This is a genomic window from Acidimicrobiia bacterium, assembly GCA_036271555.1.
Taxonomy (GTDB): domain Bacteria; phylum Actinomycetota; class Acidimicrobiia; order IMCC26256; family PALSA-610; genus DATBAK01.
In genome coordinates this window covers 1-115343 of the sequence record DATBAK010000005.1, presented here as the reverse complement: position 1 = coordinate 115343, position 115343 = coordinate 1, and the positions used below count along the sequence as shown (strand labels likewise).

General features: G+C 70.8%; 104 protein-coding genes, 2 tRNA genes, 1 pseudogene and 1 riboswitch (1 of these 108 running past the window's edge). Of the genes and pseudogenes, 70 read left to right on the top strand and 37 right to left on the bottom strand.

All coding sequences use genetic code 11. The features are described from left to right. Positions 1 to 456: the 3' portion of a MaoC family dehydratase gene (locus tag VH914_02745; GenBank protein ID HEX4490099.1), read on the top strand. 3 nt of this gene lie to the left of the window's left edge; only the last 456 of its 459 coding nucleotides appear in the window; its start codon lies beyond the left edge, outside the window; the stop codon is at positions 454 to 456. 53 nt (positions 457 to 509) lie between these two features. Here the strand turns inward: VH914_02745 and VH914_02740 are convergent, their stop codons facing one another. Next, entirely contained in the window at positions 510 to 680 is a 171-nt protein-coding gene (locus VH914_02740) for a hypothetical protein (protein HEX4490098.1), read from the bottom strand. A gap of 24 nt (positions 681 to 704) precedes the next feature. Beyond that, a riboswitch (cyclic di-GMP riboswitch) is annotated at positions 705 to 790 on the bottom strand. A gap of 252 nt (positions 791 to 1042) precedes the next feature. On the opposite strand from VH914_02740, the gene VH914_02735 reads away from it, so the two are divergent. Next, positions 1043 to 3610, top strand: coding sequence for an EAL domain-containing protein (locus VH914_02735; GenBank protein HEX4490097.1), 2568 nt, complete (start codon positions 1043 to 1045; stop codon positions 3608 to 3610). Here VH914_02735 and VH914_02730 read toward each other — a convergent pair. Then, complete coding sequence (locus VH914_02730; GenBank protein ID HEX4490096.1) at positions 3599 to 7042, bottom strand: protein kinase; 3444 nt, start codon at positions 7040 to 7042, stop codon at positions 3599 to 3601. The genes VH914_02735 and VH914_02730 overlap by 12 nt on opposite strands. Positions 7043 to 7198: 156 nt before the next feature. On the opposite strand from VH914_02730, the gene VH914_02725 reads away from it, so the two are divergent. Continuing rightward, positions 7199 to 7795 (top strand): FHA domain-containing protein, encoded by a 597-nt coding sequence (locus VH914_02725; protein HEX4490095.1) that lies wholly within the window; start codon positions 7199 to 7201, stop codon positions 7793 to 7795. A gap of 634 nt (positions 7796 to 8429) precedes the next feature. Here the strand turns inward: VH914_02725 and VH914_02720 are convergent. Beyond that, a complete protein-coding gene (locus VH914_02720; protein HEX4490094.1) occupies positions 8430 to 9749 on the bottom strand; it encodes an MFS transporter in 1320 nt (439 codons plus the stop codon). Between the two features lie 77 nt (positions 9750 to 9826). Between VH914_02720 and VH914_02715 the strand changes: the two genes are divergently transcribed. Together VH914_02715 and gyrA are read left to right on the top strand one after the other, a co-directional pair. Then, positions 9827 to 11788 carry a DNA topoisomerase subunit B gene (locus VH914_02715; GenBank protein ID HEX4490093.1) on the top strand — a complete coding sequence of 654 codons (1962 nt, stop codon included), beginning with the start codon at positions 9827 to 9829 and terminating at the stop codon, positions 11786 to 11788. Between the two features lie 111 nt (positions 11789 to 11899). Further along, the gene (gyrA, locus tag VH914_02710) at positions 11900 to 14326 is read left to right on the top strand and encodes a DNA gyrase subunit A (protein HEX4490092.1); all 2427 of its coding nucleotides are present in this window, start codon (positions 11900 to 11902) and stop codon (positions 14324 to 14326) included. Here the strand turns inward: gyrA and VH914_02705 are convergent. Then, positions 14323 to 14889: a hypothetical protein gene (locus VH914_02705; protein HEX4490091.1), complete on the bottom strand. Its 567-nt coding sequence runs from the start codon at positions 14887 to 14889 to the stop codon at positions 14323 to 14325. The genes gyrA and VH914_02705 overlap by 4 nt on opposite strands. 46 nt (positions 14890 to 14935) lie before the next feature. Here VH914_02705 and VH914_02700 point away from each other — a divergent pair, with 46 nt between their 5' ends. The 3 genes from VH914_02700 to VH914_02690 all read left to right on the top strand — a co-directional run bounded on the left by VH914_02700 (position 14936) and on the right by VH914_02690 (position 17447). After that, the gene (locus VH914_02700) at positions 14936 to 15484 is read left to right on the top strand and encodes a TIGR03086 family metal-binding protein (GenBank protein ID HEX4490090.1); all 549 of its coding nucleotides are present in this window, start codon (positions 14936 to 14938) and stop codon (positions 15482 to 15484) included. 53 nt (positions 15485 to 15537) lie between these two features. Then, positions 15538 to 16095 carry a hypothetical protein gene (locus tag VH914_02695; GenBank protein ID HEX4490089.1) on the top strand — a complete coding sequence of 186 codons (558 nt, stop codon included), beginning with the start codon at positions 15538 to 15540 and terminating at the stop codon, positions 16093 to 16095. 62 nt (positions 16096 to 16157) lie between these two features. After that, on the top strand, positions 16158 to 17447 hold the full coding sequence (locus tag VH914_02690) for an MFS transporter (protein ID HEX4490088.1): 1290 nt from the start codon (positions 16158 to 16160) through the stop codon (positions 17445 to 17447). Positions 17448 to 17549: 102 nt separating this feature from the next. Here VH914_02690 and VH914_02685 read toward each other — a convergent pair whose 3' ends face one another. Further along, a complete protein-coding gene (locus VH914_02685) occupies positions 17550 to 18752 on the bottom strand; it encodes a phosphatidylinositol-specific phospholipase C1-like protein (GenBank protein HEX4490087.1) in 1203 nt (400 codons plus the stop codon). Positions 18753 to 18860: 108 nt separating this feature from the next. Between VH914_02685 and VH914_02680 the strand changes: the two genes are divergently transcribed. From VH914_02680 to VH914_02665, 4 genes are all read left to right on the top strand, one after another. Then, positions 18861 to 20093 (top strand): alcohol dehydrogenase catalytic domain-containing protein, encoded by a 1233-nt coding sequence (locus tag VH914_02680; GenBank protein HEX4490086.1) that lies wholly within the window; start codon positions 18861 to 18863, stop codon positions 20091 to 20093. Positions 20094 to 20114: 21 nt separating this feature from the next. Continuing rightward, positions 20115 to 20639: a hypothetical protein gene (locus VH914_02675; protein ID HEX4490085.1), complete on the top strand. Its 525-nt coding sequence runs from the start codon at positions 20115 to 20117 to the stop codon at positions 20637 to 20639. An 81-nt stretch (positions 20640 to 20720) separates the two neighbouring features. After that, on the top strand, positions 20721 to 21527 hold the full coding sequence (locus VH914_02670) for an enoyl-CoA hydratase (GenBank protein ID HEX4490084.1): 807 nt from the start codon (positions 20721 to 20723) through the stop codon (positions 21525 to 21527). A gap of 9 nt (positions 21528 to 21536) precedes the next feature. Further along, the gene (locus VH914_02665; GenBank protein ID HEX4490083.1) at positions 21537 to 22292 is read left to right on the top strand and encodes an SDR family NAD(P)-dependent oxidoreductase; all 756 of its coding nucleotides are present in this window, start codon (positions 21537 to 21539) and stop codon (positions 22290 to 22292) included. A gap of 4 nt (positions 22293 to 22296) precedes the next feature. On the opposite strand, the gene VH914_02660 is transcribed toward VH914_02665, so the two are convergent. Next, complete coding sequence (locus tag VH914_02660; protein HEX4490082.1) at positions 22297 to 23775, bottom strand: aldehyde dehydrogenase family protein; 1479 nt, start codon at positions 23773 to 23775, stop codon at positions 22297 to 22299. A gap of 50 nt (positions 23776 to 23825) precedes the next feature. Between VH914_02660 and VH914_02655 the strand changes: the two genes are divergently transcribed. Continuing rightward, entirely contained in the window at positions 23826 to 24539 is a 714-nt protein-coding gene (locus VH914_02655; GenBank protein ID HEX4490081.1) for a helix-turn-helix domain-containing protein, read from the top strand. Here the strand turns inward: VH914_02655 and VH914_02650 are convergent. Both VH914_02650 and VH914_02645 read right to left on the bottom strand, forming a co-directional pair. Beyond that, entirely contained in the window at positions 24457 to 25674 is a 1218-nt protein-coding gene (locus tag VH914_02650) for a M24 family metallopeptidase (GenBank protein HEX4490080.1), read from the bottom strand. The two genes, VH914_02655 and VH914_02650, sit on opposite strands and share 83 nt — an antisense overlap. Continuing rightward, on the bottom strand, positions 25674 to 26888 hold the full coding sequence (locus VH914_02645) for a Xaa-Pro peptidase family protein (protein ID HEX4490079.1): 1215 nt from the start codon (positions 26886 to 26888) through the stop codon (positions 25674 to 25676). Before VH914_02645 ends, VH914_02650 begins: the two co-directional genes overlap by 1 nt. A gap of 66 nt (positions 26889 to 26954) precedes the next feature. Here VH914_02645 and VH914_02640 point away from each other — a divergent pair, with 66 nt between their 5' ends. The 8 genes from VH914_02640 (at position 26955) to VH914_02605 (ending at position 37935) form a co-directional block, all read left to right on the top strand. Then, complete coding sequence (locus VH914_02640) at positions 26955 to 28403, top strand: amidohydrolase family protein (protein HEX4490078.1); 1449 nt, start codon at positions 26955 to 26957, stop codon at positions 28401 to 28403. Beyond that, on the top strand, positions 28400 to 30187 hold the full coding sequence (locus VH914_02635) for an amidohydrolase family protein (GenBank protein ID HEX4490077.1): 1788 nt from the start codon (positions 28400 to 28402) through the stop codon (positions 30185 to 30187). The genes VH914_02640 and VH914_02635 overlap by 4 nt, the downstream gene beginning before the upstream one ends. After that, positions 30184 to 31008 (top strand): SDR family oxidoreductase, encoded by an 825-nt coding sequence (locus VH914_02630; protein ID HEX4490076.1) that lies wholly within the window; start codon positions 30184 to 30186, stop codon positions 31006 to 31008. Before VH914_02635 ends, VH914_02630 begins: the two co-directional genes overlap by 4 nt. 165 nt (positions 31009 to 31173) lie before the next feature. After that, the gene (locus VH914_02625) at positions 31174 to 31572 is read left to right on the top strand and encodes a hypothetical protein (GenBank protein ID HEX4490075.1); all 399 of its coding nucleotides are present in this window, start codon (positions 31174 to 31176) and stop codon (positions 31570 to 31572) included. An 81-nt stretch (positions 31573 to 31653) separates the two neighbouring features. After that, positions 31654 to 33414: an ATP-binding protein gene (locus tag VH914_02620; protein HEX4490074.1), complete on the top strand. Its 1761-nt coding sequence runs from the start codon at positions 31654 to 31656 to the stop codon at positions 33412 to 33414. Beyond that, positions 33411 to 34574: an exonuclease SbcCD subunit D gene (locus tag VH914_02615; protein HEX4490073.1), complete on the top strand. Its 1164-nt coding sequence runs from the start codon at positions 33411 to 33413 to the stop codon at positions 34572 to 34574. Before VH914_02620 ends, VH914_02615 begins: the two co-directional genes overlap by 4 nt. Next, positions 34574 to 36982, top strand: coding sequence for an SMC family ATPase (locus VH914_02610; protein HEX4490072.1), 2409 nt, complete (start codon positions 34574 to 34576; stop codon positions 36980 to 36982). Before VH914_02615 ends, VH914_02610 begins: the two co-directional genes overlap by 1 nt. Next, the gene (locus VH914_02605; protein ID HEX4490071.1) at positions 36979 to 37935 is read left to right on the top strand and encodes a hypothetical protein; all 957 of its coding nucleotides are present in this window, start codon (positions 36979 to 36981) and stop codon (positions 37933 to 37935) included. The genes VH914_02610 and VH914_02605 overlap by 4 nt, the downstream gene beginning before the upstream one ends. On the opposite strand, the gene VH914_02600 is transcribed toward VH914_02605, so the two are convergent. Continuing rightward, on the bottom strand, positions 37932 to 38834 hold the full coding sequence (locus tag VH914_02600; protein HEX4490070.1) for a hypothetical protein: 903 nt from the start codon (positions 38832 to 38834) through the stop codon (positions 37932 to 37934). The two genes, VH914_02605 and VH914_02600, sit on opposite strands and share 4 nt — an antisense overlap. Further along, positions 38831 to 39247, bottom strand: a complete 417-nt coding sequence (locus VH914_02595) for a hypothetical protein (GenBank protein ID HEX4490069.1) — start codon at positions 39245 to 39247, stop codon at positions 38831 to 38833. Before VH914_02595 ends, VH914_02600 begins: the two co-directional genes overlap by 4 nt. Before the next feature lie 214 nt (positions 39248 to 39461). Here VH914_02595 and VH914_02590 point away from each other — a divergent pair, with 214 nt between their 5' ends. From VH914_02590 to VH914_02565, 6 genes are all read left to right on the top strand, one after another. Continuing rightward, positions 39462 to 40055 (top strand): HD domain-containing protein, encoded by a 594-nt coding sequence (locus tag VH914_02590; GenBank protein ID HEX4490068.1) that lies wholly within the window; start codon positions 39462 to 39464, stop codon positions 40053 to 40055. A 38-nt stretch (positions 40056 to 40093) separates the two neighbouring features. Beyond that, on the top strand, positions 40094 to 40288 hold the full coding sequence (locus tag VH914_02585; protein ID HEX4490067.1) for a ferredoxin: 195 nt from the start codon (positions 40094 to 40096) through the stop codon (positions 40286 to 40288). 2 nt (positions 40289 to 40290) lie between these two features. Next, positions 40291 to 41217: an alpha/beta hydrolase gene (locus VH914_02580; protein ID HEX4490066.1), complete on the top strand. Its 927-nt coding sequence runs from the start codon at positions 40291 to 40293 to the stop codon at positions 41215 to 41217. A gap of 108 nt (positions 41218 to 41325) precedes the next feature. Continuing rightward, positions 41326 to 42159, top strand: coding sequence for a glucose 1-dehydrogenase (locus VH914_02575; protein ID HEX4490065.1), 834 nt, complete (start codon positions 41326 to 41328; stop codon positions 42157 to 42159). Beyond that, on the top strand, positions 42156 to 43415 hold the full coding sequence (locus VH914_02570) for an acyl-CoA dehydrogenase family protein (GenBank protein ID HEX4490064.1): 1260 nt from the start codon (positions 42156 to 42158) through the stop codon (positions 43413 to 43415). Before VH914_02575 ends, VH914_02570 begins: the two co-directional genes overlap by 4 nt. Before the next feature lie 113 nt (positions 43416 to 43528). Further along, positions 43529 to 43651 carry a hypothetical protein gene (locus VH914_02565; GenBank protein HEX4490063.1) on the top strand — a complete coding sequence of 41 codons (123 nt, stop codon included), beginning with the start codon at positions 43529 to 43531 and terminating at the stop codon, positions 43649 to 43651. Here the strand turns inward: VH914_02565 and VH914_02560 are convergent. The 6 genes from VH914_02560 to VH914_02535 all read right to left on the bottom strand — a co-directional run bounded on the left by VH914_02560 (position 43648) and on the right by VH914_02535 (position 50037). Next, complete coding sequence (locus VH914_02560; GenBank protein HEX4490062.1) at positions 43648 to 44394, bottom strand: VOC family protein; 747 nt, start codon at positions 44392 to 44394, stop codon at positions 43648 to 43650. The two genes, VH914_02565 and VH914_02560, sit on opposite strands and share 4 nt — an antisense overlap. An 87-nt stretch (positions 44395 to 44481) precedes the next feature. Beyond that, a complete protein-coding gene (locus VH914_02555; protein HEX4490061.1) occupies positions 44482 to 44871 on the bottom strand; it encodes a hypothetical protein in 390 nt (129 codons plus the stop codon). Between the two features lie 17 nt (positions 44872 to 44888). After that, a complete protein-coding gene (locus VH914_02550) occupies positions 44889 to 45647 on the bottom strand; it encodes an ABC transporter ATP-binding protein (GenBank protein HEX4490060.1) in 759 nt (252 codons plus the stop codon). Between the two features lie 10 nt (positions 45648 to 45657). Continuing rightward, complete coding sequence (locus tag VH914_02545) at positions 45658 to 46395, bottom strand: ABC transporter ATP-binding protein (protein HEX4490059.1); 738 nt, start codon at positions 46393 to 46395, stop codon at positions 45658 to 45660. Then, positions 46382 to 48571, bottom strand: coding sequence for an ABC transporter permease (locus tag VH914_02540; GenBank protein HEX4490058.1), 2190 nt, complete (start codon positions 48569 to 48571; stop codon positions 46382 to 46384). Before VH914_02540 ends, VH914_02545 begins: the two co-directional genes overlap by 14 nt. 65 nt (positions 48572 to 48636) lie before the next feature. Then, positions 48637 to 50037, bottom strand: coding sequence for an ABC transporter substrate-binding protein (locus VH914_02535; GenBank protein ID HEX4490057.1), 1401 nt, complete (start codon positions 50035 to 50037; stop codon positions 48637 to 48639). A 231-nt stretch (positions 50038 to 50268) separates the two neighbouring features. Between VH914_02535 and VH914_02530 the strand changes: the two genes are divergently transcribed. After that, positions 50269 to 51735: an FAD-dependent oxidoreductase gene (locus tag VH914_02530; GenBank protein ID HEX4490056.1), complete on the top strand. Its 1467-nt coding sequence runs from the start codon at positions 50269 to 50271 to the stop codon at positions 51733 to 51735. A 50-nt stretch (positions 51736 to 51785) separates the two neighbouring features. Here the strand turns inward: VH914_02530 and VH914_02525 are convergent, their stop codons facing one another. Beyond that, positions 51786 to 53876, bottom strand: a complete 2091-nt coding sequence (locus VH914_02525; protein HEX4490055.1) for a dehydrogenase E1 component subunit alpha/beta — start codon at positions 53874 to 53876, stop codon at positions 51786 to 51788. Positions 53877 to 53927: 51 nt separating this feature from the next. Here VH914_02525 and VH914_02520 point away from each other — a divergent pair, with 51 nt between their 5' ends. Beyond that, positions 53928 to 54935, top strand: a complete 1008-nt coding sequence (locus tag VH914_02520) for a 2-oxo acid dehydrogenase subunit E2 (protein ID HEX4490054.1) — start codon at positions 53928 to 53930, stop codon at positions 54933 to 54935. Here VH914_02520 and VH914_02515 read toward each other — a convergent pair. Both VH914_02515 and VH914_02510 read right to left on the bottom strand, forming a co-directional pair. After that, on the bottom strand, positions 54922 to 55593 hold the full coding sequence (locus VH914_02515; GenBank protein HEX4490053.1) for an HAD family hydrolase: 672 nt from the start codon (positions 55591 to 55593) through the stop codon (positions 54922 to 54924). The two genes, VH914_02520 and VH914_02515, sit on opposite strands and share 14 nt — an antisense overlap. 57 nt (positions 55594 to 55650) lie before the next feature. Continuing rightward, positions 55651 to 56397 carry a carbon-nitrogen hydrolase family protein gene (locus VH914_02510; protein HEX4490052.1) on the bottom strand — a complete coding sequence of 249 codons (747 nt, stop codon included), beginning with the start codon at positions 56395 to 56397 and terminating at the stop codon, positions 55651 to 55653. A 163-nt stretch (positions 56398 to 56560) separates the two neighbouring features. Between VH914_02510 and VH914_02505 the strand changes: the two genes are divergently transcribed. The 7 genes from VH914_02505 to VH914_02475 all read left to right on the top strand — a co-directional run bounded on the left by VH914_02505 (position 56561) and on the right by VH914_02475 (position 62998). Then, the gene (locus tag VH914_02505) at positions 56561 to 57580 is read left to right on the top strand and encodes an aldo/keto reductase (GenBank protein ID HEX4490051.1); all 1020 of its coding nucleotides are present in this window, start codon (positions 56561 to 56563) and stop codon (positions 57578 to 57580) included. A gap of 39 nt (positions 57581 to 57619) precedes the next feature. Next, the gene (locus VH914_02500; protein ID HEX4490050.1) at positions 57620 to 58801 is read left to right on the top strand and encodes a cytochrome P450; all 1182 of its coding nucleotides are present in this window, start codon (positions 57620 to 57622) and stop codon (positions 58799 to 58801) included. Next, on the top strand, positions 58801 to 58995 hold the full coding sequence (locus VH914_02495) for a ferredoxin (protein ID HEX4490049.1): 195 nt from the start codon (positions 58801 to 58803) through the stop codon (positions 58993 to 58995). The genes VH914_02500 and VH914_02495 overlap by 1 nt, the downstream gene beginning before the upstream one ends. Beyond that, positions 58995 to 59480, top strand: coding sequence for a hypothetical protein (locus tag VH914_02490; protein HEX4490048.1), 486 nt, complete (start codon positions 58995 to 58997; stop codon positions 59478 to 59480). Before VH914_02495 ends, VH914_02490 begins: the two co-directional genes overlap by 1 nt. Positions 59481 to 59625: 145 nt before the next feature. Continuing rightward, a complete protein-coding gene (locus tag VH914_02485; protein HEX4490047.1) occupies positions 59626 to 60804 on the top strand; it encodes an acyl-CoA dehydrogenase family protein in 1179 nt (392 codons plus the stop codon). Between the two features lie 41 nt (positions 60805 to 60845). Continuing rightward, the gene (locus tag VH914_02480; GenBank protein HEX4490046.1) at positions 60846 to 61961 is read left to right on the top strand and encodes an acyl-CoA dehydrogenase family protein; all 1116 of its coding nucleotides are present in this window, start codon (positions 60846 to 60848) and stop codon (positions 61959 to 61961) included. Positions 61962 to 62032: 71 nt separating this feature from the next. Next, entirely contained in the window at positions 62033 to 62998 is a 966-nt protein-coding gene (locus tag VH914_02475; GenBank protein ID HEX4490045.1) for a hypothetical protein, read from the top strand. 12 nt (positions 62999 to 63010) lie between these two features. Here the strand turns inward: VH914_02475 and VH914_02470 are convergent, their stop codons facing one another. From VH914_02470 to VH914_02450, 5 genes are all read right to left on the bottom strand, one after another. Further along, entirely contained in the window at positions 63011 to 63775 is a 765-nt protein-coding gene (locus VH914_02470) for an LLM class F420-dependent oxidoreductase (protein ID HEX4490044.1), read from the bottom strand. A 57-nt stretch (positions 63776 to 63832) separates the two neighbouring features. Then, positions 63833 to 65014 (bottom strand): ribonuclease D, encoded by a 1182-nt coding sequence (locus VH914_02465; GenBank protein ID HEX4490043.1) that lies wholly within the window; start codon positions 65012 to 65014, stop codon positions 63833 to 63835. Positions 65015 to 65616: 602 nt separating this feature from the next. Then, positions 65617 to 66522 (bottom strand): LLM class flavin-dependent oxidoreductase, encoded by a 906-nt coding sequence (locus VH914_02460; GenBank protein ID HEX4490042.1) that lies wholly within the window; start codon positions 66520 to 66522, stop codon positions 65617 to 65619. 46 nt (positions 66523 to 66568) lie between these two features. After that, positions 66569 to 67354: a cytochrome c biogenesis protein CcdA gene (locus VH914_02455; GenBank protein HEX4490041.1), complete on the bottom strand. Its 786-nt coding sequence runs from the start codon at positions 67352 to 67354 to the stop codon at positions 66569 to 66571. A gap of 60 nt (positions 67355 to 67414) precedes the next feature. Next, on the bottom strand, positions 67415 to 68131 hold the full coding sequence (locus tag VH914_02450) for a TetR family transcriptional regulator (GenBank protein HEX4490040.1): 717 nt from the start codon (positions 68129 to 68131) through the stop codon (positions 67415 to 67417). A 156-nt stretch (positions 68132 to 68287) separates the two neighbouring features. On the opposite strand from VH914_02450, the gene VH914_02445 reads away from it, so the two are divergent. From VH914_02445 to VH914_02435, 3 genes are read left to right on the top strand one after another with little or no spacing between them, the layout of a single operon-like run. Next, the gene (locus VH914_02445; protein ID HEX4490039.1) at positions 68288 to 68890 is read left to right on the top strand and encodes a class I SAM-dependent methyltransferase; all 603 of its coding nucleotides are present in this window, start codon (positions 68288 to 68290) and stop codon (positions 68888 to 68890) included. Position 68891: 1 nt separating this feature from the next. Beyond that, the gene (locus tag VH914_02440; GenBank protein HEX4490038.1) at positions 68892 to 70058 is read left to right on the top strand and encodes a cellulase family glycosylhydrolase; all 1167 of its coding nucleotides are present in this window, start codon (positions 68892 to 68894) and stop codon (positions 70056 to 70058) included. 35 nt (positions 70059 to 70093) lie between these two features. After that, on the top strand, positions 70094 to 70897 hold the full coding sequence (locus tag VH914_02435; GenBank protein HEX4490037.1) for an SDR family oxidoreductase: 804 nt from the start codon (positions 70094 to 70096) through the stop codon (positions 70895 to 70897). Positions 70898 to 70925: 28 nt separating this feature from the next. Here VH914_02435 and VH914_02430 read toward each other — a convergent pair whose 3' ends face one another. Both VH914_02430 and VH914_02425 read right to left on the bottom strand, forming a co-directional pair. Beyond that, the gene (locus tag VH914_02430; GenBank protein HEX4490036.1) at positions 70926 to 72218 is read right to left on the bottom strand and encodes a HAMP domain-containing sensor histidine kinase; all 1293 of its coding nucleotides are present in this window, start codon (positions 72216 to 72218) and stop codon (positions 70926 to 70928) included. Between the two features lie 63 nt (positions 72219 to 72281). Next, positions 72282 to 72959: a response regulator transcription factor gene (locus VH914_02425; GenBank protein HEX4490035.1), complete on the bottom strand. Its 678-nt coding sequence runs from the start codon at positions 72957 to 72959 to the stop codon at positions 72282 to 72284. Positions 72960 to 73235: 276 nt separating this feature from the next. Between VH914_02425 and VH914_02420 the strand changes: the two genes are divergently transcribed. Further along, positions 73236 to 74417 carry a DEAD/DEAH box helicase gene (locus VH914_02420; protein ID HEX4490034.1) on the top strand — a complete coding sequence of 394 codons (1182 nt, stop codon included), beginning with the start codon at positions 73236 to 73238 and terminating at the stop codon, positions 74415 to 74417. Positions 74418 to 74423: 6 nt separating this feature from the next. Here VH914_02420 and VH914_02415 read toward each other — a convergent pair whose 3' ends face one another. Then, entirely contained in the window at positions 74424 to 75797 is a 1374-nt protein-coding gene (locus tag VH914_02415) for a D-alanyl-D-alanine carboxypeptidase (protein ID HEX4490033.1), read from the bottom strand. A 56-nt stretch (positions 75798 to 75853) separates the two neighbouring features. Here VH914_02415 and VH914_02410 point away from each other — a divergent pair, with 56 nt between their 5' ends. From VH914_02410 to VH914_02390, 5 genes are all read left to right on the top strand, one after another. Further along, positions 75854 to 77047, top strand: a complete 1194-nt coding sequence (locus VH914_02410) for a pyridoxal phosphate-dependent aminotransferase (GenBank protein HEX4490032.1) — start codon at positions 75854 to 75856, stop codon at positions 77045 to 77047. Positions 77048 to 77071: 24 nt separating this feature from the next. Then, on the top strand, positions 77072 to 78664 hold the full coding sequence (serA, locus tag VH914_02405) for a phosphoglycerate dehydrogenase (GenBank protein ID HEX4490031.1): 1593 nt from the start codon (positions 77072 to 77074) through the stop codon (positions 78662 to 78664). 219 nt (positions 78665 to 78883) lie between these two features. Further along, complete coding sequence (locus VH914_02400; GenBank protein ID HEX4490030.1) at positions 78884 to 80941, top strand: chitobiase/beta-hexosaminidase C-terminal domain-containing protein; 2058 nt, start codon at positions 78884 to 78886, stop codon at positions 80939 to 80941. Positions 80942 to 81192: 251 nt separating this feature from the next. After that, positions 81193 to 82743, top strand: a complete 1551-nt coding sequence (locus VH914_02395) for a 2-isopropylmalate synthase (GenBank protein ID HEX4490029.1) — start codon at positions 81193 to 81195, stop codon at positions 82741 to 82743. Between the two features lie 67 nt (positions 82744 to 82810). Beyond that, positions 82811 to 83455 (top strand): class I SAM-dependent methyltransferase, encoded by a 645-nt coding sequence (locus VH914_02390; protein HEX4490028.1) that lies wholly within the window; start codon positions 82811 to 82813, stop codon positions 83453 to 83455. Positions 83456 to 83563: 108 nt separating this feature from the next. On the opposite strand, the gene leuD is transcribed toward VH914_02390, so the two are convergent. Then, complete coding sequence (gene leuD / locus VH914_02385; GenBank protein HEX4490027.1) at positions 83564 to 84160, bottom strand: 3-isopropylmalate dehydratase small subunit; 597 nt, start codon at positions 84158 to 84160, stop codon at positions 83564 to 83566. Next, a complete protein-coding gene (leuC, locus tag VH914_02380; GenBank protein ID HEX4490026.1) occupies positions 84160 to 85563 on the bottom strand; it encodes a 3-isopropylmalate dehydratase large subunit in 1404 nt (467 codons plus the stop codon). The genes leuD and leuC overlap by 1 nt, the downstream gene beginning before the upstream one ends. Positions 85564 to 85608: 45 nt before the next feature. On the opposite strand from leuC, the gene VH914_02375 reads away from it, so the two are divergent. Both VH914_02375 and VH914_02370 read left to right on the top strand, forming a co-directional pair. Next, complete coding sequence (locus VH914_02375) at positions 85609 to 86334, top strand: IclR family transcriptional regulator (protein HEX4490025.1); 726 nt, start codon at positions 85609 to 85611, stop codon at positions 86332 to 86334. A 51-nt stretch (positions 86335 to 86385) separates the two neighbouring features. Then, positions 86386 to 86892 carry a helix-turn-helix domain-containing protein gene (locus tag VH914_02370; GenBank protein ID HEX4490024.1) on the top strand — a complete coding sequence of 169 codons (507 nt, stop codon included), beginning with the start codon at positions 86386 to 86388 and terminating at the stop codon, positions 86890 to 86892. Positions 86893 to 87070: 178 nt separating this feature from the next. Here VH914_02370 and greA read toward each other — a convergent pair whose 3' ends face one another. After that, positions 87071 to 87538: a transcription elongation factor GreA gene (greA, locus tag VH914_02365; GenBank protein ID HEX4490023.1), complete on the bottom strand. Its 468-nt coding sequence runs from the start codon at positions 87536 to 87538 to the stop codon at positions 87071 to 87073. Between the two features lie 233 nt (positions 87539 to 87771). On the opposite strand from greA, the gene VH914_02360 reads away from it, so the two are divergent. The 11 genes from VH914_02360 to VH914_02310 all read left to right on the top strand — a co-directional run bounded on the left by VH914_02360 (position 87772) and on the right by VH914_02310 (position 98852). Continuing rightward, positions 87772 to 88761 carry a 3-isopropylmalate dehydrogenase gene (locus VH914_02360; protein ID HEX4490022.1) on the top strand — a complete coding sequence of 330 codons (990 nt, stop codon included), beginning with the start codon at positions 87772 to 87774 and terminating at the stop codon, positions 88759 to 88761. A 5-nt stretch (positions 88762 to 88766) separates the two neighbouring features. Continuing rightward, on the top strand, positions 88767 to 89687 hold the full coding sequence (locus tag VH914_02355) for a branched-chain amino acid transaminase (GenBank protein ID HEX4490021.1): 921 nt from the start codon (positions 88767 to 88769) through the stop codon (positions 89685 to 89687). Between the two features lie 60 nt (positions 89688 to 89747). Continuing rightward, on the top strand, positions 89748 to 91436 hold the full coding sequence (gene cimA / locus VH914_02350) for a citramalate synthase (protein ID HEX4490020.1): 1689 nt from the start codon (positions 89748 to 89750) through the stop codon (positions 91434 to 91436). Between the two features lie 94 nt (positions 91437 to 91530). Next, positions 91531 to 92091 carry a hypothetical protein gene (locus tag VH914_02345; GenBank protein ID HEX4490019.1) on the top strand — a complete coding sequence of 187 codons (561 nt, stop codon included), beginning with the start codon at positions 91531 to 91533 and terminating at the stop codon, positions 92089 to 92091. Between the two features lie 113 nt (positions 92092 to 92204). Then, positions 92205 to 93353 (top strand): acyl-CoA dehydrogenase family protein, encoded by a 1149-nt coding sequence (locus VH914_02340; protein ID HEX4490018.1) that lies wholly within the window; start codon positions 92205 to 92207, stop codon positions 93351 to 93353. A gap of 81 nt (positions 93354 to 93434) precedes the next feature. Then, the gene (locus VH914_02335) at positions 93435 to 95615 is read left to right on the top strand and encodes an MMPL family transporter (GenBank protein ID HEX4490017.1); all 2181 of its coding nucleotides are present in this window, start codon (positions 93435 to 93437) and stop codon (positions 95613 to 95615) included. A gap of 106 nt (positions 95616 to 95721) precedes the next feature. Continuing rightward, positions 95722 to 97140 carry a glutamate--tRNA ligase gene (gltX, locus tag VH914_02330; GenBank protein ID HEX4490016.1) on the top strand — a complete coding sequence of 473 codons (1419 nt, stop codon included), beginning with the start codon at positions 95722 to 95724 and terminating at the stop codon, positions 97138 to 97140. 48 nt (positions 97141 to 97188) lie between these two features. After that, positions 97189 to 97260: transfer RNA gene (locus VH914_02325), tRNA-Gln, on the top strand. A 33-nt stretch (positions 97261 to 97293) separates the two neighbouring features. Beyond that, a tRNA-Glu gene (locus VH914_02320) sits at positions 97294 to 97369 on the top strand. 790 nt (positions 97370 to 98159) lie between these two features. Beyond that, a complete protein-coding gene (locus VH914_02315; protein HEX4490015.1) occupies positions 98160 to 98438 on the top strand; it encodes an HU family DNA-binding protein in 279 nt (92 codons plus the stop codon). Positions 98439 to 98519: 81 nt separating this feature from the next. After that, the gene (locus VH914_02310) at positions 98520 to 98852 is read left to right on the top strand and encodes a hypothetical protein (protein HEX4490014.1); all 333 of its coding nucleotides are present in this window, start codon (positions 98520 to 98522) and stop codon (positions 98850 to 98852) included. A gap of 63 nt (positions 98853 to 98915) precedes the next feature. Here the strand turns inward: VH914_02310 and VH914_02305 are convergent, their stop codons facing one another. Together VH914_02305 and cofC are read right to left on the bottom strand one after the other, a co-directional pair. After that, positions 98916 to 99629 carry a PIG-L deacetylase family protein gene (locus VH914_02305; GenBank protein ID HEX4490013.1) on the bottom strand — a complete coding sequence of 238 codons (714 nt, stop codon included), beginning with the start codon at positions 99627 to 99629 and terminating at the stop codon, positions 98916 to 98918. After that, a complete protein-coding gene (gene cofC / locus VH914_02300) occupies positions 99626 to 100231 on the bottom strand; it encodes a 2-phospho-L-lactate guanylyltransferase (GenBank protein HEX4490012.1) in 606 nt (201 codons plus the stop codon). Before cofC ends, VH914_02305 begins: the two co-directional genes overlap by 4 nt. 20 nt (positions 100232 to 100251) lie before the next feature. Here cofC and VH914_02295 point away from each other — a divergent pair, with 20 nt between their 5' ends. The 5 genes and pseudogenes from VH914_02295 (at position 100252) to VH914_02275 (ending at position 105055) form a co-directional block, all read left to right on the top strand. Next, positions 100252 to 100959, top strand: coding sequence for a lysophospholipid acyltransferase family protein (locus VH914_02295; protein ID HEX4490011.1), 708 nt, complete (start codon positions 100252 to 100254; stop codon positions 100957 to 100959). A 29-nt stretch (positions 100960 to 100988) separates the two neighbouring features. Then, positions 100989 to 102002 (top strand): NAD(P)H-dependent glycerol-3-phosphate dehydrogenase, encoded by a 1014-nt coding sequence (locus VH914_02290; GenBank protein HEX4490010.1) that lies wholly within the window; start codon positions 100989 to 100991, stop codon positions 102000 to 102002. A gap of 11 nt (positions 102003 to 102013) precedes the next feature. After that, a pseudogene (locus tag VH914_02285) lies at positions 102014 to 102244 on the top strand (DUF4190 domain-containing protein). Positions 102245 to 102662: 418 nt separating this feature from the next. Beyond that, positions 102663 to 103934: a hypothetical protein gene (locus VH914_02280; GenBank protein ID HEX4490009.1), complete on the top strand. Its 1272-nt coding sequence runs from the start codon at positions 102663 to 102665 to the stop codon at positions 103932 to 103934. Further along, positions 103931 to 105055 carry an adenylate/guanylate cyclase domain-containing protein gene (locus VH914_02275; protein HEX4490008.1) on the top strand — a complete coding sequence of 375 codons (1125 nt, stop codon included), beginning with the start codon at positions 103931 to 103933 and terminating at the stop codon, positions 105053 to 105055. The genes VH914_02280 and VH914_02275 overlap by 4 nt, the downstream gene beginning before the upstream one ends. A 98-nt stretch (positions 105056 to 105153) precedes the next feature. Here the strand turns inward: VH914_02275 and VH914_02270 are convergent, their stop codons facing one another. Beyond that, the gene (locus VH914_02270) at positions 105154 to 107889 is read right to left on the bottom strand and encodes a glycoside hydrolase family 38 C-terminal domain-containing protein (protein HEX4490007.1); all 2736 of its coding nucleotides are present in this window, start codon (positions 107887 to 107889) and stop codon (positions 105154 to 105156) included. Between the two features lie 10 nt (positions 107890 to 107899). Continuing rightward, a complete protein-coding gene (locus VH914_02265) occupies positions 107900 to 108271 on the bottom strand; it encodes a Rieske 2Fe-2S domain-containing protein (protein ID HEX4490006.1) in 372 nt (123 codons plus the stop codon). Positions 108272 to 108327: 56 nt separating this feature from the next. Here VH914_02265 and VH914_02260 point away from each other — a divergent pair, with 56 nt between their 5' ends. Beyond that, entirely contained in the window at positions 108328 to 108618 is a 291-nt protein-coding gene (locus VH914_02260) for a GYD domain-containing protein (GenBank protein ID HEX4490005.1), read from the top strand. A gap of 3 nt (positions 108619 to 108621) precedes the next feature. On the opposite strand, the gene VH914_02255 is transcribed toward VH914_02260, so the two are convergent. Beyond that, positions 108622 to 108822: a hypothetical protein gene (locus VH914_02255; GenBank protein HEX4490004.1), complete on the bottom strand. Its 201-nt coding sequence runs from the start codon at positions 108820 to 108822 to the stop codon at positions 108622 to 108624. Between the two features lie 170 nt (positions 108823 to 108992). On the opposite strand from VH914_02255, the gene VH914_02250 reads away from it, so the two are divergent. Then, positions 108993 to 109667, top strand: a complete 675-nt coding sequence (locus VH914_02250) for a ribonuclease HII (protein HEX4490003.1) — start codon at positions 108993 to 108995, stop codon at positions 109665 to 109667. On the opposite strand, the gene VH914_02245 is transcribed toward VH914_02250, so the two are convergent. After that, on the bottom strand, positions 109664 to 110269 hold the full coding sequence (locus VH914_02245; GenBank protein HEX4490002.1) for a hypothetical protein: 606 nt from the start codon (positions 110267 to 110269) through the stop codon (positions 109664 to 109666). The genes VH914_02250 and VH914_02245 overlap by 4 nt on opposite strands. A gap of 51 nt (positions 110270 to 110320) precedes the next feature. Here VH914_02245 and VH914_02240 point away from each other — a divergent pair, with 51 nt between their 5' ends. From VH914_02240 to VH914_02220, 5 genes are all read left to right on the top strand, one after another. Continuing rightward, positions 110321 to 110467, top strand: a complete 147-nt coding sequence (locus VH914_02240) for a hypothetical protein (protein ID HEX4490001.1) — start codon at positions 110321 to 110323, stop codon at positions 110465 to 110467. A gap of 85 nt (positions 110468 to 110552) precedes the next feature. Next, positions 110553 to 110930 (top strand): hypothetical protein, encoded by a 378-nt coding sequence (locus tag VH914_02235; protein ID HEX4490000.1) that lies wholly within the window; start codon positions 110553 to 110555, stop codon positions 110928 to 110930. Positions 110931 to 111130: 200 nt separating this feature from the next. Continuing rightward, the gene (locus tag VH914_02230) at positions 111131 to 111784 is read left to right on the top strand and encodes a hypothetical protein (GenBank protein HEX4489999.1); all 654 of its coding nucleotides are present in this window, start codon (positions 111131 to 111133) and stop codon (positions 111782 to 111784) included. A gap of 15 nt (positions 111785 to 111799) precedes the next feature. Next, on the top strand, positions 111800 to 113467 hold the full coding sequence (locus tag VH914_02225) for a DNA polymerase Y family protein (GenBank protein ID HEX4489998.1): 1668 nt from the start codon (positions 111800 to 111802) through the stop codon (positions 113465 to 113467). A gap of 74 nt (positions 113468 to 113541) precedes the next feature. After that, on the top strand, positions 113542 to 114411 hold the full coding sequence (locus VH914_02220; protein ID HEX4489997.1) for an alpha/beta fold hydrolase: 870 nt from the start codon (positions 113542 to 113544) through the stop codon (positions 114409 to 114411). Positions 114412 to 114423: 12 nt separating this feature from the next. On the opposite strand, the gene VH914_02215 is transcribed toward VH914_02220, so the two are convergent. Further along, on the bottom strand, positions 114424 to 115343 hold a 920-nt coding region (locus VH914_02215; GenBank protein HEX4489996.1), incomplete at its 5' end, for a choice-of-anchor Q domain-containing protein.

Here is a 115343-nt window from a genome sequence, read left to right as displayed (position 1 = left end):
GCGAAGAAGACGTTCGGGTCACCCGCGGAGCTGCTCACCTCGGTCGGCGAGACGTTCGGTCCGACCGACTGGATCGAGATCACGCAGGAGCGGATCAACCGGTTCGCCGACGCGACGGACGATCACCAGTGGATCCACGTCGACGTCGAGCGGGCGAAGGCGGGGCCGTTCGGCGGCACCATCGCGCACGGTTATCTCACCCTGTCGTTGTGCGCCCGCTTCCTCTTCGAGCTCTGCGAGGTGCAGAACATCTCGATGGGCATCAACTACGGAGTGAACAAGGGCCGCTTCCCCGCGCCCGTGCGATCGGGGGTTCGCATTCGGGCGCGGGGAGAGCTGGCCGAGGCGACCGAGGTCGCCGGTGGGGTACAGGCCGTCGTCCGAATCACCGTGGAGTCCGAGGGCTCCGAAAAGCCCGCCGCGGTGATCGAGACCGTCAGCCGTTACCTCACCTGAACTGAGCCGGGGGGAAGGGCCCAGTTACACCTGCAAGATCGAGCGCAGCTCGATCAGTGCATCTTGCCGCCGTTGGTCACCAACGTCGTGGGCGTGGTGGTCGCCGTGGTCTTGGCGCCGGCTGCGGTCTGCCCGGCCACGATGACCGAGGGGACGGCGGTCGCGGTCACCAGGGCGGCGACGGCGAAGAGACGACGGGACGAAAGGGTCAGGAAACGCGACATCGGGGCAGTCCTTTTCATTTGGGCTGGCCCGGACGCCGGTTTCGCCACTGACTCCCCGCGGGGCTAGGCGACCAATGTGCGCCCTGCGGATCACTGTCTCGTCCGAGGAGGCGGGCTCGCTCCGCCTCACGGATAGCTATCGGTGGCCACGCTGCGTGGGTTGAGCGGTTTCCGGAGAAATTTCGCGGCGCCCGCCTTCCAGGGGATCGGCGGCCCGGACGAAGACCTGAAGCGGACCCCCTGACCTGCCGATACGACCTGGTGAGCCGGGCGGCTGTCAGCGGGAGCGCGAGCATGGAACCCACTCGGAACGACATCGCCGAATGCGGCGACCTCGTTCCGGCGCGCGCCCGGGGCCGGTCATGAGCGAGCGCGCGGCGCGCTGGCTGACGCCCGATCAGCGCACCGGTTTGCTCGGCAGCGCGCTCATCGCGTTCGCGATCGCGATGTTCGTGACGGTCGTGCCCGGACTGCCATCGGTGCACGAGCACACGCACTTGCCGTGGTGGGCATTCCTGGTCGCGTTCGCGGTGACCGAGGCAACCGGCTTCGACCTCGAGGTGAAGGGCCAGTCGCACGGCTTCACGCTGAACTACGTGCCGCTCGTCGTCGGCCTGTTCTACGTCGGCCCGCTCGGCCTGATCTGCGCGTACCTCATCGGCTGCACGACGACGCTCGTGCTGCGCCACCGGCAGCGGATCGACAAGCTCCTCTGCAACGTCGGTGTCGCCGCGGCCGAGGCGACCGTCGCGATCATCCTGTTCCGATCCCTCGTCGGCGGTGCGACGATCGTGCAGCCGATGTCGTGGCTCTCGGCACTCGTCGCGGTCGGTTGCGCCGGAGCGGTGTCGTCGATCGCGATCCCGGTCGTGATCCGCTGGTACGGCGAGGAGCCGCAGATCGGCACGATCATGGTCGCCGGCGCCGTGACCGTGACGTGCAACACGAGCATCGCGCTCGCCGCCGCGCTGCTCGTGCGCGCGAGCATCGCCGCGACCGTCCTGATCGCGATCCCGGTCGCGATGATCGCGGTCGCCTACCGCTCCTACACCTCACTGTGGAAGCGGTACGCGAACCTCCAACTCTTCTACGACTTCACGCGCGCCATCGGCGGATCCCAGCGCGCCGAGTCCGTCCTCGAGTCGATCCTGGAACAAGCGCGCGAGCTGCTGCGCGCCGATGTCGCGGAGCTCACGCTCGAGTCGCCCGATCCGGACGGGCCCGTGTTCGCGCTGCGTGCGCAGGGCGACATGCCGTTCGAGACGTCGGTGCCCGCGCACCTGCTGCCGAGCGAGTGGATGCGGGGCCGGGTCATCGGCGAGGGAAAGACCGTGCTCGTGCCGCGATCGACGAAGCAGGCCGACGAGCAGGAGCATCTCGACTGGCTCTGCGTGCGCGACTGCATCGTGGCGCCGTTGCACGGCGCGAAGGGCGTCGTCGGCACGTTGACGGTCGGGGACCGTCTCGGTGAGACGAGCACGTTCGACGCGCAGGACGCGCGCCTGCTCGAGACGCTCGCCAACCACTCGAGCGTCGCGCTGGAGAACGGCCGGCTCGTCGACCGCCTGTCGCGCGAGGTGAGTGAGCGCGAGCACCAGGCGATGCACGACGCGCTCACCGGCCTGCCCAACCGCGCCAACCTCTTCGAGCGACTCGAGGAGGCATTGGAGGAGCGGTCGAGCAACGAGGCGGTTGCCGTGCTCCTGATGGACCTCGACCGCTTCAAGGACATCAACGACGCCCTCGGTCACGACACCGGCGACGAGGTGCTGCGCCTTGTCGCGCGCCGCGTGCGCGCGGCGCTCGACGAGCACGCGACCGTCGCCCGGCTCGGGGGTGACGAGTACTCGATCGTGCTGCCGCACATCGCCGACGCCGACGCCGCGGCCGCGGTCGCGCACGAGATCCGCACGCGGCTCTCCGCGCCGCTCCCCGTCGCAGGCATGGCTCTCGAAGTCGGTGGGAGCATCGGCATCGCGCTCGCACCCGCGCACGGCACCGACGCCGCGACGTTGATGAAGCACGCCGACATCGCGATGTACGAGGCGAAGCGCGCGCAGGGCGTCGGCGTCTACGAGCCCGAGAGCGACGACTTCTCCGTACGCCGGCTCGAGCTCGCGGGCGCGCTGCGCCGCGCGATCGACGACGGCGAGCTCCTCGTCTTCTACCAGCCCAAGGCGCGACTGTCGGACGGCGCGATCATCGGCGCCGAGGCGCTCGTGCGGTGGCAGCACCCGGAGTACGGGATGCTCCCGCCCGACGAGTTCATCTCGATCGCGGAGCGCACCGGCCTCATCGGCCCGCTCACCCACTTCGTCGCGCGGCGCGCGATCGCGCAGTGCCGCTCCTGGCACGCCAAGGGCTGGGACCTCAACGTCGCGGTGAACCTGTCGGTCGTCGGGCTCATCGACGTGGAGCTGCCCGAGATGATCGACGGCATGCTCAAGGTCGCCGGCCTCGATCCCTCGTACCTCACGATGGAGATCACCGAGACCAGCATCATGGACACCGGTCGTACCGTCGCCGCGATCGACCGCCTCGCGCGCCTCGGCATCCGCCTCTCGATCGACGACTTCGGCACCGGCTACTCGTCGCTGTCGTACCTGCAGAAGCTGCCGGTGCACGAGGTGAAGGTCGACAAGTCGTTCGTCATGTCGATGAGCGGCAACGAGAGCGATGCCGCGATCGTGAAGTCGATCATCGACCTCGCGCACAACCTCGACCTGAAGGTCGTCGCCGAGGGCGTCGAGAACCACGACTCGTGGGAGCGTCTCGATCGTTTCGGCTGCGACATCGCGCAGGGCTACTACCTGAGCCGGCCGATCCCGCCCGACGCGTTCGACGAGTGGCTCACCGCGTGGCCCGAGCGCCGCATCGAGCTCATCGGGCCGCAGCTCGCGTCGCACAGCGCGATCGCGTCACGCGCCTGAGCGCCGCGAGCGTTCGCTGATCCACGCGCGCACCGATTCGTCGGCGTCGGTCATGTCGACGATCCGCCGCGCCGTGGCGGCAAGGCCGGGTTCCGGAGTGTCGGCGCGCTCGGAGAGCAGCAGCGCGCAGATCGCGCGGTGCACGACCCAGAGTCCCGGGAACGGCGGTTCGTGTATCCAACCGAGCAGCCACTCGACGTCGGGCTCCGTGTCGGAAGGCCCGAGCGCGCTGACGAGCGCGCCGGGGAAGTACGGGCTGAAGCGCTGGCGCGTGGATCCACTCGTGCGCTTGCGGTCTTCGTAGCGCTCGCGCAGCAGCGCGTCGGCCGCGTCGCCTTCGTCGCGCAACAAGTGCAGCAGCGCGCGGTCGTAGTGGTGCAGCGTCGTGAGATCGAGGGCGTCGACGCCGTCGAGCGTCCACGGAGGGCCTTCGAGCGCGCGCACGACGAGCTCGTACGACGCCGCGATCTGCGGTGGGAGCCGGTCGCGCACCTTCTCCGACAGCAGCTCGCGCGCGGCATGCGCGCGACCGGTCCACGCGAGGCTGCAGACCGCGCCCATCTCGGGCTCGATGCGGCTGACGTCGCCGAGCGCGCGCGAACGGTCGGCGAGCAGCAACAGCCCCGCGGCGATCGGCGTCGCGCGCGGCGAACACGCCGCTTCGGCCACGGTCGTGAGCAGGTCGGCCTCGATCCTTCCCGTCGCGTCGAGCGGCGCCGTCTGCAGGATCGGCAGCCATTCCTCGAGCTGCGGCGCGGCTTCGGATTCGAGGGCGACGTCGCAGACCGACAGAGCGAGCGCGCCGAAGCTCGTGACGTCGCCCATCGTGCGCGCCCGCTCCGCGGCGTCGATCGCGAGGTGGAGCGCCTCTTGCGGGAAGTCGATGTACAGCGTCTCGATGAACGCCGGTGCGGACGCCACGTACGCGCGGACGTCGCCGGCCTGACGCTGCTCCTCGATCGCGCGTCGCGTGCGGTCGATCGCGTCCGTGAAGTAGCCGCCGCGTGCCCGCGCGAGGTCGCTTGCGACCTGCGCGGCCTTCGCCGACAGACGCGTGTGCAGGCCGGGGAGCCCGGCGGCGTCGGCGTGCAGCGCGGCGCCGTCGAGGAGCGCGAGGGCCGCCTCGTAGTGGCCGGTACGCGAGAGCACGGTCGCGTACATCACCGTGTGCGCGCCCGCGTCGACCGACGCGTCGTCGAGCAGGTCGAGGGCACGCGCGCCGAAGCGTTCCGCGTCGCCGAGCTCGCCGACGCCGTACGCGGCGCGGGTCGCGAGCGCGAGACGCGAGGCGGCGAGCGAGCCCTGTTCCGGGTCGGCGCCCACGAGCTCCCGCGCGCGCTCGTACTCGCCGCGGTCGAGCGCGAGCTCGGTGTCGAGCAGGTCGGCGAGCCCGGGCTGCGACTCCGCGTGCGTGTCGCGCAGCAGCGCGATCCACTCTTCGGCGGCTTGGAGCGAGAAGCGATCGAGCGCGTCGCGGCCGGCGTCGGCGGCCGAGCGCGCCGCGAGGGGCGCGGCGGCCGTGTCGCCGAGTCGGAACGCGGTGCCCGCCTGTTCGGCGACGACCTCGGGCGGTGCGTCGGCGGCGTCGAGCACGCGGCCGAGGCGCGCGTGGAGCTGGCGCCGGCGCGCCTCGTCGAGGCTCGCGTACGCGACCTCGCGCAGCAGCGGATGACGGAACTGCGCCTCGGTCGACGTCGAGAGCGTCGAGCACATGCGCGCCTGCGCGACACCGGCGCGGTAGAGATCGGGGACCGCGTCGAGGAACTCGCGACCGAGCGCCTCGGGCCAGAACTGGTCGCCGCACGCGGCGGCGAGACCGAGCGCGTCGCGCAACGTCGGTTCGTACGACGCGAAGCGCGCCGCGATCAGATCGGGGAGCGAGGTCGACGCGGTGAGCGACTCGCCGCGCTGCAACGCGAGCGCGGCTTCGCGCGCGTGCAACGGGTTGCCACCCGCGACCGCGACGATCTCCTCGATCGGACGACCACCGGTCGCGCCGACGTCGCCGACGAGCTCCGCGATCGCCTCGGGTGTGAGCGGACCGAGCGGCAGCAGCTCGAACTCGAGGTCGTCGGCGTCGATCCAATTCGGGCGCGTCGTGCACCACAGCGCGCCGGGCACACCGGCGCGCAGCGCGAGCCGGCTCAGCAGGTCGAGGAGCTCGAGCGACGCGTGGTGCAGGTCCTCGACGACGCAGACGAGCGGCGCGCGCCGGCCGTCGTCGTCGATTTCGGGTGCGGCGTGCGCGAGCACGGTCGCCATCGCGTCGGCGACGCACGCGGGATCGACATCGCCTTCCCCCGCGCGTCCGAGACCCACTGCGCGCAGCAGCATCGCCGCCGGTGCGGGACCGGCGACGGCGGCGAGCTCGGTCGCGCCTGCGGTGTCGCGTCCGAGATCGAGCAGCCAGTCGGCGACGACGCGCACGTCGCCGCGCGCCGGGGTGCACGCGGCCCGCACGACCTTGCCGCCGCGATGGTCGACGCGCGCCGCGGCCGCGTCGACGAGCCAGCTCTTCCCGGTACCTGGTGGCGCGCTCACGAGCACCGGGCGCAGCTCGTCGGCGAGCGCACCGTCGTACGCGGCTGCGAGCAGCGTGCCGAGCTCGGCCGCGCGTCCCGAGCGTTCCGCGTTCGCGGCCTCGGCGTCGCGCGCGTCGAGCGGTTCGTCGGGACGGGTGAGGTCGATGAGCGCGGGACGGAAGCGGCCGACCGCGGGCGACGCGTCGGCGGCGATCACCCGCAAGGTGGTTGCGACGAGCGTGGCGGCGGGGCGAACGGCGGGATCGTCGTCGACGCACGCGCGCACGAGCGCGCGCAAGGGCTCCGGCACCGCGACGACGGCGTCCGAGCGGGGCGTGCCGGTGACCGCCTCGATCACCGAGACCCCGAGCGCGTACACGTCGAGCGCGGGGGACGGCAGCTCGTCGGCCGCTTCGGGTGCGAGATATGCGGTGGTGCCCGCGAGCGCGGGTGCGTCGTCGACCCACCCGTCGTACGTCGTGCCGCGGATCGACGCATGGCCGGCGTCGATGAGCAAGGGCCCGATGTCGGACAAGAGGACGTTCGACGGCTTGATGTCGCGGTGCACAACGGATGCCGCGTGCAGCGCGGCGAGCGCGTCGGCGACCGGCGCGAAGGTCGCGGCCGCGACCTCGGCGGGCAGGCGGCCGTCATCGAGGTGCTCGGCGAGGGTCGGGCCGTCGTGGAAGACGAAGGCGAGATAGGGCTCGCCGTCGTCTTCGCCCGAGTCGAACAGGCCGACGAGCGCGGGGTGGCGGACACTGCGGAGGACGGTCGCCTCTCGGGCGAGTCGGGCGGTCGCGAGCGGGTCGTCGATGCCGCGCCGGCGCAGCTTCAGCGCGACGACGATGCCGTCGCCGTCGGCGCGCCACACCTCGGTGTCGGCCCCGCCCCCGAGATACCGCTCCAAGCGGAACGGTCCGATGCGTGCGCCGGCCGCGCGCCTCGCCGTCCGAGTGATCGTCGCCGCCACGCCGCTGCCTCCGGCGCCCATGATCGCACGCTGCCAAAGGGTGCGAAACCGGGCGAGTCACGCGGTCGGGGGTGCTAGGTAACCTGGCAAGGAATGGCGAGACTGCGCTGGCGGGGCGCGGCCGGTGACGCCGAACGGGAGCTCGACGCTCCAGTCATACGCATCGGTCGGGGTACCGAGAACGAGGTAGTGATCGACGAAGCGGCCGTGAGCCGCGTCCACGCGCGCATCGAGGGCGAGGCGGGGACGTGGCGCATCGTCGACGTCGGGTCGACGAACGGCACGAGCGTCGACCGGGTCGAGCTGCGACCGTGGCAGCCGCACGTGTTGACGCACGGCGCGACCATCGACCTCGCGGGCGCGACGGACATCACGTTCCTGCTCAGTGAGCACGAGCGCACCGGCGGCGAAGCGGCGACGACCCGGCGGGTCGCCGAGCGCGCGGTGCGGCTGACGCCGACCGAGTCGGAAGTGCTCGAGCTGCTGTTCCAGCACTACGACTCGGGGCGGCTCGCGCCGCGCGTCGCGTCGATCCGCGAGGTCGCCGACGCGCGCTTCACCAGCACCGCGGCGGTGAAGATGGCGCTGCAGTCGCTCTACGACAAGTTCGACCTCGTCGGCGACGAGCGCAACAAGGACGCGCTCGCCCGCCGCGCCCAGCAGTGGAAGGTCACCCGGATCAGGTTCTGAGCCGCGCGTGCGGGGCGGCCCGACTCACTCGTCCCGCGTCACGGAGCGGCGAGCGCAGCGAGCGCGACCAGACGTATCGCGAACGGACCCGCCGGCGGGGCCCGGCGGGTTCGTTCAAGAGCTGGTGTTGCTGACTATCTGTGGTGGTGAGAGAAACTCAGTGAATACGACCCATGTCTCTCTACCTCCCTTCCCAGTGGGCCCCAGTGGGCTGCTCACCAGCATGAAGGGGAGGCGTGACCGTCGACATCGCCGTCGCGGTCAGTGTTTCCTTACCTGGGTTTGACCGTTCCCCGAGCCGGGTAACCGGCGCGCCTTTGCGCCGAGGCCCGTCGTGCCCCGTTCAAAACAAAACCCGCCGGCGGGGCCCGGCGGGTTCGATCATCTCGATCGACTTGCTCTGCTGCGAGTTCTCAGTGGATGCGACCCATGGTTCCGCCCTCCCTTCCCAGTGTGCGCCCCAGCGGCAAACACCAGCATGAAGGGAGAGGGCCCTCGGCAACATCGCCGCCGCGGTCAGTGTTTGGTTACCTCATCCATTCGCTCGCGCCTTCGTCGGCTCCCCTCCGGGTCGCCGATTCGCGCTCGGCGCCTTCGGCCGCGCGGGCGACCTGACTCCGACCTCAGTCCGACCTCAGCCGGGGTCGAGTTCCGAGCCGGGGTCGGGGCCGAACTCGGCCGCGGCGTCGGCCTTCGCCTGCTCGATCGCCGCGTTGTTCACGAGCGGTCCCGCGGCGACGGCGAGCGCGCCGCAGCCGATGCCCATCAGCAGCAGCGGCGCGCGCAGGCTCACGAGTCCCGCGAGCTGACCGGCAACGAGCGCGCCCACCGGCGCCGCGGTCGCCAGCCCGACGCGGAACAGCGAGTTCACGCGTCCGAGCAGCGCGTCGGGCACGAGCGTCTGGCGCAGCGTGATGATCACGATGTTGGCGAACGTGCCGCAGCCGAGCGACACCGCGACCGCGAGCATGAACACGAACACCGAGTTCGTCGTGCCCGCCAAGATGCCCGCGATGCTCGCGAGGGGGAAGACGGTGAGCAGCGTGCCACCCGGACCCAACCGCTTGATGACGCGGTCGGCGATGAGCCCCGCGCCGATACCGCCGACCGCGGCTGCGGTGAGCACGAGCCCGTACACCGACTTCGACATGTGCAGCACGCGCAACGCGAAGAGCACGTTGATCGCCTCGGCGCCGACGATGAGGAAGTTGTACGCGCAGCCGAGCAGGAGCAAAGAGCGCAGGAGCTCGTGGCCGCGTAGGAACTGCAGCCCTTCGCGGAGGTCTTCGCGGATCGACGGCTCTTCGCGTCGACGCCGTGACCGCTCCTGGTAGCGCGCGCGTCGCGACGACTGGTGCTGACGCGAGCGCGGTCGCGCGCTGTACGTACCGCGGAGCGTGAAGACGATGAGCGAGGCCGCGAGGAACGAAGCGGAGTCGAGCGCGAATGGGAGCGACGCGGCCCAGGCGAACAGCGCGGCGCCGATCGCGGGACCGGCGAGGTCGCGTGCGACGTTCTCGGTCACGGAGAAGCGCGCGTTCGCGCGCTCGATCTGCTCGGTCTCGACGAGGCTCGGCAGGATCGACTGCGCGGCGTTGTCGAAGAAGACCTCGCCCGAGCCGAGCAGGAACGCGACGATCCAGATCAGCCCGACCGACACGTCGTGCTGCCACGCGGCGACCGCCAGCAGCCCGACGGCGATGCAACGGAGCGAGTCGACCAGCGCCATCACGCGCCGCCGGTCGAGGCGGTCGGCGACGACCCCGCCGAAGAGTCCGAAGAAGAGCCACGGGATTCCTCGCGCGACCTCGAGCCCCGAGACCGACGCCGCGCTCGACGTCGTCGTCGCGATGAGGAGGGGCATCGCGGCCAGGATGAAACCGTCGCCGGCGAGCGAGATCGCCGACGCGGACCACACCTTGGCGTACCGCGGACCCAGGGACTCCCTCGGCACCGGCGGAAGGTATCCGCGTCCGGATGTCGGCGGGCGGATCACCGCCGGTGTCCGAGCGGCCTTCTAAGGTCGACTCCATGGCAGCGCAACGGCGTGCGGCCGCCACCAGCGAGTACGGCGCCGCCCAGATCACGGTGCTCGAGGGCCTCGACCCGGTGCGCCGCCGTCCCGGCATGTACATCGGGTCGACGGGCGCGCAGGGCCTGCACCATCTGGTGTGGGAGGTGGTCGACAACGCGGTCGACGAGGCGATGGGCGGCTTCGCGACACGCGTCGACGTCACGTTGCTCGCCGACGGTGGTTGCCGCGTCACCGACGACGGCCGGGGCATTCCGGTCGATCCGCACCCGCAGTACAAGGGGAAGTCGGCGGCCGAGGTCGTCATGACCACACTGCATGCGGGCGGGAAGTTCGGCGACGGCGGCTACAAGGTGTCGGGCGGTCTGCACGGCGTCGGCGTCTCGGTCGTCAACGCGCTCTCGGCGCGACTCGTGCTCGAGGTCGACCGCGACGGCAACACGTACCGGCAGGTGTACGCGCCGGAGAAGACGGGACGGAAGGTCCTTCCCGGGGTGCCGCAGGGGAAGCTGCGCGCGGTCGCGAAGTCGAAGCGCGGGCACACCGGCACGACCATCACCTTCTGGCCCGACCCCGACGTCTTCGAGGAGATCGAGTTCCGCGCCGCGACGATCATGGAGCGGTTGCAGGTGATGGCGTACCTGCACGCGGGCCTCGCGATCGGCTTCCACGACGAGCGCAAGGGCCACGAGCACGAGGAGACGTTCCACAGCGAGGCCGGAATCGTCGACTTCGTCAGCCACCTCAACGCGAGCAAGGAGCCGTTGATCAAGGACATCGGCTCGTTCTCCGCGTCCGAGCCCGACGGCGACGTCGACGTCGCGTGGCAGTGGAACACCGGATACCACGAGGGCCTCTTCACGTTCGCGAACGGCATCTCGACGACCGAAGGCGGGATGCACGCGGAGGGCTTCAAGCGCGCGCTCACGAACGCGATCAACCGCTACGCGAAGGATCGCGGTCTGCTGAAGGCGAAGGACACCGCGCTCCAAGGCGACGACGTGCGTGAGGGCCTCACTGCGATCGTTTCGGTGCGTTTGCAAGAGCCGCAATTCGAAGGGCAGACGAAGACCAAGCTCGGCAACACCGAGATCCGGTCGCTCGTCGAGCGGCTCACGAACGAGCGGTTCGGGCGCTGGCTCGAGGAGCACCCGAATCCCGCGAAGGCGATCGTCGGCAAGGCGATGAGCGCGGCGCGGGCGCGCGGCGCCGCGAAGCAGGCGCGTGAGCTGACGCGCCGCAAGAGCGCGCTCGAAGGCGTCGGCATGCCCGACAAGCTGGCCGACTGCTCGTCGCGCGCGGTCGACGACACGGAGCTCTTCATCGTCGAGGGCAACAGCGCGGGCGGCTCGGCGCGCGACGCGCGCTCACCGAAGACGCAGGCGATCCTGCCGTTGCGCGGCAAGATCCTGAACGTCGAGCGCGCCTCGATGGACAAGATCGTCGCCAACGCGGAGATCCAGGCGCTCGTCTCCGCGATCGGCGGCGGCATCGGTCACGACTTCGATCTCACGAAGGCGCGCTACGGCAAGGTCGTCATCCTCGCCGACGCCGATGTCGACGGCGGCCACATCCGCACCCTGCTCATCACGTTCTTCTACCGCCAGATGACGCCGCTGGTGGACGCGGGCCGGCTGTACGTCGCGCAGCCGCCGCTGTACTCGGTCGACATCTCGAGCACCCGCCAGTACATCGCCGACGACGCCGCTCGGCAGCAGGTGATCGAGGCGAACCCGAATCGTCAGCTCGTGTTCGCGCGGTTCAAGGGCCTCGGCGAGATGGACTATCCCGAGCTGAGCGAGACGTGCATGGATCCCGCGACGCGCAACCTCGTGCGCATCGACGTCGACGAGGCCGTGATCTGCGACGAGCGGCTGTCGGTGCTCATGGGCGACGACGTCGAGCTGCGCAAGCAGTTCATCCAGCAGAACGCCAAAGACGTGCGATTCCTCGATATCTGATTTCATGGTCGCGCTCGCTTCGCTCGCCGCTCCTGACGCCTCAGCCACCACGCCGGGCGGGCCGCACGGCGACCCGCCCGTTCTGGCGGGAACTCCCTGACGGAGGTCTCCATGGCACGGAAGAAGACAGCAGCGGCGGCGACGTTGTTCGAAGCGGCGCCGGTCGCGAGCCGAACGTTGGTCGACGAGGTCGAGTCGTCGTTCCTCGACTACTCGATGAGCGTCATCGTGAGTCGCGCGCTGCCCGACGCGCGCGACGGGCTCAAGCCCGTGCACCGGCGGATCCTGTGGGCGATGCACGACTCGGGCCTGCGTCCCGACCGCCCGTTCGTGAAGTGTGCGCGCGTCGTCGGCGATGTGATGGGCCGTTTCCACCCGCACGGTGACACTGCGATCTACGACGCGCTCGTGCGCATGGGGCAGGACTTCTCGCTGTCGCATCCGCTGATCGACAAGCACGGCAACTTCGGCTCGCCCGCCGATCCGCCGGCCGCGCAGCGCTACACCGAGTGCAAGCTCAGCGTGCTCGCCACCGAGATGCTCGCGGGCATCGACGAGGGCACCGTCGACTTCGAGCCCAGCTACGACGCGAGCGACGAAGAGCCGATCGTGCTGCCGAGCCGGTTCCCGAACCTGCTGGTGAACGGGATCCAGGGGATCGCGGTCGGGATGGCGACGAACATCCCGCCCCACAACCTCGGCGAGATCTGCGACGCCGCGGTGTTGCTCATCGACCGGCCCGAGACGACGCTCGACGGGCTCGCGCGCGTCGTCAAGGGGCCCGACTTCCCGACCGGCGCGCTGATCATGGGTTCCGACGGCATCGCCGAGGCGTACCGCACGGGCCGCGGTTCGATCCGTCTGCGCGCGGTCACCACGGTCGAGGACTCGCGGCGCGGGCCGGTGATCCTCGTCACCGAGATCCCGTACCAGACGAGCGTCGACGCGATCGCGGGGAAGCTCGCGGAGGCGGTCGAGGCCGGGCGCGTCGACGGCGTGCGCGACATCCGCAACGAGTCGGGGCAGGGCGACACGAGGCTCGTCATCGAGCTGCGCCCGGATGCGAACCCGCAGATCGTGTTGAACAACCTGTTCAAGCACACGCCCGCGCAGGTGACGTTCGGGATCAACATGGTCGCGCTCGTCGACGGCGTGCCCCGCACGATCAACCTGATGCAGGCGCTGCAGGCGTGGGTCGACCACCAGGTCGCCGTCGTCACCCGGCGCACGCGCTTCCGCCTCGAGAAGGCCGAGGCGCGGCTGCACATCCTCGAAGGGCTCGTGAAGGCGCTCGGTCAGATCGACGCGATCGTGAAGCTCATCCGCGCGTCGAAGGATCGCGCCGCCGCGCGCACCGGGCTCATGGGTACGGGCTTCGACTACAGCGAGATCCAGGCGAACCACATCCTCGATCTCGCGCTCGGCCGGCTCACGCAGCTCGGTCGCGAGGAGCTCGTGAAGGAGCAGAAGGAGCTCGCGGCCGAGGTGCGGCAGCTGCGGCGCATTCTCTCCAAGCGCGACGTGCTCATGGGCGTGATCCGCGAGGAGCTCGTCGCGATCCGCGACGCGCACAAGATCGCGCGCCGCACGCAGATCGTCGCCGACGACACCGGCGAGATCTCCACGGTCGCGCTGGTGGAGGACGAGCCGCTGTTCGTGACCGTGACCGCGCGCGGCTACGTCGTGACGCGTCCGGGGCGCGGTCGCGGCGCGAAGGTCGCCGACCCGGGGGAGCGCGACGCGGTCGCGCAGCTCATCGAGACGTCGACGTTGGCGGGCGTGCTGTTCTTCTCCGACCGCGGGCGCGCGTACCGCATGGCCGGCCACGACCTGCCGAAGAACCGGCTCACGGCCGCGCCGAACCTGTTCCAGCTCGGCGACGGCGAGCAGATCGTCGCGGTGCTCGACGCGAAGGCCGCCGACGAGCACCAGCACATCGTGTTCGCGACCGCGTCGGGCGCGGTGAAGCGGACGGAGCTCGCGGAGTTCGTCGACGCCGGCGCGCGGCGCGACGGGATCGTGGCGATGAAGGTCGCCGCCGGCGACCGCGTCGTGTCGGTGTTCCCGGGGTGGGACGAGTTCGAGATCTTCGTCGTGACGCGCGAGGGGCAGGGCATCCGTTTCGCGGAGGAAGAGGTGCGCGCGGTCGGACGGTCGGCGGGCGGCATCCGCGCGATGCGGTTGCGGGGCGACGACGCGGTGATCGGCGCGTGCGCGGTCGCGCACGAGGAGCAGGTCGTGCTCGCGACCGACGCGGGGTACGCGAAGCGGTTGCGGGTCGACGAGATGCCGGTGCAGGCACGCGGTGGCGCGGGTGTGCGCGTGATGCGACTCGATCGCAAGCGGGGCGCGGTGGTCGCGGTCGCGCCGGTCGCGGACCGGACGCTGTTCGTGCTCGACGAGTCGACGGCGACGGTCGCGGCGACCGAGATCAAGCTCGTCGCGCGCGACGCGGTCGGTGCCGCGGTGCCGGGTGTGCGACCCGGCGCGCACGTCGCGCGCGTCGTCGCGTCGTCCGCCGCGCTCGACGCGGATTAGCGCGGCGAAGGCGGGATCGTTCGCCGCAACGCGCCGACGAGCGACAACTCGCAGCCCGACGTCGCGAGCGCGGCCTGGTGCTGTTGCAACCGTCGGGGTGTCGGCGGGTCGACCGTCCAGAAGCGAGAGAGCGCGAACGCGGCGCCGAGGTCGTAGATCCACGTCGGCGCGCCGATGAACGCGAACACGAAGCCGAACAGCGCAACCGACTCGCAGGACGCGATGGTGAGGAAGAAGCGGTTGCGGTAGGCGACCGCGAGCTTCGCCTCCGACGAGCAGTCGAGCGGTTTCGTCAGCACCGCGATGGCCGTGATGCTCAGTCCGGCGGCGACGGCGAGCAACCACAACCACGGCAGGACGTGGTTCGGGCCGCGATTGCCGATGAGCTGCAGCACGACGGCGAACGCAACGAGCGTCACCGAGAAGCTGACGAAGATCGAGCGCAACGCGATGAGTTGGTCGCCCTTGCGGCTGCCGATTTGGAGATAGCCGGGAGTGAGCGCGCGCAACACCTGCGCGACGCTCGGCCAGCCCGGGTCGTCGTCCGTCGGTTGCTGTCCCACCCTCTCAGTATCGTCGGGAAGACCCACGACCGAAGGGAGCACCACCGTGTCGGAGATCTCGCAGCGGTACGCGCGCCTGTCGCAGGCATTCGCCGACAAGATCGCGGCGGTACCGGACGACAAGTGGAGTGCGCGGTCGCCGTGCTCGGACTGGACCGCGCTCGACGTCGCCAAGCACGTGATCTCGACGCAGGGCATGTTCCTGAAGTTCGTCGGTCAGGAGATGGGCGCGCTGCCCGCGGCCGACGAGGATCCGCTCGGCGCCTGGAACGCGGCGCGCGGCCGCATCCAAGCGGGCCTCGACGACCCGAAGGTCGCGGCGACCGAGTTCGACGGCATGTTCGGTCGCTCGCGCTTCGACGACGCGGTGGGCAAGTTCCTCTGCATGGATCTCGTCGTGCACGGCTGGGACCTCGCGCGCGCCGCCGGTCTCGACGAGAGCATCTCGTCCGGCGACCTCGCCAACGTGCGCGCAGAGGCCGAAGCGTTCGGCGACAAGATGCGCGCGCCGCAGGCGTTCGGCCCCGCAATCGACCCGCCCGCGAGCGCCGACGAGCAGACGAAGGTCCTCGCCTTCCTCGGGCGCGAGGCGTAGTCAAGTCCGCCACGCGATCGGCCGATGCCTTCGGTCGTCGTGAAGGAGGAGTCGTGGGAAGTTCGTACACGAGCGTGACGCTCGTCGGCACGAAGCTCGATCAGGTCCGCGAGGTCGCCATCGGGCCTGCGTATCTCGCGGAGTCGGACGGAGTCGTCGTCGTGTTCTCCGAGGCGGACGACTCCGGCAACCTCTCGGGCCCGTCGCTCTCCGGTGCGCTCGGGTGTGTCGCGCTGACGACGACCGTGTTCGACGACGACGTCCTCATGATCTCCGTCCACACGAGCGGTGAGCCGGTCGGTGAGCTCGGGATCCCGGACCCCATGGCGATGTTCGGCGACGTGGACCTCGGGGCAGGCGAGGCGCCGTTCGAGGACGGGACCGCCCTCGACGCCGCGGCGCTCGTCGCCGCCGTGGGCCGCGGCGACGTCGCGCAGGTGCAGACCGCGTTCGCCAAGGAGTACGTGTTCGCGAGCGAGCGTCATCAGGACGTCGTCGCGGCGCTCGGTCTCCCGAGCGCCGCCGTCGCGTGGGGATACCGCTACCTCACCGAGGATCGAGAGCACTACACCGGCCCGGCGTTGATCGCCGTCGGCGGCGCGCCCGACTGACGGGCGTCACTCGCCACATCTCGGACGGACGCCGCCGGAGGGGCCGGTAGCGTTCGGAGCTCATGACCGCGGGCAGCCAGGAGCAGGACGCCACTCCCGGCGCGCTGCGAGCCGGGATCCGGCGGACGTTCGGCTCGCTCGACACGCACAACTACCGCCTCTACTTCACCGGCAACGTCATCTCGCACGTCGGCGGGTGGATGCAGACGATGGCGGAGGCGTGGCTCGTCCTCACGCTGACGCACAGCGGCACGGCCGTCGGCGCGACGTTCGCCTGCCGCTTCGCGCCGGTCCTCGTGTTCGGCCTCTGGGGCGGCACGATCGCCGACCGCTTCGACCGCCGCAAGGTGCTGTTGATCACGCAGACGCTCGCCGCGTTCCTCGCGATCGCGCTCTGGCTCATCGTCCTCACGGGCGTCGTGCAAACGTGGATGGTGTTCGGACTCGCGATCGCGCTCGGGCTCGTGACCGTGGTCGACGAGCCGACGCAGCACGCGTTCGTCGAGGAGATGGTCGGGCGCGACCGGCTCGCGAACGCGATCGCGCTCAACAGCGCGGTGATGAACTCGGCGCGCATCACCGGACCCGCGATCGCGGGTCTGCTGATCGCGACCGTCGGCACTGCGTGGGTCTTCTTCGTGAACGCGGCATCGTTCGTCGCGGTCGTCGTCGCGCTGCTCGCGATGCGGCCGCACGAGCTGCGTCCGGCGATGCGTCACCACGAACGCCCGCGCGTGCGCGACGGCCTGCGCTACGCGTGGGGTGTCACCGAGATCCGGGCGACGATCGTGCTCGTCGCGATCGTCGGCACGCTCGTCTACAACTTCCCGACGTTCATGACGCTGCTCGCGAGCGACTCCTTTCACGGCGGCGCGGGACTCGCGGGTCTGCTCATGGCGATGCTCGGCTGCGGCACCGTCGTCGGCGCGCTCACCGCCGCGCACCGCGCGCGACCGACGTCGAGCACGGTCGTCGGTGCGGCCGCGCTGCTCGGCATCGCGCTGCTCGTGTGCGCGTCGTGGCCGTCGCAGGCGGGCGTCGAGGTCGCGCTGGTTCCGGTCGGCGCGCTCGCGGTGTTCTTCGGGTCGACCGCAAACGGTCACATGCAGCTCTGGTCGGAGCCGCACGTTCGCGGCCGGGTGATGGCGATCTACAGCGCGCTCACGCTCGGCGTCACCGTGATCGGCGGACCGTTCGTCGGCTGGGTGTGCGGGCAGTGGAGCCCGCGCGTCGGGCTCGGGGTCGCGGGCGCCGCGACCGCGGCCGGCGCGCTCGGCGTGGTCCTCGTGCAGCGCGCCCGATTGCTGGAACCCGAGCATCCGCGCTTCCCGCTCCAGGCGCCCGCGGACTAGCAACCGTGAGCGGCTCAGGCCGCGAGCGGAGCGAGCAGGGGCGCCCCCTCGGCTGCTCCCAGCCGCGTCACGGAGCGGCGAGCGCAGCGAGCGCGACCGGAGTCAGCGGGTGTCGAGGACCGCCGAGTTGCACGCCGGCCCGGTGTTCACGGGGTCGCAGCGCCACGGTCGGTTGCCCGGCAACGTGACTTCGAAGCCGCCGGGGAACGGCGCCTTGTCCGGCGCGGGGTAGTCGGTGCTCACGTACTGCGCGCCGCTCGAGATCGCGAGGTCCCGCGTCTTCGTGTCGTCGGCGCGGGCCTCGACCGTGTCGGCATCGGAACGGGTGCGCACGATGTAGCCCTCGCGCACGAGCTCCTGGATCTTCGCCTGGTTCGCGCCCGTCGGATCGTTCATCTCGACGAAGGCGGCGTCGGGCTCACCCGGCGTCGCGTTGGTGAAGATGACGCGTCCCTTCAGGCTCGGGTGCCCCTTGATGTAGCGCTCGCGCTGCCCCGACTGGTCGAGCAGGAAGAGCACCTTGCCGCGCGCCGCGCCGAGCGTCGGCCATGCGCCGCCGGCCTTGACGGCTTCCTCCAACGTCGCGTGCGTGCCGCGCACGTCGTCGGGCGTGATGAGGTCGGAAGGCTTGAACACGGAACGAATCTCGGCGTCGAGCGCGTCGAAGTCGGAGGTCGTGAGCGGCGGAGGCTGCACGAATCCCATCTTCAGCGGATCGACCGTGGGGTCGTCCTTCGCCTCGACGAGGATCGCGATCGGGAGGTGCGTTCGGTGCGCGTCGGACCAGCCCTTCACCGCGTCGAGGCACGCGATGAACGTGAGGCAGTTGCTGTTGAAGTCCGAGTCGGACGCGTGCAGCACCTTGAACCCGGGCTTGCTCATTCCGGGAATCGGCGTCGTCACGTGATCGATGAGCTCGCGCAGCTTCGGCTTCGCGTAGCGGCCGCCGTTCGGATCCGCGAAAACGTCGAGCTCGATCTGGCGCACGCCCTCCCGTGAGAACTGCGTCGGCAGCACGGGGTGCGTGTAGTCGATCGAATCCGCGAGCGCCTTGTCGAACGACTTGATCGTGTCGAAGATGCTCGGCTCGTCGCGGAAGTGATAGCTGTTGTGCGTTCCGACCACCTGCACCTGGTTGAGGCGCAGGCACCGGTCGGCGGCCGTCGTCGCATCACCCGTCGCGACACCCGAGGATCCACCGTCCCAGCCCGCGCAGTTCGCGGGTGCGGTCGTCGACGGGGTCGACTCGTGTTTCGACGCGCTCGAGCACGCGGCGAGCACGACCGCCGCCGCGACACACACCACCCCAACCCTGCGCTCCCAACGCATCGGCTCGCAGCTTCGCACGTGCGCCGCATCTGACACCGGCGTCAGGGTTCTCTACGCTGCGGGCGACCGTCTCGAGGGGGACCGATGCGAGCACTGCTCTACGGGGTCAAGCCCGACCCGCAGCCCGAGCCGCAGGAGGACAACCAGCTCCTGCGCAACCTCGCGCACACGCCGATGAGGCTCGTCGACCTCGACGATCCGCCGTTCCTCCGGCCCGACTGGGTGGTCACGAAGCCCCGGCTCACCGGCATCTGCGGCTCGGACTCCAAGCAGGTGTTCATGGACTGGGGCAACGAGGTCGGCAACCCCGACAACCCGATGAAGGGGTTCTTCTCGCTGCCGCAGGTGCTCGGGCACGAGGTCGTCGCCGACGTCGTCGCGCTCGGTCCCGAAACGGAAGGCCTCGCGGTCGGGGACCGAGTGGTGTTGAACCCGTGGCTGTCGTGCGGACCGCGCGGCGTCGACCCGATCTGCCCCGCATGCCAGATCGGCGACTTCAGCCTGTGCTGGAACTTCTCCGTCGGACCGATCTCGCCCGGTATCCACACCGGCACCGCGAAGGACGCCACCGGCGGCTACGCGGACCTCATGCCCGCGCACGACTCGATGCTCTTCAAGGTGCCGGACTCCGTGCCCGACGAGCTCGCGGTGTTCGCCGACCCGTTCGCGGTGTCGTTGCACGCGATCACGCGCCACCCACCCACACCCGGCGGCAAGGTGATGGTGTACGGCGCCGGCGCACTCGGTACCTGCGCGACCGCGATCCTGCGCGCGCTGTACCCCGACGTCGAGGTGCTCGTCGTCGCGCGCTTCGAAGCGCAGGCCGAGCTCGCGCGCAAGCTCGGCGCGACCGTGATCGGTCACGAGCCCGCCATCACAGTGATCGAAGAGGCAGCCGCGTGGTCGGGCGGCGTGCTCGTGCCGAGTGACGGGAAGCCGATGGCGTACCCCGGCGCGATCGACGTCGTGTACGACACCGTCGGCAAGCGCGAGACGTTCGAGGTCGCGGTGCGCGTGCTCAAGGCGCGCGGCACGCTCGTGAAGGCGGGCGTCCACGGTCCGACCCTCTGGGAGGACACGCCGCTGTACTTCAAGGAGATCTCGTACGTCGGGAGCAACGCGTTCGGGTTCGAAGAGGTCGACGGCGTACGCAAGCACGGCATCGACCACTACCTCGAGCTCGTACGCGACGGCCGGGTCGACCTGACCGGCATGCTCACGCACCGCTTCCACCTCGAGGACTGGCGCGATGCGTTCGTTGCGCTCGCGACCCAGGACGACAGCGGGGCGATCAAGGTCGCGTTCGACTTCCGCTGACGGCGCGAGCAGCATGGCGGCATGGCGAGCCGACCCGACGACGAGCGATTCGATGCCCGAGAGAAGCCACCCGAGCTGCTCGCGCTCGGTGAGGTGACGGCCGAGCTGTTCGAGACGCTCAAGGAGTGGTTCGACGTGCCGAGCTCGGTGGCGCTCGACCTCGCCGCGGTCGACAGCGAGAAGGTCGTGCGCGAGATGTCGGAGCCGTCGATGGTCGCCGCGCTCGCGATGCGCAAGCTCCAGGCGCTGCACCTGCTCGCGACGCCGGGCGTGCGCACCAGCACCGACGTCGTGGTCACGATCGTGCAGGACCTCACGCGCGCGCTGTTGCAGGCGCCGGTGATGCGGCTGCGCGTCGCCGCCGAGCGCACCGACTGGGACGCCGCGCTCGCGGGCCTCACCGACGCGGGTGACGTGGCCGCGCCGGACGACGCGACCGACTCCGACCCGGAGACCGAGCGGTTCGAGGTGCTGCACTCCGCGCTGCACATCGCCGCACAAGCCGTCATCGATCTCTCCGAGGGCGAGATCGTCTACCTGGAGTGAATGCCTTGCGAGCCCGGCGCAGGCCGACGGCTGCCGGAGGCTGGGGATCATCGTGATAGTGAATCCGGAGGGCGTAGCCGCATGAGTTCCGAAGTGCTCGTCGACATCAGTGACCGCATCGCGACGATCACGATCAACCGTCCCGAGGCGCGCAACGCGCTGAACCGCGCGGTCCGCAAGCAGCTGCCGGCGGCGGTGAACGCGTGCGAGCACGACGACAACGTCGACGTGATGATCCTCACCGGAACCGACCCCGCCTTCTCTGCTGGTGTCGACCTCAAGGAGTTCGGCTCGGGTGCGACCCGCGCGGCAGGCGAGGGCTTCGCCGACATGGGCGCGCGCGACGCCGACGGCCGCCTTCCCACGAAGGGCGCGCTGCCGCCGCGCTCGAAGCTCCTGATCGGCGCGATCAACGGCGTCGCGGTGACCGGTGGCTTCGAGGTCGCGCTCGCGTGCGACTTCCTCATCGCGTCGGACCGCGCGCGCTTCGCCGACACGCACGCGCGCGTCGGCGTGATGCCCGGCTGGGGTCTGACCGTGCTGCTCGCGCAGCGCATCGGCGTCGCGCGCGCTCGGGAGATGAGCGTCACCGGCAACTTCATCGACGCACAGCAGGCGTACGAGTGGGGACTCGTGAACCACGTCGTGCCGCACGAGGAGTTGCTGCCGTTCTGCCGCACGGTCGCGACCGATTCGATCTCGATCGACCAGCACGCGGTGCGGCGCATGCTCGCGACGTACCACGAGAGCTCGGAGACCACCGTCGCGGAGGCGTGGAGGATCGAGGATCTCGTGTCGCGCGAGTGGGAGGGCGCGGGCTTCGACCCGGCCGCGATCGAGGCCAAGCGCGCCGGCATCCTCGAACGCGGTCGCAGCCAGATTTCCTAGGCTCGGCTCATGCTGCGATTCGAGGAACGGGTAGCGCTGGTGACCGGCGCCGGGGGCGGGATCGGGCGTGCCACCGCGCAGCGATTCGCGGCCGAGGGCGCCGCGGTCGTGTGCGCCGACGTCGACCTGAGCGCGGCGGTCCAGACCGTCGACTCGATCGCAACCGCCGGCGGCAACGCGTCTGCCGTGCCGTGCGACGTGGCCGATCCCGCGTCGGTGACGGCCGCGGTCGCGCACGCCGTCGACACGTTCGGCGGGTTGCACATACTCGCGAACATCGCGGGTGTCGGTGCCATGGCATCGACGCGCACCTTGCCGCTCGACGACTGGAACCGCACGATCGCGGTGAATCTCACGGGCACGTTCCTGATGTGCCAAGCCGCGTTGGAGCCACTGCTCGCGCAGGGCGACGGCGTGATCGTGAACATGGCGTCGGTCGCCGGCCTGCGCGCCACGCCGTACAACGCGGCGTACTGCGCGTCGAAGGGTGGCGTCGTGATGCTGACGAAATCGCTCGCGGTCGAGTTCGGCCGCCAAGGACTGCGCGTGAACTGCGTGTGCCCGAGCAGTGTCGACACGGCGTTTCTCGGCGCGATGAAGATCCCGGACGACGCCGACTTCTCCCTCTTCGGTCGCGCCGGGTCGATCATCAAGCGCAAGTCGGAGCCCGAGGAGATCGCGGGGGTGATCGCGTTCCTCGCGTCGGCCGACGCCGCGATGATCACCGGCGCGGCCTACGTCGTCGACGGTGGTGCGACCGCCTGAACGGTCAGAGGCCCGACAGCACGTTCTTGCGCTGTAGGAACTCCTCGATCCCGGCGCGCCCACCTTCGCTCCCGAAGCCGCTCTGCTTGTGGCCTCCGAAGGGCGCGGTGGGGGAGAGGAACGGGTACGCGTTGAGGGTCACCGCGCCCACCTCGAGCCGGCGGGCCATCCGGTGCGCGCGCGACGCGTCGCGCGTGTACACGTAGGCCGCGAGCCCGTAGTCGCTGCGGTTGGCGCGCTCGACGACGTCGTCTTCGTCGCGGAACCGCATGATCGAGAGCACGGGGCCGAACACCTCGTTGACGGCGAGGTCGCTCGTATCGTCGACGTCGCCGAACACGGTGGGGGCGATGTAGTAGCCGTCGGCGAGCGGGCCTCGGAGGCGGTGACCGCCGGTGAGCAGCGTGCCCGCGCCGTCGGACTTCGCGCGTTCGATCACGCCGAGCACCCGCGCGCACGCGGTCTCGGTGACGACCGGGCCCATGAGCGTCGACGGGTCGAGCGGATCGCCGATCGTGACACCTTCGACCGTCGCGACCACCCGCGCGACGACTTCGGCGTACACGTCGTCGTGCACGAAGAGACGCGTCGGCAGTGCACAGCCCTGCCCGCTCAACGCGACCGCGCCGAGGACGCTCGCGACCGCGCACGCGAGGTCGAGATCCGCGTCGGGAAAGACGATGTTCGCCGACTTGCCGCCGAGCTCGAACGTGAGCGGTGTCAGCGCGTCGGCCGCCGCCGCCATCACGCGCTTCGCCGTGGCGACTCCTCCGGTGAACGAGATCTTGTCGACGCCGCGGTGGCGCACGAGCGCGTCGCCGGTCACGGCGCCGCCCGGGATCACGTTGAGCACGCCGGCGGGGAGCCCGGCTTCGAGCGCGAGCTCCGCGTACCGCAGCGCGCCGAAGGGCGCGATCTCGGGTGGCTTGCACACGACGACGTTGCCGGCCGCGAGCGCGGGCGCGACCTTGTGGCCCATGCCCATCATCGGGCCGTTCCACGGGACGATCGTCGCGACCACGCCGTAGGGCTCGGGGAGCACGTAGTCGAAGTGATTCGGCGCGTAGATCGGCGCGACGTGCCCTTCGATCTTGTCGATCCAGCCCGCGTAGTAGCGCGTCCACGACGCCGCGTAGGCGCCGGAATCGAGCACGCTGACCGGAGTGCCGTTGTCGAGCGCGTTGATCGCGGCCGCGGCCTCGCGATCGCGTTCGAGGAGATCCGCGAGGCGGAGCAACACGGCGATCCGATCGGGGATCGGCATCGCGCGCCACGTCGGGAGCGCGGCGCGCGCGGCGTCGACCGCCGCGTTCACCTCGTCGGCCCCGGCGAGCGGCACCTCGGCCTGGAGCGAGCCGGTCGCCGGGTTGTGGTGCGCGTACGTGCCCCCGCTCGCGCTCGGAATGCGCTCCGCGCCGACGAGCAGGCCGCGCGCCGCGATGGATCGCACCCACTCGGTTGCGGTCTCGAGTGACACCGTCATCGTCGGCTCCTCGCAGGCGGGCGGGCGCCCGTTGCTACCGTGACGGCCGCATGATCGAGCCCGAGCCGTCGACTCGCGACAAGTTGATCGACTCCGCCGCACGGCTGTTCGCCGAGCGCGGCCTCGACTCCGTGTCGCTCGCCGAGATCGTGCGCGAGTCGGGTCAACGCAACACGTCGGCGGTGCAGTACCACTTCGGCGGCCGTGACGATCTGCTGCTCGCGATCCTGGAACGGTACGTGCCGATCTTGCGCGCGCGCCGCCTCGAGCTGCTCGCGGTCGCCGACACGTCGGGCTCGGATGTGCGCGCCGCGGCCGAGGCCGTCGTGCGCCCGGTCACCGAGCTCGCGCAACGTGGGTGGCGCGAGCGGGCGTACCTGCAGATCGGATCCGAGCTCACGGCGACACTCGACCGCGCGCCGCGCGCCGTGCGCGCGGTCCTGCGCAAGACCGCAGGTTTCGAAGCGATGGCGTTGCTCGCGGAGCGGTGTCCGCCGCTGCCGCCCGAGATCTGGGCCGAGCGCAGCCGGCTCATGTATCCGTTCATCGGTCGCGCCGCCGCCGATCGGGCGCGGCGGCTCGACCAGCTCAGCCCGCGCGCGATCGCGAAGGACGTGCTGCCCGACGACCGCTTCGTCGACAACCTCGTCGACATGCTGCTCGGCGCGATGACCGCGCCGGCTACGCCCCATCGGTCGGTTCGTGACCGAACGGCGCGTGAGAGCGCGGATCGTGAGAAAGCGGTTCGTGAGAGAGCTTCGTGAGCCGCTCCGGACCGTCGTCGGTCACGTGCACGGTGTCGGCCGCAAAGATGCCGCCGACGCCGGGTTCCCACACGTAACCCTGCACGACGAGCACGTTGCCGGCGGCCAGCGGCTCGTCGAGGTGCACGGGCCGGTCGTCCACGATCGGAGCCTCGACACCGAGCCCGATTCCGTAGGCCACGGGAACCGGCGGTCGCGGCTCGCCCGACTTCGTCCACGCGCCGACCAGCGCACTCGGGAGCGTGCCCGGTGTGCACTCGGCCACCACCGCGTCGTGTGCGTCGTGGAAGCGACGGGCCAATGATTGCTGGGCGCGCGTCACGTTGCCCGAGGGTCCGAGCGCCGGGTGGGTGCGCGCGGCGACGCCTTCGTACCCCGCGTACTGAACGCTTCCGGTCATCGCCACGAGCTCGCCGGCACCGACCGGGCGCGCGGTGGGGATGCGCCGGAACGGCGGTGCGTCGGCTGCGCCCGCGCGCGGGGTCGCGCAGAACGAACCCTCGTACGTGGGGTGGTTGATGCCGTAGGCGCAGACCGCTTCCTGGAACCGACCCTTCAACTCGAGCTCGGTGGTGCCCGGTTGCAGCGAGTCGGCGACGGTCGTCAACGCGCCCTCGGCCATCGCGATCGCGGTGCGCAGGCACTCGATCTCGGCGGGAAGCTTCACTGCGCGCACGCGCCGCATCGCGGCTTCGCCGTCGACGAGCTCGGCATCGGGCGCGAGCATGCCGAGCAGCCTCGCGAGCCCCGGTTGCATGCCGTCGACCGCGATCCGCCTCGCGTCGGCGAGCCCACCGATGTTGCGGATCGCGTTGACGGTGTTCGACGCGTTCCACGTGAGCGCGTTCAGATTCTCGTGCGGGATGTCGGCCGGAAGTCCGTCGTCCCACGTGGCCGCGAGCAGGTGGATGCCGAGCGTCGAGCGCACGAACGTGACCATCGGTGCCCACGGCGTGATCACCGCGCGCCACAGCGGTCGGTGACCAACGACGTAGCGCGCGTTGCCCTGCCGCGTGCACATGAGCACGTCGATCCCGCGTTCGTCCATCATCTCGACGACCCGAGCGCGGCGCGCCCGTCGGAGCGCGTCGAAGTCGATGCGCGGGCCTTCTTCGAGGGCGAGGAGTCCGCGCATCACTCGGCCCCTTCGTTCGGATAGTTGCTGACTCTCTCGTGGCCGTCGTCGGTGATGAAGACGAGCTCCTCGCAGCGCCAGCCCGCGTGCCCGTCGAGCCAGGTCACCGGTTCGACGACGATGGCCATGCCCGGTTCGAGCACGAACTTCTCGTCGGACTCGGGGCCGCGGTCGGCGCCGACCTGCTGCGGTTCGCCACCTTCGAGGCCGAGGCCGTGCGCGAGGAAGAAGTGGTCGAGCCACGGTTTCGTGCCGCCGTTGGCCTCGATCGCGAGGCGCGTGAGCACGTCGCCGGTCACTCCGGGCTTCAACTGCTCGATCACGGCGTCGGTGATCTCCTGCCAGCGCGTGCGCAGGTCGCGCCGCGTCGGTGACACGCGACCCGCGACCCATGTGCGCCCGACGTCCGACGCGTAGCCCTCGTAACCCATCACCGTGTCGGTCCAGACCACGTCGCCTTCGCTCACGATGTGGTCGACGGTGATGAGGTTGAACGGCACGTCGTCGTTGGTGCTCCACGGTCCGTCGGCGATGCGCTCGGGCATCGCCTGGAAGACGGGATCGAGGAAGTTGCAGGTCGCGCCGAGCTCGAACAGGCGGCGAAGGAACACGCCCGTCAGGTCGGTGAGACGAATTCCGGGCCGCAGGATCTGCTCGGCCGCGTACGTCGCCGACTCGTTGATCTCCCACGAGCGCCGCATGCACTCCTGCTCGTCGGGCGTCTTGATGACGCGCGCGTCGGTGAGGAGTGCACCGGCGTCGACGAGCTCGACCGGCGCGAGGAGCTTCGGGAGCGCGAACCACATCGGCGCGGTGTAGTCGTCGATCCCGATGCGCGTCGCCGCGCCGCCCGTGAGCTCCTTCACCGTTGCGGCCATCGCGGCAACGCCCGCGTCGGTCTCGGGATACAGCGGTGGATGCGCGTGGTCGGCCGCGAGCTCGGGTGGGATGCCGTCGCGATGGCTGCTGAACACATGCGGTTGTTCTTCGCCGGCGACGACCAGCACGATGATGCGATCGTGGTAGCGGCGACTGTTGTCGGCGAGCACGTTCCCTGCACCGCTCGCGTAGATCACGTTGCCGGTTCCGAGGAGCAGGAGCGCGTCGAGCGACTGCTCGCGCATCGCGCGCTGCAACTTGGCGAACCGTTCGCGACGCATGCGCGCGAGGTCGAGCTCGCGGAGTGTCTCGTCGAGGCTTGTCGGCAAGGGCATAATGCGCGTACATTACCGACCGTTCGCACGGCGGGAAAGCCCGTCGTCTCCGTATCGGAGTCGATCGTGAGCAGCTCGGAAAACTCCCGCTCCATCCGCGAGCGTCTCGATCATCCCGTCATCGACATCGACGGCCACTGCATCGAGTTCTTCCCGGGGCTCGCGCCCTATCTGCGCGACGAGGGCGTCGACCTCGAGAGCCCGAGTCTGCGCCGGTTGCTGCCGCCGTACTTCGGCCCCGACACCGACTGGCACGCGTTGAGCGCGAGCGAGCGTGCCGACGCGCGCGCGGCACGACCGCCGTGGTGGGGTTCACCCGCGCGCAACACCCGCGATCTCGCCACCGCGATGTTTCCGGGCCTGCTCTACGAACGACTCGACGAGCTCGGCATCGACGTGAGCGTGGTGTACCCGAGTGTGGGCTTGGCGTTCCTGCATCTCTGGGAGGAAGCCGAGCGGCGCGGCGCGTGCCGCGCGTTGAATCGCGCGAACGCGGCGACGTTCGCCGACTATGCCGATCGGCTCGTTCCGGTCGCAGCCATCCCGATGCACACACCCGACGAGGCGATCGCCGAGCTCGAGCACGCGGTCGGCACGCTGGGCTTCAAGGCGGTGTTGCTCGCCGGGTACGTGCAGCGCCCCGTGCGCACGGTCGTCGACGCGCACCCCGACCTCGCGCCGTGGCTCACGTGGCTCGACATGTACGGCATCGACAGCGCGTACGACTACGACCCCGTCTGGCAGAAGTGCGTCGATCTCGGTGTCGCGGTCGCCTTCCATTCCGGCTCGATCGGGTGGGGGAGCCGGCGCTCGATCTCGAGCTACATGTACAACCACATCGGTCACCTCGCCGAGGGTCAGCACGCGCTGTGCAAGTCGTTGTTCCTCGGCGGTGTGACTCGACGCTTCCCCGAGCTCAACTTCGCGTTCCTCGAAGGCGGCGTCGCGTGGGCCGCGACCTTGCTCTCGGATCTGATCGGGCACTGGGAGAAGCGGAACCGGGTCGCCCTCGCGCACCTCGATCCCGCGGCGATCGACAAGACGCTCTTCTTCGAGCTCATGGACCAGTACGGCGGCGCGCTCGTCGCGGGCTCGGAGCCGATGCGTGTGTCGCGCCCGCGAGAGGATCCGGCATTGCTCGACGAGTTCGCGGCGTGTGAGATCGAGACCGCGCACGACATCGTCGACGGCTTCGTGCCTCGCTTCTTCTTCGGCTGTGAGGCCGACGACCCGCTCACGAGCAGCGCCTTCAACACGAAGGTGAACCCGTTCGGCTCGCGGCTCGGGGCGATGTTCGGATCCGACGTCGCGCACTGGGACGTGCCCGACATGAGCGAAGTGCTCGAGGAGGCGTGGGAGATGGTCGACCACGGTTGGATCGACGAGACCGACTTCCGCGACTTCGTCTTCACCAACCCGGTTCGGTTCTTCACGCGCGCCAACCCCGCCTTCTTCGACGGCACCGTCGTCGAGCACGACGTCGCACGCGGCCTGAGTGCGGACGGTCGGGCGTGACGCTCGACCTCGTCGTCCGCGGTGGGATCGTGGTCGACGGCACGGGTCGCGAGGCGCGCCGGGCCGACGTCGGCGTGCGCGACGGAATGATCGTGGAGATCGGCGCGGTCGCCGCCGACGCGCCGCGCGCGATCGACGCCGACGGCCTCGTCGTCGCGCCCGGTTTCATCGACATCCACACGCACTACGACGCGCAGGTGCTCTGGGATCCCGGTGTGTCGCCGTCGCCGCTGCACGGAGTCACCACGGTGATCGGCGGCAACTGCGGGTTCTCGATCGCGCCCCTCGGCGCCGCGCACGTCGACTACATCCAGCAGATGATGGCGCGGGTCGAAGGCATGTCGCTCGCGTCGTTGCGGGGCGGTCCGGCATGGGACTGGGTCAGCTTCGGCGACTACCTCGATCGGGTCGAGGGCAAGCTCGCGGTCAACGCGGGATTCCTCGCCGGCCACTCCACGATCCGGCGCGTCGTGATGGGCGACGACGCGACGGCGCGGCGCGCGACCGCAGCCGAGATCGCGACGATGGTGCAGTTGCTCGACGAATCGCTGGCCGCGGGCGCGCTCGGATTCTCGTCGTCGTTGGGTGACGCGCACACCGACGGTGCCGGGAAGCCGGTGCCGTCGCGTGCCGCCGCGCGCGACGAGTTCCTCGCGCTCGCCGGCGCGCTCCGATCGCATCCGGGAACGATGCTCGAGTTCATCCCCGCGGTCGGTGAGATCAGTGCCGAGCGCATGGACCTCATGGCCGACATGTCGCTGGCCGCGAACCGTCCGCTCAACTGGAACCTGCTCGGCAGCCTGTCGCCGGTCGAGATCTACGAACAGCAGCTCGAGGCCTCCGACATCGCCGCGGCGCGCGGTGCGGAGGTGCTCGCGCTCACCCTGCCCGATCTCATGCGGCTCCGCGCGAGCACCCTGCTGGAATCGCTGCCGGGTTGGAAGCCGATCGTGCGCATGCCCGACGACGAACGGCGCGCCGCGTTGCGCGATCCGGCGACGCGCACGCGGTTGCGATCCGCGGTCGCGGACGCGGCCGCGAACGGGCTGGCCGCGATGGCGCACTTCGATCTCGTCGAGATCGCGGAGGGACCGTTCGCGGGTCGGAGCGTCGACTCGGTCGCGCAGGAGCTCGACGTCGAGCCGGCCGACGTTCTCGTCGACGTGGTGCTGCCGGACCGGCTCGCGCTCACGCTCATCCTGCCGTCGTTGGTGCCGAGCCTCGGCGCGTCGCAAGCCGGTTGGGAGGCGCGGGCCGAGCTGTGGCGCGATCCGCGCGTGCTGCTCGGTGGATCCGACGCCGGCGCGCACATCGACCTGATGTGCCACGGCAACTACCCGTCGGTGGTGCTCGGGCACGCGGTGCGCGAGCGCAAGGTGCTCGAGGTCGAGGAGGCGGTGCACCTCATGACCGATCGCCCCGCGCGCGTGCTCGGCCTGCGCGGGCGAGGACGGATCGAGGTGGGCTGGCACGCCGATCTCGCGATCTTCGATCCCGCGGAGATCGCGTCGCAGCCGGTCGAGGTGCGGCGTGATCTGCCGGCCGGCGGCGAGCGCCTGCACGCCGGCGCGCGCGGAATGGAGCACGTGATCGTCGGTGGCCGTACGGTCGTCGAGGCCGGCGCGGCGACGGGCGAGTTGGCGGGCACGCTCCTCCGATCCGGTCGCGACACCGAGACCGTGACGGTTGCGGGAGGGAGTGCGCGGTCAGCCCGAGAACCGCGGAGAAGCCCCGTGCCGAAGCGAGAGAGCACGCGACAGGACGACCCGGGTGGAGGCGCGTGAGCGCGCCGGTCGCATTCGTCACCGGCGCGAGTCGCGGCATCGGCAAGGCGTGTGCGATCCAGCTCGCGCGCGCCGGCTTCGACGTCGCGTGCACCGCGCGCACGCAAGTCGAGGGCGAGGAACGCGAGCACTCGTCGACGGTGCGCAAGCGCGACGTACGCCCGCTGCCCGGAAGTCTCGCGACCACCGCGGAGGCGATCGCGGCGGAGGGTCGCCGCGTGCTCACCCTGCCCGCCGATCTCCTCGACATCTCGCAGCTCGAAGTCGCAATCGCGACGGTGCTCGACACGTGGGGCCGCATCGATGTGCTCCTCAACAATGGCCGGTACGTCGGGCCGGGACACATGGACCGGCTCGTCGACACACCGCTCGATCTGCTCGGCAGGCACCTCGACGCGAACGTGCTGGCGCCACTCGCGCTCATCAAGCTCGTGCTGCCGCAGATGCTCGAACGCGGCAACGGTCTGGTGATCGACATGACGTCCGACGTCGCGTGGAGCGATCCCCCGGGCGCGGCGGGGAACGGCGGCTGGGGTCTCGGCTACGCGATCTCGAAGGGTGCGCTGCACCGCGTCGCGGGCGTGCTCGCGCACGAGGTCGCGGGCACCGGGGTCGCGGTGGTGAACGTGTCGCCCGGCTTCGTCGCGACGGAGCGCATCGCGATCGACATGGCCGAGTTCGGCTTCGACGCGTCGAAGGGCGCGTCACCGGAGCTCGTCGGCCGGGTGGTCGCGTGGCTCGCGACGAGCGGGGTCGCGTCCGAGTGGAACGGCCGCACGCTCGAAGCGCAACCGATGGCCCGCGAGCTCGGCTTCGCCTGAATCGCTCGTCACTTCGACGCGCGAGAGCGGCGAGCAGGGCGAGCCAGCGACCGGTTTTGCTCCCATCCCGCGTCATGGAGCGGCGGGCGCCCGCGGGCCGGCTGTCCCGGCCCGCAGCGAGTGCGACCCGGATAACTGTCACACCCCGTTCGTATCGTCGTCCGCATGAAGTGGTGGACGCCCGATTCCGACGCCGTACAGGACATGGCCTGGTACGAACCGCTCGTCGCCGTGTCGCGACGGGCCCGTGCCGCGCAGCTCGTCTGGCCCGTCTTCATCGACGACTTCGAGTTCTTCGGCCGGGTCGACCGGGCGCCCCGCCCGAGCATCTCGATCTTCGGCCACCTGCAGACCGGGCAGCCGTTGCTGTGCGACGACTCGGGCCATACGTACACCTTCGTGGAGCACAAGGCGGGCCGCACGAACGGGCGATTCAAGGAAGTGTCGTTGCGCGGTGCGCTGTGGCAGTGCGGCCTGCCCGAGGTCGCGGAGGCGACGCTCACACCGCGACCGTTGCGTCCCGAGCTCGAGGAGCGCGATCGACCCGCGCTGCGAGTGGTGTGACGCAGGAAACCGCGTCACTGTCCGAGGCCGGTCGTAGGCTCGCCGCGACCGTCGATCGGCGAGGATGAAGGTGGATTCGGCGTGGGTGGAAGAGAGCCGCAACCGGCGGTCGGGCGCGTGCTCGGCACCGAGGACGCAACACCGCTGACCTTCTGGGTCGCGCTCGCGCCCGAGCAGTACCTGCAGCTCGACGACGTCGTCGTCACCGAACGCGCGGTGCCGGGGCGCGGCCAGGTGATGTTGTCGGGTGTCGTGTCGCAGGTACGCGCGCGGCACGAGGGCGCGCGCTTCGACTCCGACGTCTTCCTCATCGAGGACGGTGTCCTGCCGGCCGCGGTCGTCGAGTCGGCCGAGGTGATGACGACACGCGTCGAGCCCGAGACGTTTGTGCCGCCGCGGCCGGGCGCCGAGGTCCGGCGCGCGAGCGACGCCGAGCGCGACCACGCCCTCTACTTCGACCAGATGGCGAAGAAGCTGCCGATCGGGCTCGGCCGCGACGGTGAGCCCCTCTATCTGAACCTCGAGTTCATCGACGGCACGCGCGGCGCGCACGTCAACATCTCGGGCATCTCCGGTGTCGCGACGAAGACGACGTACGCGACCTTCCTGCTCTACAGCTTGTTCAACTCGACCGTCCTCGGCGCGGACGCGGTGAACACGAAGGCGCTGATCTTCAACGTGAAGGGCGAGGACTTGCTGTTCCTCGACCATCCGAACACACACCTCGACCCCGTCGCGGCCGAGCGTTACCGCGCGCTCGGGCTGCCCGCCGCGCCCTTCGACTCCGTCGCCGTGTACGCGCCGCCCCGACGCGGCGATCCCAACGCCGGCCCCGACGTCGCGACCCGCACCACCGGTGTCGCGTCCTTCTACTGGACGGTCGAGGAGTTCGTCGCCGACGAGCTTCTCCCGTTCGTGTTCGCGGACGCGGAGGACGACCGCAACCAGTACACGATGGTGATCCACAACGTCGCGCGCCGCTTGCAGCTCGACGGCAACCCGATCGGCGACGACGGCGCGTGGGAGGTCGACGGGCGCAAGCTCACCACGTATCACGATGTGGTCGAGCTGATCCTCGAGAAGCTCAACGACGAGACGAGCCGCTACGACTGGGCCGGCCCCGCGACCGGCATGGGCACGATCAACGCGTTCATCCGCCGGTTGCTGTCGTCGCAACGCGCGGTCGCGCCGCTCGTGCGCGCCGACATCCCGCTGCGCGCGCAGCGGCAGATCCGGCTGTCGGACGCGAAGGTCACGGTCGTCGACATCCACAACCTGCACGAGCGCGCGCAGCGGTTCGTCGTCGGGGTCACGATCCGCACCGCGTTCCGCGAGAAGGAGGAGCGCGGCGCCCGCCGGCCGCTGCTGTTCCTCGTGCTCGACGAGCTGAACAAGTACGCGCCGCGCGAGGGCACGTCGCCGATCAAGGAGATCCTGCTCGACGTGGCCGAGCGGGGTCGCAGCCTCGGCATCGTGCTGCTCGGCGCGGAGCAGACCGCGAGCGAGGTCGAGCGGCGCGTGATCGCGAACTCCGCGATCCGGGTCGTCGGGCGCCTCGACTCGGCGGAGGCGGCGCGGCCGGAGTACGGGTTCCTGCCCGCCGCGCACCGGCAGCGGGCGACGATCGCGAAGCCGGGCACGATGTTCGTGAGCCAGCCCGAGATCCCCGTGCCCCTCGTCGTGGAGTTCCCGTTCCCCGCGTGGGCGACGCGGCCGGACGAGCGCGATCCGACCGGCGCGGGCCCAGCGGGCCCAGCGGGCCGCGCGGGTGCGGCGGGCTCGGGCGGCGCGCCGGGCGGCGATCCGTTCGCGGGCTTCCCGGAGCCGGGTGGTTCGGGATGAAGATTCTCCACACCGCCGACTGGCACGTCGGCAAGCTGCTCAAGGGCGCGTCGCGCCTCGACGAGCACCGTCGCGTCCTCGCCGAGATCGCGGAGGTCGCGCGGCGCGAGGCGGTCGACCTGATCGTGGTCGCGGGCGATGTGTACGAGTCGGCCGCGCCGCCGCCCGAGGCGCAGGGCGTCGCGTTGCACGCGTTGCTCGCGCTGCGCGACACGGGCGCCAAGGTCGTCGTGATCGCCGGCAATCACGACAACGCGCACCAGTTCGACGCGCTGCGCCCACTGATGGCCGAGCTCGAGATCACGATGCTGGGCTTGCCGACCCGTCCCGACGCGGGCGGTGTGATCGAGGTCGCGGCGCGCGCGGGCCAGGAGCGGGCCTGCGTCTCGCTGCTGCCGTTCTGCTCCCAGCGCTACGTCGTGCGCGCGACCGAGCTGATGGCGGGCGACGCCGCGAGCAACGCGGGCGACTACGCGCAGCGGATGCAGGCGCTCCTCCACGCGCTGAGCGCCGACTTCTCGACCGCGAGCGTCAATCTCGTCGTCGCGCACTGCATGGCACGGGGCGGAAGGCTCGGTGGCGGCGAGCGGGACGCGCAGACGATCGAGCCGTACTGGGTCTCGGGCACCGCGTTCCCGGCCGCGCACTACGTCGCCCTCGGGCACCTCCATCTCACGCAGGAGATCCCGGGCGGCGCGCCCATCTGGTACTCGGGGTCGCCGATCCAGGTCGATTTCGGCGAGGTCGACGACGACAAGCACGTGCTCGTGATCGAAGCAACCCCGTCGACCCCGGCGAAGGTGCGGAAGGTGAAGCTCGACACCGGCGCGCGCCTCATGATCGTCGAGGGCACGCTCGACGAGCTGGCCGCGCGCGTCGCGAACATCGCCGCCGACGCGTTCCTGCGCGTGGTCGTGCGCGAGCCCGCGCGGGCCGGCCTCGCCGACGAGGTGCGCGCGCGGCTGGGGGAGCGCGTGGTCGAGGTCCGGCTCGACCCGCCGAAGACCGACGCCTCGGAGCACGCGGCCGGCGACGAACGGGACCGGCGTCGTGATCGCACACCGCACGATCTGTTCCGAAGCTTCCTCGCGGAGTCCGGCTACGACGACGACCGCCTCGTCGCGCTGTTCGACCGCCTGCTCGACACGGCGACGACCTGATGCGTCCGGTCACGCTCGAGCTCTCCGGATTCGGCGCGTTCCGCGAGGCGACGACCGTCGACTTCGACGGGGCCGACTTCTTCGCGCTCGTCGGCCCGACGGGCTCGGGCAAGTCGACGATCATCGACGCGATCTGCTTCGCGCTCTACGGCACGATCCCGCGCTACGACGACCGCCGTCTCATCGCACCGATCGTGTCGACCGGCGCGCTCGAGGCCAAGGTGTCGCTCACGTTCGCGGTCGGTGGCGAGCAGTACGTCGCGGCGCGGGTGGTGCGGCTCGCGAAGTCGGGCGCACCGAAGTCGGACGGGCGGCTCGAGCGCGTGCGCGACGGCGAGGTGCTCGCCGGGCGCGTGAGCGAGATGGAGGACGCGGTCCTGCGCGTGCTCGGCCTGCCCTTCGCGCACTTCACGAAGTGCGTGGTGTTGCCGCAGGGCGACTTCGCCCGCTTCCTGCACGACAAGCCGGCCGACCGTCAGCAGCTCCTCGTCGAGCTGCTGAACCTCGGCGTCTACACCGAGATGGGTCAGGAGGCGCGCGCGCTCGCGGCGCGGCGGGAGGCGGAGATCGGCCTCGACGGCCCTCGCCTCGACGCGCTCGTCGAACAGGGTTCGGACGCGCGCAAGGGCACGATCACGGCGCAATTGGGCGCGTGCACGAAGCTGGGCCGCGACCTCCAGGACGCGCGCGCCGAGGTGGAGCGGCTCACGAAGATCGTCGACGACGCCGAACGCGATGCGGAGCGCGCGCAGCGGCTGCTCGGGTTGCTGCGCGCGGTCGAGGTGCCATCCGACGTCGCGCGGCTCGCGGAGCAGCAGCGCACGGCCGCGGAGGCCGTCACGGCGGCGACCCAGACCGCGGCGGAAGCGCAGAAGGTCGTGCAGCGCGACTCGGAGGCGTTCGCGAAGCTGCCCGATCTCGCGGTCCTGCTGGCCGCGCGGGGCGCGCACCACGACCTCGCCGCGCTCGCCCGAGAAGTCGAGCAACAGCAGGCCGCGCAGACGAAAGCCGATGCGCGCGTCGGCGAGCTCGGCACGGCGCTCGCGGCCGCGGAGGAAGCGCGCGACGCGGCGCTCGCGACGCAGGAGGACCTCCGCACCGAGCACCGCGCGCACATGGTCGCGGCGACGCTGCACGCGGGCGATCCGTGTCCGGTGTGCGGGCAGACGGTGTCGACGGTTCCGAAGCGACGCGCGCCGGCGGCGATCACGAAGGCCGACGCCGCGGTGAAGCGCGCGCAGGAGCAGCACGCGAAGGCCGCGCCGGCGCTGGAGCAGGCCCGGGTCGTGGCCGAGGCGAGCCGTCGAGCGCGCGATTCGCTGGCGGCCCGCGAGCGCGAGCTCACGATCCGCGTGGCGGAACACCCGGACGCGTCGAAGCTCGCGGAGCTGATCGAGCGGATCGAGACCGCCCGCACCACGCTCGACGCGGCGCGTGCGGCCGACGACGCGGCGCGCCGCGAGGTCGACGGCGCGCGCGGTCGCGTCGATGCGCTCGCGGGACGCGGCAAGGAGGCGGCCGCGCAGCTGCGCGCGCGGCGCGAGCCGATCCTCCAGGTCGGTGCCGCGCCACCCGAGCCCCACGACGACCTGCTCGCCGATTGGGAGGCGCTCGCGGCCTGGGCTGAAGCCGAGTCCGAGGCGACCGAGGCGCGTGCCCACGACGCGCAGGCGGCGACCGATGCCGCGCAGGCGGAGCGGCGCGCGCGGCTCACGGCGCTGGTCGAGGCGTGCGGGGGGCTCGGCGTCGCGGTCGGCGCGCCGGTCACGCTCGACGCGCTCGCCGACGTCGTGGTGCGGGCGCAACGCGACGCCGAGCACGAGCTCGCGGCCGTCAAGGCGGCCGCGACCGAGGCGAAGAAGCTCCGCAAGGTGCTCGCGAGCGCGCAGGAAGAGGCCGCGGTCGCGAAGCAGCTCGGCCAGCTCCTGCGCGCGAGCGAGTTCGAGCGGTGGCTCGTGTCGGAGGCGTTCGGTCTGCTCGTCGAGGACGCGTCGAGCACGTTGCGGGAGCTGACCAACGGGCAGTACTCGCTCGCATTCGACGAGACGAGCCGGGATTTCCTCGTCGTCGACCACCGCAACGCCGACGAGCGCCGATCGGTGCGCACGCTGTCGGGCGGCGAGACGTTCCAGGCATCGCTCGCGCTCGCACTCGCGCTGTCCGATCAGCTCCGCCAACTCGCGACCGACGGCGCGGCGCAGCTGGAGTCGATCTTCCTCGACGAGGGCTTCGGCAGCCTCGACCCCGAGACGCTGGAGACGGTCGCGTCGACGATCGAGACGCTCGCCGTCGGCGACCGCATGGTCGGCCTCGTCACCCACGTCGCCGAGTTGTCGGAGCGCGTGCCGACGCGCTTCGTCGTGCGCAAGGACGCGCGTACGGCGACGGTCGAGAAGGTGCTGACGTGACGCTCGCGAACGCGATGCGCTTCCGCGTCGACCCGTGGGACCCGACGTACGGGAGCGCGCTCGAAGCCGAGCTCGAACCGAGCCGCGGCGACGACGTCGTGCTCGATCTCGAAGTTCCGGCCGCCGAGTGGCGACCGATCGCTCCGAGCCGGGCGAGCGTTCCGCCGTCGGTCGTGCTGTTCGTCGACGGGGTTCGTCGCGTCGAAGCGCGCGTGTGGATCGACGAGCCCGACGGTCAGGTGGTGCCCGGCATCTGCGCGTCGTACGCCGCGGGTGTCGTCGCGTGCGATGGCGCGGCGCGGGTGGTCGACACCGAGGTGCAGCGGGGTTTGTTCACCAGCGCGCCCGCCGGCGTCGACATCGAGACGCGCCACGGTACGTTCGCCATGAAGCGCGTGCTCGAGCGCGATCCGAAAGGGCTCACGCTCGCGCTCCAGAGTCGCATGAGCCAGATCGAGATCCAGGTCGCACAGCGCGTGCGCGACGCAAGCGATCTCACCGACGACCTGCTCGTCGTCGACGGGCCGCTGCGGGGTCGGCCGTCGCTGGCGCGCACGGTCGGGATGATCAAGACGCACAACGTCGAGTACCTGCCCGCGGAGCCGAACCGGGTGGTCGGGCGGCTGGGCCCGGGGGAGCGCACACCGGTGTTCTTGATCGCCGGGAACTGGAGCCGTCACTCCTGGTACCTCTGCCTCCCCGGGGCGGAGGACGCGCCGTGGGCGGGCGTCGTGCGCTGCGAGGCGACCGCCGATCTCTCGGTGCCCGCGGTCGTCGCGCTCGCGGAGTGCAGCGCGGCGGTGCTCCCGCGCTACGCGTCGGAGCGGTACAAAGAGCCGCGCGCGCCGCAGAACCTCTATCCGATCGGCGGCCTCGAGCGAGAGCTGCGCCGGCGGCTCGGCGACGCCGAGCTCCTCTACCGCGCGTTGCGCGAGACCGCGCACCGCACCTAGGGCAACAGGACGCTGCGGATCGAGACGACGGGGTAGTCGCGCGCGTTCGTCACGAGCGCGGCACCGAGGTCGATCGTGATCGGTGCACCGAGTCCGGGCCCGGTCATGGTCGCGGACGCGGTCCAGATCGTCGCGACGCCGAGTCGGTAGGTGCCGCGGTGCTCGTACGTGTGCGTGAGCGCGGGCGCGTCGGGTGTGCCCGCGCTCGCCACGCGCGCCCAGCGGCCCTCGCCGGTGTAGACCGCGTACCCGGCGACGCGCGCGGTCCCCGCGACGCGGTAACCGTCGAGCCCGACCGCGACGCCGGCGGGCGCGGCCGCGCCGGTCCAGATCCAGGTCGGCAACCCGGTGACGCCGCGCGCCGCGGGGCTCGTGCCGAGTGGCGGTGCGCCGAGTCCGATCGCGCGCCAGACCGCGCCGATGGTCGGCGGCTGCGGCACATCGGGCGGGGCGGGCGGGCCGTCGACCGCGGGTGCGGTGAGCGGCTGACAGATCGAGCCGATCGTGCCGAGGTCGCGTCCGTCGGCCGTCGAGAACAGGTGGATGTCGAAGAGCCAGCCGTTGCCGAGCCCGTATTCGGGGCCGGTCGGACCGGCGGGCGTGAAGCACAGGTTCGAGAGGTCGGGGTGCTCCGACGTGGCCGGGATCGCGCGCGTGTACATCGGTCGCGGCGCGCCCGGATCGTCGGCGCGGTACGTCGCGCCGAGTCCGCCGTGCGCGCCCGGCGTCGCGACGAGCAGCCCGACACCCAGCACCGGCGGGGTCCCGCCGAAGTCACCGCCGCCGTGTCCCGCGTCGGCGCGAACGGGCGCGTTGCCGATGCGCGCGCCCGCGGCGGCGGGCGCACTCACGATCGCGAGCGAGAACGCGACCACGACCAGCCATCGAGCGCGTCTCATGTCGCCACCTGCGTGATGTCGGCGAGTCGCCAGCGCGCGCCCTCGCCACGCGTGAGCACCACCACGTAGTCGTTCGGCCGGTCGTAGCGCGTGACCGCGACGACATGACCGCGCGCGTCGACGACGCGGTCCTCGTGGATTTGCTCGTGCACGCGCAGGCTCACGAGCGTCGGGTGCACGGTCGCGACCGCGTACGTGCAGTGCTGTCCGATCGACACGAGCGTTTGTCGCCGGGATTGCAGCGTCGCGAGGTTGCGGGTGAAGTCGAGGTAGGACCGCGTGCCGGGTTGGTAGATCGTGCTCGCGAGGCCCGGGTCGGGATCGTGGGCGAGGAGCCAGCCGTGGCGGTCGTCGATCGAGCGCGCGATCGCGACGAGGTCCGTGCCCCGCTCGACGAGTGCGGGTGGCCGCACCGGGGCGGGCGAGGCGGGCGCCGCCGCGCTCGTCGGCGATCGCGGAACCCGGCTCGACGCCGGAGCCCCCGGCCGGGCGCAGCCCGCGCACACCGCCAACAGGCTGCACACCAAGATGTCTCTGACGACGGATGATCCTGGGAAGAGTCCGATTTCGCCAGGTTAGAGGCGCACCCCGGCGACGGCAAACCCCGACCGTGCGAGGATCCTCGTCGTGCCCGACCCCGACGAGCCGACCGTCATCCTCGGCGACCGCTTCGTCGCCGCGCTGGCGCTCGCGGTCGAGCTCCACGCGCACCAGGCCCGCAAGGCGAACGGCGTGCCCTACGTCTCGCACCTGCTGGCCGCGGCCGGCCTCGTGCTCGAGCACGGCGGCGACGAGGACACTGCGATCGCGGCGCTGCTGCACGACGGTCCCGAGGACCAGGGTGGGGAAGCGACGCTCGCCCGCATCCGCGCCGAGCTCGGCGACCGCGTGGCCGACATCGTCGCGGCCTGCTCCGACACGTTCGAGTCGCCGAAGCCGCCGTGGCGCGCCCGCAAGGAGGCATTCGTCGCGCGGCTTCCGCGCGCGGGGTCCGACGTGTGGCTCGTGGCGCTCGCCGACAAGGTCCACAACGCGCGCACGCTCGTGGCCGACCTGCGCGCCGACGGACCCGCGACCTTGGACCGCTTCACCGGCGGTCGCGACGGCACGCTCTGGTACTACCGCACCCTCGCCGACCGCCTCACCGAGCTCGCGCCGGGTCCGCTCGCGACCGAGCTCGCCGAGCTGGCCACGGAGATGGAGCGGCGCGCCGGGCGGTAGCGTCCATCCCGAGCCCATCACGACAGGAGGACGTGCCGATGCGGGTCGTCGTCGACTTCGATCGTTGCGAGAGCAACGCCATCTGCATGGGGATCGCCCCCGAGGTCTTCGAGGTGCGGTCGGACGACTTCCTCTACGTGCTCCAGGAGCAGCCGCCCGAGGAACTGCGCCCGAAGATCGAGGAAGCGGTGCGGCTCTGCCCCAAGCAGGCGATCAGCATCGCCGAGGACTGATCGTGGCGAGCGAGCTCTTCGACACCGTCGTCGAGATGATCCGCCAGGCCAACGTCGCCGGCGAGGAGTCGACGCTCACGGCGGTCGAGCTGCGCCAAAGCATGGAGACGATGGTCGGCGCGGTGCCCGTGATCGACGGCACGGTCTTCGAGACCGTGATGGCGGGCGGCGTGCCGTCGGAATGGGTGCGCCCCGCGACCACCGTCGCATCCGACGCGTGCGTCGTCTACCTCCATGGCGGCGGCTACGTCTTGGGCTCCGTCAACACACACCGCGGGCTCGCGAGCCATCTTGCGGCGCGCACCGGCCTGCCGGTCCTCGTCGTCGACTACCGACTCGGACCCGAGCACCCGTTCCCGGCCGCGCTCGACGATGCGCTCGCCGCGTACGAGTGGGTGCTCACGCAGGGCTTCGCGCCCGACCGCCTCGTGATCGCGGGCGACTCCGCGGGCGGCGGGCTCACGCTCGCGACACTGCACGCGCTGCGCGACCGCGGCCGTCCGCTCCCCGCCGCGGCCGTGCCGATCTCGCCGTGGACCGACCTCACGCTCTCGGGCGAGTCGATGGACGCGCTCGACGCGCACGATCCGATGGTCCGGCGTCCGGGCCTGCAGCGCATGGCCGACTGGTACCTCGGCGATCACGACCCGAACGATCCGCTCGCGTCGCCGGTGTTCGGTGACGCGAAGGGGCTGCCGCCGCTGCTGATCCACGTCGGCGAGGTGGAGACGCTGCTCGACGACTCGAAGCGCTACGCGGCGGCGGCCGAAGCCGCGGGAGTCGATGTCACGCTCGAGGTGTGGCCCGAGATGACCCATGTGTGGCACGCGTTCGGTCCGATGATCCCGGAGTCCGACGCCGCGGTCACGCGCGTCGCCGAGTTCGTCGCGCAGCACCTGAACCTGCCCGCGCCCACAGTCACCGCGTGAGCGCGGCGTGAGCGGCGGTCAGGCGCAGACCGCAGGCCCGGTCATCACGCGAAGGGGACCGGGCCGTCAGGATCGAGTGCCGGGCCGTCGGGCACAGGTCGGAGCCGCATGAGCATCGAAGGGCGTGCCGCGCTCGTGACCGGCGGCGGGAGCGGCATCGGGCTCGGCACCGCGAAGCGTCTCGCGGCCGACGGCGCGTCCGTCATGATCTGCGGGCGCACCGAGGAACGCCTGCTCGCCGCGACCTCGGAGTTGCGGGAGGTGGCCGCGCCGGGTGTCGTCGTCGGCTACGTGGTCGCCGACGTGACGAAGGAAGACGACGTCGCGCGCGCGGTCCAGGCAGCGTCCGAGACGACCGGCTCGCTCGACATCCTCTTCGCGTGCGCGGGCGGGTCGCTCCACCTCGGTCCGATCGTGCTCTCCGACGTCGAAGCGTTTCGCGCCACGCTCGACCTCAACATCACGGGCACGTTCCTCGCGATCAAGCACGCGGCGCCCGTGATGGCGCGCGGCAACGGCGGATCGATCATCGGTATGTCGTCGATCGCGGGTGTGGCGACGCACAAGTACATGAGCGCGTACTGCGTCGGCAAGGCCGGCATCGAGATGCTCGTGAAGGTCGCGGCCGACGAGCTGGGCCCGTCGAACATCCGCGTGAACGCGGTGCAGCCCGGTCTCGTCGACACCGAGCTCGTCGGGTTCATCACCGCGGGCGGCGCGCTGTACGACGACTACCTCCAGCAGATGCCCATCTCGCGCGTCGGCACCGTCGACGACATCGCGAACGCGGTGCGATACCTCGCGGGACCGGAGTCGTCGTGGGTCACCGGGCAGATGATCGGTGTCGACGGCGGCCATCAACTTCGGCGCGGTCCCAACTACGGGCTGCTCGTCGAGGAGATGTACGGTGCCGACGCATGCCGGGGCCTGATCGAGCAATGAACGGGAGCGCCGCGCTCTCGCAGGAAGAAGCCGCGCAGGCGGCGGCCGACGAGGCGTTCCGCGCCGAGGCGCGCGCGTTCCTCGAGGCCCACGCGACGCCGCGTCAGGGATTCGGCGACGCGACGATCACGCTCGGCGCCACCGACACGAGCAAGGAAGCCGAGGACGCGCACGTCGCGCGCTGTCGCGCGTGGCAGCGCACGCTCTACGACAACGGCTGGGCCGGCATCGCGTGGCCGAAGGAGTACGGCGGCCGGGGCGGCACGATCCGCGAGGCGCGGCTGTTCGCCGCCGAAGAGAGCAAGTTCGACGCGTCGGCCTCGGTGTTCGCGGTCGGCATCCAGATGGTCGGCCCGACGATCATGGCGCACGGCACCGACGAGCAGAAGGCGTTCTACCTGCCCCGCATGCTGCGCGGCGAGGACATCTGGTGCCAGCTCTTCTCCGAGCCCGGCGCCGGCTCCGACCTCGCGGGGCTCACGACGCGCGGCGAGCGCGACGGCGACGAGTGGATCGTCAACGGCCAGAAGGTGTGGACGTCCGGCGCGCAGTTCAGCGACTACGGGATGCTGCTCGCGCGCACCGATCCCGACGTGCCCAAGCACCAGGGCATCTCGTACTTCCTCCTCGACATGCAGACGTCCGGTGTCGAGGTGCGGCCGCTGAAGCAGATCACGGGTTTCGCGCACTTCAACGAGGTGTTCCTCACCGACGTGCGCGTGCCGAACGCGAACATCCTCGGTCCGCTGCACGGTGGTTGGGGTGTCGCGCACACGACGCTCGCGAACGAGCGCAACATGATCGGCAGTGGCGGCACCGGCATCACGTTCGGTGCGATCCTGCGCCTCGCGCGCGAATGCGAAGCCACGGCGGATCCGGTGATGCGGCAGCGACTCGCCGAGTGCTACACGCGCTTCGAGATCCTGAAGTGGCTGGGCCTGCGCGCGCGGGCGCGTGCGCAGCGCGGCGAGCGCCTCGGCCCCGAGAGCTCGGTGTCGAAGCTGTTCGTGTCGCAGCGCGTCGCGCGCGACGGCGACCTCGTGCTCGCGCTCGAAGGCGCGCGCGGGATGCTCGGCACCGGCGCGGCGCCGCAGAACGGCATGTGGCAACAGGTGTTCCTCAACCAGTGGGGCATCCGCACCGGTGGTGGCACCGAGCAGATCCAACGCAACGTGATCGGCGAGCGCGTGCTCGGGCTCCCCGGCGACCTCCGCACCGACAAGACGGTGCCGTTCCGCGACCTGCCCAAGAACTGACGGCCGGTGTCGGGCCGAGCTCCGGTACCGCAAGGATCTCTACGAAGGCACCGCCGAGGACCACGACCGGCTCCGGCCGCCGTACCCGGATGCGCTGATCGACGACCTGCGCGGTGCTCGGGCGCCGCATCGACGACTTCGAGCGTGACCTCGCGCGTGGCTTGCTCGACGCCCGGCCCGACGGCAGCTTCGAGCAGGACCTGACGTTCGCGTACGAGGTCGGTCGCCGGCGCTAACGCGCCGTTCGGCGCTCACGCGTGCGCAGGACGCAGAACTCGTTGTCGTCGGGATCGAGCAGGACGACCCGGTCGGCGCGACCCTCGCCGATGCCGCCCCGCGTCGCGCCGAGCGCGAGCAGCCGCTCGACCTCCGCGGCCTGATCGCTATCGCCCGTCGGCGCGAGGTGCAGGTGCTGGCGGTTCTTCGCGGGCTTGGGCCGCAGCTCACCGCCGCCCCAGGTGATCATCGGGCCGGTGCCGTCGGGCGCACGGATCGCGGTCTCGTCGTCCTGGTCCCACACGAGCGGCCAGTCGAGCGCGGCGCTCCAGAAGCGCCCGGTCGCGGGTGAGCCGTCGCTGGTGATCGACCCGAAGCGACCGGTCGTCGAGAGGAAGCTGTTCCACGGCTCGATGAGGCAGAGCTCGTTGCCTTCGGGATCCGCCATCACGATGTGCGATTCGTCGGGGCTCTGCCCGATGTCGATGTGACGGCCGCCGAGCGCGACGAACTGCTCGGCCGACTGCTGCTGGTCCTCGACCGACTTCGTCGTGAGGTCGAGGTGGACCCGGTTCAGCACTTCGGCCTTCGGCTCTCCAACCGGCACGAACAGGACGCCGAAGCGCGTCCCGTCGGTCGGCACGAGCGCGACCTCGCCGGCGTGCTCCTCACCGACCTCCCACCGCAGCGCCGCAGCCCAGAACTCCGCGAGCCGGCGCGGATCGTTCGCGTCCCACGCGAGCGCGGCCAGCTCCAAGCTCATGGTCGGGCTCGCAAGCTCGTCCGACTCGACGCGGGATGCGCGCGAAGTCGGCCGCTTGCTCGTTCCGCTCGTCGCATGTCGCGCACGTTATTTGTCGGCGAGCTTCTCGATCGCCTGGATCAAGCGCTCGGTCTGCTCGCGGTCCTCGTAGATCAGGCGGATCAGCCAGTAGCGCAGGTAGCTCGTGATCGAGTTGCGCAGCCAGACGACGAGCCCGACGATCCCGACCAGCAGGCCGATGATCGCCGCGACCTGCGCGTCGAGCCGCGCGTTCACGCTGCCGCCCGCGCCCTTCGAGCTCAACCACGCGATCACGACGATGATCACGCCGACGATCGCGAGGCCGATGCCGGTGTTCGCGCCGTTGCGCTCCGGGTTCGCGCCGCCGCCCTTGAGCTTGAGCCGCGCGACCTCTTCTTGGAACTGCGCGAGCCGCGCCGATGACGTCACCGAGTCGTCGGTGGGGTTCTCGCTCATCGGTGTCTCCTCTGTGGTCATCGGTGGCCGTCCGTGCTGTCGGCGCCGAGGTAGGCGCTGACGAGCTCCTCCGCGATCTCGGCCGGCGAACCTACCTGCTGGATCCGGCCGTGCAGCATGATGCCCGCGACGTCGGCGACGCCGAGGATCTCGTGGGCGAACTGCTCCACGATCACGATCGAGAGGCCCTCGCGGGCGATGTTCGCCACGTGGGTGTAGAGCTCCTCGACGACGATCGGGGCGAGCCCCATCGACAGCTCGTCGATCAGCAACACGGCGGGATTGGTGGCGAGCGCGCGGGCCATCGCGAGCATCTGTTGCTCGCCGCCCGACAGCGTGCCCGAGGTCTGCTTGCGGCGCTCGGCGAGCCGCGGGAAGCGCTCGAACGCGCGCTCGGTCACCATGCTCATCGACGTGCCCGTGAAGGTGGCCATACGCAGGTTCTCGAGCACCGACAGGTTCGGGAAGATGCCGCGCCCTTCGGGCACGAGACACATGCCCGCGCGCGCGAGCGCGTCGGCCGACACGCCGTTCACCGTGCGGCCGAACAACGAGAGCGTGCCCGCCGACGGCACGATCTGACCGCTCGCGACCGCGAGCGTCGTCGACTTGCCCGCACCGTTCGGTCCGAGCAGCGCGTAGACCTCGCCGGGCATGAGCCGCAGGTCGACGCCGTGCAGCACGTCGATGCGGCCGTAGCCGGCGCGGATGCCCTTGAGCTGGAGTACCGGCTCCCGCGCCACGTCGCCGACGGGCGTATTGCCGGCGATCGTCATGCGCGCCCCGTCACTTCGTCACCCCGGTGCCGCTGCCGAGGTACGCGGCCTGCACGGCGGCGTCGCCCTGGATGTCGGTGGGGTTGCCGGTGGCGATGATCCGACCGAAGTCGAGGACATCGATGTGAATGCACGTGTGCATGACGAACGGCATGTCGTGCTCGACGAGCAGGATGCCGAGGCCGCGCTCGGCGAGCTGCAGGAGGAGGCGTCCGAGCGCGTCGGTCTCGTCGTCGTCGAGTCCTGACGACGGCTCGTCGAGCAGCAGCACGCGCGGCTTCGTCGCGAGTGCGCGTGCGACCTCGACGAGTCGCGCGGTGCCCGTCGGGAGCTCGTCGACGATGACGTCGGCGATCGCGGTGATACCGACCAGCTCGAGCGTCTCCTGGGTGAGCTCGGCGGGGGACTGCGAGTCCTTGGCCCAGCGCCGGCGCATCTCCGCGGCAACGAGCACGTTCTCCCGCGCGGAGAGGCTGCCGAACGCCTCGAGGCGCTGGAACGTGCGGGCGACGCCGAGTCGTGCGCGCCGGTGCGGCTTCGCGCCCGTGATGTCGCGGTCCTCGAGCATCACCCGGCCGCTCGTCGGCCGTTGGAGCCCGGTGATCACGTTGAACAACGTCGTCTTGCCCGCGCCGTTCGGGCCGATGAGCCCCGTGACGCAGCCGGGCTCGACGGTCAGCGACGCGGCGTCGAGCGCCTGGAGGCCGCCGAACCGGACGACGATGTCGGTGGCGTCAAGGAGTCCCACGCGCGGCCTCCGGTGCGGTCGCGGCCGACGGGCCGGTCGTGGTGGTGCCGTCGGCCGCGTGGCCGTTCGGTTGGTGCAACAGGTGCGCGTTCAAATCGTCGGTCACGCCGAGCTGACGCTCGATCGCGACGATGTCGCTGGCCGTGAACGCGCGCGTCAGACCGAGCTCGCCGATCTCCGGCAGTGCGAGGCGGGCCTTCTCGGCTTCCGAGCGCGCCTTCGCGTCCTTGCGCCACGGCAGCAGCGGCGCGAACCCGTCGCCGATCGCGACGACGGCGCCCGACGGGTTCTGGATGATGCCGAGCGCGGTGAGGCCGGGCCCGAGGATCTCGAGCGAGCGCCACAGCGACAGGTGCCACGACTCCTTGATGTAGACGAGCCCGAACCCGAACAGCCCGGCGAAGAGCGCGCCCGAGACCGACGCGACGCCCCCGATCACGAGTGCGAGCACGATCGGCAGACCCTGGAGCATCGGGAAGCTCGACGCGCTGAGCGAGCCGGCCTGCTGCGCGAGGAAGGCACCCGCGAAGCCCGCGATCGCCGCGGACAGCATGAACACGATCACCTTCGTCTCGAGGATGTTGACGCCGATCGTCGCCGACGCGGCTTCGGAGTCGCGCATCGCGACCAGGCGGCGCCCGAAGGCGCTGCGTCTGAGCGCGACGACGGCGATGCTCGCTAAGCCGAAGACCGCGGTGATGAGCATCAGGTACACGTGGTTGCCGCTGAAGTTCAGGCCGAAGATCTTCAACCGGTTCACGTATCTCGACTGCGAGCCCAACAGCTCGGGCTGGGTGAAGACGACGTACTCGCACATCGACGCGAACGCGAGTGTCGCCAACGCGAGGTAGAGACCCTGGAGCCGGAGCGCGGGGAGCGCCATCACCGCGCCGATCGGGATCGCGATGAGCGTCGCGAGCACGATCGCGAGCAGGCTGCCGTGCGCGCCCCCCCATTTCGCGTAGGCGACCGCGCCGAAGCCCGCGAACGCGAGCGGCGCCAGCGACACCTGGCCCGCCCAACCGGTGAGGGGAACGAGCGAGAGCGCGATCAGCGCGGTCGCCATTCCCGCGGTCACACGGTTGACGTTGGTCGCGCTCAGGAACTGCACGACGACGGCCATCACCACGAGCAGCGCGATCGCGCCGATCACGGTGTCGCGGATGGTCGAGACGCGCTCGATGCGACGGACCCCACCGATCCTGCGGAACTGCAGCCGCGCCTGCGGCAGGAGCAGCAGGACGACGAACAGCATGATCGTCGGCAGCGCGAGCGGCGCCTGCGCCCAGCGTTCGCCGAGCGCGAGGTATTGCTGCGAGAACTGGATCGCGACCGCGAGGAGCAGCGCGCCGACGTACGTGAGCGGCAGGCTCCGCAACCGTCCGACGATCGCGGCGACGAACGCGTTGATCACGATCAGCGAGAGCGCGCCCGTGACCGCCATGCCCGTGTCGGGCGCGATGAGGATGCCGGCGATCGCGGCGAGCGAGCAGCCGAGCGCCCACGAGAACCCCGACACGAGATCGGGTCGTGCGCCCGTGAGCGCCGCGAGGTCACGGTTGTCGACGACGGCGCGCATCGCGACGCCGAGGCGGGTGTTGAACAGCAGGAGCCGCAGGCCGACCGCGAGCGCCAGCGCGACGACGATGACGATGAGCCGCTGCCACGACAGGATCACGCCGCTGATGTGGACGCCGCCGGAGCCGAAGAAGTTCGGGAGGGAGTGGATCGAGTTCTGGTCCCACAGCGTCGCCGCGAGGCCCATGAAGGTGAGCATGAGCCCGACCGTGACCATGAGCTGCACGACGAGCGACTGCTGCTCGAGCCGCCGCATGAGGAAGCGGTCGAGCAGCAATCCGAGCAGCGGCGCCGCAACCAGCACGACGAGCACCAGCGCGACGGCCGTCGGCAGGTGGTGATGGACGTGCAGCTCCCAATACAGGTACGCCATGAACATGCCGATGGCGCCCTGGGCGAAGTTGAAGATGCCCGTCGTCGTATAGACGACCACGAGGCCCGCGGCCGAGATCGCGTACACACTCGCGAGCGGCAACGCGAAGACGAGCAGGTTGATGACGCTCGAGCGCGTGACCGCGTTGCCGGCCCACGACTCGTGCACGACGTAGACGACGGCGACGATCGCGGCGACCGCCACGGCGAGGTTCGACCTCTTCATCGCCCACCTCCCCGCTCGTGCCGATGTCTCACCTGGTTCGCGTCTCGGTCAGGGAGCGCCCGCGGCTAGTGGCTGTTGGGCTTGTACAGCTTCAACGGGTCGGCGCTGATCGTCGTGATGGCGCTCGGCTCGTCGCAGTCGAACTTGCCCTTCGCGACCGGGTCGACGCGGGTCCACGCACCGTTCTTCACCTGGACGATCACGATGCACTTGCTCGGCGTCTTGCCCGCGACGTCGGTCGGCACGAGCATGCCGCCGGCGTCGAAGTCGTGCACCTGCCGGATCCCGTCGAGCACGGCCTTGCGCGTGATCGCATTCGGGCCGTCGTCCTGGGCGATCTTCGTGACGACCTGCTGGAAGAGCACGCCCGCCGCGAACGCCTGGAGGCCGAAGCCGTCGGGCTTGGCGTCGTACTGGAGGAACGCGTCGAGCGTGTCGTTCGAGCCCTTGTCCTCGAAGGGCAGGAACTGCAGCCACGAGTACTGGCCTTCGACGTTCGCGCCGCCCTGCTTCACGAAGTTCGGTGCGTAGCACTGCAGCGAGCAGGCCCAGACCTTCACGCCGGTGACGCCCTGCTGTGCCGCCTCGTTGCGCATCTTCAGGGTGCCGGAGTAGTCGAGGCCGTTCATCACCCAGGTCGCGTGGTGCGCCTTGATCGACGACGCGATCGGCGTGTACTGCGACTGGGTCGCGAGTCCGCTCATGCCGAACTCGGCGTCCATCTTCACGCCGTTCTGCGTGATGCCCGCGTACAGCACGGTGCTCGAGGTGATCGTCGACGGGAGGTCGGCCGGCACGACGAAGATGCCGTGCAGGTCGCTCGTCACGTTCTTCTTGAACCAGTCGATCGCGGGCGTGACCGCAGAGAACGTGCGCACCCCACTGCCCGAGTACGGGCAGCTGCCGCCGTTCGGGATCACGGCGAACGAGATCGCCGAGCACTGCTCGACGGGCTCGGTCTGCAGCACCGCGAGGTCGGGGATGCCGGTGGCCGCGCCGGCCTTGTCCTTGCAACCCTCGGCCGGGCGCATGTCGTTGAGGAACAGCGCGGTGGTGCCGAGGAGCACGAGCGAGTTGCCGCACGCGGAGACGACACCGTTCTTCGTCTCGGTCGGGCTGAGGTCGGAGTCGGCTTCCTTCACGACGACCTGGCGGCACGCGAGGCCGCCGTTCGCGTTGACGTACTTCGCCCACGCGTTCACGCCGTCCATCGAGCCCTGGAAGAGACCGGGCGACAGCTGCGAGCCGACGTCGGCCATCACCGTGACGGTGATCGTGGAGGGCGAGACACCGACCTCGCTCGACGTGAGCGTCTTGCCGGTGCAGACGTCCTTCCCGGTGCTGCTCGGGGACGACGTGCTTCCACCGAGGCCGTTGTCACCGCTCCCGCCGCTGCCGCTGCTGCTGCAGGCGGCGAACGCGAGGCTCAGCGCGACGACGACGACCAGCCATCCGGTTCGCTTCACAGTCCCCCCTCGGCACGACACGAATGCCTCGTGTTGCGCGTGGTCTCCCAGTGAATGTGACACTCCGTCAGATTCGGGCAGGAGCCTGCCCGTTCACAAGGTGTCGTGCAAGCCCTGACGTGCGCTTACCCGGGGAAGTGTCGCGCCACGCCCGCCCCGATGGACGGCACGCCGGGTTCCCGAGGGATCGGGTCGCCACCGATACGTTGCGCGTCGGATCGGAGGGCGCGCGTGCGCGTGGTCATCGCAGGAGCGGGGGTCGCAGGGCTGGCGAGCGCCCTCGCGCTCGCGCGCGACGGGCACACCGTGACGATCGTCGAGCGCGACGCCACGCCGATGCCCGCGAGCGCGACCGACGCCTTCACCGCGTGGGCCCGACGCGGCGCGCCGCAGGTCCGGCATTCGCACGCCTTTCTCGCGCGTCTGCGGAACCTCCTGCGGGAGCGCGCGCCGGACGTCCTCGACCGGTTGCTGGCGGCCGGCGCGACCGAGATCCGCTTCACCGACCATCTGCCGGAGACGCTCAGCGACCGTGACCCGCGTCCCGGCGACGACGAGCTGGTCGCGCTCGCGTGCCGGCGCACGACGTTCGAATGGGTGTTGCGCCGGTGCGCGTTGGAGTCCGAGCGCGTGACGTTGCTCGACGGCACCGACGTGGTCGGCCTCGACGCGACCGCAACGGTGCGGCCGCGCGTGCGCGGGCTGCGCGTGCGTGCCCACGGCGGCGCGGGCGCCGGCGAGGCCGGTTCGGAAGCCACGATCGCGGCCGACCTCGTCGTCGACGCGTCCGGTCCGCGCGGCGGTTCCGAGCGCTGGCTCGCGGTGGCGGGCGTCGAGGAACCGCCTGCCGACGTGCACGAGACCGGCATCGTCTACTTCTCGCGGTTCTACGAGCTGCGTGCCGGCGCGGAGGCGCCGGTCGGGGAGGGTCCGGTCGCGGGCGACCTCGGGCACCTCAAGTTCGCGGTGTTCGTCGGCGACAACCGCACGTTCTCGGTGACGCTCGCGGTCGCGGTCGACGACACGGAGCTTCGCCGCGCGCTCGCAGCGCCCGACGCGTTCGACGCGGCCGCGCGCACGATCCCCGCCGCGTGGGAGTGGCTCGACGGGCGCGCGCAACCGATCACCGACGTGCATCTCATGGCCGGTCTGCGCAACCGCAAGCGCCACTTCGTCGTGCACGATCAGCCGATCGCGGACGGATTCGTCGCCGTCGGTGACGCGTCGGTCTGCACGAACCCGCTGTACGGGCGCGGCTGCTCGCTCGCGCTCGTGCACGCGTTCGGGCTCGCGGATGTGCTGCGCGAGCACCCCGAGGATCTGCCCGCCGCGCTGCTCGAGTTCGACGAGCTCACGACGCGGGAGCTCGATCCTTGGTACCGGGCCGCAGTGCTCCAGGACCGCGAGTCGGCGGTGCCGGCCGACGACGCCGACGAAGATGACGACGCCGACGACGGGCGTTCGATGGTGCGCGCGCTGCTGCGGGAAGGCCTGCTGCCCGCGCTGCAGACGTCGCCCGTCGTCTTCCGCGCGTTCCTGCGCTGGTTCAACCTGCTCGCGAAGCCCGACGCGCTGATCGCCGACGGCGAAGTGGTGACCGCGGTGATGGAGGCCTACGCCGCCCGCGACACCCGCCCGCCCCCCGAACCCTTCGGCCCGTCGCGCGAAGAGCTGCTCGAGACGCTTCGCTCGCGTTAGTGGTACTGCGTTATCGGGCCATGACGCGCCAACGCAGTACCACGAAGCGGCTAATAGTCGAGCAGGTGCTTGAGGTCACGGGCGATGTCGTCGACCTGGGGGAGCGTCGCGGCTTCGAGGGTGGGCTCGTAGCCGACGAGCGTGTCGATGGCCGCGAGTCGCAACACCGGCGCGTCGAGATACTCGAAGCACTCGTCGGCGGCGAAGGCCGCGACCTCGGCACCGAAACCGCCGGTGAGCCGGTCCTCGTGCAGCACGAGCAGACGACCCGTGCGCTTCACGGACTCCGCGACGATGTCGCGGTCCCACGGCGTGATCGTGCGCAGGTCGACGATCTCGACGCCGTGGCCCTCGCCCAGCTGCTGCGTCGCGACGACCGCGCGGTGCACGGTCGCGCCCCACGTGACGACCGTCGCCCGATCGCCGCGCGTGACGTACGCGCCCTTGCCGAACGGGATCGTCCAGCCTTCGGGTGGCATCGGATCGCGGTTGTAACCCTGCCGGTACAGGTGCTTGTGCTCGAGGAAGAGCACGGGGTCCTCGCTCCGGAACGCCTGCCGCAGGAGCCCGACCGCATCGCGCGCTCGGGACGGGAACGCGATGAGCAGGCCCGGAACGTGGGCGAAGATCGCCTCGTCGCAGTGCGAGTGCCAGATCGCGCCGCCGGTCAGGTAGCCGCCGGTCGCGATGCGCACGACGAGCGGGCACGTGAACGCGCCGTTCGAGCGCCAGCGTGTCGTCGCGGCCTCCGACTTCAGCTGCTGCATCGCGGGCCACACGTAGTCGAAGAACTGGATCTCCGCGCACGGCCGCAGCCCGCGCATCGCCATGCCGACGCCGCGGCCGACGATGTTCGCCTCCGCGAGCGGTGTGTTGAAGCAGCGCGCGTCGCCGAAGCTGCGCTGCAGTCCGAACGTGATGCCGAAGACGCCGCCCTTGCCCGCGACGACGTCGAGCAACTCGGGGTCGCAGTCGGCGACGTCCTCGCCGAAGACGCGGATGCGCTCGTCGACGGCCATCTGCTCGTGCAGCGTGAGCCGGATCGCCTCGCCGAACGCGACGGGCTCACCGACGGACTCGGGTTCCGCGGGCGAGGGCTCCGGCTCCGGGCGCGCGGGCGCGAACACCTGCTCGAACACGCTGCCGGGATCGGGGCGGGGCGCGGCGAGGGCCTCCTCGGCCGCGGCGCGCACGCGCTCGCGCGCGGTCGCCTTGAACGCCTCGAGCCGTTCGGAGTCGGCGACGCCCGCGGCGAGGAACGCCTGCTCCATGAACGTGATCGGGTCGTGCTCGGACTCGTCGCGCAGCTCGTCGGGACCGCGGTACTTCTTCTGGTCGTCGGAGAGGGAGTGCGCGTACGGCCGCGTGACCGTCGCGTGGATGAGCACGGGACCGATACCGGCGCGCGCGTGCGCGATCGCGTCGGCGCCCTTGTGCCGCACCTCGAAGTAGTTGCGGCCGTCCATCTTCACGATGTGGAGCCCACGGATGCCCGCGACCATCTCGGAGATCGGCGCCGGCATCTGGTCGGAGGAGCGGACCGAGATCGCGTAGCCGTTGTCGGCGACGACGAACAGCACCGGGAGGTGCAGCCGGCACGCGGTGTTCAGGCTCTCCCAGAACTCGCCCTCGGAGGTCGCACCCTCGCCGAGCGACACGTACGTGATCTCGTCGCCGTACGCGGTGCAGCCGGGCAGGTCGCGACGCCCGATGTAGCGCGCGGCTTCCGCGCAGCCGACGGCGGGCAGGCACTGGCTGCCGGTGCAACTCGTCTGGCTGACGATGTTGAGGTGTGCCGCGCCCCAGTGGCATGGCATCTGGCGGCCGCCCGACGCGGGGTCGTTCGCGGCGCCGACCGCCTGGAGCAGCATCTCGGTCGGCGTGACACCGAGCGCGAGCGCGAGCGCGCGATCCCGGTAGTACGGGAAGAACCAGTCGTACGCGGGCCGCAACGACCGGGCGAGGCCGAGCAGGAGCGCCTCGTGGCCCGCGCCCGAGATCTGGAAGAACGCCTTGCTCTGTTGGCGCAGCGCGATCTCGCGGTCGTCGAGGTAACGCGAGACGAGCGCGCGGCAATAGTCGTCGAGCGCCTCCTCCACCGGAACCTCGAAGGGCAACGACGGCTGCTGGAGCACCTTCATGCCGTTCACCTCCGGACAGCGGCTCACACTACGGCCCCGTACGCTGGTCGCGTGACCGACGGCAGCTCAGCCGAGCCCGAGGTTCGTCCCTGGCGGGTGCGCCGACCGCGCGCCACGGCGGGGTTCCTGTCGCCGGCCGTGCGCCGCGCGGCGCGGGAGCGGGGGATGGACCCGAGCGCGCTCGCCGCCGGGGCCGGCTCGGGCGCGCAGGGCCGCGTGACGCTCGCGGATCTCGACACCGCGGTGGCGACCGTGCCGATCGGAGCGACGGCGGTCGTTGCGCCCGCCGCACCCGTGGCGCCGATCGCGCCGATCGCGCCGATCGCGCTGATCGCGCCGACCGCGCCGACCGCGCCGAGCGGTGACGAGCGGGTTCCGTTCACGCGCGTCCAGGCCCGCGCGGGCACCGCGCTGCTCGCGTCGAAGCACACGGCCGCGCACGCGCTCACGATCGTGCACACCGACTACTCGGCGGTCGACGTCGCGCGTCAGGAATGGCGGGTCGCGTTCCGGGAACAGGAAGGCTTCTCGCTCACGTATCTGCCGTTCGTCGCGCGTGCCGTCTGCGACGCGTTGCGCGACTACCCGTTGTTCAACGCGACGCTCGACGTCGACGACCGCCTCACCGTGCACCGCGCGATCGGGCTCGGCATCGCCGTCGACCTCGCGCACCAGGGGCTCGTCGTGCCCGTGGTCCACGATGCCGACGGGTTGCGCCTGCGCACGCTCGCCCGTGCGATCGACGACGTCGCGCGCCGCGCCCGCGCGAAGCGCATGACCCCCGACGACACGGTCGGTGGCAGCTTCACCATCACGAACCCGGGAGCCGCGGGCACCGCGATCTCCGTCCCGATCATCAACCGTCCCCAGGTCGGCATCCTCTCCACCGACGGCGTGCGCAAGGAAGTCGTCGCGATCGGGAGCTCGATCGAGATCCGTCCGATGGGCTACCTCTGTCTCAGCTTCGACCACCGCGCGGTCGACGGCGCCTACGCGGCAGCGTTCGCGGCGCGCGTGCGCGCGATCGTCGAGACGCGCGACTGGCTCAGGGAGCTGTGACCCCGGCGAGCCGCAGGACCGCGTCGAGCCCGCGCGGCCCGGGCGTGTGCTGCGCCGGCAACAGGTAGACGCGCACACCCGACTCGATCGCGCCGCCGTCGGTCAACGCGTTGTCGCCGACCATCAGCGCGTCCTCCGCGCCGACGCCGAGTTGCTCGCACGCGGTGGCGAACAGCTGCGGTGCGGGCTTCGCGGCGCCGTGCTCGTACGAGAGCACGAGACCCGCGAAGAAGTCGAGCAGTCCGTGCTTCGCCAGCACGGGACGGATGTCCCACCCCGTGTCGCTCACGACGACCATCGGGATGGCCGCGTCGCCCAGTGCTTCGAGCGTCGGCTTCGTGTCGGGGAACGGCATCCACGCGTCGGCCGAGATCTCGCGCTCGTAGAGGATCTCGCCGAGCCCGTCGGCGATCACGTCCGCCGCCGAGTACAGCGCGGTCCAGCACTCGCGGTGCGCGCGTTCCGACAGGTCGCGTCCCTTCGCGATCTCCTCGGGCGTACGCGCCCGTTCCTGGATCGCGCGCCACATCCGGCGCGCGGCTTCGTCGTCGACAACGCGTCCGAGCTTGCGCGCTTCGTCACGCAGGATCGCCGGGCCGTCGCCGCGCCCGAGCAGCGTGTCGCCCATGTCGAACATCACGCCGCGGATCGGTCGCATCCGATCGAGTCTGGCATGGCCCCGCCGCTCGACGAGCGGGTCCACGGCGCGGCCACGTCAATCGGGCAGCTCGACGACGAGGGACGTTTCGTGCCAGTCCGGCGTGCGCGCGACGACCGCGCCGGTGGGAGCGACGAGGGCGGCGAGACCGGGGAAGTCCTCGTCGGCGGTCGCGCCGGCCTGGCTCGAGATCGCGATCCAGAGACCGTGCCGGCGCGCGTGCCGCGCGCAGTCGGTCAGCACCGAGCCCGACCACCACTCGTAGCCCGCGCGCCATTCGGCCTCGTCGGTGCGCCTTCCGTACAGACCGGGTGCCGCGCAGACGAAGACGACGCGCGCGCCGGCCCGCGCCGCGTCGTCGCACGCGACGTCGGTGCCCGTCTCCGCGCAGATCGCGATACCGATCGGCGCGCCGTCGAGCGCGAGGCGCGCGGGGTACGCGCCCGCACGGTACGCGTCTTCGTCGAGTAGCCGGCGCTTGCGGTACTGCGCGACGACGCGGCCGCGGTCGGCGAGCACCTGCGTGATGAACACCGCGTCGCCGCCCGCCTCCGCGATTCCGAACCGCGCGGCGACACCCGTGCGCGCGGTCGCGTCCGTGAGCTTCCGCACGGCGTCGTGGTCGAGGCCTATCGCGCGCCCGGGCCAGTGCTCGGGATCCACCGAGCCGGTGAGCGACATCTCGGGGAACCCGACGATGCGCGCGCCGGCGGCCGCACCGGCGTCGAGCAGATCGACGTGGCGCGCCAGGTTCGCGTCGGTCGCGCCCTTCTCGCAGCGCAACGCGGTGAGGAGCGCCCGCATCCCGTGAGTCTCGCCCGACCGCAGACGGCGGCGGCGCTCCGCGGTCGAGTGCGGCGCCGATCGCGTCCTTGATCCGCCGCGCGAACTCGTCCTCCCGCGGTTGGTCTCGCCGGGTCGTGCTTGCCTGGGGCACGATGCGGCGAGACCGCCGCGAGGAGGACCCATGGAGTACCGCACGCTCGGCCAGACCGGCATCCAGGTGAGCACCCAGTGTCTCGGCGCCATGATGTTCGGGCTCTGGGGCAATCGCGACCACGACGAGTGCGCGCGCATCGTCCACGCCGCGCTCGACGCGGGCGTGAACTTCGTCGACACCGCCGACGTCTACTCGGCCGGCGAGTCGGAGGAGATCGTCGGCAAGGCGCTGAAGGGCCGGCGCGACGACGTCGTCCTCGCGACGAAGGTGCACGGCGACATGGGCAGCGACCCGAACCGCAAGGGCAACTCGCGCCGCTGGATCCGCATGGAGGTGGAGAACAGCCTCCGCCGCCTGCAGACCGACTGGATCGACCTGTACCAGATCCACCGGCCCGACCCGACGCTCGATGTCGACGAGACCCTCGGCGTGCTCACGGATCTCGTGCGCGAAGGCAAGGTGCGCGCGATCGGCTCGTCGACGTTCCCCGCGGAGCAGATCGTCGAGGCGCAGTGGGTCGCGGAGCGCCGCAACCGCGAGCGATTCCGTTGCGAGCAGCCGCCGTACTCGATCCTCGCTCGCAGCATCGAGCGCGCGGTGCTGCCCACGTGCGCGCGCTACGGCATGGGCGTGATCGTATGGAGCCCGCTGAACGGGGGCTGGCTCACCGGTAAGTACAAGCGCGGCCAGGAGTGGCCCGAAGGTTCGCGCGCGGCGATGGGCATGTTCTCGGGGCCCGAGAAGCGTCACAACCAGCGCAAGTTCGACGCGGTCGAGCAGATCGAGAAGGTGGCAGCCGACGCGGGCGTGTCGATGACGCACCTCGCGATCGCGTGGAGCCTCGAGCACCCCGCGGTGACGTCGACGATCATCGGGCCGAAGACGATGGAGCAGCTCACCGACCTGCTCGCGGCCGACGGTGTGCGCCTCGACGCGGACGCGCTCGACCGCATCGACGAGATCGTGCCGCCGGGAGTCACGCTCGTCGGTCGCGACGAGGGCTACGACGCGCCCGAGCTGGCGGCGGCGGCCCGCCGTCGTGGCTAGCCTGACGACGACGTCAGGTTTCCGAGCGGGGAGAACACCATGGCGGACGTGATGTCGGGCTTCGGCGGGGCGGACTTCGACCAGGAGATCGCCGCGTCGCCCCAACCGGGCTACCGCGCGCTGCACGAGAGCGCGCCGGTGATGCGCATGGACGGCATGGTGATCGTCGCCAAGCACGAGCACGTGATGAGCACGCTGCGCAATCCCGAGCAGTTCTCCTCGAACATGGACGCGATCAGCATCGGCAACATCCGGCCGCTGATCCCGCTCCAGGTCGACCCGCCCGGCCACGTGAAGTTCCGCCGCCTCCTCGACCCGCTGTTCGCGCCGAAGGAGGTCGCGAAGCTCGAGCCCGAGGTGCGCCGGCTCGTGAACGAGCTCATCGACGGGTTCGTGGCGCGCGGCGAGTGCGAGCTCAGCGACGAGTTCGCGATCCCGCTGCCGTGCACCGTGTTCCTCGCGCTGATGGGTCTCCCGCTCGAGGACCTCGATCTCTTCCTGCGGTTCAAGGACGACATCATCCGGCCCGTCGGCGACACACCCGACGATGCGAAGGCCGTGCAGTCCGCGACCGGGCAGGAGATCTACGCGTACTTCCAGAAGATCGTGGACGCGCGCCGCGCCGAGCCGCGCGACGACCTCATCTCCGGCTTCGTCGCCGCCGAGGTCGAAGGGCAGCGCCTCACCGACGAGGACATCCTCGACATCTCGTACCTCTTCCTGCTCGCCGGTCTCGACACCGTCACCGCGTCGCTCACGTGCGCCGTCGCGTACCTCGCGAACCATCCCGACCGGCGCGATGCGATCGCGAACGACCTGTCGTTGGTTCCCGCGGCGGTCGAGGAGTTGCTGCGGTGGGAGACGCCGGTGCCGGGCGTGCCCCGCGTCGCCATGAGCGATTGCGTGATCGGCGAAGAGGAGATCAAGGCCGGCGACTCGGTGATGTGCCTCCTCGGCGCGGCGAACGTCGACTCCTCGGAGTTCCCCGACGCCGACGTCGTCGACCTCGAGCGCCAGGGCAACCGCCACCTCGCGTTCGGCGGCGGTGTGCACCGCTGCCTCGGCTCGCACCTCGCGCGGCTCGAGATGCGCGTCGCGCTCGAGGAACTCCACCGGCGCATCCCCGACTACGCGATCAAGTCCGGCGAGACCCCGAAGTACACGATGGGCATCCGTGCGGTCGAGTACCTCCCGCTCGTGTTCACGCCGGCGGCGTCCTGATGCCGTTGAAGGTCCGCGTCGACGCGGAGGTCTGCACGGGGCACGGGCGTTGCTACGTGCTCGCGCCCGATGTGTTCGGCACCGACGACTTCGGGCACTGCGTCGTCCTCCAGGACGACGTCGGCGACGACCTCGCAGTGCAGGCGCGCGCCGGCGAGGAGAACTGTCCCGAGCGCGCGATCACCGTCGAGTAGTGGACGACGTCCTCGGCTACTCGGTGCGCCGCTGCATCGTCACGGGCGCGGCGTCGGGCCTGGGCGAGGCGACGACGCGCATCCTCGTCGACCTCGGTGCCGAAGTTCACACGGTCGACGTGCGCAAGCCCGACATCGTCGGCATCGCGAGCTTCAGCGAGACCGACCTGCACGATCCCGACGCGATCGCGCGCACCGTCGACGCGATCGGCGCGATCGTGAACAACCTCTTCAACTGCGCGGGACTCGCGGTCGAGATGACGGAGCGTGTGATCCCGAACATGATCGAGGGCGCCGTGATCGCGAGCGTCGCGTACGCCGACGACGACTCGATCGTGCGCTACACCGTGGCGCGCGCCGGCGAGCTCGTCGCGCTCGGGATCCGCATCAACTGCGTCACTTCGGCCGACGCCGAGGATCGAGCGTGGCCGCTCGTGCTCGTCGGAAGCCCCCGGTCGAGCCCGGTCACCGGCGCGACGGTCTAGTCGAACGGTTTCTGGTCGCGCTCTTTGCGGGCCGGGATACGCGGCCCGCGGGCGCTCACCGCTCCCGGCGCCTCGGGTCGCAGTGGATCGTGGTGCTCACCGCGGGCCAAGATGTGAAACGGGTTCTACTTCGGAGGGCACGCGCATGTACGTCGGGTATTCGAAGGAACACGAGGCGATGCGCGACGAGCTGCGCGCGTATTACACGCAGCTCCTCACGCCCGAGGTCGAGGATCAGCTGCGCGGCAGCGAGGGCGCGGGTGAGGCGCCGCGCGCGATCTTCAAGCAGATGTCCGCCGACGGTTGGGTCGGGCTGCAGTGGCCGAAGGAGTGGGGCGGCAAAGAGCTCGGCCCTATGGAGCAGTACGTCTTCTTCGACGAGTCGATGCGCGCGGGCGCGCCGGTGCCGATGCTCACGATCAACTCGGTCGCGCCGACGATCATGCGTTTCGGTTCCGACGAGCAGAAGAACTTCTTCATCCCGAAGATCCTCGCCGGTGAGATCCACTTCGCGATCGGCTACACCGAGGCCGACGCCGGCACCGACCTCGCGTCGCTGCGGACGCGTGCGGTGCGCGACGGCGACGAGTACGTGATCAACGGCCAGAAGGTCTTCACCAGCCTCGCGACCGACGCCGACTACATCTGGCTCGCGGTGCGTACCAACACCGAGGTGAAGAAGCACAAGGGCATCTCGATCATCATCGTGCCGACCGACACGCCCGGCTTCAGCGTGCAGCCGATCGACAACTTCGGCTCCGTCAACACGAACATCACGACGTACGACAACGTGCGCGTGCCTGCGGCGAACCTCGTCGGTGAGGAGAACCAGGGCTGGAACCTCATCACGAACCAGCTCAACCACGAGCGCGTCACGTTGTGCTCGTCGGGTGTGATCGACCGCCAGCTGCACGACGTACGCGAGTGGGCGCAGAACACGCGACTCGCCGACGGCAGCCGCGTGATCGACCAGGACTGGGTGCAGCTCAACCTCGCGCGTGTGCACGCCAAGCTCGAGTTCCTGAAGCTCGCGAACTGGCGGATCGCGTCGAACGCGTCGAACGGTGCGCCGTTGAACCCGGCCGACGCGTCGACGATCAAGGTCTACGGCACCGAGTTCTACATGGAGGCCGCGCGCCTGCTGCTCGAGGTCATGGGTCCCGCGGCGACGCTGCGGCGCGGCTCACCCGACGCGGTGTTGCGCGGACGGCTCGAGGCGCTCGTGCGCTCGATGCACATCCTCACGTTCGGCGGCGGCACGAACGAGATGCAACGCGACCTGATCGCCATCTTCGGGCTGAACATGCCCGGCAGCCCGCGCTGATCGCGCACTGATCGCGCACTGATCGCGCCCGGAGGACGGACATGGACTTCTCGCTCACGGAGACCCAGCAGGATCTGACCACGCTCATCGGTCAGATCCTCGGCGACCGCATGACGCTGCAGCACCTGAAGGCGGTCGAGCGCTCGGGCGACGCCTTCGATCGCGACACGTGGGGGGAGCTCGCGAAGGCGAACCTGCTCGGCGTCGCGATCCCCGAGGCGCACGGTGGGCTCGGCTTCGGCTTCCTCGACTTGTGCCTCGTGCTCCAAGAAGTCGGTCGCCACGTCGCGCCGCTGCCGCTCGTGCCGTGCCTCGTGTCGGCCGCGCTGCCGATCGCGCAGTTCGGCTCCGACGCGCAGCAGGCGTTGCTCGACGGCGTCACCGCGGGCACGACCGTGCTCACCGCCGCGCTCACCGAGCTGCTCAGCCCGACCGACGCGCCGACCACGACGGCGAAGGCCGACGGCGACGGCTGGCGCATCGACGGCGTGAAGTCGTGCGTGCCGTACTTCCACGTCGCGTCACACGTGCTCGTGCCCGCGACCGTCGACGACGACCTCGCGCTGTTCCTCGTGCCGACCGATGCTGCGGGGCTGCGCGCGACGCGTCAGGAGACCGAGAACTTCGAGCCCCAGTCACACGTCGAGCTCGACGGCGTGCGCGTGGGCGGCGACGCGCTCCTCGGCGAGGTTGCGCGCGGCCGCGAGATGCTCGATTGGACGCTGGCGCGCACAACGGTCGCGTTGTGCGCGATCGTGTCCGGCGTTGCCGACCGCGCGATGCGTATCACCGCGCAGTACAGCATCGACCGCAAGCAGTTCGACCGCCAGATCGCGACGTTCCAGGCGGTCGGTCAGCGCATGGCCGAGTGCTTCATCGACAACCAGGGCATCGAGCTCACGATGCTCCAGGCCGCAACGCACCTCGACGAGGGCCGCGTCGTGCCGCTCGAGGTCGCCACCGCGAAGTTCTGGGCCGCGGAGGGCGGCAGCCGCATCGGCCACGCCGCGCTGCACATCCACGGCGGCATCAGCATCGACGTCGACTACCCGATCCACCGCTACTTCCTCTGGATCAAGCAGATCGAGTTCACCCTCGGCTCGGCGTCGCCCTCCCTGCTGAAGATCGGCCGCGAGCTCGCCGACACCCCCGCGTAGCCCGACTTCTCCGCGTCTTCCCCCACGACCCGGGCACTTCTGTGCCCTTCCATTCCCCGTGGGGGAACTCAATGGACCAGAAGTCGGCGATCGCGGTCCTGGCGCGACTCGGCGTGCCATCCGTCGGCGCGTTCCGAGGACGCGACGCAGTGGCCGAAGGTGTCACGCGCAAACAGCTGGGCGCGTTCGCGCACGCGGTGCTCGTCGAGCGCGTGCTGCCGGACACGTATGTGCTGACGTCCGTCCCGCGCTCGCAGGAGCAGTCGTTGCGCGCGGCATTGCTCTGGGCCGGCGACGACGCGGCTGCGTTCGGGCGCTCGGCCGGCGCGATGTACGGACTGGAAGGAGTACGAGCGGCGTCTGCCGAGATCGTCGTCCCTCGCACGTTCCGTCCCCGCGACTCCAAGGTCGTCGTGCATCGCACCGTTGACGTCGCCGCCGCGATGGTTCGGACCTGGAACGGTGTTCGCGTCACCGGCGTCGAGGCGACCTTGGTCGCGCTGGCTGCGATCCTCGACGACGAGGCGCTCGAGATCGCGTGTGAGGACGCGCGTCGTCGCCGCCTGACCACGATCGCGGCGCTCCGCGCCTACTTGACCCGGCACGCGAAGCCCGGAGTCGCGGGGATCAGGCGGCTCCGCGCGCTGCTCGACGAGCTGGACCCGACGTTCGCTGCTCGCTCGACCCTCGAAGTGAAGACGCGCCGGTTGCTCGTCGCGCGCGGTCTGCGCGACTTCGTGCGCGAGTTTCCGCTCGAGTGGAACGGGCAGACGTATCGATTCGACTTCGCGTTTCCCGGGCCCCGCGTGATTCTCGAGACCAACGGTCGCCGCTGGCACGACGACGTGCGCGACTACGAACGCGACCAGCAGAAGTGGAGTGTCCCCGCGTTCCACGGCTTCCGCGTCGTGCTCGCCACGTGGGACAAGGTCACAGGTCGCCCCGACGACCTGCTCGCGGAGCTCGGCGCCGCCGGGATTCCGATGCGGATGCACCGAAGAGTGGCCCGTCGAGCAATTGACGGGTCGATCCGCTGAAGGCGGCGGCGGCTACGACGAGCGCGCGATCTCGAGCAGGCGGCGGGCGGGGTCGAGGTCGAAGGGGTCGCCCATCATCACGATCAGGTGGGTCGCGCCCGCGGCGAGGTACGCCTGCCAGTCGTCGACCTCGTTCGCGTTGATGCCGACCGTGCGCTCGATCTGCGAGGGGTTGCGATCGAGGCGCGCGCACCACTCGTCGAGCACGCGGCTCTTGGCCGCGTACCGGTCGGGCGGACCGAACGAGTTCCAGCCGTCGGCGTGCTGCGCGACGAGCCGCAGCGTGACCTTCTCGCCGCTGCCGCCGATGTGGATCGGCAGGTTGCCGACCGGCGCGGGATGCAAGCGTCCGAGTCGCTCCATGATCACCGGCAGCGACTCGCCGAGGTCACGCAACCGTGAAGGCGCGGTGCCGAACTCGTAGCCGTACTCGTCGTAGTCGCGCTCGAACCATCCGGAGCCGATGCCGAGGATGAAGCGACCACCGCTGATGTGATCGATCGTGCGCGCCATGTCGGCGAGCAGGTTCGGGTTGCGGTACGAGTTGCACGTCACGAGCGCGCCGATGCGCGCGTTCGTGGTGTCGGCCGCCATCGCCGCGAGCAACGTGTAGGCCTCGAAGTGCTCCGCGTCGGGCTCGCCGTACAGCGGATAGAAGTGGTCCCAGACCCAGATGCTGTCGAGGCCCATCTCGTCGGCGCGCTTCCACGCCGTGCGCAGCGCGTCGAGCGACGTCGCCTGCGGATGGAGTTGCACACCGACTTCGAAACGGGCCATGCGCCGCACCCTATCGACCGGGCGCGGTTCCTCCGACCGCGACCGCGACCGCGACCGCTACGGGTCGGTGAGCGGGTCGGTGAGCGTGTCGGTCAACGTGTCAGTGAGCGTGATGCGCCGGCCGCCCTTCTCGAGGACGATCGCAGCCTCGCCGGTCAGGAGTCGGCGGATCGGCTCGCCGACGGTCTCGAGTCGCCATCCGGTCGCGAGCCGACCGGTCCCGGCCGAGAGCAACGCGTTCAGGTCGGCACGCGTGGCGAGCAACGACGGCTCGAGGTCGAGCTCCGATGCGCGCTGCGACAGCCACGCCATGATCACCGTGACCGCGGGCGCGAGCGAGCGGTCGGTCGCGTCGCTCTCGGGCATCCGCAGCTCCGCGGGCGTGAGGTCGAGGCCCCGCGCGACCGCGGCGAGGATCGCCTGCGCGCTTCCGTCGCGCACGTGCCGGCCGTCGAGCCCGCGCACCGCCGAGAGGTCCTCGCGCGTGCGCGGCCCGCGGGCGATGATGCCCGCGAGCGCGAGATCGGGGAGCACGAACCGCGGCGGCAGGTCGGCGCGCTCCGCCTCGCGCTCGCGCCACGCCGACACCTCCTGCGCGACGCCGCGCGACTTGCCGCGCAGCTGCCGGCTCCCCTTGATGCGCCACCACGCGGTCTGCGGATCGGGACGACCCCGCACGCGCAGCCGCCGTTCCTCGCACTCGTCGATCGCCCACTCGAGCCGGCCTTCCTCGACGAGCCGGCCGACGAGCGAGTCGTAGATCGCGCCGAGGTACTCGACATCGGACGCCGCGTACGTGAGTTGGTCGGCGGTGAGCGGCCGGCGCGTCCAGTCGGTGAGGCGGTCGGCCTTGCCGAGGCGCACGTTGAGGATCCGCTCGCACAGAGAGGCGAGCGACGGGGTCCCGAAGCCGAGGAAACCGGCGGCGATCTGGGTGTCGAAGAGGTGCGCGGGCCGGACGCCGCAGGCCCGTTCGAGGATCGTGAGGTCCTGGTCGCCGGCGTGGGCGACCATCGTGCCGGGCCCACCGAGCACCTCGCCGAGGGGCGCGACGTCGACGAGGAGCGGGTCGATGACCGCGAGCCCGCCCGGCCACGCGACCTGCACGAGCGCGAGTCGCGGGTGGTACGTGCGCTCGCCTTGGAACTCGGTGTCGAGCCCGTAGCGGGGCTCGTCGCGAAGCACGCGGACGATCTCGGCGAGCTGGGAGGGCTCGTTCACGAGGAGGGCATCGGGCACGGTGCCAGCTTGCCCGATTCCCGACCGGCCGTGTGGCGGCCGCCGTCCGCGCGTCCGTGCCCACCCAAACGGGATACCTGCGCCGGTCGCCGGGCGTCGGCACAATGAGTGGTTCGCGGCGAGAGGACGCGCGTCATGGCGGCAGTGGTGGTCGACGGGGGGCTGCCGGTCACGCCGGGCCGCCGCGGCCTCCACCTCGTCGACCTCGAGAACCTGCTCGCCGACCCGTGGGCACGGGGACCCGCGGTCGGGCGCGCGCTCGACGAGTACCTCGAACGCGCCGACTTCCAACGCGGTGACCTCGTGTTCGTCGCCGGCAACCCGTGGCTCATGGTCGAGCTCGGTTGGTCGCACGCGGTCGACTGTCACCGCTTCGCGGCGCGCGGCCCGCAGGGTGCCGACCGCAAGCTCCTCGAAGCGTCGCCGATGGCGTGGGTGGCGCGCCGCTTCGACCGGCTGTCGGTCGGAAGCGGCGACGGCGTGTTCGCGGAGCGGCTCGGCGAAGCGTGCGCGCGCGGACTCGCCGTGCAGATCGTGTCGCGCCCCGACTCGTTCTCGTGCCGGCTCGCGCGCCTCGACGTGCCGACGGTCTGGTTCGACGATCAGCCGAGCCCGGCGCGCACGTCGGCGAGACGTTCGATCGACGCGAGCACCTCGCGCTGGTCGTCGACGAGATGCCGCACGATCACGTCGGTCGCGCCGAGCGTCGCGAGCGCGGCGAACGCGTCGGTCACCTGCGCGACGTCGCCCCAGACCGGCGCGTCGGTGTTGAAGCCGCGGTAACCGCCGCGCACGACCGATCCCGCCACGCGCTCCGCGTCGTCGGCGTTCGCGCCGACGTGTACGTCGCGTCGTACCGCGATCGTCCCCGGCTCGCGATCGTGCGCGGCGCAGCGCTCGCGGTAGAGGTCGACGAGCTGGCGGACCTGTTGGGGCGTCGCCTCGGGTCCGACGAGGAAACCGTCGCCGAGACGCGCGGCGCGGTCGACGGCCTTCGGTGCCGATGCGCCGATCCACACGGCGACGGGCTCCGGCGGCCGCGGCCCGATCCGCGCACCGCGCACGCGGTACGGACCGTCGGCGTCGACGGTCTCGCCCGCGAAGAGGCGGCGCATGATGTCGAGCGCGGCTTCGAAGCGCGACGGTCGCTGCTTGAGCTCGACGCCCATCGCGCCGAACTGATCGTCGCCGCCGCCGATCGAGCACTGGAGAACGAACGGTCCGTCGTGGATCGCGGCGAGCGTCCCGATCTGCTCGGCCGCGAGCACCGGATTCCACAGCGGGAGCAGCATGAGCACGCCGGCGGTGCGGCCGTGCCACTCGGCGAGCAAGCGACCGAGCATCGGCGTGTTCTGGTAGTAGGGCGCGCCCGTCGAGTGGTGATCGCCGACGAACAGCGAGTCGAGCCCGGCCGCGTGCGACGCGCGCGCCCGCTCGATCATGTGGCGCGCGCCGACGCGCACGTCGTCGACCAGGTACACGCTCTTCAGTGATGTTCCGATCCTCATGCTCGCATCCTTGTCCGGTCGCGCTCGCTGCGCTCGTGCCTGCGGGTCAACCGAGGTTCACGAGCCACGACAGGTGCACGTCGTCGAGCACGTTCGAGAGCTCGGCGTTCGCTCGGCTCAGCTTGTTGAACAGCAGCAGCACGCCGAAGACGCCGACGACGACGGCCGAGCCGACGACGATCGCGGGCAGGTGCCGCTTCACCCACGCGAGCGCGCCGGTGAGCCTGCCGAGCGCGAGCCCGCAGGCGAGGAAGGGCAGCCCGAGCCCGAGCGTGTACGCGACGAGCAGGGTGCCGCCGGCCCAGGCGCGGTGCGTGTCGGCCGCGATCGTGAGGATCGAGCCGAGCACCGGCCCGAGGCACGGCGTCCATCCGAACGCGAAGGCGGCGCCCGCGACGAGCGGTGCGGCGCGGCCGTAGCGCGTCACCTGCGGATGGAAGCGCAGCTCGCCGTACAGCCACGGCGCGCGCAGGAACACCGATCCCACGAGGAACAGCGCGAAGCCGAGCATCATCGCGCCGGAGACGCGCGTGAGGGTGTCCTGGTGGTGCACGAGCGTGCTGCCGATCGCCGACGCCGACAGGCCGAGCAGCACGAAGACGATGCCGAAGCCGAGCACGAACATGCCGGTCGTCACCGCGATCTCGCCCTGATAGCGGCGGGAGCCCTCGCGCAGCGTGACGAGGTCGAGGCCGGTGACGAGCGAGAGGTAGCCGGGCACGAGCGGCAGGACGCACGGCGAGAGGAACGAGATCACGCCGCCGCCGAACGCGAGCACGTACGCGAGCGGGCTGACGCTCGAGATGCGCTCCAGCGCGAGCAGCGGAATCACGGCCGCCATTGTCCCCGAACGGGGGTGGGCGACCGGAACCGCCCCTGGCGCCGTCGGTGCCTAGGCCGTCTTCGTCGTCGCCTTCTTGGCGCGCCTCGCCTTCGCGGCCGGGCGCGGCTTCGCGCCATTGCGCGGCGCGGTCACGGTCGCGGTCGCGAACAGCGCGGCGGTGAGCATGTCGACGAGGTTCACCACGAAGGCCTCGGCGTTGAGATGGCGCCGGCTCGTGATCGGATCCTCGAGCAGCCGCGCGTGGTCGGCCGTGAGATGCACCGACGTCTGCGCAAGCATGATGAGCCGTTCACGCGCGAGCGTCTCGGGCATCTCGCGCGTGAGCTCGCGGTACAGCAGTGCACCGGTGCGGACACCGGCGTCGGGCGCGGCCGACACCATCTCCTTCAGGTGCAGGTCGGGGAGCGATGCCATGCTCCCCATGATCTGCACCCACGCCCGTTCGCTCGGGCCGATCGCGAGGTAGTCGTTCGTCGGACGCACGAGCACCTCGACGAGCGCGCGCGCGTCGCGCGTGCCCTTCTGCTCGAGCACGTCGTCGAACAGCCGTTGCTGAATGCTCGCGATGCGCGGCAGGTGCCGCTCCATCAGCGCTTGGTACAGGCCCTCGCGGTCGCCGAAGTGGAACTGGATCGCGGCGGTGTTGCGCGCACCCGACGCGATCCGGACCTCGCGCAGCGAAACGCCCGCGATGCCGCGCTGGGCGAACAGGCGCTCGGCCGTATCGAGCAGATGATCCCGGGTCTTGTCACCACGTGCGCTCATCCGCCCCTCCCACTCCCTCTCGCATCATCACACGGTCGGACTCTCATGTTCAATACGGTTGCTTTAAAGAATGAAGTCAGTTGACTTCATCAGGGAACCCCGACGCGGCTCGGAGGCGATGCTGACACCCCTCCGGCGCGCGGCTAAAACGAGACGGTGACCCGCTGGGAACAGGCCGGCGTGCCCCGCGGCAACCGCTACGACGAGCGGTTCCGGGAGCTCGAGGCCCGCGGCGTCGACGTGCACGGCGAGGCGAGCTGCGTCGAGGCGCTGCTGCGCGAGCAGGGCGGCGCCGGCGCCGACGCCCCGCCGACGTCCGTGCTCGATGCCGGTTGCGGCACCGGCCGGGTCGCGATCGAGCTCGCGGCCCGCGGCTTCGACGTCGTCGGCGTCGATCTCGACCCGATCATGCTCGACGAGGCCCGGCGCAAGGCTCCCGATCTGGAGTGGGTGCTCGGTGACCTCGGCGCGCTCCGTCTCCGGCGCACCTTCGACGCCGCGGTGCTCGCCGGCAACGTGGTGATCTTCGTCGCCGCGGGTTCGGAGCGCGAGGTGCTCGGGTGCATCGCCGACCACGTCCGGCCGGGCGGCATCGTCGTCGCGGGGTTCCAGCTGACCGGCCGCCTCGCGCTCGCCGACTACGAAGCCGCAGTCGACGCGGCCGGCCTCGATCACGTCGCGAACTACGCGACGTGGGATCGACAGCCGTACGCGGGCGGTGACTACGTCGTCGCCGTCGGCCGTCGTCGCGCGCGCTGACATGCGGTGTCGTCGCGCGCGCGTCGGGCTCGTCGTGGCCATTGCCGCGCTCGTCTGCTTCGCGGCGGCGTGTTCGGGCCGCGATCGCTCGGATCCGACGACGTTCACGACGCCGCCGATCTCCTCGACGACGACCACCGCGGTGCCTTCGACCACGACGACGACATCGCCGCCACCGCCGCGTGCTGACCTCGCGGGACTCTCGCCGGGCTTCGGCATCACCGCGCTCCCACAGGCGGACTTCGACGCGACGTTCGACGCTATCGCGGCGACGCACGCGCGCTGGTTGCGTGTCGACTTCGACTGGTCGGTCATCCAACGCCACGGCGCAAGTAGTTACGACTGGTCGCGCACCGATCGCATCGTCGCCGCGGCGCGGGCGCGCCACCTCTCGGTCGACGCGCTCGCGTCGTACACACCCGCGTGGGCGCGGCCTTCGGGCACGCCCGACAAGAACCCGCCCATCGATCCCGACGACTTCGCGCGCTTTGTCAGCGCGGCCGCGCAGCGCTACGCGCCGACGGGCGTGACGACATGGGAGATCTGGAACGAGCCGAACGTGTCGACGTTCTGGTACCCGCGGCCGAACCCGCAGGAATACACCGCGTTGCTCGTGCGCGCGTCGGCCGCGATCAAGTCGGTCGAACCCAACGCGACGGTGATCACGGGCGGTCTGTCACCGGCCGCCGACTCGTCGAACGGCAGCGAGATCTCGGCGCTCACGTTCCTCGACGCGATCTACGCGGCCGGCGGCGGGCGCGCGTTCGACGCGGTCGCGTTGCACCCTTACTCGTTCCCGAACCTGCCCGACTTCGCGGCCGACTACAACACGTTCCTCGCGACGCCCGCGCTGCACCAGGTCATGGTCGACCATGGCGACGCGCTCAAGAAGATCTGGGGCACGGAGGTGGGCGCGCCGACCGAGGGCGGTGGGGGGGCGGTCTCCGAATCCGTGCAGGCCGAGATCGTCACGCAGGCATATCAGCGCTGGACCGAGTGGTCGTACACGGGTCCGCTGATCTGGTTCGCGTACGAGGACGCGGGCTCGAGCCCGTTCGACCGCGACGACCACTTCGGTCTCGTCGACACCGACGGCCGACCCAAGCCCGCGCTCGCCGCCTTCGACCAGGCCGTGCGGACTCTGCTCGCGCGGCAACCCGCGCCGTAACATCCCGCGCCCGTCCCGCTCACACGGAGGTTCCCGTGGTCGACATCAGCCGGATTCACGACCTGTCGGGGCGCGTCGCCGCGCTCACCGGCGCCGCCAGCGGCATCGGCAAGGCGACCGCGTTGACGCTCGGCGCCGCGGGTGCGTCGATCGTGTGCGCCGACATCGACGAGGCCGGCGCGCAGGCGACCGCCGACGAGATCGCGAGCGCGGGCAGCAAGGCGGTCGCGATGCGCGCCGATGTCACCAAGCGCGCCGATGTCGACGCGGTGGTCGACCGCGCGGTCTCGGAGTTCGGACAGCTCGACGTGATGGGCAACGTCGCGGGCGTGCCGTTCAACAAGATGGTCGTCGACGTGAGCGACGACGAGTTCGAGCGCATCCTCGCGATCAACCTGAAGAGCGTGTGGTACGGCTGCCAGGCCGCGCTGCGGGTGATGATCCCGCAGGGCTCGGGGAACATCATCAACATCGCGTCGGGCGCGATCGACACGCCCGCGCCGACGCTCGCGGTCTACGGGCTCACGAAGGCCGCGGTCGCGATGCTCACGAAGACCGTCGCGGTCGAGGGCGGCGCGCACGGCATCCGCTGCAACGCGCTCGCGCCGGGCGTGATCGAGACGAAGTTCTCGGCACAGCACTTCGTCGACGCCAAGGGCAACGTCGATCCCGAGCGGCTCGACAAGTACCGCACGCGCTTCGGTGCGCAGGCACCGGTCGGCCGGGTCGGCGAGGCCCAGGACGTCGCGTGGACGATCCTCTACCTCGTCTCCGACGCCGCCTCCTTCGTCACCGGCCAGATCCTCCGCCCCAACGGCGGCGTCTCGATGCCCTGGTAACGCGTCGACAAGTCGCCTCCCGCACCGATCAGATCGCGGGGAGGCGCACTTCGAAGCGCGCGCCGCCCAGCGGCGAGGCGCCGATCACGACGGCCCCGCCGTGTTGCTCGACGACACGCCACACGACCGCAAGACCCAACCCCGCACCCCCGTCGGCGCGCCCGCGCGCCTCGTCGAGACGGGTGAATCGGTCGAACACGCGCTCGCGATCCGCCTCCGGTACGCCCGGACCGTCGTCGTCGACGACGAGTACGAGCGCGCCGTCCTCGTTGCGCAACGAGACCGCGACCTGCGTCGCCGCGTGGCGCTGCGCGTTGTCGACGAGGTTGCGCACGACCTGCGCGAGCTGCCGCACGTCCCCCTCGACGCGACCCGCGCTCATGCCCGTCAGACTCAACGGCACGCGATGCGTGCGCGCGGCCTCGTCGAGCACGAGATCGTCGAGGTCGACGGGCGCGCGCCGCACCGGCCCCTGCGCCTCGTCGAGCCGCGCCAGCGCGAGCAGGTCGTCGACGAGGCGGCTCAACCGATCCGTCTCCGCGAGCGTGCGCCGCGCGACCGCGGGCCACTCCGCGTGCGCGGGCGCGGCCGACGCGACCTCGAGCTCGGTGCGGATCGTGCTCACCGGACTCCGCAGCTCGTGCGACGCGTCGGACACGAACGCGCGCTGGCGCGCCGACCCCTGTTCGAGACGATCGAGCATGCCGTTCATCGTGCGCGCCAGGCGCGCGATCTCGTCGTCGGTGCGGGGCACGGGCACTCGGCGATCCATCGTCGTCGCCGTGATCTCGTCGACCTGCAGCCGCAGCGCCTCGACGGGTCGCAGCGCCCGCCCGACGAGCACCCACACCACGGTTCCGACGAGCAGGATGAGGAACGGCGTGCCGATCCAGAGCGATCGTGCCAACGTGTCGACGCTGCGCCGCACCTCCGACGGGGTCGCGATCGCGATCGTGAACTTCTGATTCGGGAGCCGCACGCCACCCCACGCGACGTTGTAGTAGTTGCCGTCGGAGTCGCGCGCGGTCGACACGTGCGAGCGGCCGCTCAGCACGACCGAGAGTCGCGTGTTCACGCTGCCGGAGATCACGCTTCCATCGCGCGTGAAGATCTCGTAGTACACGGGCTCGGACCGCATCGTGACGTCGTACGGGCTCGTGCCGTTCTTCAACTCCGCCGCCACGCGCTGCATCGCGCGGCTCGTGTCGGCGTCGGCGCGCGCCTCGAGCGAGTTGCGCACCGTGTGCACGAGCGCGACCGACGCGCCCGCGAACGCGAGGCCGAACGCGAGCGTCGCCGCGATCGTGATGCGTACCCGCACCGGCTCGAACGGAGCCAGCAGCCGACGACGCCACGAGCTCGCCACGTCGACGGCTCCGCGCGCTCAGCTCGTGGCGTCGGAGACGATGCGGTAGCCCGCGCCCCGAACGGTGTGCAGCATGCGCGACTCGTGGCCGTCGTCGATCTTGCGCCGCAGATAGCCGACGTAGACCTCGACGATGTTGCGGTCGCCTTCGAACTCGGGACCCCACACCTCTTCGAGCAGCTCGTCCTTCGATGCGACCACGCCGTCGCGCCGCATCAACGCCTCGAGCAACGTGAACTCGCGGCGCGTGAGCTCGATCTCCTTATCGCCCCGCCGGCAGCTGCGGCGCGCGGGGTCGAGCACGAGCGAGCCGATGCGCATCGTGACGACCTTCGGCGCGCCCCGGCGCAGCAGCGCGCGCAGCCGCGCCACGAGCACGACGAACGAGAACGGCTTCGAGAGGAAGTCGTCGGCGCCGGTGTCGAGCGCCTCGGCTTCGTCGTACTCGCCGTCCTTCGCGGTGAGCATGAGGATCGGCGTCCACACGCCCTCGCCCCGCAAGGTCTCGCAGACCTTGTAGCCGTTCATCTTCGGCAGGAGGATGTCGAGGATGATGGCGTCGTAGCCGCCGTCACGCGCGCGGCTGAGACCGGTCAGCCCGTCGTGCGCGTATTCGACCTGGTAGCCCTCGCGGCGCAGGCCGCGACCCACCGCTTCGGCCAGCGGCACCTCGTCTTCGATCATCAGCACTCGCATGAGGGTTCTATTGTCGCGGCCCGCTGACCAGGACCGACGTCGCCCCTGAGCGCAACCTGAGGTGCCGGTCGCTCCGCGGGGACGACGACCGCAGGCGCGGTCCCGGCCGCGCCCCGTGGTACCGTGAACGTCGCGAGCACGGATTCGCGCTCGTGGGGTCATCCTCATTCGTTTCGCTCTCACGACGCGCGTTCGTCAGGGACCGGGCCGCCTGTAGGCGTGACCCATCACCACCGGAGCCGGTGGTGTCCCCGTCCCACGAACGAAAGCGACACCGTGACCCCGACTGGATTCGAGGCGCTCGGCGTCTCCGCCGACCTCACCGCGGCCCTGCACGCCGACGGCATCACCGAACCCTTTCCGATTCAGGCCCTCACGATCCGTGATGCGCTCGCCGGCCGCGACATCTGCGGCAAGGCGAAGACCGGGTCGGGCAAGACCCTCGCCTTCGGCATCCCGCTGATCGAGCGCGTGGGCACGGCTCGACCGAAGTACCCGAAGGCCCTCGTCCTCCTGCCGACCCGTGAGCTCGCGAACCAGGTGAGCTCGGTGCTCGAGCCTCTCGCCAAGGTGCGCGACCGCAGCGTCGTCGCCGTCTACGGCGGCGTGTCGATGGACCGCCAGATCCGTGCGCTGCAGCGCGGTGTCGACATCGTGATCGGCACGCCGGGTCGTCTCATCGACCTCATGGAGCGGGGCGAGATGTTCCTCGGCGACGTCGAGGCGCTCGTGCTCGACGAGGCCGACCGCATGGTCGACATGGGCTTCCTGCCCCAGGTGCAGAAGCTCCTCTACAAGATCGAGTCCGACCACCAGACGATGCTCTTCTCGGCGACGCTCGACGGTGCGATCGACCGCATCGTCCGTCGCTACCTCAAGGACCCGGTCGCGCACGAGGTCGTGTCGGAGGAGCTCACCGTCGAGCAGATGGCCCACGCGTTCCTGCTCGTGCACGAGATGGACAAGACGAAGGTCGTCGCGACGATCGTGCGCAACAACGACCGCACGCTGATCTTCACGCGCACCAAGCGCGGCGCGGACCGGCTGGTGCGGAACCTGGAGCGCGAGAAGATCGGTTGTGCCGCGATCCACGGCGACCTGCGCCAGGGCACCCGGGAGAAGGCGCTCGCCGACTTCACGAAGGGCAAGGTGCAGGCACTCGTCGCGACCGACGTCGCGGCGCGCGGCCTCGACATCGACGCCGTCGACGTGGTCGTGCACTACGACCTGCCCGAGGATCACAAGGCGTACCTCCACCGCTCCGGTCGCACGGCCCGCGCCGGCGCCACCGGCGTCGCGGTGTCGCTGTCGATGTGGAACGAGGAGAACTCGGTCCGCGTGCTGCAGAAGCGGCTCGGCCTCGCGCAGCCGATCATCGAGGTCTTCTCGAACGACGCCCGCCTCGCCGATCTGCCGACGCTTGCGTCCGAGGGTTCCGCCGAGCTCGTCTCGCCGTAGTCCGAGCTACCGCGTCCCGTAGGCGCGGCGGTCGGGATCCTCGCGTGTGATCTGCACGTGCGACTCGACCGGCTTCCCGACGCGCGTCCCGGTTCGATAGCGACCGTCGACGATCGGCAACGAGCCTCGTCGCATCATCTCGCGCGCTTCCCGGCGGCGCGCGAGGCGACGCGCACGGGCGCGACGAACCGCGCGCACCCGCAGGACATAGAGGAGCGCGAGCACGAGCAGGAGGACGACGATCACGATCGTCTTCCGCGACAAGCCGTGACCGGCCTTCTTCGCCGCGGTCGACGCCGCGCTCCCGAGTGGCGCGCCCACCGCGCCGTTCGCCGTCGTCGGATGGCCGCTGGTCGCGGTGGGCGCCGCGGTCGTCGTCGGCGTCGTCGGCGACGCCGACCCGAGGGCCGCACCCGCAGATCCTGTGGAACCCGTCGCGAGCTGCCGGAACCCGGTGAGCTGCGCGGACCGCTGTGCGTACGTGACGACGCGCACCGGCGGGAGACTGCCGTCGGTGCCGGGCGCCGCCGAGTGCGAGAAGCCCTGATCGAGCAGGTTCTCGGCCCAGCCGTACGCGTCGACGGTGTCGAGCACGACCGCGATCAGCGTGCGGCCGTTCCGGGTCGCGGTCGCGATGAGGGTGTGGCCGGCCTTGTTCGTGAAGCCGGTCTTGAACCCGTCGGCCCCCGCGTAGAGGTGCTCGCTCACCAGCTTGTTGTGGTTCGTGAGGTGGTGCTGGATCCCGCCGGGGCCGACGAACGAGAACTCCGGCGCCCCCGCGAGGTTCGCGAGCAGCGGAACCGAGAGCGCGTTCCGGGTCGAGATCGCGATGTCGTACGCGCTCATGACGGGCCCGCCGCCGTACGCGTTGCCGTCGTCGAGACCCGCGGGGTCGGCGAACGTGCTGTCGCGCAACCCGAGCTGCGTCGCGGTCGCGGTCTCGGCCTTCACGAAGTTCTGGACCGTGCCCGACGTCTGGAGCGCGATCGCCCACGCGGAGTCGTTCGCGGAGACGATGAGCAGGGACGCGAGCGCGTCGGTGAAGCTCCACGCCTGCCCGACCTGCATGTTGATCTTGCTCGCGGGTTGGTTCGCGGCCTGGGCCGTCACGTGGATCATCGCGTTCGGAGGCAGACGCTCGACGGCGGTGAGCGCGGTCATCACCTTCGTGGTGCTCGCGGGCGGCAACGCGACGTGCTCGTCGTGCTCCGAGAGGATCGCGCCCGAGATCGCGTCGGCGACGATCCACGCGTGGGGCGGCGGCGCGGTGACGGTCGCGGCATTCGCGTGGGTGACGCCGACGACCGGGCTCACCCCGAGGACGAGCGCGGCAAGGCAGCACGAGAACGCGGCCAGCCCCCGGCCGGCTCGAAGGGCCATCGGAACGAGGTTATCGGTGCCGGTCCGCCGAGCGGGTCGTGGCAGGATGGGCGCCGATGAGCCGGATCTCCCAGCGGATCGCCGCGATCAAGGAATCGGCGACGCTGGCGGTGGACGCCAAGGCCAAGGCATTGCAGGCCGCGGGTGAGGACGTCATCGGCTTCGGCGCCGGCGAACCCGACTTCCCGACGCCCGCGCACATCGTCGACGCGGCCGTCGCGGCGTGTCGTGATCCGCGCAACCACCGTTACACGCCGACGCCCGGCATCTCCGAGCTGCGCGAGGCGATCGCGCACAAGACGAAACGCGACTCCGGCTACGACGTCGCCGCGGGCCAGGTGCTCGTCACGAACGGCGGCAAGCACGCGGTGTACACGACGTTCCAGGTGCTCCTCGACCCGGGCGACGAGGTGCTGTGCCCCGCGCCGTACTGGACCACCTATCCCGAGGCGATCACGCTCGGCGGCGGCGTGCCCGTCGTCGTGCCGACCGGCGAGGCGCAGGGCTTCCGCGCCACGGTCGACCAGCTCGACGCCGCGTGCACCGATCGCACGAAGGCGCTGCTCTTCGTGTCGCCGAGCAACCCGACCGGCGCCGTCTACGCCCCCGAAGCGGTCGAGGCGATCGGCCGCTGGGCGCTCGACCGCGGCATCTGGGTGATCACCGACGAGATCTACGAGCACCTCACGTTCGGCGAACACCGGTTCTCGTCGCTGCCGACGATGGTGCCCGACCTCGCGGAGCGCTGCATCGTGCTCAACGGTGTCGCCAAGACGTACGCGATGACCGGTTGGCGGGTCGGCTGGATGATCTCGCCACCCGACGTCACCGCCGCCGCGATCAACTTCCAGTCGCACTCCACGTCGAATGTCTCGAACGTCGCGCAGCGCGCCGCGCTCGCCGCGGTTGCCGGCGACCTCGTCGCAGTGGGGGAGATGCGCGACGCGTTCGAGCGCCGGGGTCGCCTCATGCACTCCCTGCTACAGGGCATCGACGGCGTCCGCTGTCTCGAGCCCGAAGGCGCGTTCTACTGCTTCCCGTCCTTCGAGGCGCTGCTCGGACGCGAGATCGGCGGCCGCACGATCGCGTCGACCCTCGACCTCTGCGCGCTCCTGCTCGACACCGCGAAGGTCGCCATCGTTCCGGGCGAGGCGTTCGGTGCTCCCGGTTACGCCCGGCTTTCCTTCGCGCTCGGCGACGACGACCTCGGTGAAGGTCTGCGCCGGATCGCGACCGCGCTCGGGTCGTGAGAACCGAACGTTTGAGGAGACGGCGTGGCTGAATCCCGACGCGTGCTGATCGCCGAGCCCATCGCGGCGCGCGGCCTCGACCTGCTCCGCGAGGAAGGGCTCGTCGTCGACGAGCAGATCGGGCTGTCGAAGGACGAGCTCATCGCGGTGATGCCCGGTGTCGCCGCGCTCGTGATCCGGAGCGCGACGAAGGTCGACGCCGACCTGCTCGCGGCCGCGCCCGACCTCGTCGTCGTCGGTCGCGCGGGCATCGGTCTCGACAACGTCGACGTGGCCGAGGCGACGCGCCGCGGCGTGATGGTGGTGAACGCGCCGCAGTCGAACGTGCTCTCGGCCGCGGAGCACACGCTCGCGTTGCTGCTCGCGCAGGCGCGCAACGTGCCGCAAGCCCACGCCGATCTCGTCGCGGGCCGGTGGAACCGCAGTCGCTGGGAAGGCGTCGAGCTCAACGGCAAGACGCTCGGCATCGTGGGCCTCGGACGCGTCGGCGTGCTCGTCGCGCAGCGCGCGAGCGCCTTCGGCATGCGCCTCATCTCGTACGACCCGTTCGTGAGCGCCGATCGTGCGCGCCAGCTCGGGGTGCAGCTCGTCGCGTCGGTCGACGAGCTCGTCGCCGAAGCCGACTTCGTGACCGTGCACCTGCCGAAGACGGCCGAGACGATCGGCCTCATCAACGCCAAGGTGCTCGCCAAGGCGAAGCCGGGGCTGCGCATCGTCAACACCGCGCGCGGCGGCATCGTCGACGAGGCCGCGCTCGCCGACGCGGTGCGCGACGGTGTGATCGCGGGTGCCGGGCTCGACGTGTTCGCAACGGAGCCGACCACCGAGTCCCCGTTGTTCGAGCTGCCCTCCGTCGTCGTCACACCCCACCTCGGTGCGTCGACGGTCGAGGCGCAGGACAAGGCCGGCAACACGATCGCGGAGCAGGTCGTGCTCGCGCTCAACGGCGAGTTCGTGCCGTTCGCCGTGAACGTGAACGCGTCGGAAGCTGCGGAGACACTGCGGCCGTACCTGCCGCTGGCCGAACGTCTCGGCCGGCTCTTCACCGCGCTCGCGGGCGCCGCGCCCGAGACCGTCGACGTCAACTTCGAAGGTGCCATCGCCGACTACGACTGCCGCGTCCTCACGCTCTCGGTGTTGAAGGGTCTGCTCTCGCAGGTCGTCGACGAGCCGGTCACGTTCGTGAACGCGCCGCAGCTCGCGGAGGAGCGCGGCGTCACCGTGCGTACGACGAGCTCTGCGTCGGCGCGCGACTACGTGAACCTCGTCACCGTGCGCGGCATCGCCGACGGCCGTCCGACCCATGTTGCGGGCACGCTGTACGGAAAGTCCGACGCGCCGCGCATCGTCGGCTTCGACGAGCACATCGTCGACCTGCCGCCGTCGAGCCACATGCTGGTGGTGCGCAACGACGACGTGCCCGGTGTCATCGGCATGGTCGGCTCGGTCCTCGGTGCCGCGGGTGTGAACATCGAGGACATGGACGTCGGCCGCAGCGCGTCGGGCGCCGCGGCGATGATGGCGATCTCCACGAGCTCCGCCGTGCCGGCCGCCGTGATCGACGACCTTCGCTCGCGGCCCGGCATCTTCGACGCAAAGGCCATTGAATTGGGCTGATCTCTCTGGTCGCGCCCGCTCCGCTCGCGCTCCTCGACGCGGGACGGGAGGGAGCGAGGCCGCGTGCTCGCTCCGCTCACCGCTCCGAGCTTTCGTATCGCTTGCGCAGCCTTTCGCCTCGGTTTCATTGGGTTTTTCCGCACGCTGTGCGGCGCGCGCGCACTCATACACTCCGGCCGGTTCGGCGCCCTCCGCGGCGAACACGATCCGGGGGTGGGCATGCGCGCGTCGGCACGCAGCTTCGGTCTTGTGGGTGTGTTCGCGTTGATCGCGACGCTCGGTGTACCGCGCGTCGCGTACGGCGCGACCGCGCCGGGAAGCCCGCGCAACCTTGCGGTCGTCGTGAACGCGGTCGATCGCGGGAGCGGCAACGCGTCGATGACCGTGTCGTTCGACGCTGCGAACACGGGCGGGCCGACCGATCACTACGAAATCGCGGAGTGCGCGATCCCCGGTGGCAGCCTGACCTGTCCCGGATCCTTCGCGAACCTGCCGGACGTGCCCGCGGGTCCGTCGCACGTCGTGATCCCGAACGTTCCCTGCCCGGACGCGACGGCGACGTGCGTGATCCGCATTCGCGGCGTCGACAGCACCGACACGATGTTCAGCGGCTTCAAGACCGCGCAGCCGTCGCCGTGGGCGCCCTACGCCGTGACCGCGAGCCAGGGCCCCGCCGCGGGCCAGGTGACGTTGCAGTTCCAGGGTCCGAGCGAGTCGGGCGTCGCCGGCCCCGGCAGTCGCCACTACGTCGCGTTCGTGTGCACCGCGAGCTGCGGCAGCGACGCGGGCTGGTCCGACTCGGGCCTCGTGATCCCGTATCCACCTGCGGGCACCGGTCCGTTCTCGTCGCCGGCGTACAACTGCGGTGCGAACGTGACGTGCCAGTTCCGCATGCAGTTCGTCGACGCCGCCGGCGCCATCAGCACGCTGTCGGGGCCGGTCGTCACGGCGTCGGGTCCCGTGCTCACGATCGACCAGCCCGCACCCGGTGCCGTGACGAACGACCCGACCGTCGCGGGCACGTGCTCCGTCGGCGACGGGACCGTGACCGCGACCGTGAACCCCGGCGCGAACGTGTTCACCTCGCCGTGCAGCGGCGGCGGAACCTGGTCGGTGTCGATCGCGTCGCTGGCCGACGCCGTGTACACCGTGAGCGCGACGCAGGCGGCCTCGCCCCTGACGGCCGGACCCGTCTCGTTCACGTACGACACCACGCCGCCGGCGACGACCGACAACACCGCGGCGGTCGCGGGCTGGCATCAAGGCGCGGTGACGGTGACGTTGTCGCCGAGCGACAACCTGTCGGGCGTCGCCGCGACCCACTACACGACCGACGGCTCGACGCCGACGACCGGCTCGGCGAGCGGCACGAACGTCAACCTGAGTGCCGACGGCGTCTACACGATCAAGTACTTCTCGGTCGACAACGCGGGCAACGCCGAGGCCGTCAAGACCGCGAGCACGCCGGTCATGATCGACCAGACCGCGCCCGTCGTGTCGTTCACGCCCGCGAGCGGAACGTTCGTCGGACCGGACCGATGGGCCGTGCAGTGCGCGACGGTCGGCGTGTGCGGCACGGTGAGCGACGCGACATCCGGTGTCGCGACGATCGGACCCGCGACCGTGCGGCGTTCGAGCGACGGGTTCTATTGGAACGGCACCGCGTTCAAGGTAACGGTCGCGAATGCGCCGCTCACGCGCTCGGGCAACTCGTGGAGCGTCGCGCTCGCGTCCTCGAAGTTGAACGACGGCGTCTCGTACACCGTGGCCGTGTCGTCGACCGACGTCGCCGGAAACTCGGTGACGTCGTCGGCGACATTCACGTACGACAAGACGAAGCCGGCGCCGACGAGCATCGCGACCGCGAACAACGACGGGACGATCGCGGTCGGCGACACGTTCGCGGTGACGTTCTCGGAACCGATCGATCCCGCGTCGGTCCCCAGCACGACGACGCTCACGATGACGCGCACGGGAAGTCAGAAGACGAAGTACGAGATCACCGGAGTGACGAGCGGCGCGCTCGCGACGAACGCGACCGGCTACGTCACCTCGGCGTCGGGGACACGCACGATCACGTACAACGCATCGGTTGCGGTGAGCGGCAGCACCGTGACGGTCACGGTCACGAGTGGGTGCACGAGTGGATGCGCGTTCGTCGCGACCGGTCCGTCGGCGGGCAGCATCAACTACAAGGCCCCCGCGACGATCGCGGACCTCGCGGGGAACGCGTCCGCGGCCACCGGCATCAACAGCGCCACGGTCGTCATGTTCTGAGGAGCGCTCTGCGGCTCGTCGTCCCGGCGGTGTTTGACCGACCCGCCGGGAACGGGCACACTGTCCGGGCTATGCGTGACGTCTTCGGCACCTACTTTCTGACCGACGGACTCCTCCTTACGTAGCCGCGAGCGCCTCCCGGTGCTCGCAGACGCCTCCCGCGCCTCCCGGCCGGGGGGCTTTTTCGTGCCCCGGGATCGTGCAATCGGCCCGAATGCCGAATGAGAACCCGACCCCCCTTGGAGGGCGAGATGGACCAGGTACGGATCTTCGACACGACGCTGCGGGACGGCGAGCAGTCGCCCGGCATCTCCCTCGACGTCGTCGAGAAGCTCGAGATCGCGGAGCAGCTCGCGCGCCTGGGCGTCGACGTCATCGAGGCGGGGTTCCCGATCGCGAGCGACGGCGACTTCGAGTCGGTCGAGGCGATCGCGAAGGCCGTGCGCGGTCCGATCATCACGGGTCTCTCGCGCACCGGCTTCAACGACGTCGATCGCGCGTGGGAAGCCGTGCGCCACGCGGCGAAGCCACGCATCCACATCTTCATCGCGACGTCCGCGATCCACATGGAGAAGAAGCTGCGGATGACGCCCGATCAGGTGAAGGCCGAGACGGCCGCCTCGATCGCGCGTGCGAAGGGTTACCTCGACGACGTCGAGTTCTCGCCCGAGGACGGTTCCCGATCCGACGTCGAGTTCATGTGCGAGGTGCTCCAGATCGCGGTCGACAACGGCGCGACGACCTTGAACATCCCCGACACCGTCGGCTTCGGTGTGCCCGAGGAGTACGGCAAGCTGATCCGCCACGTCATCGAGACCGTCAAGGGCGACTTCGTCGTGTCGACGCACTGTCACGACGACCTGGGTCTCGCGGTCGCGAACTCGCTCGCCGGTGTCGCGAGCGGCGCGCGTCAGGTGGAGTGCGCGATGAACGGACTGGGGGAGCGCGCCGGCAACGCCGCGCTCGAAGAGGTCGTCATGGCGATCAAGACGCGCGGCGACTACTTCGGTGGGCTGCACACCGGCGTCCAGACCGAAGAGCTCGCGCGTACGTCGCGCATGGTCTCCCGCCTCACCGGCTACCACGTGCAGTTCAACAAGGCGGTCGTCGGTCGCAACGCGTTCGCGCACGAATCGGGGATCCACCAGCACGGTGTGCTCACCGACCGTGAGACCTACGAGATCATCGACGCGTCGACCGTCGGTCAGGAAGCCGCTCAGATCGTCATGGGCAAGCACTCCGGCCGGCACGCGTTCTCCGACACGCTCAAGAAGATGGGTCTGCACCTGCAAGGCGACGCGCTGAACTCCGCGTTCGTGCGCTTCAAGGAGCTCGCCGACCGCAAGGTCGACATCACCGAGGCCGACCTCGAGGCGATCGTGGCCGAAGAGCTCGGCACCGGTGCCGTGCACCGCTTCTCGATCGCGGAGCTCGAGGTACACGGCGGCACTTCGGTGCCCGCGACCGCGCGCATCGTCCTCGCCGACACTTCGAACGGCAAGGTCGAGGCGACCGGCACGGGCAACGGCATGGTCGACGCCGCGATGAACGCAGTGTCGGAGGCCAGCGGCGTCCGGAGCGATCTGCGCGACTTCCAGGTGTCGTCGGTGACGAGCGGCGGTGACGCGCTCGGTGCGGTCGTCGTGCAGCTCGTGCACGACGGTCACAAGGCGACCGGCCGCGGCGTCGCGACCGACGTCGTCGAGGCCTCGGCGCGCGCCTACCTCAACGCGGTGAACAAGATCGTGCGGTTGCGGGAACGGGGTGCGCCGGCGGAGGACCGCGCGCACGACGGACCGTGATCATGGTCGCATCCGCATGCGCTTCGGCGTCGTGTCGCGCACTGATCACGCTCGTTGCGGCTGCTCCGTGACCGTCGTCAACCGCTGGACCGAGCCGGACTGGGCGAACGACTACCTCGAGCATCGCGACTCCCTTCCTCATCGGGAGGAGGGACACGCGGTCCTCGCGGAGATCGTCGCCGCGACCGCGCCGGTCACGCGGGTCCTCGACCTCGGAACCGGTGACGGCTTCACACTGGGTCGCGTGCTGCTCGCGCGGCCCGAGGCCACCGGTGTCGGCATGGACTTCTCGCCCGAGATGCTCGAGCGGGCGCGGGCCCGCTTCGGCGACGACGCGCGCGTCGAGATCGTCTCGCACGATCTCGAGCAGCCGCTGCCGCACGGGCTCGGCGAGTTCGATCTCGTCGTGTCGAGCTTTGCGATCCACCACTGCGCGCCGGCGCGTCAGCGCGAGCTGTACAGCGAGGTGCTCGCGTTGCTCGCGCCGGGCGGCCGCTTCGCGAACCTCGAGCACGTCGCGTCGCCGACGCCCGCGCTCCACGCCGCGTTCCTCGCCGAGCTCGGCATCACGCCCGAGGACGAGGATCCTGCGAACCAGCTCGTCGGGCTCGAGACTCAGCTCGGCTGCCTGCGCGACCTCGGCTTCGCGGAGGTCGAGTGCTTCTGGAAGTGGCGCGAGCTCGCGCTGCTCTCGGGCGTGCGGCCCGTCTGACGGGGCCTGCGCGGTTCCCCGCATGAGCGCGCGAGCGGAGCGAGCAGCGCGGCCTGGATCGAGGGTCGAGGCGTCAGGAGCCGCGAGCGAAGCGAGTGCGACGAGAAGTCACGGCGCGACCGACGGCGCCCACGATGGGCGGGTCGACTCGTAGGCCGTGATCTCGTCGGCGTGCGTGAGCGTGATGCCGATGTCGTCGAGACCTTCGAGTAGGCGGTGCTGCGTGAAGTCGTCGAGCGTGAACGGCTCGTCGATGCCGAGCGCGGGCGCGGCGAAGCGGCGCGCCTCGACGTCGACGACGAGCTCGATGCCGGGATCCTCGTCGAGCGCGGCCTGCAGGCGCTCGACGACCTCGGCCGGCAGCACGACCGGCACGAGCCCCATCTTCAGGCTGTTGTTGCGGAAGATGTCGCCGAAGCGCGGCGACACCACCGCGTCGAACCCGTAGTCCTGCAGCGCCCACACCGCGTGCTCGCGCGACGAGCCGACGCCGAAGTTCGGACCCGCGACGAGGACCGTCGCCCCGTCGTAGCGCGACTGGTTCAACACGAAGTCCGAGCCCTCGCGCCATTCGGAGAAGAGCCCCTCGCCGAAGCCGGTGCGCGACACGCGCTTCAGCCAGTCGCTCGGGATGATCTGGTCGGTGTCGACGTCGGAGCGCGTGAGCGGGATGCCCCGACCCGTGATGACTCGAACGGCTTTCATCAGATGGCTCCGAGGTCGTCGGGAGTCGCGAAGTGGCCGGCGATGGCAGTCGCCGCGGCGACGGCGGGGGACACGAGGTGGGTACGGCCGCCGCGACCCTGGCGCCCTTCGAAGTTGCGGTTCGAGGTCGACGCGCAGCGCTCGCCGGGCGCGAGCTTGTCGGGGTTCATCGCGAGACACATCGAGCAGCCGGGCTCGCGCCAATCGAACCCGGCGGCGCGGAACACCTCGTGCAGACCCTCGCGCTCGGCCTGCACCTTCACGGCCATCGAACCGGGGACGACGAGCGTGCGCACGCCTTGCTTCACGTGTCGGCCGTGCGCGACCGCGGCCGCGGCGCGCAGATCCTCGATACGCGAGTTGGTGCACGAGCCGATGAAGACGGTGTCGACCGCGATGTCGCGCATCGGCGTGCCCGCCTTCAACCCCATGTAGCCCAGCGCGCGCTGCGCAGCGTCGCGGGCGTCGGGATCGGCGAACGAGTCGGGCGAGGGGACGGCGTCGTCGATGGTGATCGTCTGTCCGGGGTTCGTACCCCACGACACGCCCGGTCGCAATGTCGCGGCGTCGAGCGAGACCGACGTGTCGAACGTCGCGTTGTTGTCGGTCTCGAGCCTGCGCCAGTCGTCGAGCGCGTGCTCCCACGCCGTGCCCTTCGGCGCGAACGGGCGACCCTCGAGGTACGCGAACGTCGTGTCGTCGGGAGCGATCAGGCCGGCGCGCGCGCCCGCCTCGATCGTCATGTTGCACACGGTCATGCGGCCTTCCATCGAGAGCGCGCGGATCGCGCCGCCGCGGTACTCGATGACGGAACCGATCCCGCCGCCGGTTCCGATGCGGGCGATGATCGCGAGGACGATGTCCTTCGCCGTCACGCCGGCCGGCACCACACCGTCGACGGTGACCTGCATCGTGCCCGGCTTGCTCTGCGGCAGCGTCTGCGTCGCGAGCACGTGCTCGACCTCGCTCGTGCCGATGCCGAACGCGAGGGCACCGAACGCGCCGTGCGTCGACGTGTGGCTGTCGCCGCACACGATCGTCATGCCCGGTTGCGTGAGTCCCTGCTCGGGCCCGATCACGTGCACGATGCCTTGGCCCGCGTCACCCATCGCGTAGAGACGGATGCCGAACTCGGCGGCGTTGCGCGCGAGCACGTCCATCTGCTCCGCGGAGATCGGATCCTCGAGCGGACGGTCGAGGCCGGTCGTGGGCACGTTGTGGTCCATGGTCGCGACCGTGAGGTCGGGGCGACGGACCGTGCGTCCGTTCATCCGCAGGCCGTCGAACGCCTGCGGCGACGTGACCTCGTGCACGAGGTGGAGATCGATGTAGAGGAGGTCGGGCTCGCCCGCGGCGCGGTGCACCACGTGGCGTTCCCAGAGCTTCTCGGAGAGGGTCGGCATGGGCGGGACCTCGGAGCTTGTCCACATTGTGGAATACTGATCTGTATGTTGGACAGCATAGACCGGCGAGCCGAGCCCGGTCCGACGACCGCGGTGCAGACGCTCGACCGCGCGGTGCAGCTGCTCGCGATCGTGGCCGACGAGGGACCGATCGGGGTCGCAGGGCTCGCGACCGCGACCGGGCTCACCCGCCCGACCGTCCACCGGCTCGTCGGCGCGCTCGAAGCCCACGGCCTCCTCGGACGCGACGGCGACGGCCGGCTCCGCCTCGGCGGCCGGCTCGTCGGTTGGGGGGCGCGGGCGGCGCGATCGCTCGTCCTCGCGCAGGACGCGGGCCCGATTCTCGACGGGCTCCTCGCCGAGACCGGCGAGAGCGCGCAGCTCTACGTGCGCGAGGGCGACCGGCGGGTGTGCGTCGCCTCGGCCGAGCGACCGAGTGGGCTGCGCGACACCGTGCCGCTCGGCGCGTCACTCCCGCTGACGGCGGGTTCGGGGGCGAAGGTCCTGCTCGCGTGGGGCGCCGACGCCGATCGCTTCCCGACCGTGCGCGCCGCGACGCTCGCGCAGGTCCGACAGCGCGGGTGGGCCGAGAGCGTCGGCGAGCGCGAGGCCGGGGTCGCGAGCGTGAGCGCACCCGTGCGCGACGAGGCCGGCTCGGTGGTCGCCGCGATCAGCGTGAGTGGACCGGTCGAACGGCTCGGCCGGCACCCCGGGCGGCGCCTCTCGGCGCCGGTGCTCGCCGCCGCGGCCGCGCTCGAACGGCCTCGGTAGCGTCACCCGGTCGAAACGGAGTGGAAACACACGGTCCTTACCGTGATCTCCATGGACGTCGAGATCCTGCGCTGGCCCGACGAATTCGAATACGTCGAGCGGCTCCGCACCGAGGGCGTGCCCCGGCTGCTCCTCCTCGACGGCGACACGCCGCCGCCCCCACCGACCGATTGTCTCGAGGACTGGGTCCGCCTGCCCGCAGCCGAGACCGACATCGCGGCGCGCACGTCGGCGCTGCGGCGCGGCGTCGAGCGGCACGGCGCGCGCCCGACGCTCGACGGCGACGGCATCATCCGCTTCCGCGAGCGCTGGGTCGGGCTGTCACCCGTCGAACGGTCGCTCGCGGGCGCGCTCGTCGAACGACTCGGCGCGGTCGTCGGCCGTGAGCCGCTGGCCCAGCGCGCGTGGCCCGGCGGTCTGCCGACGCGCAACGCGCTCGACGTGCACATGCTCCGGTTGCGACGGCGGCTCTCGCCGATCGGACTCGAGGTTCGCACCGTCCGCTCGCGCGGCTACGTGCTCCAGGCGATGACGATCAACGGCAACGGTGCGCATTGAGTCGAGCCCGCGCCCGGAGCGAACGTCGCCGCGACGAACGGAAACCGACGCGGGGCGTACCGCGACGACGTCGACTGCGAGCTCGCGCTTCAACCGCCGGTACATGACGGTCGCGAGAGCGTCGGCCCGCGGCTGCGGTATGCCGAGCGCCGCCGGTAGAGGCGGCGTCCACGCAGAGTCAGCCGGGTCGAACGCTGACGACCTCGACGGAGAGCTCACGCTTGGGGCCCTCGTACTTCACGGTCACGCCCGGCTTCGCGCCGAGGAGCGCCTGACCGAGCGGTGAGCTCGTCGACAGCACGTCGTAGACGTCGTGGCGCTCTTCGATCGATCCGACGAGATAGGTCTCGGTCGCGTCGTCACCTTCGTAGCGCAGCTCCACGAGCACACCGGCCGCGACGACCTCGCCGTTGCTCGTGTGCTCGACGATCACCGCGTCGCGCAGCAGCGCCTCGATCTGGCGGATGCGCGCCTCGTTGTGACCCTGCTCGTTCTTGGCCGCGTCGTAGTCGGCGTTCTCCTTGATGTCACCGTGTTCGCGAGCCTCTTCGATCCGATGCGAGATCTCGCGCCGACCGTGCGTCGTGCGCTCCTCGAGCTCCTGACTGAGGCGCTCGTGGGCATCGCGGGAGAGTGCTTGCTCCATCCGTCGAGGGTAGCGGCTGACTGCCGCGAAGCGGTCCTCGTGTCGGGGCTCGCGAGAACTCGGCGTGGCCTGACACCAGGACCGATACACTCGCCGGCAATGACTCACCGCTCCTTCGTCGTAGTCATTTCCTAGCGGGCGCCGGACCTCCGGCGTTCGCGGCGACCGTCCACCATTGGTGGGCGGTTTTTCGTTGTCTGAGCCGGTTGCAGCCGGCGGAAAGGACGCTCGTCGTGCACAGGGTCGCAGTCATCGGCGGCGACGGCATCGGGCCGGAAGTGACGGCCGAGGCATTGAAGGTCGTGCGCGCGGCCGGCGTCGCGCTCGACACGACGTCGTACGACCTCGGCGGCGCGCGCTACCTGCGGAGCGGCGAGGTGCTGTCCGACGCGGTGCTCGACGAGCTGCGCGGCTTCGACGCGATCCTGCTCGGCGCGGTCGGCACACCCGACGTTCCTCCCGGTGTCCTCGAGCGCGGGCTGTTGCTGAAGTTGCGCTTCGCGCTCGACCTCTTCGTGAACCTGCGCCCGTTCCGCGCCGGCAAGAGCGCGCTCAACGACGGTGTCGACTTCGCCGTCATCCGCGAGAACACCGAGGGCACGTACGCGGGCGAGGGCGGGTTCCTGCGCCAGGGCACGCCGCGCGAGATCGCGACGCAGGGCTCGGTGAACACGCGCTTCGGCGTCGAGCGTTGCGTGCGCTTCGCCTTCGACCTCGCGCGCTCGCGTGATCGCAAGCACCTCACGCTCGTGCACAAGACGAACGTGCTCACCTTCGCCGGAGATCTCTGGCAGCGCACCTTCGACGAGGTCGCATCCGAGTACTCCGACATCGCGACCGCGTACAACCACGTCGACGCGGCCTGCATCCACATGGTCGCCGACCCCGGTCGTTACGACGTGATCGTCACCGACAACCTGTTCGGCGACATCCTCACCGACCTCGCGGGCGCCGTCTCCGGTGGCATCGGGCGCGCGGCGTCGGCGAATCTCAACCCGGCGCGGACCGGTCCGTCGCTCTTCGAGCCGGTGCACGGCTCGGCGCCCGACATCGTGGGCACCGGGAAGGCCGACCCTCGGGCCGCGATCATCTGCGCGGCGATGATGCTCGAGTTCCTCGACGAGCCGGACTCCGCCGCAAGGGTACGGAAGGCCGTTGCGGCGTCCGAGGAGACAGCAGGCACGACGAGCGAGCTCGGCGACGACATCGCAGGAAGGGTGTAACGGTCATGCCAATTCAGAAGGTCGACCAGATCTGGATGGACGGCAAGCTCGTCGCGTGGGACGACGCCAAGATCCACGTGCTCACCCACACCCTGCACTACGGCTGCGGCGTGTTCGAGGGCATCCGCGCCTACGAGACCGACGACGGCGCCGCGGTGTTCCGCCTCACCGACCACATCGTGCGGCTCTTCGACTCCGCGAAGATCTTCATGATCGACATCCCGTTCACGGTCGAGCAGCTCGTCGAGGCCGTGAAGGACACGGTGCGCGTGAACAACATGCCCGCGTGCTACATCCGTCCGATCGTCTACTACGGCTACGGCGAGATGGGACTCAACACCATGCCGTGCCCGGTGAACGTCTCGATCGCGGTGTGGCCGTGGGGCGCGTACCTCGGCGACGAAGGCATGCAGCACGGCGTGAAGATGAAGATCTCGTCGTGGCAGCGCCACGGTCTCAACTCGATGCCGCCCGCGGCCAAGGGCACGGGCATGTACATCAACTCGTCGATGGCGAAGGTCGAGGCGCTGAAGGCCGGTTACGACGAGGCGATCCTGCTGTCGCCGCAGGGCTACGTGAGCGAGTGCACCGGCGAGAACATCTTCGTCGTGCGCAAGGGCACGCTGTTCACGCCGCCGGTCGCCGCGGGCGCGCTCGAGGGCATCACGCAGTCGTCGGTGATGACGATCGCACGCGACCTCGGCTTCGAGGTGCAGGTCGGCAACATCGCGCGCAGCGACCTCTATACCGCGCAGGAGGCGTTCCTCTCGGGTACCGCGGCGGAGATCGTGCCGATCCGCTCGGTCGACGACCGCGAGCTCGGCGAGCCCGGTCCGATCACGCGCGCGATCCAGGAGACGTACGGGCAAGCGGTCCGAGGCAAGCTCGACCGCTACAAGGACTGGCTCGAACATGTGCACGCATGACCTATCCGGCGTCGCCGTCGGTTTGCGACCGGGCGCCGAGCGGAGCGACGGAGGAGCGCAGTGAGCTCGCAGGAGCGACGAGCGCCCGCGGGCCGGGTATCCGGGCCGGCAGCGAGCGCGACCAAGAAGATCGAGGTCTACGACACGACGTTGCGCGACGGGTCGCAGCTCGAGGGGATCTCGCTCACCGTCGAGGACAAGCTGAAGATCGCGGAGCAGCTCGACTGGCTCGGCGTCGACTACATCGAGGCCGGCTATCCGGGCGCGAACCCGAAGGACGACGAGCTGTTCCGGCGCGTGCCGACCGAGCTGAAGCTGGCGACGAGCACGCTCGTCGCCTTCGGCTCGACCCGGCGCGTGAAGGGCAAGGTCGACGTCGACGACTCGTTGCGCAACCTCGTCGAGAGCGGGGTCGGCACCGCGTGCATCGTCGGGAAGTCGTGGGACTACCACGTGCTCGAGACGCTCAACACGACGCTCGACGAGGGCGTCGCGATGGTCGGCGAGTCGGTCGCGTTCCTGCGGGCGTCGGGCCTCGACGTGCTCTTCGACGCCGAGCACTTCTTCGACGGCTACTCGCGCACACCCGAGTTCGCGCTGCGCGTGCTCGAAGCGGCCGCGACCGCGGGCGCGATGCGGCTCGTGCTGTGCGACACCAACGGCGGCACGCTGCCGCACCAGGTGGAGCGCATCGTGCGCGAGGTCGTCGAGTACTTCGGCAACGACGTCGGCATCGCGGTGCACCTCCACGACGACGCGGGCACCGGTGTGGCCAACGCGATCGCGGGTGTGCTCGGCGGCGCGATGCAGGTGCAGGGCACGATCAACGGCTACGGCGAGCGCACGGGGAACTGCAACCTCACGACGATCATCCCCGACCTCACGCTGAAGATGGGTTACGAGACGATCCCGCGCGAGAACCTCGAACGGCTCACCGCGGTCGCGCACCACGTCGCCGAGCTCGTCAACATGCCGCTCAACCCGCAGGCCGCGTTCGTCGGTCACTCCGCGTTCGCGCACAAGGCGGGTCTGCACACCAGCGCGATCGCGAGACGACCCGACGCGTACGAGCACGTTCCGCCCGAGATCGTCGGCAACGGCACGCGCTTCGTCGTCTCGGAGCTCGCGGGAAAGTCGACGCTCGGGCTCAAGGCACGTGAGCTCGGCCTCGAGCTCGACGGCCCGCAGCTCAACGATGTCGTCGAGACGCTCAAGCGACTCGAGCACGAGGGCTATCACTTCGAGGTCGCCGACGGCTCGCTCGAGCTGTTGCTGCGGCGGGCGACGGGTTGGAAACCCGACTGGTTCACGATCGAGACGTGGCGGGTCGAGACGCGCGAAGGCCGCGCGCCGTGGGATTCCGCGAACCCGACCGATCGCGACGCGATCGAGGTGTTCACCGAGGCGACGATCAAGGTGCACATCGGCGACCAGCGCAACATCGCGACGGCCGAGGGCAACGGTCCGGTCAACGCGCTCGACGCCGCGCTGCGGCTCGCGTTGAACGGCGCGCTGCCCGCGCTCGAGCACGTGCGGCTCACCGACTACAAGGTGCGCATCCTCGACACGACGAAGGGCACGGGCGCGGTCACGCGCGTGCTCATCGACTCGACCAACGGCACCAAGACCTGGACGACGATCGGCGTCAACGAGAACATCATCGAGGCGTCGTGGCAGGCGCTGCTCGACTCGATCGTCTACGGCCTCCTCCTCTCGGATCTGTCGAGCTCGCAGGCTCGCCCGACCTGACGCGCGACGGGAGCGGGGCGAGGTCGCGTGCTCGCTCCGCTCGCCGCTCGACCGCTTGCCTCGGGCGCGGCGGGGTCCAAGTAGCCTCGCCGCCGTGCCGACCGATCCCTTCGTCGCCCCCGATCTCGACGACCGTCCGCGCCAGCAGCAGAACCTGCCGCCGGGGCTCGGCTACCCGCCGGCCCGAGGCTGGCGCCCGACGCGTCCGGGCGATCGGACCGCGATGGAGATCGGCACCGCCACGCCCGAGGGCGCGCTGCGGGGCCGCCCGGGGCCGAACGTCGGCTACGCCTACACGCTCGCCGGTCGGGTCCGCGAACGCTTCCAGCTCGCGCCGCACGAACACTCGGAAGACGCGGTGAGCGTGGTGGCCGAGGTCGCGATGAAGCGGGCTGCGGCGTTCGGCCGGGCACCGGTGATGCCCGACGTCGAGCTCGCGATCCAGATCCTCGGCTACGACGGCACCGCCGACTCGGGCTTCGGGTCATGGCGGACGCGATCCGTTCACGACGCCGCGCACCACTATCCCGTGCGCCGCGCCCTCGTCGACCTGGTGCCCGACTCGCTCCTGCGCGCGGGCCCCTCGACCGACCGTGCGCCGGAGATCGCGGCCTGGCAGCAGACGGTCAAGTCGATCGACGCCGCCGCACACTGATCTCAGGCACGCGCCTGGCCTCTGAATGTCGCGTGGTGCGACATCCGGATGCCAGAGGCGGGCACGGGCGGCGGTACCGTTTGCTGACGCGGGTGTCAGCAAACGGGGGATCGATGAGCGGCGCGCCGTTCGTGCTGCCGGACGAGTACGAGGAGCTGCGGGCGTCGGTCCGGCGCCTCGCGGAGGACGCGATCGCGCCCCACGCGGCCGAGTGCGACGATCGCGAGCAGTACCCGTGGGAGTCGTGGCACGCGTGGCGCGACGCGGGGTTTCCCGGCCTCCCGTTCCCCGAGGAGTACGGCGGCCAGGGCGGCGGCATCCTCGCCCACGCGATCGCAGTCGAAGAGGTCGCGCGCGTCTGCGCGTCGTCGTCGCTCTTCACCTTCATCTCGAAGCTCGGCATGACCGCGCTGCTCGACAACGGCTCGAAGGAGCTCAAGTCGAAGTACCTGCCGCGCGTCGCGTCGGGTGAGTGTCAGGCGAGCTATTGCCTCTCGGAGGCGGGCGCGGGCAGCGACGTCTCCGGCATGACGACCCGCGCGGTGCGCGACGGCGACCACTACGTGCTGAACGGCCGCAAGATGTGGATCACGAACGCCGGCGTCTCCGACTTCTACACGGTCTTCGCGAAGACGAGCCCCGACGCCGGTCACCGCGGGATCAGCGCGTTCGTCGTCGAGAAGACCTTCGCCGGGTTCTCCATCGGCAAGCTCGAGCGCAAGCTCGGCGTGCGCGGCTCACCGACCGGAGAGGTCGTGCTCGACGACTGCGCGGTGCCGGCCGAGAACCTCATCGGCGACGAGAACCGCGGCTTCTACTACGCGATGGGCGCGCTCGACCGTTCCCGTCCGCTCGTCGGCGCGCAGGCGCTCGGCATCGCGACGGGCGCGCTCGAGCTCGCGGTGCAGTACGTGGGCGAGCGCCGGCAGTTCGACCAACGCATCGCCGACTTCCAAGGTGTCCAGTTCATGCTCGCCGACCTCGGCGCGCACGTCGACGCCGCGCGCCTCCTCGTGTACCGCGCCTGCGCGGGCCTCGATCACGGATTGCCCGACACCGCGCGCACGTCGGCGACTGCGAAGCTCTTCGCGTCCGACACCGCGATGCGGGTCACGACCGACTGTGTGCAGCTCCTCGGTGGGGCGGGCTACACGAAGGACTTCGCGGCCGAGCGGATGATGCGCGACGCCAAGATCACCCAGATCTACGAAGGCACGAACCAGATCCAGCGGGTCGTCATCGCCAAGCACCTGCTGGGCTGAGTTGCACGCGGCGGGGCGACCTGCCGATATGACTGCAATCCCCGGGTCGCCGGCCGACCCTCGACGCGAAGGAACTTTCTGATGCTGCGGAACCTCGCGCGCTGGTGCTACGGACACCGTCGCGTGGTCCTCGCGATCTGGCTCCTCGTGCTCGTCGCGTGCATCGTGCTCAGCAAGACCGTCGGCAGCGCGTACTCCGAGAGCCTGCGCCTGCCGGGCACCGAGTCGCAGAAGGCCGCGGATCTCCTCGACGCCGACTTCCGCTCGCGGTCGGGTGACTCCGGACAGCTCGTCTTCGCCGCGACCAACGTGCGGAGCGCCGACGTCCGCAGTCGCGTCGGCGCGCTCGTCGCGCAGATCGAGAAGGTGCCGGGCATCGTCGACGTCGAGTCGCCGTACACGGCCGCGGGCGCGCGCCAGATCTCGAACGACGGCACCGTCGCCTACGCGACGATCGACTTCGCCCTCAGCTCGGATCAGATCCATCAACTCACGACGGATCGCATCGTGCACGACACCGAAGCCGCGCGCGCACCGGACCTCCGCTTCGAGCTCGGCGGGCAGATGTTCGAGACCGGCGGGGTGCCGAGCGGCACCGCCGCGATCGGACTCCTGGCCGCGGCCGTGATCCTGCTCCTCACGTTCGGTTCGATGCTCGCGATGGGGCTGCCGATCACGATCGCGCTCTTCGGCGTCGGCACCGGGCTGTCGCTCGTCGCGGTGCTCTCGCGGGTGCTGTCGACGCCGGACTTCACGAGCGAGCTCGCGTCGATGATCGGGATCGGCGTCGGGATCGACTACGCGCTGTTCATCGTCACGCGCTTCCGTCAGGGCATGCACGACGGGCTCGAGCCCGAGCCCGCGGTCGTGCTCGCGATCGACACCGCGGGACGCGCGGTCCTCTTCGCGGGGGTCACGGTCGTGATCTCGCTCTTCGGCCTGTTCCTCATGGGCGTGGAGTTCGTGCGCGGCCTCGCGGTCGGCGCGTCACTCACGGTCGCGCTCGTGATGTTCGCGTCGGTCACGTTGTTGCCTGCGCTGCTCGGCTTCGCAGGGCACGCGATCGACAAGTTCAGCGTTCCCGGCCGGCGCCGACGCGAGAACGCGCACCGGAAGAGCATGTGGTTCACGTGGAGCCGCATCGTCCAGCGGCGACCGTGGCCGGCGGCGATCGGCGGGCTCGCCGTGCTCGTGATCCTCGCGGTGCCGCTGCTCGGCATGCACCTCGGCTTCAACGACGCGGGCAACGATGCCAAGTCGACGACGACGCGCCAGGCCTACGACCTCCTCGCGCACGGATTCGGTCCCGGCTTCAACGGTCCGCTCATCCTCGCCGCGAAGCTCGAGCCGCGCGGCAACGTCGCCGACCTCGCGCCGCTCGTGAGCGCGCTGCAACACACGCCGGGTGTGAAGACGACGAGTCCCGCGGTGCCGAGCCCGAGCGGCGAGGCCGCGGTGATTCAGGTGATCCCGTCGTCGTCACCGCAGAGCCAGCAGACCGTCTCGCTCATCCACGATCTCCGCAAGAACGTGATCCCCGACGCGCTCGGCACCTCGGCCGATCAGGTGTACGTCGGCGGCTTCACGGCGTCGGGCGTCGACGTCTCCGACCAATTCTCGAAGCGGCTCCCGCTGTTCATCGGCGCGGTGCTGCTGCTCAGCTTCCTGCTGCTGCTCGCGGTGTTCCGCTCGCTGCTCGTGCCGCTCAAGGCGGTGGTGATGAACCTGCTGTCGATCGGCGCGTCCTACGGCGTTGTCGTGACGGTGTTCCAGCACGGCCACTTCGGCAGCCTCATCGGCTCGAACGGCACCGGACCGATCGCACCGTTCATCCCCATGATGCTGTTCGCGATCGTGTTCGGGCTGTCGATGGACTACGAGGTGTTCCTGCTCTCGCGCATCCGTGAGGAGTACGACCGCACCGGCGACAACGCGCTCGCCGTCGCCGACGGGCTCGCCGCGACCGCCCGTGTGATCACCGCGGCCGCGCTCATCATGATCACGGTGTTCGCGAGCTTCATCTTCGGCGACCTGCAGATCGTGAAGCTGTTCGGCCTCGGGCTCGCGTTCGCGATCTTCATCGATGCGAGCGTCGTGCGGATGGTCCTCGTGCCGGCGACGATGGAGCTGCTCGGCTCGGCGAACTGGTGGTTCCCGAAGTGGCTCGACCGGATCGTGCCCCGTCTGCACGTCGAGGCCGTCGTCGACGTCGACGCCGAGCTCGCCGAGCTGCTCGACGAGCAAGAAGCCACTCGTTCGTAGACTCCCGCCTCATGACATCGTTCCCGCAGGAACGGGCGGGTCGCTTTGCGGGCCGCCCGACTCGCAGGCTGAGGCGTCAGGAGCGGCGAGCGGAGCGAGTGCGACCATGAGCAGAGTTCGTTTTTCTCCCGCGCCCACCGGCAACATGCACATCGGGAACGCGCGGACCGCGCTGTTCAACTGGCTCTACGCGCGCCACACCGGCGGCACGTTCATCCTCCGCATCGAGGACACCGACGTGGTGCGCTCCACGAGCGAGGCGGTCGAACAGATCCAGGTCGTGCTGCGTTTCCTCGGGCTCGACTGGGACGAGGGCCCGATCCTCCAGAGCTCGCGCTTCGACCGCTACCTCGAGGCCGCGCAGCGGCTCCGTGACCAGGGCGACGCCTACGAGTGCTTCTGCACCGAGGACGAGATCAAGGCCCGCAACGAGGCCGCGCGCACCGAGGGCCGCACGCCCGGCTACGACGGACGCTGCCGCAACCTCACCGACGCGGAGCGCGCCGCGTCCGTCGCCGAGGGTCGCGCCGCGTCGATCCGCTTCCGCACGCCCGACGACGGCCGCAGCGAGTTCACCGACATCGTCCGCGGTGACGTGTCGGTCGCGTGGTCGACGGTGAGCGACTTCGTGATCGTGCGGTCGAACGGCACGCCCGTCTTCTTCCTCGCCAACGCGGTCGACGACCTCGACATGGAGATCACGCACGTACTGCGCGGCGAGGATCTGATCGACTCGACGCACCGCGTGCTCGCGCTGCGGCGCGCGCTCGGCGGGAGTGAGCCTCCGCAGTACGCGCACCTGCCGCTCATCATGGGGCCCGGCGGCGGGAAGCTGTCGAAGCGGCACGGCGCGGTGTCGGTCGAGGAGTATCGCGACGCCGGGTTCGTGCCCGCGGCGATCGTGAACTACCTCGCGCTGCTGGGTTGGGCGCCCACCGACGATCGCGAGGTCTTGTCGCTCGCGGAGCTCGTCGACGCGTTCGCGCTCGAGCGCGTGCACCAGGCTGCGGCGACGTTCGATGCCCAAAAGCTGGAATGGCTGAGCGGCGAGCACATCCGCGCGATGGCGCTGCCGGATCTCGTGGCCGCGGTGCTGCCGTTCGCGCGCGAGCGGTACGGCGCGCGGCTCGACGTGCGCGTGTTCGAAGCCGCGGTCGCGCTCGGACAGGTGCGCGCGACGACGTTCGTGCAGATCGCGGAGCAGGCCGAGTTCCTCTTCACGCCCGACGACGAGCTCGCGATCGACGACGCGTCGTGGGAGAAGGTGCAGAAGATCGACAAGGGCGTCGAGGTGCTCGACGCGACGATCGCGCACGTCGAGTCGTGCGACTGGACGCTGGAGGGCGTCGAGCTCAAGGACGCGATCGAGGCGCTCGGTGTGAAGGCGCGCAAGGTGATGGCCGCGGTGTACGCGGCGATCGAGGGCCGCGCCGCGGGGCTGCCCGTGTACGACTCGATCCTGCTGCTCGGGAGGGAGTCGGCCCTGCGTCGCCTGCGCGCGGCCCGGCACCGGCTCGCCGCGTAGCGACTCGCTATGCTGTTCCGGCTCCCGCCGGTGGCGGGAGCGACCCTTTCGGGGGTGGTGTAATCGGCAACACGGCAGGTTCTGGCCCTGTTGTTGGAGGTTCGAGTCCTCCCCCCCGAGCTGCCGGATCGCCAGACCCGGCCCGAAGGTCCCGGCCCCGTCGTCTAGCGGCCCAGGACGCCGCCCTCTCAAGGCGGAAGCGGCGGTTCGAATCCGCTCGGGGCTGCCACTCCGGAGCCCGGGTACCGAGCCCGGGCTCCCACGGAGCGTGAACGTCGACCCGACGTTCGGTGGCTCGATCACTCGGCCGCGCGTGCAGCTCGTCGTCGCGTTCGGGCACCGGATCGCGCGCGCCGAAGGACGCGTGAGCGCGCGTGATCGCGCGTGCGAACCGCGCGCGCGACGCCGATGCAGGGCTCAGCACGCCGTTCGCGAAGAAATTTTTCGCGCGGTCGTGTCGTGCGCGTTGCCGCGCGCATCGACGCGTCGACACGGTCGTGGCGCACGTCGCGCGACGCGCTCGCACGGTCGGGCATCCACCCGTTGCGAACGCGCTCGTGCGATCATCGAACTGCTTGCGGAGTGGTGCCTCGGGCCCCTTGGTCGACGCGTGCGCGATTGCGTGTCCTCGTTCGTCGACCGCGACGCGCGCGTCGGCGAGCTCGGTGCGATCGTCGCGTGACCAACGCGCTGACCTGCACTTTCGCTGTCGACATCACAACGTTCGACGTTGTTCGCAGCGTTGGATGTCGTCGTCGCGCGGCGCACGCGATCGCTCGCCGACGCTCGTTCGCGCGTGCGCACGCGAACGAGCGTCGAGCGCGCACGGACGCGCGCACGCGCGTCGAGCACGCACCGTGTCGCGCGGCGACGCGCGTGCATCGACGCGCGCCCGTCAACGTGCGAACTCACGCGTCGACAGCGCGCGTCGCGTGGCCAAGCACACGTGAGGGTGCTTGACCTTGCATTGCAAATGCGTTCTGATTCGGGAGATACACGCACAACACTCGGAGGCTGTCTTGAACAAGGCCGAGTTGGTCGACGCAATGCACGAACGCAGCGGCCTCTCCAAGAGCGACGCCGAAAAAGCGCTCAACGCGTTCATCGACTCGATCCAGGGAGCGGTCGCCGGTGGCGATCGCGTGACGCTTCCCGGCTTCGGGTCGTTCACGCCTACCGATCGCAAGGCGCGTACCGGTCGCAACCCGCGTACCGGTGAACCGGTCGACATTCCTGCGGCGAAGAGCGCCCGGTTCACCGTCGGTACGAAATTCAAGGCCCAGGTGGCGGGGCGCTAGCTCAACCACCACGGGGCGCGGGACACGGACGCCCGCGGAACTCCCCATCGAGGATCAACCGTCATCGAAAGGGTGCTACTGGTGCCTCCGGCAAAGAAAGCCACGAAGAAGCGGGCCCCGGCCAAGAAGAAGGCCGCGAAGCGGGCCCCCGCGAAGAAGAAGGCCGTGAAGCGGGTCGCCAAGAAGCGTACGGTCAAGAAGGCCGCGAAGAAGGCCCCCGCCAAGAAGCGGACCGTGAAGAAGGCGGCGAAGCGCAAGGCTCCGGCCAAGCGTCGTACCGTCAAGAAGGCGGCCGCGAAGCGCAAGGCTCCGGCCAAGCGTCGCACCGTCAAGAAGGCGGCGAAGAAGGCTCCGGCCAAGCGTCGCGCCGCGAAGAAGCGTCCCGCGAAGCGTCGGGTCGCGAAGAAGCGCTAGTCCTTCTTCCTCTTCTTCACACTTCACCACGAGGGGCCCGGATGTCCGGGCCTCTCGTCGCGTCTACAGGTCGGTCAGCAGCTTGAAGGCTTCGGCGACGCGCAGGTCGGAGCCGTGCGCGTCGCGCACCGCGTCGTCGTGCACCTCCGCGACGAACGCCTCGCGACCGTTGCCGTCGTCGGTGATGCTCATCGTCGACCGCCACTGGCTGCGATGCGCGAGCAACGACGCAACCTTCGCGTCGAGCCAGCCGTCGACGTCTTCGTGGTGATCGATCTCCTCCGCTTCGAACAGCAGCGCTCGCGACGGACGGTGCGGCGGGTCGGGCTGCTCGGGGAAGAAGTGCGGATCACGCGCCGCGACGATCGCGTCGAGCGTGATCCAGCCCGCGTGCCGATGGTCGGGATGGATGCGATAGCGCTTCCACGGGTCGTGACCGAAGACGACGTCGGGCCGCGCGGCGCGGATCACCGCGCACACCTCGGCCTGCTCGCGCCGTCCCGACACGAGCTCACCGTCGACGCGGTCGAGGAACTGCACGTCGCGCGCGCCGAGTGCCGCGGCGGCGGCCTTCTGCTCGAGCCGGCGACTCTCGGCGAGCGCGTCGGTGCTGGCGGTCGCGTCCCACGAGCCCTTCGAACCGTCGGTGAGCACGAGCATCGTGACCGCGCAGCCGGCCGCGGCCCACTTGGCGAGGGTCGCGCCGCAACCGAACTCGATGTCGTCGGGGTGCGCGCCGATGGCGAGGGCGCGCTCGGGCACGGGGAGGTCGGTCATCGCGCGGCCGGCCGGCGATCGAGCACCGCGGCGAGGTCGTCGGGGCCGTCGACGTCGAAGCGCAGCGCGGGATCCTGCACGATGCGGACGTCGAGGCCGGCTGCGCGGGCGGTCGCGACGTGGCGCTCGAACGAGCCCGGGCCGTAGGCGAAGTCGAAGGGCGCCGCGACCGGGAGCGACAGCACCGGCGTGCCGTCGTCGCGGTGGCAGGGGACGATCACCGCGACGGGCGTGGCGCCGTCGCCGGCGACGGCGGCGAGCGACGTGATGTCGGGGAGGTCGGCGTGCACGACGACGACCCGAGTGCAACCCCGCTCGGCGACCCACGCGCGTCCGTCGTGCGCGGCGGCGTCGAGCGAGCCGCGATCGGGGATCGTCGACATGCCGCGCGTATCCGCCCACGCGAGCACTTCGGGCGCGTCCGTGACGACGACCGTCGGATGTCCGCGTGCTGCGTCGGCCGCGCGTCCGGCGAGCTCGCGCACGAACGCCTCGTGCGCGTCGGCGTCGAGCGTGCCCGCGAGGCGAGACTTGCCGCGCACGAACGAGCGCACGGGAATCACCACACCGGCCTCGGCGAGCAGCGAGGAAGACCGAGACATGGTCTGCGTATGCTACCGGCGTGGAACCGCTGTACTCCCTGGCGAAGGGAGTCGTGTACCCGTGGTTGCGGTGGGGACTCGACTGGTCGATCGAGGGCGGTGACCGGATCCCCGAGCGGGGTGCGGCGATCGTCGCGAGCAACCACATCTCGTACCTCGATCCCTTCACGCTCGCGTGGCTCGCCGATCGCCGCGGCCGGCGCGTGCGCTTCCTCGCGAAGGCCGAATTGTTCGACAAGCCCGGGCTCGGCCCCGCGTTGCGGTCGGTGCACCAGATCCCAGTGAAGCGCGGCGCGCAGGACGCGGCCTCGTCGCTCGTCGCGGCCGTCGACGCGTTGCGCGCGGGCGAGTGCGTCACCGTGTTCCCGGAAGGCACGATCTCACTCGACCTCGAGCCGATGGTCGGCAAGTCCGGCACCGCGCGACTCGCGCAGGAGAGCGGTGTGCCCGTCACGCCGGTCGGGCTGTGGGGCACCCACCGCATCATGTTCAAGGGCCGCAAGCCGAAATATCGGTGGGGGATCGCACAGACCGCGGTGCTCGGCGAGCCGATCGCGGTCGGACCCGACGACGACATCCGTGACGCGACCGACCGCATCATGAGCGCGATCTGCGCGTGCACCGCGCGGGCGCGCGCGATCTACCCGCAGCGGCCGGCGCCGGGAGACCTCTGGTGGTGGCGCGAGCCGGAGACCGCGGTGCTGCGCAGCTGCCGCACGGCCGCGTGAGCTCACTCGAAGCGCCAGTGAGCGAGCGCGTGAGAGTCGCGGTGATCGGCGCGGGTTCGTGGGGCACGACCGTGGCCGCGCTCGCGGCGAAGCAGGCGTCGACCTTGCTCTGGGCGCGCAACGCCGATCTCGCGAGGACGATCGACGAGCGCCACGAGAACCCGCAGTACCTCGAGGGCATCCCGTTGCCGACGGGACTGTGCGCGACCGCGTCGCTGGAGCACGCGTGCACGGGTGCCGACGTCGTCGTGCTCGCGGTGCCGTCGCACGGGATGCGCGCGGTGCTCACGGATGCCGCGCCGTTCGTCGACGCGGGCGCGTCGATCGTGAGCCTCTCGAAGGGCGTCGAGCGCGACACGAACCTGCGCATGACGGAGGTCGCCGCGCAGGTGCTCGACGGGCACGACGGTGGTCGCATCGGCGTGCTGACCGGTCCGAACCTTGCGCGCGAGGTGGCGTCCGGTCAGCCGACCGCGACGGTCGTCGCCATGCGCGACCACGCGGTCGCCGAGCGCCTCCAGCAGCTCTTCATGGGCGGCACGTTCCGCGTGTACACGAACCCCGACGTCGTCGGGTGTGAGATCGCGGGTGCGCTCAAGAACGTCCTCGCGATCGGCGCGGGCATGGCGCACGGACTCGGCTACGGCGACAACACGAAGGCCGCGCTCATCACGCGTGGTCTCGCGGAGCTCGCGCGTCTCGGCGTCGCGCTCGGTGGCGATCCGCTCACGTTCGCCGGCCTCGCGGGCATGGGCGACTTGATCGCGACGTGCAGCAGCCCGCAGAGTCGCAACCGTCACGTCGGCGTCGAGCTCGGGCACGGTCGCCCGCTCGACGAGATCGTGGCGCAGATGAACATGGTCGCCGAGGGCGTGAAGACGACCGCCGCGGTGCTCGAGATCGCGGCGCGCGAGAAGGTCGAGATGCCGCTCGCCGAGTTCGTGGGGCGCGTGCTGTACGAAGGCGCGCGGCCCGCGGACCTCGTGCCCGAGCTCATGGGCCGCAAGGCGCGGCCCGAGCTGCACGGGATCCGCCCGACGTAGTGGAGCCGCCGGTGGGGGAAGGGCGGCGTCCCTCGCAGCTCGCGATCGCGTCGATCGCGGCCGCGATCGCGCAGATCCTGCTGCCAGTGCTCGCCGCGATCGTCGCGATCGTCACCGGACACCTCGCACGCCGGCGCATCCGACGAGATCCGTCGTTGCGCGGCGGTGGGCTCGCGCTCGCGGGGATCATCCTCGGCTATGCGGGCATCGCCCTCATCGCCGTCCTGATCGCGTGGTTCGTGTACGACGACCTCCAACAGACCCACGCCGAGGTGCGCCGCATCGACCGCGCGGTCGCCGACGTGCGCGTCGCCGATCTCGGAACCGTGATCGCCGATCGCCACCAGTTCGACGGCTTCGATCTCGGCAACCATCCCGAACGCGAGATCGCGCTCGGGGCGACCGATGAGTCGGCCACGAATCTCGAGAACGTCGTCGGGACCGCGCTGCAGCGCGCCGGATTCGCCCACCGTGGTCTCGAGGAGTGGGAGCGAGGCGCGGGCGGATTCGTCATCGTCGAGGTCATCCCGCTCGAATCGGGACGGACCTCGTTCGAGCTCGGCGGCACGACGATTGCCGTACCGCGAGGGCAGGCGGTCGTGTTCGTGGAGCTCTCCACCGGCTGAGCGGCGCGGTGCACGCTCGCGCGAGCATGCACGGGTGCGGGGCTCGCCGTCCGACCAACCGATCGTCTCGCCTCTCGGCACGCTGGCCGACGGTGTGGTCGGCGCGGCCGGTGAGCACGGAACGCTCGTGCTCGATCTCGCCGGCATCGAGATCGACTGGTGGATCGGCGCCGACGACGCGTGGCACCTCCCGTCGGAGGGCGCGGGGCGCGCGGTGCGGCCGGGCCGCGCGCCGGCGGTCGACGCGCGCGTGCGCGTGCCGGGCGGCGAGGTCGTGCTGCGCGGCTACGCGTGCGCGGGATCACCGGTGCCGTGGGTGGTCGCGGACCTCGAGAACGAGTCGCCGGGTCCGGTGGTCGTCGCGTGGGTGCTGCGCGCCGCGCCCGGCTATCGCATCGGACGCGTCGCGCTCGACGGCACGACGCTGCGCATCGACGACCGCGCGCTCGTGACGTTGCCGCGCGCACCGTTGCGATGGGCGGTCGAGCCCCGTGCGCGCGGCGTGCGCGAGCGCGTGCTCGGCGGCGACGCCGCGAGCGGTTCGTTCGAGCCGGTCGCGGCGCGGCGCGGCGACCTCGAGGTCGCGGTGCTGTTCCCGCTCGCGCACCGGACTCGAACGCGTATCGCGGCCGCCACCGCGCTGCCGGGCGCGACCTCGGTCGCAGTCGCGCAGCTCCCGTCGGCCGACGACGTCGAGCGCGGGTGGGACGCGTCGCTCGACCAACGGGGAATGCGCGTCGAGCTGCCCGAGGAGGCACTGGACCGGGCCGTCGACGCGGCGCGGGTCACGTTGATGCTCGGCGGTGGGCGGGACCGGCTCGTCGCCGCGGCGAGCGGGGCCTGGGGGCTCGACGAGGGCCGTGATCGCGCGGCCGACGTGCGCGAGGACCCATGGCCGCGGTTGCGCGCGACCGCCGAGCCCGCGGGGGCGACGGCGCGCGGCGCGGCGGAGTGGCTGCTCGCGGTGCGCGACGCGTTGCTGCGCGTCGAGGACGATGATGTCGTCATGTTGCCGTCGTTCCCGGTCGAGTGGCTCGGTCAGCCGGTCGCGGTGCACGACGCGCCGACGGCGCTCGGACCCGTGTCGTTCGCGCTGCGCTGGCACGGCGCACGGCCCGCGCTGTTGTGGGACATTCCGGAGCGACTGTCGTTGCGCGCGCCGGCGCTCGACGCGGCGTGGTCGGGTGTCGGCGGGAACGGCGAGGCGTTGCTCGCGGAAGTCGACGCGTCGCGGCTGCTGTCGTTGGGCTCGGCCGCGCCGGTCGTGTCGGGCGCGGTCGTCGACGAACCGGGGAGCTTCTCGTGAGCGACGAGCGCCTCGACGAGATGCTGACCGCGGCCGGCCTCTACGACCCGGACGCACCGGACGCGTTCGCGCGTCTCGCACTGCTCGAATACCTCCTCGCGCTCGGGCTGTCGGTTCCCGAGCTCGTGCAGGCGCACGACGAGCAACGGATCATGAGCGTCGCCGCGCTGAACCGCCTGCGACCCGACGGCGCCCGTTGCACGCTCCCGGAGCTCGCGCAGCGCACGGGGCTCGACGAGGTCACCGTCGGGCGCCTGTGGCGCGCCGCGGGATTCGCGGACCCGCGCCGGCACGAACGCCGGTTCAGCGAGCGCGACCTCGAGATGTTCGTCTTCTTCCGTCTGATGAGCGACGTCGTCGGCGCCGAGCGACTCGAACAGCTCGTCCGCATCATGGGGAGCGCGACCGCGTCGATGGCGGAGGCCGAGACCGCGCTGCTGCGGTCGACGATCGAGGCGCCGCTCGTCGACGAGCAGGACTACGTGAAGATCGCGCAGAGCTACGTCGCGATGGTGACCGAGATGTTCCCGCAGGTGTCGGCCGCGGTCGACACGTTGCACCGCCACCACCTCGATGCCGTCGGTCGGCGTTACAGCGACTCCGGCGCGTCGCCGACGCGTACGAACGCGGTCGACCTCGCGATCGGGTTCGCCGACCTGTCCGGGTACACGAGCCTGTCGGGGCGGCTCGATCCGGCCGCGCTCGTGATGATGATCGACGCGTTCGAGGCGATCGCGTTCGACATCGTCGCGGGTGCGGGTGCGAACGTCGTGAAGCGCATCGGCGACGCGGTGATGTTCATGACGCCCGCGCCGGGAGTCGCGTGCGACCTCGCGCTCGATCTCGTCGCCGCGTGCGCGGCGGACAAGCAGCTTCCACCATTGCGGGTGGGGCTCGCGTTCGGATCGGTGATCGTGCGCGGCGGCGACGTCTACGGCCCGTTCGTGAACCTCGCGGCGCGCTTGTGCGCGTCCGCCGCGCCGGGCTGCATCGTGGTCGCGGGCGACATCGAGAACCGCCTCCGACCGCTGAGCGACCGCTACCGCTTCCTCGGCCCCGACCTCTACACGCTCGCGGGCTTCGCCGAGCTCGTCCCGGGCTTCACCGTCGTCCGCGGCTGAGCGCGCCCGAGCGCGGTGGTGCCGTGGTGCGGTGGTGCGGGTGGTGCCGTGGTACTGCGTTACCCGGCGATACGCCGGTAACGCAGTACCACAGAAGGTCAGGAGAGGCGCAGGGTCGTGATCTCCCACGGGCGCATCGTGATCGCGCCCTCGAACGGCTCGCGCGGCGCGCCGAGCAGGTCGACGATCCAGCCCCGCGCCGGCAGTCCCGCCTGACCGATCGTGACCTCGCCCTCGCCGGCATCCGTGCGGAACAGCCGCACGACGAGACCACCGTTGTCGCGCGCGACGGCCGACACCTCCGCGCCGGAAACCTCGAGCGCGGTGCCCGTCTCGGGGAGCCTGCGGCTGCGGATCTCCGGGACACGCGCCCGCTCGAGCGGCACCGTGAACGCGTCCGCCGCGCCGTAGAGATCGGCGGCCCGCCAGTCGCCGCGGTGGGGGAGCACCGCGTAGTCGCACACGTTGCGGCCACGCATCTGCGCGCCGCGCACCGGGTCGACGGGGCCGGCGGGGTTCGGTCGCAGCGACGGCTCGCTGCGCGACAGGAACCCGACCGCGCGCAACAGCGTGAGCGCGAGCTCGGAGCCGTCGCCCACGATCTCGTATTCGAGCAGGCCGTCGTGCAGCAGCGCGAGGCCGACGGCGCCGTCGCTCGCGTCGACGAACCGGCGGGACACGAACGTCGGCAGCCCGAACTCGAGGTCGCCGCCCTCGGCGGTGAGCCCGCGCGACACCACCGAGAACGCGCACTCGGCCTCGGAGCCCCGCACGACCGCCGGCAGCGGGAAGTGCGCGCGCAGGCGATGGTCGTCGCACGGATTCTCGAGCTCGGTGCGGACGCGCAGGAAACGTTCGCCGGGGCGCAGCTCGAGGGTGGTGCGCACGGTGACGTCGACGAGCTCGTCGCGGCGCGCGGTACAGGAGCGCCCATCGCCGTGCGCGCCCGCCGGCCACCGATACCGAGTGGCGATCTCGATCCGTGCGCGCACCGGGCCGCTCTCGACGACGGTGACCGCGACCGACTCCGGTGTGTCGACGACGACGTCGGTCTCGGGAGGCGAGTAGTTGTACGTGTCGCCGCCGTCGCCGCCGTCGACGAGCCGGCCGAGGCCGCTCACCGACACGCCGTCGGTCGTGATGGAGTAGGTGCCGGTTGCACTGTCGACCGCGACGGTCAGGTGCTCGTTGCGCAGCCCCGACCCCGAAGCACTCACCGGGCTCGCGGGTCCCTCGCCCTCGGCCGCGCGCACCGTCGTCCACCCGAAGCCGGCCACCGATCCCGCGTCGAAGAGCAGGCGCCGGCTCGGCGGACGGTGAACTTTCACGCGAATCGTGCGCCCCGCGTCGCCGAGCGCCAGCATCTCCTCGCGCAGCTCGCCGAGGTCGCTCAGGTCGTCGCCGGGTGTCGCGATGTGGAGCGCGACTTCGAACGCGCCGTCGGCGACGGTCTCGGTCTCGACGCGTGCGACGGAGTTGCCTGCGAACTCGGTGCCGCGCATGAGGTCGAGCACCCAGCGCACCTTGCTGCCGGTGACGGAGGTGGCGAACGCGATGCCGCCCCGCTCGGAGAGCACCTGCGCGGGATGCGCGACACCGTCGCGCCCCACGACGTGCGCGGGGCCGTGCCCGGGCAACGAGAGCTCGACGAGCCCGCCGCGCGCGCGTGCCGTCGGGTTGACGATGACGAGGTCGTGAGGTTCGGCGTCGAGCGCACTCGCGAGGTCGGAGACCGCGTCGACGGTGAGGCCGTCGCCGAGCTGGCGCGCTTCGGCGTAGCGCACGCCGACCTGGTCGACGACCTCGTCGGAGCTGCACGCGCACGACGAGTCGTGCGCGCTGTTCGCGACGAGCAGCTTCCAGGCCAGTTCGAGCAGCGCGTGCGGGTAGTCGTGCGGCGCGCGGAACAGCGCACTCAACGGCTCCGCGCGCTTCTCGACCGCGCGCTCCGCCGCCGCGCAGCCGCGGTGGATGTCGACGCGGTTCGACGCGACACCCATGAGCACATTGGCGCGCGCACCCGAACGCAGCTCACCGCGCCACGTGGCCAGGTCGTCGACGGGTTGCGTCGGCAGGTACTCGGCGAGCGACGTGACGACGAACTCGTAGTCGTCCTGCACGTCGTTCGCCTCGGCGACGACGCGACCGAGCCACGCCTGCGGCATCTGGTGGTCGGTGCCGTTCATCAGCAGCATGTCGCCGATGCGCACGGGACCGAGCTCCGCTTCGTAGTCGCGCGCGCGACCGACGAGCTGCTTCGCGTCGTCGGGGATGTCGCGACCGTTCGAGTAGGAGCCGTAGAGGTACTCGGCGCGCACGCGTGAGCCGTCGGGCGCTTCCCACCAGAACGCGGTCTGCGTGATCGCGAGCGGCACACCGCGCCATACGACCGCGTGATCGAGGCCGGCGAGTCGCAGGATCTGGGGCATCTGCGCGACGTGGCCGAACATGTCGGGCAGGTAGCCGACCTGCATCGCGCCGCCGAACTGCGCGCCGCGCGCCATGCCCATCTGGAGGTCGCGCACGAGCGTCTCGCCCGACACCATGAACTCGTCCATCAGGACCATCCACGGGCCGACCGCGAGCCGCCCGCTCGCGGCGAGGCGCGTGAGCGCGGCCGCGGCCTCGGGCCGGATCTCGAGGTAGTCGTCGAGAACCATCGTCTGCCCGTCGAGGAGGAAGCGCGCGTAGGAGAGGTCCGATTCGAGCATCGGCAGCAGCGCGTCGAGCAGCTTCACGAGCCGCATCCGGAAGGCCTGGAACGGCGAATACCACTCGCGATCCCAGTGCGTGTGGGGGACGATCGCGACGGTGCGCTTCTCGGGTGTGGCCATGGCGCGGAGCCTAGGCGGGGCCGTCCTCGGGCTCGTCGGGCCGGTAGGCGCCCGGCCGCTCGACCTCGATCCAGCCGTCGCAGTCACGGGCCGACCACGTGTGGATCGTGCCCTTCGTGTCCTCGCGACCGAACTCGTTGCGCTTGAGCGCGACCCCGTCGGCGCGCAGCGACCAGCCGTGTCCCGCGCACAGCAACTCGTCGCCCATCACGATCGCGTCGGTGAGGTCCCAGTCGAGATGTGGACATCGGCGGGCCATCACGCACGGCGCACCCGATCGCGTCCGCCACGCAACGGCCTCGTCGTTCGCGACGTCGACCTCGACGACACGACCGGCGGATACCGCGTCGGTCGCGATCACGCGTTCCCATTGCTCGGACACGGCGACAGGTTCGCGCGATCGGTGGCTTTCGCCGGAACCCTCGGTAGGCTGCCCGCGTGCCGACCTACGCGATGCTCACGACGCTCGGTCCCGGCGGGTGGGAGACCGTGCGGGAGAACCCGGATCGCATCAGCCAGGTGCGCAGCGAGGTCGAAGGCCTCGGCTTGCGCGTCGTCGCGCAGTACGCGCTGATGGGCGCGTACGACTTCCTCAACATCATCGAGGCGCCCGACGAGCGCACGATGGCGCGCGCTGCGGTGATGCTCGCGGCGCGCGGCACGATGCGCACGACGACCATGCAGGCGATCCCGGTCGAGGATCTCATCTCCTTGCTCAAGGAGAAGTAGGGCTCAGACCCACCAGAGCTCGCGCTTCTTCTCCTCGCGAACGTCGTCGTCGACGAAGAGCACGGGCAGGATCGAGCCGTCGGACCGGCGCCGCACGCGGTAGCGGGTCTCGCCGGAGTGCTCGACCACCTCGGCGACCTCGAAGCCGCGCGCCCAGTGGGCGTCGAACCGGGATCGCACCTCGACGCGGCTGCCCGAATGCACGTCCGCGATCGTAAGCCTCCCCGGTCAGGACGCAAGAGGGTCGCGTTCAGGATCGCGACGGCTCGAGAACGGGCGGGTCGCGGTGCGGCCCAGCCGACTCGGAGGCTGAGGCGTCAGGAGCGCGGGTCGTGAAGATGAGCGGGTCGTGAAGATGAATAGTGTCGGAGGCGATGACGACGCAGACCTTTCCGACCCTGCGGGTCGAGCGCCGTTGCTGGGAAGCGGGCGACCGGCTCGTCTGCGGGATCGACGAGGTCGGCCGCGGCTCGTGGGCAGGACCGGTCACGGTCGGTGCGGTGATCGCGCCCGAACAACATCTCAAGGGCGTGCGCGACTCGAAGATGCTGTTGCCCAACGAACGTGAGAAGTGCGCGGCGCGCGTGCGCGACTGGGCGATCGCGTTTGCCGTCGGTCACGCGTCACACCGCGAGTGCGACGAGCTCGGCATGACGGTCGCGTTGCGGCTCGCCGGCAACCGCGCGCTCGACCAGCTCGCGGTCGCGGGCTACGTGCCCGACCGGATCGTGCTCGACGGCAAGCACGACTACTTCGGGCTCGGCGACCGGGTCCGCACGATCGTCAAGGCCGACATCACGGTCCTGTCGGTCGCGGCCGCGTCCGTCGTCGCGAAGGTGACGCGCGACGCGATGATGGCGGAGGAAGCCGAGCACTTCCCGGCGTACGGATTCGAGTCGAACCGCGGCTACCCCTCGCCGACGCACAAGCACGCGCTCGCGGGTTACGGGCCCTGCGCGATCCACCGGCGGTCGTGGGTCTTCATGGACTACAGCCCCTGGTCGGGCCTGGAGCGCTACGACCGCAGCTTGCGTCTGTTCCCCGTCTAGGCCCCTTCGACCGACGTCCCGACGTCGGGCTCAATCGCGCGGCGCGCGCTGCCGATACGACCGGCAGCGAGAGTGCCGGAGGGCAATGTGGGGATCGACGGTTCTGTAGGAAGCTCGTCCAACGCGCCGTGGTACGACCAGACGTGGTTCCTGGTCGTCGCGCTGCTGATCTTCTTCCCGGTCGGGCTGTGGCTCGTCTGGAAACACAAGCCATGGGCCCGCGGGCTCAAGGTCGGCGTGACCGCGATCGTTGCCGTGCTGTTCGTCGGCGCGGCCGCGTCGGCAAGCACGAGCACGCCGAAGCCGAAGGTGGCGGCCGCGATCGCGACCACCACCAGCAGCTCGGTGGCCGTGACGACGAGCACGACGGAACCGCCGGCGACGACCACCGCGAGCACGACGACCACGCGCGCGCCGACGACGACGCGCGCGACCGTGCCGCCTACCGCGCCACCGGCGACGACTCCGCCGACGGCCGCACCGCCACCGCCGCCGGACTGCACGCCGGGATACAGCCCGTGCATTCCACCGGGCCCGGATGTCGACTGCGCGGGAGGCTCGGGTAACGGGCCGCGATACGTGCACGGTCCGGTGCAGGTCACCGGCCCGGATATCTACGGACTCGACACCGACCACGACGGCATCGGCTGCGAATGACGAACCGCGGTGGGTTCTCGTGGAACCGATTCCTCGGCATCACCAAGGCGAAGCGCAGCGTGTCGCGCGCGACGGGCATCCCGTGGACGAGATCGGGCAGACAGCGCAAGGTCGGCGCGATGTTCTGGAAGCTGTTCAAGTAAGCGGATCGAACCGGCCCGAGCCCGGCCGATATGCGCCCGTGCGCCGAGTTCGGGCGTTCCTGCTCGCCCGCCTACGATCACGCTCATGGGACAGACGATCACGGTGACGTCACGCGCGGGCTCCCGCCCCGAGGTGCGGTTCTTCGATACGAACCGTTCGCTCACGGGCATGGCAATCGAGCGCTACGCCGGCCCCGAGGACGTGCACGCGCGTCGGCCTCCCGATGTGCTCGCGGAGCGCCTGTTCGTGCTGGGCGCGACGGCCGTGACCGTCTACTCGAACGTCGTGACCGTCGAGGCGCCGGCCGGCGCGTGGGCCGACCTCGAAGGCAAGGTCGAGCACACGATCACGCACCTGTTCCACTACTACGGCGAGGACGCGGGCTGGTCGCCGGACGCGCTCGGTGTGCCCTTGCCGCCGGCGCCGGTGGCCGCGGAATCGAGCACGACGTCGCCGGTGTAGATGGCGCGGACGATGTCCTCGACCGCGGGCTCCTCGATCGTGAGGGCGCGTACCGAGTAACGCGCGACGACGCGTGCGACGAGCTCCCACTGCCGCGGGCTCCCACTGCCGCGGGCCGTCGACCTTCAGGGCGGTCGGGGTAGGCGCGGGTCCGCCGAGGCCGCTTGCCGATCGAACAGGTGTTCGCATACCGTGAGCACGTGGCAGTGCTTCCCCTGCGTGACCGCGAGGCTCGGCGGCGGCTCGAGCATGTGGCGCGCGAGGCGTGCGCTCCGGTGCTTGCCGGGTCGCGGCGGCTCGCGGTCGCCGACCCGCTGGGCGCGCTGCTGCCCGACGGTGGGTTGCGGCGGGGATCGGTCGTCACGTTGGCCGGGGGCGCGGGGACGTCGAGCGTGTTGCTGCCGTTGCTCGCGGCTGCGACCGCGGCCGGGGAGTGGGCCGCGGTGGTCGAGCCGGGGTTGTCGTTGGGCGGCGCCGCGGTCGGTGAGGCAGGGGTCGCGTTGGAACGGTGCGCGTTCGTGCGCCCGGTTCCCGCGCAACAGTGGGCGGTCGTCGTCGCCGCGCTGCTCGAGGGCGCGACCGTCGTCGCCGCGTGTCTGCCGCTCGGCGTGCGGTTGGGTGACGCGCGCCGGCTGACCGCGCGGGCGCGCGAGCGCGGCGCGGTGTTCGTCGCGATCGAGTCGGTGCCGGGTCTGCGATCGGTCGCGTGGCCCGCGGAGGCCGCGCTGCGATTGCACGTGCAGCCGGGTCCGTGGCGCTGTGCTTCCGACGGACTGCTCGTCGATCGCGAGCTGCACCTGCGCGTCGAAGGGCGGGGCGCGGCCCGTCGTGGTGTGCTCGCAGCCGCCGGCTGAATCGTGACGGTGGCGGTGACGGCGGTTCGCACGTGTTGCATGGTGTGCAGCGACTGGGCGGTCACCGTCGTCCGTCGACGCGATCCGTCGACGCGCGGGTTGCCCGTCGTCGTGCGCGAGCGCGTGGGGAGTCGCGAGCTCGTGCGCGCGGCGTCGCTCGAGGCGCGCGCGGAAGGCGTCGAACCGGGGCTGACGCGGCGCGAGGCGGAGGCGCGCTGTCCCGGCTTGATGATCGCCGAGGTCGACCGCGGTGAAGAAGCGCGGGTGTTCGAAGTTGTCGCACGCGCGGTCGAGGCACTGACCCCGCGGCTCGAGCTCGAGGAACCGGGGCTGCTGTCGTTCCCGACGCGCGGTCCCGCGCGCTACTACGGCGGTGACGACGGGCTCGTCGCGCGCGTGAAGGCTGCGGCGGGCGCGGTGCTCGGTGATGATGCAGTGTCGTTGCGGGTCGGTGTCGCCGACGGCGGGTTCGCGGCGCGACTCGCGGCGCTCGTCGACGCACGGGGGATCGTGGTCGCGCCGGGCCTGTCGGCCGAGTTCCTCGCGCCGCATCCGGTCGGGTTCTTGGGTGATCCTGATCTCGCAGTGCTGTTGGTCCGGCTGGGATTGCCGACGCTCGGCGACTTCGCCGCGTTGCCGTCGGCGTCGGTGCTCACGCGGTTCGGTGTCGAGGGCGCGCGGCTCTACGAGCTCGCGCGCGGCGGTGACGACCGGCCGCTGGTGCTCGTCGAGCCGCCCGCCGACTGCGCGGAGTACATCGAGCTCGACCCGCCCGCGACGCGTGTCGATCACACCGCGTTCCTTGCGAAGGGAATCGCCGATCGATTGGTCGCGCGGCTCGCGGATCGAGGGCTGGGTTGCACGCGCGTGCTCGTGACCGCGGAGACCGAGCACGGCGAGCGGCTCGAACGCACGTGGCGTCACGTCGGACCGTTTGCTTCACGCGCGCTCGCGGACCGGGTCCGCTGGCAGCTCGAAGGTTGGTTGACCACGCAGTCGCCGGTGTTGGTTTCGGGTGTCGACGATCCGCGCGCGTTGCAGGACGCGCTCGCCGACGCGGAGAGCTTCGACACGACGACCGGCGCGTTGACGCGACTCGGTCTCGTGCCCGACGAAGTCGTGCCGTTGTCGGGCCGTCAGCTCGGATTCTGGGGCGGTGATCTCGCGGCGGCCGACCGCGCGGATCGCGCGTTCGCGCGCGTGCAGGGAATGCTCGGCTTCGACGCGGTCACGACCGCGGTGGCACAGGGCGGCCGCACCCCGGCGGAGCGGGTGCGCTGGGTGCCGTGGGGCGAGCCGCGTGAGGCGGACCGACCGTTGCTGGTCGCGGCGGGGGAGCGGCCACCGTGGCCGGGCGCGGTGCCGCCGCCGTCACCGACGCGCTTGTTCGATCCGCCGTTGGTCGCGGAGCTGCTCGACGCTTCCGGCCGGCCGGTCGTCGTGTCGGGTCGCGGCGAGGCATCGGGCGCGCCCGCGGTACTGCGGTGTCGCGGGTTGCGCGATGGGGGAGGACCGGTCGTCGCGTGGGCGGGGCCGTGGCCGCACGACTTGCGGTGGTGGGACGTCGCGCAACGGCGACGGCGCGTGCTGTGGCAGATCGTCACCGAGTCGGCCGGTGACACCGTTGCGTGTCTGGTCGCGCTCGAAGGCGGCCGGGCCGGAGTCGAGGCGCTCTACGACTGACGTACGTGTCGAGCGTGACCGCGCGTTCTCGGTAGCGTGGCGCGGATCGACGCGGCCGACGGGAGCAGGCTCCGATGACGCGCTTCGAACTGCAACACGTCGACATCAACGGCGACGACATCGCGTTCCGGTCGGCCGGCACCGGTCCTGTGCTGTTGCTCGTGCACGGCATGGCCGGCCGCTCGTCGACCTGGCGGGCCGTGATGCCCGACCTCGCGCGGCACTTCACCGTCGTCGCACCGGATCTGCTCGGGCACGGTGCGTCGGCGAAACCGCGCACCGACTACTCGCTCGGCGCGTTCGCGACCGGGTTGCGCGACCTGCTCGATGCGCTGGGGCACCGGCACGCGACGCTGATCGGGCAGTCGCTCGGCGGTGGCATCGCGATGCAGTTCGCGTACCAATATCCGGAGCGGTGCGACGCGCTCGTGCTCGTGTCGAGTGGCGGGCTCGGCGACGAGGTAAGCCCGCTGCTGCGCGCGCTCACGGTTCCGGGTGCCGAGTACGTCTTGCCGCTGCTGTGCGCGCGGCCTTTGTCCGACGCGGGCATCGCGGTCGCGGGTTGGTTCTCCCGGCTCGGACTCCGCCCCGCGCCGAATCTCGAGGAGATGTGGCACAGCTACGGCTCGCTCGCCGACGCCGAGACCCGTACCGCGTTCTTGCACACGCTGCGCGCCGTCGTCGATATGTCGGGACAGCGCGTGAGCGCGAAGAATCGCCTGCACCTCGCGTCGCAGAAGCCGACGTTGATCATGTGGGGCGATCGCGACGGCATCATCCCCGTGCAGCATGCGTACGCCTGCCACGACGCGATGCCCGGGAGCCGCCTCGAGATCTTCGAGGGTGTGGGCCACTACCCGCACTGCGAGCAACCCGCGCGCTTCGCAGAGGTTGTGACCGAGTTTCTCGGCGCGGTCGCGCTCGAGGTGGGCTCCGCGAGCTGACGACGGCTTCGTCTACGCGCCGCCGGTGTCGTAGGCGCCGATGTCGCACGTGCCGCGGAGCGTCGCCTTGCGGAGATGCCCGCGCTGATCGCGGTTCGTCACCGGTGCGAGCGTGCAGTCGGCCCCGTCGCCCGCTCCGATCGCGGGACTGCCGGGAAGCAACTTGTGCGTCGCGGTCGGGCCACCGTTCGACGCGAGGGCCGCGAGCACTACGTCGATCGGCGAGCCGTGCGTGCCGACATGGTCACCGTTGACGCCGTCGGTGAAGCCGGGACAACCGGTGCCGACGACGCCCGTGTTCTCGCCGATCACGTTGTGACCGCCGTCGACGGTCGGACGTCCCGCGTACACCTCGCAGTCGGCACCACCACCGGTGGCGGTGTTGCCGGCAACGATCGTGTTGGTGAGCGACACGGGCGGCGTGTTCGTGGTCGCGAAGATCCCGCCGCCGCCGTTGGAGTCGGTGGTGTTCGCGGTGATCGTGCTGTCGCGCGCCGTCAACGACGCGTTGCTGACCGCGACGCCACCGCCGCCGAACGTTCCGCCGCCCTGGGTCGTGTTACCGCTCACCGTGCTGTTGACGATCGTGAGCGATGCCGCGCTCGCGCTCGTCACCCAGATGCCACCGCCGGCGTTGTCGGAGACGTTGTTCGCGATCGTGCTGTCGAAGACGAGCACGTCCGCCTCACGGCTGCCGGCCGTGACCGCGATGCCGCCACCGGTGCCGGGACTGTGGTTGCCGTTACCGGTGACCGTCGTGTCGCGGACGAGCAGGTGCCCGCCCGCGGCGGTGATGCCCGGGGTGAGCTGGCCGTTGCCGTCGATCTGCAGATCACTGAGCTCGACGGTGCGGCCGTCGGCGACGGTGACGTCGGGCGCGAAGTTCGTCGAGCCGTTCGGTCGACGGACACGTGTGGTCGAGCCGGTGCCGC

Bases quoted from the DNA above. Each gene is read 5' to 3' on its own strand.
- VH914_02740 (HEX4490098.1), bottom strand. From the start codon at position 680: ATGTCGCGTTTCCTGACCCTTTCGTCCCGTCGTCTCTTCGCCGTCGCC.
- VH914_02735 (HEX4490097.1), top strand. From the start codon at position 1,043: ATGAGCGAGCGCGCGGCGCGCTGGCTGACGCCCGATCAGCGCACCGGT.
- VH914_02725 (HEX4490095.1), top strand. From the start codon at position 7,199: ATGGCGAGACTGCGCTGGCGGGGCGCGGCCGGTGACGCCGAACGGGAG.
- VH914_02715 (HEX4490093.1), top strand. From the start codon at position 9,827: ATGGCAGCGCAACGGCGTGCGGCCGCCACCAGCGAGTACGGCGCCGCC.
- gyrA (HEX4490092.1), top strand. From the start codon at position 11,900: ATGGCACGGAAGAAGACAGCAGCGGCGGCGACGTTGTTCGAAGCGGCG.
- VH914_02690 (HEX4490088.1), top strand. From the start codon at position 16,158: ATGACCGCGGGCAGCCAGGAGCAGGACGCCACTCCCGGCGCGCTGCGA.
- VH914_02680 (HEX4490086.1), top strand. From the start codon at position 18,861: ATGCGAGCACTGCTCTACGGGGTCAAGCCCGACCCGCAGCCCGAGCCG.
- VH914_02675 (HEX4490085.1), top strand. From the start codon at position 20,115: ATGGCGAGCCGACCCGACGACGAGCGATTCGATGCCCGAGAGAAGCCA.
- VH914_02670 (HEX4490084.1), top strand. From the start codon at position 20,721: ATGAGTTCCGAAGTGCTCGTCGACATCAGTGACCGCATCGCGACGATC.
- VH914_02665 (HEX4490083.1), top strand. From the start codon at position 21,537: ATGCTGCGATTCGAGGAACGGGTAGCGCTGGTGACCGGCGCCGGGGGC.
- VH914_02660 (HEX4490082.1), bottom strand. From the start codon at position 23,775: ATGACGGTGTCACTCGAGACCGCAACCGAGTGGGTGCGATCCATCGCG.
- VH914_02655 (HEX4490081.1), top strand. From the start codon at position 23,826: ATGATCGAGCCCGAGCCGTCGACTCGCGACAAGTTGATCGACTCCGCC.
- VH914_02650 (HEX4490080.1), bottom strand. From the start codon at position 25,674: ATGCGCGGACTCCTCGCCCTCGAAGAAGGCCCGCGCATCGACTTCGAC.
- VH914_02645 (HEX4490079.1), bottom strand. From the start codon at position 26,888: ATGCCCTTGCCGACAAGCCTCGACGAGACACTCCGCGAGCTCGACCTC.
- VH914_02625 (HEX4490075.1), top strand. From the start codon at position 31,174: ATGAAGTGGTGGACGCCCGATTCCGACGCCGTACAGGACATGGCCTGG.
- VH914_02615 (HEX4490073.1), top strand. From the start codon at position 33,411: ATGAAGATTCTCCACACCGCCGACTGGCACGTCGGCAAGCTGCTCAAG.
- VH914_02610 (HEX4490072.1), top strand. From the start codon at position 34,574: ATGCGTCCGGTCACGCTCGAGCTCTCCGGATTCGGCGCGTTCCGCGAG.
- VH914_02600 (HEX4490070.1), bottom strand. From the start codon at position 38,834: ATGAGACGCGCTCGATGGCTGGTCGTGGTCGCGTTCTCGCTCGCGATC.
- VH914_02585 (HEX4490067.1), top strand. From the start codon at position 40,094: ATGCGGGTCGTCGTCGACTTCGATCGTTGCGAGAGCAACGCCATCTGC.
- VH914_02575 (HEX4490065.1), top strand. From the start codon at position 41,326: ATGAGCATCGAAGGGCGTGCCGCGCTCGTGACCGGCGGCGGGAGCGGC.
- VH914_02570 (HEX4490064.1), top strand. From the start codon at position 42,156: ATGAACGGGAGCGCCGCGCTCTCGCAGGAAGAAGCCGCGCAGGCGGCG.
- VH914_02560 (HEX4490062.1), bottom strand. From the start codon at position 44,394: ATGAGCTTGGAGCTGGCCGCGCTCGCGTGGGACGCGAACGATCCGCGC.
- VH914_02555 (HEX4490061.1), bottom strand. From the start codon at position 44,871: ATGAGCGAGAACCCCACCGACGACTCGGTGACGTCATCGGCGCGGCTC.
- VH914_02550 (HEX4490060.1), bottom strand. From the start codon at position 45,647: ATGACGATCGCCGGCAATACGCCCGTCGGCGACGTGGCGCGGGAGCCG.
- VH914_02540 (HEX4490058.1), bottom strand. From the start codon at position 48,571: ATGAAGAGGTCGAACCTCGCCGTGGCGGTCGCCGCGATCGTCGCCGTC.
- VH914_02525 (HEX4490055.1), bottom strand. From the start codon at position 53,876: ATGAAGGTGCTCCAGCAGCCGTCGTTGCCCTTCGAGGTTCCGGTGGAG.
- VH914_02515 (HEX4490053.1), bottom strand. From the start codon at position 55,593: ATGCGACCGATCCGCGGCGTGATGTTCGACATGGGCGACACGCTGCTC.
- VH914_02510 (HEX4490052.1), bottom strand. From the start codon at position 56,397: ATGCGGGCGCTCCTCACCGCGTTGCGCTGCGAGAAGGGCGCGACCGAC.
- VH914_02505 (HEX4490051.1), top strand. From the start codon at position 56,561: ATGGAGTACCGCACGCTCGGCCAGACCGGCATCCAGGTGAGCACCCAG.
- VH914_02500 (HEX4490050.1), top strand. From the start codon at position 57,620: ATGGCGGACGTGATGTCGGGCTTCGGCGGGGCGGACTTCGACCAGGAG.
- VH914_02495 (HEX4490049.1), top strand. From the start codon at position 58,801: ATGCCGTTGAAGGTCCGCGTCGACGCGGAGGTCTGCACGGGGCACGGG.
- VH914_02485 (HEX4490047.1), top strand. From the start codon at position 59,626: ATGTACGTCGGGTATTCGAAGGAACACGAGGCGATGCGCGACGAGCTG.
- VH914_02480 (HEX4490046.1), top strand. From the start codon at position 60,846: ATGGACTTCTCGCTCACGGAGACCCAGCAGGATCTGACCACGCTCATC.
- VH914_02475 (HEX4490045.1), top strand. From the start codon at position 62,033: ATGGACCAGAAGTCGGCGATCGCGGTCCTGGCGCGACTCGGCGTGCCA.
- VH914_02470 (HEX4490044.1), bottom strand. From the start codon at position 63,775: ATGGCCCGTTTCGAAGTCGGTGTGCAACTCCATCCGCAGGCGACGTCG.
- VH914_02460 (HEX4490042.1), bottom strand. From the start codon at position 66,522: ATGAGGATCGGAACATCACTGAAGAGCGTGTACCTGGTCGACGACGTG.
- VH914_02450 (HEX4490040.1), bottom strand. From the start codon at position 68,131: ATGAGCGCACGTGGTGACAAGACCCGGGATCATCTGCTCGATACGGCC.
- VH914_02440 (HEX4490038.1), top strand. From the start codon at position 68,892: ATGCGGTGTCGTCGCGCGCGCGTCGGGCTCGTCGTGGCCATTGCCGCG.
- VH914_02425 (HEX4490035.1), bottom strand. From the start codon at position 72,959: ATGCGAGTGCTGATGATCGAAGACGAGGTGCCGCTGGCCGAAGCGGTG.
- VH914_02415 (HEX4490033.1), bottom strand. From the start codon at position 75,797: ATGGCCCTTCGAGCCGGCCGGGGGCTGGCCGCGTTCTCGTGCTGCCTT.
- VH914_02410 (HEX4490032.1), top strand. From the start codon at position 75,854: ATGAGCCGGATCTCCCAGCGGATCGCCGCGATCAAGGAATCGGCGACG.
- VH914_02400 (HEX4490030.1), top strand. From the start codon at position 78,884: ATGCGCGCGTCGGCACGCAGCTTCGGTCTTGTGGGTGTGTTCGCGTTG.
- VH914_02395 (HEX4490029.1), top strand. From the start codon at position 81,193: ATGGACCAGGTACGGATCTTCGACACGACGCTGCGGGACGGCGAGCAG.
- leuD (HEX4490027.1), bottom strand. From the start codon at position 84,160: ATGAAAGCCGTTCGAGTCATCACGGGTCGGGGCATCCCGCTCACGCGC.
- leuC (HEX4490026.1), bottom strand. From the start codon at position 85,563: ATGCCGACCCTCTCCGAGAAGCTCTGGGAACGCCACGTGGTGCACCGC.
- VH914_02375 (HEX4490025.1), top strand. From the start codon at position 85,609: ATGTTGGACAGCATAGACCGGCGAGCCGAGCCCGGTCCGACGACCGCG.
- VH914_02370 (HEX4490024.1), top strand. From the start codon at position 86,386: ATGGACGTCGAGATCCTGCGCTGGCCCGACGAATTCGAATACGTCGAG.
- greA (HEX4490023.1), bottom strand. From the start codon at position 87,538: ATGGAGCAAGCACTCTCCCGCGATGCCCACGAGCGCCTCAGTCAGGAG.
- VH914_02355 (HEX4490021.1), top strand. From the start codon at position 88,767: ATGCCAATTCAGAAGGTCGACCAGATCTGGATGGACGGCAAGCTCGTC.
- VH914_02340 (HEX4490018.1), top strand. From the start codon at position 92,205: ATGAGCGGCGCGCCGTTCGTGCTGCCGGACGAGTACGAGGAGCTGCGG.
- VH914_02335 (HEX4490017.1), top strand. From the start codon at position 93,435: ATGCTGCGGAACCTCGCGCGCTGGTGCTACGGACACCGTCGCGTGGTC.
- gltX (HEX4490016.1), top strand. From the start codon at position 95,722: ATGAGCAGAGTTCGTTTTTCTCCCGCGCCCACCGGCAACATGCACATC.
- VH914_02305 (HEX4490013.1), bottom strand. From the start codon at position 99,629: ATGACCGACCTCCCCGTGCCCGAGCGCGCCCTCGCCATCGGCGCGCAC.
- cofC (HEX4490012.1), bottom strand. From the start codon at position 100,231: ATGTCTCGGTCTTCCTCGCTGCTCGCCGAGGCCGGTGTGGTGATTCCC.
- VH914_02270 (HEX4490007.1), bottom strand. From the start codon at position 107,889: ATGGCCACACCCGAGAAGCGCACCGTCGCGATCGTCCCCCACACGCAC.
- VH914_02250 (HEX4490003.1), top strand. From the start codon at position 108,993: ATGACGACGCAGACCTTTCCGACCCTGCGGGTCGAGCGCCGTTGCTGG.
- VH914_02240 (HEX4490001.1), top strand. From the start codon at position 110,321: ATGACGAACCGCGGTGGGTTCTCGTGGAACCGATTCCTCGGCATCACC.
- VH914_02235 (HEX4490000.1), top strand. From the start codon at position 110,553: ATGGGACAGACGATCACGGTGACGTCACGCGCGGGCTCCCGCCCCGAG.
- VH914_02220 (HEX4489997.1), top strand. From the start codon at position 113,542: ATGACGCGCTTCGAACTGCAACACGTCGACATCAACGGCGACGACATC.